Raw genomic sequence first — 115,343 nt, 5'->3', positions numbered from 1 at the left:
AGCTGTCGCCTGGCGCTATATGGGCAGCGACGCCACACCGGAACAGGCGGCATGGCGCGATAACGTTATTCTGCGCAGCCATTCCACCACGCTGGTGGAGCGTCGGATTCGTATGGCGCTGGCCGCCGGTGATCGTCAGGGACTGAGACAGTGGCTGGATCGTTTACCTTCGGATGCCCTGCAGGAAGATGAATGGCAGTACTGGCGTGCGTCAGTGATGATCGACAACGGTCAGCGCTCACAAGGTGAAGCGATGCTGCGCACATTGATGAAGGGGCGGGGATTCTATCCGATGGCCGCCGCGCAAAAGCTGAATGTTGCTTATCCGATGCAAATTTCTGTGGCTGCGAAGCCTGATGCCAGCATTGCGAAATTGCCGGAAGTCGCCCGCGTTCGTGAACTGATGTACTGGCAGATGGACAATCTTGCACGCACTGAATGGAGCTATCTGGTCAGCAGTCGTTCTGAATCTCAGCAGTCGGCACTGGCGCGTTACGCTTTCGAGCAGAAATGGCCCGATCTCAGCGTGCAGGCGACCATTACCGGCAAGCTTTGGGATTATCTTGAAGAACGTTTCCCGCTGGCGTGGCCGGATGAATTCCGCCGTGCGACCAATGACAAAGGCATCACGCAAAGCTACGCGATGGCGATTGCCCGTCAGGAAAGCGCATGGAACCCGAAAGCCCGTTCGCCGGTAGGAGCCTCTGGTCTGATGCAGGTGATGCCTGCGACAGCGCAACATACCGTGGATATGTTTGGTTTGCAGGGTTACAGCAATCCGGCTCAGCTACTGGATCCGCAAATGAACATCACCATCGGCACCAGCTATCTGGAATATGTCTATCAGATGTTTGGCCGCAACCGTATTTTATCCAGCGCTGCTTACAACGCCGGGCCTTCCCGTGTGAATACCTGGCTGGGCAACAGCGCGGGCAGGGTGGATTCGGTCGCGTTCATTGAGAGTATCCCTTTCTCCGAAACTCGCCGATATGTTAAAAATGTGTTGGCATATGATGCATTTTATCGCTATTTTTTACATCAACCGGCCAAGATTTTGACGGATGCCGAATGGCAGAGGCGTTACTGATCCCGTATCGTTTATGATAAGCTGCTGTACTAGTTTAATAGTATGGCAGCCCAATCATGAATCAACGACCCATCACTGACCCTGCTCTTTCCCAACAAGGCAATGAGGACTGGCAGTGCTTTCTGGCACTGCTACAGCAATCTTTTGCTGAAAATCTGCATCAGGATCTGCTGCAACTGCTTCTGACGCCCGACGAACGTGCGGCGCTGGGAACGCGGGTACGCATTATTCAGGAGCTGATGCGGGGAGAGATGAGTCAGCGCGAACTGAAAAGCCAGCTGGGTGCCGGTATCGCTACGATAACCCGGGGATCGAATGGCCTGAAAACGGCTCCGGCAGCGCTAAAGGATTGGTTGAGCGGGCAACTGCTGGCAGACAAAACGGGCGAATGAAGTGCCCGTTTCAGTCTGAAATTTTAATGGGTCTGGGCGCGGGTTTGATAAACCGGGTTATGAAAAGGCGCTAAAGCCAGCACCAGTGCCTGATGATAAACGCTGGTGCGGTTCAGTTTCCCGGCGGTAAAAATGCCGATGGCGCCGCCTTTACGCTTCACCTCTGCGATACCCGTCAGTTTTTCCATCTCATCCCCCAATTCACTGCCCTGGTTGATCCCCTGTAAAATGATTTCAGGTAACATTAAACTGGCTGAACGTGATTCGCCGCGCTGGTGCATATTCTCAATCACCATCCAGGCGAATGTCATATTGTCTTCGATACCCGCTTCCACGCCGACCCAGAAGTCTGCTTCGGGACGAACCTGACGCGCACCGATTACACGATGGCGTGCCCCGGTACGGGTTTCATTACTGCCAATAGGTTGATTTGGAACACCACTGTCGACATCAACGCCTTCAATGCGAAATGCCTCAGCGCCGAAAATGTCTTCAAAAGCCATGGCGATAGCTTTGATTTTTGCCGGGTTAGTGGTTGCAGCGACAACATGATACATAGAGTTTTAGCATCCTTTAGCAAATTTCACGCAGTATAACGGAAAACACTCATGTTACAGGTATATCTCGTCCGTCATGGCGAAACAGAATGGAACGCCGCCCGCCGTATTCAGGGGCAGTCAGACAGCCCGCTGACGGCTAAAGGTCTTTACCAGGCCCGTCAGGTTGCTGAGCGCGTGCGTAAAGAAGGGATCACTCACGTTATCACCAGTGATTTAGGACGTACCCGCCACACGGCGCAGATTATCGCTGATGCCTGCGGGTGTGAAGTGATCAATGAGCCACGTTTGCGCGAACTGCACATGGGCGTGCTGGAAGAACGTATTCTGGATGGTCTGACGGAGCAGGAAGAAATATGGCGTAAGCAGATGGTTGATGGTTCACCCAAAGGGCGCATCCCCGAAGGTGAAACGATGACTGAACTGGCCGTGCGTATGCGTGCCGCGCTCGACAGCTGTCTGGATTTACCGGCGGGAAGCAAGCCGCTGCTGGTCAGCCACGGTATTGCGCTGGGCTGTCTGATCAGTACGATCCTTGGCTTGCCTGCCTATGCGGAACGCCGTCTGCGTCTGCGTAACTGTTCGCTGTCGCGTGTTGATCACCAGCAAAGCGCCTGGCTGGCAAATGGATGGATTGTGGAAACGGCGGGCGATGTCTCACATCTTGATCTGCCCGCGTTAGACGAGTTGCAACGCTAACGCCAGAAGGCGTTAGCGGCGGATTGGGATCAGGTAATCACACTGTATTTCGGTTGGCGCAGTGCCGGGGGCATGGCCATTCGTGTAAAAGCGTTCGATATCCTGTCCCTTTCTGCGGGTCAGTTTCAATGTTGGCAGACAGGTGCTGTACAACGTCAGAATAAATTCCTGCAAACGTTCCGGCGTGCCATTGTAGTGGAACATGGCATATTCACCGTGCTGCAACACAATAGGCTGACCTTCAACGTTTTCCGGCAGGTGCTGAGCTTCCAGCGCTGTCGTGTACAATACTTCCTGCTCGTCATCTTTCTCCTGGCTTGGACGTGAATGGTGCAGGCCATAAAGAATGGGCGGCAGCGTTTTCGCTTCCCCAATATATTGACGCCAGAAGTGACGACGCATCTCGTTGCGGTACGTGGTGATTTGCTCCAGCGTACATGAATAGCTTTGCGTCATGCCGATCAGATGCTGTTCTGGTAATGAGACATACTCCGGTTGCGGCAGAATGAATGCACCCAGTCGGATAGGCGGGCAAATACCAAACGAATGCCAGTCTTCAGCACGACGATACAATGCCGGCGTTTGTGCGAATTGTTTTTTGAAAGCCCGGGTAAACGTTTGTTGGGAGTCAAAACGGTACTGAAGGGCGATATCTAATATCGGGCGACTGGTGAGACGCAAAGCGACAGCCGCTTTCGACAGGCGGCGGGCACGAATATAAGCACCAATGGCATTATTCGTGACGTCTTTAAACATGCGCTGCAGGTGCCACTTGGAATAGCCGGCCTTGGCTGCGACATTGTCGAGTGACAAGGGCTGGTCTAAATGGGTTTCTAACCAGCTAAGAAGGTCACGAATGATTCCTGCTTGATCCATAGATCGTCCTCGTTGAACTAAGATAAATGCACAGAATGATGGGCGGCATAATAGCAACTTTTTCCCGATAAGACTGCTTAAGATTTTTTTGGCTATCTGTGCTATTTACAGGTGTTACAGAGTATTTCATTCCGAAAGTGTGAATGCACGCTTTCTGATTGTGGTTTCTTTAGAAAACAACGTCATGCTGATGACGTGGAGTAACTTAATGAATAAATGTTGGATTTTTGTATTTGGGATGTTTATTTTTTGTTCTGGAGCAGCGCGTGCAGAGCAAGTGGGATCAGTGGATACCGTCTTCAAATTATTCGGTCCGGACCATAAAATTGTGGTCGAGGCCTTTGATGATCCTGATATTAAAAATGTAACTTGTTATATCAGTCGTGCAAAAACCGGCGGCATCAAGGGCGGATTAGGTCTGGCCGAAGATACATCGGATGCGGCGATTTCCTGTCAGCAGGTAGGACCTATCGAGCTCAGCGATAAGATTAAGCAGGGCAAAGACAAAGGCACTGTAGTTTTCCAGAAACGTACCTCTCTGGTGTTTAAAAAGCTGCAGGTGGTGCGTTTTTATGATGAAAAACGTAATGCGCTTATCTACCTGAGTTATTCCGATAAAGTCGTGGACGGTTCACCTAAAAATGCCCTCAGCGCGGTGCCGATCATTCCGTGGGGACATGCTGAGCCTTGAGTTTCACCAAGGGATCCAAATCAAAAGGCCAGCTTTCGCTGGCCTTTACGTTTTATCACATCGACTGCAGAGCGGTTGGCAACCTTCTGTATCAGTCTTCCAGATCACCGCAGAAACGGTAACCTTCACCATGGATAGTGGCGATGATTTCCGGCGTATCCGGAGTCGCTTCGAAATGCTTACGGATGCGACGGATAGTCACGTCAACAGTACGGTCATGAGGTTTCAGCTCACGGCCGGTCATTTTCTTCAGCAAATCGCCACGGGTTTGGATTTTGCCCGGGTTTTCACAAAAATGCAGCATGGCGCGGAATTCACTGCGCGGTAACTTATACTGTTCGCCCTGCGGGCTTATCAGCGAACGGCTGTTGATATCGAGTTCCCAGCCATTGAATTTGTAGCTTTCAACCAGACGACGTTCTTCACCGGTAGTACCCAGGTTCATCGTGCGGGACAGCAGATTGCGTGCGCGGATGGTCAGTTCGCGCGGGTTGAATGGCTTGGTGATATAGTCATCAGCGCCGATTTCCAGACCCAAAATTTTATCAACTTCGTTGTCGCGGCCGGTCAGGAACATCAAAGCAACGCTGGCTTGTTCACGCAGTTCGCGTGCCAGCAGCAGGCCATTTTTGCCTGGCAGGTTGATGTCCATGATAACCAGATTGATATCATTTTCGGACAGAATGTGGTGCATTTCAGCGCCATCATTGGCTTCATGCACCATGTAGCCTTCTGCTTCAAAAATGCTCTTTAACGTATTACGTGTCACTAACTCGTCTTCGACGATCAGAATGTGAGGGGTCTGCATGATTGCTACCTAAGATTGCCAACAAATAGAAAATAGGAGTACAGAAGTCCTTGATATCCCAATGAATTTTGATGCCTTATTGGCCATCTCACTCGTTACATGACTAAAGTACGTAAATGCGTTCTCGATGCAATTTCCATCAACGGCAACAACATCGCAAGCTCGGTCAGGGATTCCACTTTCTGCAGTTCCACGGGGTCCTAAAGCGGCGCATATCCTAACCCTATTAACAGCAATATAACAGCGAGTGTCGAAATTACCACCCAACAAAATTACGGTTTGTTGACATATATCAAGTTCAATTGTAGCACGGTAACAGAACAGTGAAAAACACTTACAAGAATGCACGTTTGAGTCACATTTCGGCCTTTATTGTACACGATTCAGCTAATCCTCAGGAAACCCAAGATAAATGCAAAATCTGTATGTATCATTATTATATATCCATATGAAAAATAATGACTAATTTTTTAAGGGAATGTGCTTAACCCTGCCAGCAGCTTTTTTACCTCCCGGTTAAGCTTTTCCGATAAAATAAAGGAATATATCAAGTCGACTGTTAAGTTCTTGTGAAGAATATAAACGATGAATAGGTCTGAAACAGGATAAAATTTCATCGCTGAAATACAGGCGGCAAATTCTTTTTCCTTCCTGCAAAGGCGTCATATGCAACTTCATATTATTTTAGTGTCACCGGCTCGCCCGGAAAATGTCGGTGCGGCAGCCCGCGCAATGAAAACCATGGGCTTTGCTTCCTTGCGTATTGTGGACAGCGAGGCACATCTCAAGCCGGAAGCCGGTTGGGTGGCACATGGTTCGCAGGACATCCTGCAAAATGCTCTGCATTTCAGCACACTGGCAGAAGCCCTGGCTGATATTGATTTTACTGTCGCGACGACGGCCCGCAGCCGGGCTAAATTTCACTATTACTGCACGCCTCAGGAATTGCAGGTGCAGCTTGAAGAGAAAAGCCAGTGGGTGAATCACGCTGCGCTGGTATTTGGCCGTGAGGATTCCGGGCTGACCAATGAAGAGCTGGAACTGGCTGATGTGCTGACCGGCGTTCCGATGGTGGCGGATTACCCGTCGCTGAATCTGGGGCAGGCCGTGATGGTATTCTGTTATCAGTTATCGTCTCTCAATCAGGTGACCTCAGTGAAACCTGAAAATGCCGAAGCGGGACAGTTGTCGGCATTGCGTGCACGGGTCGGGCGATTACTGGAAAATGTCGGGGCAGAAGATGACCAGAAATTGTCCGACTGGCTGCATCAGCGTCTCGGTCTTTTGCAGCAGCGCGATGCGGCAATGCTGCATACTTTGCTACATGACATCGAAAAAAAACTGACCCAATGATGTGAGGGGAATCCTTACCGCTACAGTTCGATATCCGGTGCGGTGATAGCAGAGTTATCGATCGTACTGGAAATGCTTTTAAAGGCAGATAATTATCCATTTCATTCTGTCCGTGATTAACCTGCCGAAAATAGAAAAAAATTGACTTATTGTGCCTTATGCTTTAGCTAATAGAGGCAGACAGAGTACAAACCTAAAGACAGACAGAAAATAAAAATGCGAATCATCAGCCTGAACACAACAATTATTACCACCACCGATACCACAGGTAACGGGGCGGGCTGACGCGTACAGGAAAAAGAAAAAAAGCCCGCACCTAACCAGTGCGGGCTTTTTTTTTACATTTAAACGAGAGCTTCAGGAGAGAACCAGAAATGCGAGTGTTGAAATTTGGCGGGACCTCGGTAGCAAACGCAGAACGCTTCTTGCGGGTTGCGGACATTATGGAAAGCAATGCACGTCAGGGACAGGTCGCGACGGTATTATCCGCGCCTGCCAAAATCACCAACTATCTGGTTGCTATGATTGAACGAACTGTCGCAGGGCAGGACATTCAGACCATCATGAGTGATGCGGAAAACATTTTTGGTCAGCTGATAACCGGCCTGGCGGCCGCGCAACCGGGTTTTGATTTGCCGAAAGTGAAAGCGTTTGTCGATCACGAATTCGCTCAGCTGAAACAGCTGATGCATGGCATCACCCTGCTGGGACAATGCCCGGACAGCGTAAATGCCTCCATCATCTGTCGTGGTGAAAAGCTCTCTATCGCTATTATGGAAGCGGTGTTCCTTGCCAAAGGTTTTGGCGTCACCGTCATTAACCCGGTCGAAAAACTGCTCGCGCAGGGGCATTACCTTGAATCGACTGTGGACATCAACGAATCCACCCGGCGTATCGCCGCCAGCGCTATTCCAGCCGATCACATTGTGCTGATGGCCGGTTTCACTGCCGGTAACGAACAGGGCGAACTGGTGGTGCTCGGACGTAATGGTTCCGATTATTCAGCCGCCGTGCTGGCTGCCTGTTTACGTGCCGACTGTTGTGAGATCTGGACTGACGTCGACGGTGTGTATACTTGCGATCCGCGCATCGTGCCGGACGCCCGCTTACTGAAATCCATGTCATATCAGGAAGCGATGGAGCTGTCGTACTTTGGTGCGAAAGTGCTTCATCCGCGTACCATCCTGCCGATTGCCCAGTTCCAGATCCCTTGCCTGATTAAAAACACCACCAACCCGCAGGCGCCAGGCACGCTGATAGGCAGCGAAAGCCTCGGCGATAATACGCCGGTGAAAGGCATCACTAATCTGAACAACATGGCGATGATCAACGTTTCCGGTCCGGGAATGAAAGGGATGATCGGCATGGCGGCGCGCGTGTTTGCGGTGATGTCCCGTTCAGGCATTTCGGTGGTGCTGATCACCCAGTCTTCTTCTGAATACAGCATCAGTTTCTGTGTGCCGCAAAGCGAACTGGAACGCGCCCGTAAAGCGCTGGAAGACGAGTTCTATCTGGAGCTGAAAGACGGTCTGCTTGAGCCGCTGGATGTGATGGAGAAGCTGGCGGTTATTTCTGTCGTCGGCGACGGCATGCGTACCCTGCGCGGTATCTCGGCGAAATTCTTCTCGGCACTGGCGCGCGCCAATATCAATATCGTGGCGATTGCGCAGGGGTCGTCTGAACGTTCTATCTCGGTGGTCGTCAATAACGACGATGCGACCACCGGTGTGCGCGTAAGCCACCAGATGCTGTTCAACACAGATCAGGTTATCGAAGTCTTCCTGATCGGCGTAGGCGGCGTGGGCGGGGCGTTGATTGAACAGATCCGCCGTCAACAAGCGTGGCTGAAAACCAAACATATTGATCTGCGCGTTTGCGGCATCGCCAACTCCCGCGCATTGCTGACTAACGTTCACGGCATTGCGCTGGAAACCTGGCGTGATGAACTGGGTGCCGCGAAAGAGCCGCTGAATCTGGGACGTCTGATCCGTCTGGTGAAAGAATACCACCTGCTGAATCCGGTGATTGTTGACTGTACTTCCAGTCAGGAAGTGGCTGATCAATACGCCGATTTCCTTGCCGACGGTTTCCACGTCGTAACGCCGAACAAAAAGGCCAATACTTCTTCCATGAATTACTACCATCAGTTGCGTAAAGCGGCGGATGGTTCACGCCGTAAATTCCTCTATGACACCAACGTCGGCGCGGGTTTACCGGTCATCGAAAACCTGCAAAACCTGCTGAATGCCGGTGATGAGCTGATGCGTTTCTCCGGCATCCTCTCCGGCTCGCTGTCCTTCATCTTCGGTAAGCTGGATGAAGGCATGTCGTTATCTGCTGCAACATTGCAGGCGAAAGAGATGGGCTATACCGAACCGGATCCGCGTGATGATCTGTCCGGTATGGACGTTGCCCGTAAATTGCTGATCCTGGCGCGTGAAGCCGGTTACAAACTGGAGCTGACGGATATTGACGTGGAATCCGTTCTGCCGCCGTCCTTCAATAGCGAAGGCACTGTGAATGAATTTGTGGCGCGTCTGCCGGAACTGGATGCCGAATTTGCCAGGCGTGTTGCGGATGCCACCGCCGCAGGTAAAGTATTGCGTTATGTTGGTGCTATCGAAGACGGACAATGCAAAGTAAAAATCGATGCCGTCGATGGTAATGACCCGCTTTATAAAGTAAAAAATGGGGAGAATGCGCTGGCGTTTTACAGCCGCTATTATCAGCCGTTGCCGTTGGTTCTGCGTGGCTACGGTGCCGGTAATGATGTGACGGCGGCAGGTGTGTTTGCCGATCTTTTGAGAACGCTGTCATGGAAGTTAGGAGTTTAATATGGTTAAGGTGTATGCCCCGGCTTCAATCGGGAACGTCAGCGTAGGCTTCGATGTTCTGGGCGCGGCCGTGTCTCCGGTGGATGGCACGCTGCTGGGCGACTGTGTTTCCGTTGAGGCGGCCACAGTGTTCAGTCTGAAAAACGAAGGCAAGTTTGTGTCTAAACTGCCGGATCGCATGGAAGACAACATCGTTTATCAGTGCTGGCAGCGTTTCTGTCAGGAAATCGGCAAAGAAGTGCCGGTGGCGATGACGCTGGAAAAAAACATGCCGATCGGCTCAGGTCTGGGCTCCAGCGCCTGTTCGGTGGTCGCCGGTCTGATGGCGATGAATGAGTTTTGCGGTAAGCCGCTGAATGAAAACCAGATGCTGTTGCTGATGGGCGAGCTGGAAGGGCGGATTTCCGGTAGCGTACATTTCGATAATGTGGCGCCATGCTATTTAGGCGGCATTCAACTGATGCTGGAAGAACTCGATATCATCAGCCAGGACGTGCCAGGCTTTGATGACTGGCTGTGGGTGATGGCGTATCCGGGGATTAAAGTCTCGACGGCCGAGGCGCGTGCCATTTTACCTGCGCAGTATCGCCGTCAGGATTGCATCAGCCACGGACGTTATCTGGCGGGCTTTATTCATGCCTGCCACACTCAGCAACCTGCGCTGGCCGCAAAACTGATGAAAGATGTGATTGCTGAACCTTACCGCACCCGTCTGCTGCCGGGCTTTGCCGAAGCCCGCAGCGCCGCAGAAGAAATTGGTGCGCTGGCTTGCGGGATTTCCGGTTCCGGCCCGACGTTGTTCGCGGTGTGCAACGACAGTGCGACAGCGAAACGTATGGCTGACTGGTTGCAGACGCATTATCTGCAAAATGACGAAGGCTTTGTTCATATTTGTCGTCTTGATACCGCGGGCGCGCGGGTATTGGGATAACTCGATAATTTATTGGGATAACTAATGAAACTGTACAACCTGAAGGATCACAACGAGCAGGTCAGCTTTGCTCAGGCCGTCAAACAAGGTCTTGGAAAACAGCAGGGATTATTCTTCCCGCTGGAATTGCCTGAGTTTGAACTGACCGAAATTGATCGCTTGCTGGAACTGGATTTCGTCACCCGCAGCAGCCGAATTCTTTCTGCTTTCATCGGCGATGAAATTCCGGAAGAAGAATTATATCAGCGTGTAAAAAATGCGTTTGCCTTCCCGGCACCCGTTGCCAAAGTGGAAGAAGACATTGCCTGTCTGGAACTGTTCCACGGCCCGACCCTGGCCTTTAAAGATTTCGGTGGCCGCTTCATGGCGCAGATCCTGACTCAGGTATCTGGCGATCAGCCGGTGACTATTCTGACCGCGACCTCCGGTGATACCGGTGCGGCAGTGGCACATGCGTTCCACGGTCTGAAAAATGTTCGTGTGGTGATTCTGTATCCGCGCGGCAAAATCAGCCCGTTGCAGGAAAAACTGTTCTGTACGCTTGGCGGAAATATTCATACCGTCGCTATCGACGGCGACTTTGATGCCTGTCAGGCGCTGGTGAAACAGGCGTTTGATGATGAAGAACTGAAACACGCGCTGAAACTGAACTCAGCTAACTCCATCAATATCAGCCGACTGCTGGCGCAGATTTGCTACTACTTTGAAGCGGTTGCCCAACTGCCTCAGGAAGCGCGCAATCAGCTGGTGGTTTCCGTACCAAGCGGTAACTTCGGTGATCTGACAGCCGGTCTGCTGGCGAAATCCCTCGGCCTGCCGGTGAAACGCTTTATTGCGGCGACCAACGCCAATGATACGGTGCCGCGTTTCCTGTCTAACGGCGAGTGGGAACCGAAGAAAACCGTTGCGACTCTGTCGAACGCTATGGATGTCAGCCAGCCAAACAACTGGCCGCGTGTGGAAGAGTTGTATCGTCGTAAAACCTGGCAGCTGAAAGATCTGGGCTTCGGTGCGGTCAGCGATGACACCACCGAAGACGCGATGCGCGAGCTGGCCAATATCGGTTATATCTCTGAACCTCACGCGGCAATTGCTTACCGTGTACTGCGTGACCAGCTGCAACCGGGCGAGTTCGGCCTGTTCATCGGGACGGCGCATCCGGCAAAATTCAAGGAAAGCGTGGAAGCGATTCTGGATCAGGACATCGGTTTACCGAAAGAACTGGCGGATCGCGCTGACCTGCCATTGTTGTCGCATAATCTTCCGGCTGATTTCAGCGAGATGCGTGCATTCCTGATGGCGCTGCCTGAATAAAGATTGTGTTTCAGACAGGCAAAAGCCCTCTTCGTGAGGGCTTTTTTGTATCCGCAGATCAGGTCAATCAGCGCTCAGGACGGGTAAACACCAGTTCATTGCCCTGCGAACGTGATTCATCAAATTCATAACCTTCCAGATTGAAATCCTGAAGCTGTTTCGGCTTATCCAGACGCTCTTTAATAATAAAGCGGCTCATCAGGCCGCGCGCTTTTTTGGCGTAGAAGCTGATGACTTTGTATTTGCCGTTCTTCTCGTCGAGGAATACCGGCTTGATGATTTCGCCATCCAGCAGTTTGGGTTTCACCGCTTTGAAGTATTCATCAGACGCCAGATTCACCAGCACTTTGCTTTTTTGTTCACTGAGCAGTTGGTTGAGTTTTTCGGTCAGCAAATCTCCCCAGAAGGCATACAGATTCGCGCCCTGGGGATTTTCCAGACGGATACCCATTTCCAGACGGTAAGGCATCATCAGATCCAGCGGACGCAGCAGGCCGTATAAACCTGACAACATCCGCAGATGTTTCTGTGCAAAATCAAAATCCTTCTCACTGAAATCTTCTGCCTGCAGACCGGTATACACATCGCCTTTAAAGGCCAGCAAGGCCTGACGGGCGTTATCCGGCGTGAAATCCGGCTGCCAGTCATTAAAACGTTCGGCGTTCAGATGGGCCAGTTTGTCGCTGATCCCCATCAGTGAAGAAATCTGCGCAGGAGACATTTTACGTGCCACGGTAATCAGCTGGCTGGATTTATCCAGCAGCTCCGGTTGGGTATAGCGCGTTGTCGCAAGCGGGCTTTCGTAATCGAGCGTTTTGGCAGGTGAAATAATGGTCAGCATAGTCTCGTCCGTTGGTCAGTGACGGTTCACATTCAGGATTTTTGTTGCCTTACTGTAGCAAAAAAGTCACTGCGATGGAGGCATGATATCGATAGGTAAAAGCGCAGGAAATCAGCGCGGAGGCATTTTTTTATCCCAGACGCCGGGCTGGAGCTGACCGCGTAATTCAGGGTAGTGATCAGGATTAAACACCGGCGTTTTCCCCATCCGTCGCTGGCGTTCATAATCTTTCACCACGCTGACCGCGATGCCCGAAAGCAGCAACAGTGCGGTGAGATTGAGTATTGCCATCAGCGCCATGACGATATCGGCCAGTTTCCACAGGACTTGTAATTCCATCAGGCATCCGCAGAACACCATGCTGATGACCATCAACCGGAAAATCAGTAATTTAACGGGCGAAGAACCGTGAAAGAAATTCAGATTGTTTTCGGCATAGGCATAGTTTCCGGCAATCGACGTGAACGCAAAAGAGAAGACCAGAATGGCCAGAACCACATGGCTCCAGCCTGCGGTTACCGGCATAATCGATTGCTGTATCAGCCGGATGCCAACCGGGGCGTCAGGTTGATCAAGGGCTCCTGACGTCAGGATGATCAGCGCGGTTGCGGTACAAATCACCATGGTATCGATGAAGACGGCAAACATCTGACTGAACCCCACCATGGCCGGGTGGCTTACGCCCGCCATCGCCGCTGCATTGGGTGAAGAGCCGACACCGGCTTCGCTGGCAAAGGCGCCGCGTTGCATGCCCTGCGTAATGGCCTGTGTCACGCCATACGCCAGTGCGCCGGAAGCGGCCTGCTGTAAGCCGAAGGCGCTTTTGAATACCAGCGCCAGCACCTGTGGCAACTTTTCAATGTGATGACCAATAACCCAGATGGCCAGCAACAAGTAGGCGAAGGCCATCAGCGGTACAAGCCATTTCGAAAGCCAGGTGATTGCGCGTATACCGCCAAAAATCAGTATCGCGACCAGCACGGATAAAATGCAGGCGGTGGACAGCGCCGGTACATGCAGAAGATGGAAAGAAGCCTGAGCAATGGAATTGGCCTGTAAGGCGCTGAAAATAAAGCCGCAGGAAATCACCATCAGCAAGGAAAACAAGATACCCATCCAGCGCATTCCAAGCCCTTTTTCCATGTAATCAGCCGGCCCGCCGCGAAATTTTTCATGGGCTACATTGCCTTTGTAAATCTGCGCCAGCGTGTTTTCTATCATTGCCGTCGCCATGTTGAAAACTGCAATAATCCACATCCAGAAAATAGCGCCAGGGCCGCCGAGCGTAATGGCGATGGCGACACCGGTGAGATTACCGGTACCAATACGCGATGCAAGGCTGAGACACAGCGTCCGCCACGGGGAAATACCTCGTGTGATGTGTTTTCGCTTATAAAGAGTGGGGGAGAAAAGGTGGCCAAAGTGACGAAACTGAATGAAACCAAGACGGAACGTAAGGTAAATGCCGGTGCCGCATAGCAGGTAAATCAGGATTGAACTCCAGAGAATAGTATCGAAAAAATCCAGCAGGTCGTTCATAAATTGTCCTTGGTTGATTTGCCCTTCATCATTTTTATTTGTTTGCTTGCGGGCAATGACCACTTTGGGTGGCTAACATACCTGTTTTATCGAACGGGTAACATGTGCATTTTGGCTAATTTTGTGTGTTTTGGAAGGTGAGAAATCCATAGATGTTCGTAGCCGAGCATGCCGTGATATGCGCCTTGCGCCTGGCTTTTTGCATGTTATCATCAGCCAAAGGCAAGGCATGAAAATGCCTATACGAAAACGTCCAAACGATGAGATATGCCAAAATGACCGATAAACTGACTTCCCTACGCCAAATGACTCAGGTTGTTGCTGACACCGGAGATATCGCGGCAATGAAGTTGTACCAGCCGCAGGATGCGACCACGAACCCGTCACTGATCCTCAGCGCTGCGCAAATTCCTGAATACCGTAAACTGATCGACGAAGCAATCGCCTGGGCACGTGACCAGAGCAGCGATCACGACCAGCAGATTACTGATGCCGCTGACAAACTGGCAGTAAACATCGGTCTGGAAATTCTGAAACTGGTTCCGGGCCGCATTTCAACAGAAGTTGATGCCCGTCTGTCTTACGACACTGACGCGAGCGTGGCCAAAGCCAAACGCCTGATCAAACTGTATAACGATGCGGGCATCACCAACGACCGTATCCTGATCAAACTGGCTTCTACCTGGCAGGGCATCCGCGCTGCAGAGAAACTGGAAAAAGAAGGCATCAACTGTAACCTGACCCTTCTGTTCTCCTTCGCTCAGGCGCGTGCTTGTGCTGAAGCGGGCGTGTTCCTGATTTCTCCGTTCGTTGGTCGTATCCTTGACTGGTACAAAGCCAATGGTGACAAAAAAGAGTTTGCACCGCATGAAGATCCGGGCGTTGTGTCCGTAACCGAAATCTACGAATACTACAAACAACACGGCTACGAAACTGTCGTGATGGGCGCAAGCTTCCGTAACATCGGTGAAATCATCGAACTGGCTGGCTGTGACCGTCTGACCATCGCCCCTGCACTGCTGAAAGAACTGGCAGAAAGCGAAGGCCCGCTGGAACGTAAACTGTCCTTCTCCGGCGAAACCAAGCCACGTCCTGCGCCACTGACTGAATCTCAGTTCTACTGGGAGCACAACCAGGATCCAATGGCGATCGATAAACTGGCTGACGGCATCCGTAAGTTTGCAATCGACCAGGGTAAACTGGAAAAAATGATTTCTGACCTGCTGTAATCAGCATTCAGTTCCAGCATAAAGCGGCTAATCAGCCGCTTTTTTTGTGCCTGCGATAAAACCACCGGCCGGTTACCGATATACTGAGTGCTGTGACTACGAAGAAAAATGCTGTGGAGAAATAGCATGGATACATTACGGATTGGTCTGGTATCAGTGTCGGACCGCGCCTCAAGCGGTGTTTATCAGGACAAAGGTATTCCGGCACTGGAAGAATGGCTGGAAAAAGCGCTTATTACGCCTTTTAAGCTGGAGAAAAAGCTGATCCCGGACGAGCAGCCTTTGATTGAACAGGCTATCAGTGAACTGGTTGATGAAAGCGGCTGCCATCTGGTGTTAACCACCGGGGGAACCGGGCCTGCGCGCCGGGATGTCACACCGGATGCCACGCTGGCTGTTGCCGATCGTGAAATGCCCGGTTTCGGCGAACAGATGCGTCAGATCAGCCTGCACTTTGTACCGACGGCAATTTTGTCACGTCAGGTTGGGGTGATCCGCAAACAGGCTTTAATCCTGAATTTACCTGGTCAGCCGAAATCTATTCAGGAAACGCTGGAAGGACTGAAAGATGCCGACGGTAAAGTGATTGTTTCCGGCATTTTTGCCAGTGTGCCCTATTGCATCCAGTTGCTCGACGGACCTTACGTTGAAACGCATGATGAGGTGGTAGCAGCTTTCCGTCCGAAAAGTGCCCGCCGCGAGATAAAAAACTGAATACAGTTCCTTTTTGAAATTTAGCGACGTTAAGCGTCAGACACCACTGGTGTGAAAAATATTTGCCGCTATAGTAAGGATTACTTTACATAAGGTGGCAAAACCTTTTTCCATTTTTTACTCTGGTGTCTGACGGTATCCTATGCAACACACACAATCGCGCCGGTTGAACCGGCAGGACTTCAAAACGCTTTCCCTGGCGGCACTGGGTGGCGCCCTCGAATTCTACGATTTCATCATTTTCGTCTTTTTCGCTGCGGTAATTGGCGATCTCTTCTTCCCGGCCAATATGCCCGACTGGCTGCGTCAGGTTCAGACTTTTGGTATTTTCGCTGCCGGTTATCTGGCGCGCCCGTTGGGCGGTATCATCATGGCGCACTTCGGTGATTTGGTTGGCCGTAAGCGCATGTTCAGCCTGAGTATTTTATTAATGGCTTTACCGACACTGGCAATGGGGCTGTTGCCAACCTACGCCTCGATTGGCATGGCAGCACCGCTGTTGCTGCTGCTGATGCGTCTGTTACAGGGCGCGGCGATCGGCGGCGAAGTGCCGGGCGCGTGGGTGTTTGTCGCTGAACATGTGCCACGTAACCGCATCGGTTTCGCCTGCGGCACCCTCACCGCCGGTTTAACCCTGGGGATTCTGCTGGGTTCTCTGGTGGCAACTTTACTGAACACCAGCTTGACGCCAGCGACCATCAGTCAGTACGGCTGGCGTATTCCGTTTTTCATCGGCGGCATTTTTGGTCTGATCGCGATGTATCTGCGCCGATGGTTACAGGAAACGCCTGTCTTTATGGAAATGAAAGCGCATAAGGCGCTGGCGGAAGAATTGCCGTTGAAATCTGTCGTGGCCAATCATAAAAAAGAAATCGTGGTATCGATGCTGATGACCTGGCTGTTATCCGCCGGTATCGTGGTGGTGATCCTGATGACGCCAACCTGGTTGCAGAAGCAATTCGGCATTCCGGCGGCAGCCGCATTACAGGCCAACTGTCTGGCTACAGTAGCGCTGATGTTTGGATGCATTATCTCGGGAAGCATTGTTGATCGCCTCGGTGCCAGCAAAACCTTTATTTTCGGCAGCCTCTTCCTCGGGATTTGCAGCTGGTCTTTCTATCATATGGTCGCGGCTGATGCCTCGGTGCTGATGGGCATGTATGCGCTGGCGGGGTTGAGCGTAGGTGTGGTCGGCGCAGTACCTTATGTGATGGTGCGGGCCTTCCCGGCGGAAGTGCGTTTTACCGGCATCTCTTTCTCATACAACATGGCCTACGCGATTTTCGGCGGCCTGACTCCGGTCTTCGTCACGCTGATTATGCGTCTGACGCCGATGGCTCCGGCTTATTATGTGCTGGCCTTGTCGGTGATTGGCTTGCTGACCGGTATTTACCTTAGCCGCGATTTGAACAGCGAAACGATCCGTACAGAGAAATTTGCCGAAGGCGCAACTTCCGGCCAGTGATTTCGTTTTATGCATAAAAAGGCCCTGCATCGCAGGGCTTTTTGCGTCTGGCTGAGGGGGCTTATGCCACAACCGCGTCAACCTGGGGAGCGTGGTTTTTCGGCTCACCGACCGGCAAAACGGTACGGCCATATTGCTCGTTCAGCACTTCGGCCATCGCCAGATAAATCGCGCTGGCGCCACAGAAGATCCCTTCGAAACCGGCAAAATGCAGTACCGCCGTGTTTCCGGTCATATTACCGAAGCACAACAGCGCGAACAGAATAACCAGACTGCCGAAAACGATCTGTAAACCGCGGTTTGCTTTCAGGGTGCCAAAGAACATGAATAAGGTGAACACGCCCCAGATGCCGAGGTAAGCGCCAAGGAAGCTTTCGCTGCTGGCTTCAGCCATGCCCATGCGCGGTAGCATCAGGATGCCGACCAGGCTTAACCAGAATGCGCCATAAGAAGTGAATGCGGTCGTGCCGAACGTATTCCCTTTTTTAAATTCCATCATCCCGGCAAGAATCTGAATCAAACCACCATAAAAAATCCCCATACTGACAATCACTGCTGTCAGGGGAAAAAAGCCTGCATTGTGTAAATTCAATAAGATAGTGGTCATACCAAATCCCATCAACCCGAGCGGGCCTGGATTTGCCAACGTTTTGCTGTGCATAGATCCTCTGTATCGGAATTATTATTAATTGATAATCGGGGGAAGAAACGCTTGGGAAATGAGTAAAAAACCCACATATCTTTAGAAGCGCGCGGCATCATAAGGAGGGTTGCGTCAGCAAACATTGATCTGGCGTAACAGCAATTGAAGATTTTTTTTCACTTTGCCCCTTGATGCTGAGCTGCATGGCCCCATCTTATTCCCAACCGCAGTTGTTACCGTCGGGAAATCCGTTAAATGGGGCTGTTGAAATCGAAAAGATCGGCCACATATACAGTAGCAACCTGAACGAATATGAATTTAAGTGGAGACGTTTTAGATGGGTAAAATTATTGGGATCGACCTGGGCACCACCAACTCTTGTGTAGCTATCATGGATGGCACGACTGCTCGTGTACTGGAGAATGCTGAAGGCGACCGCACCACTCCTTCCATCATCGCTTATGCGGCAGATGGCGAGACTCTGGTAGGTTCTCCGGCTAAACGTCAGGCTGTGACTAACCCGCAGAACACCCTGTTCGCGATCAAGCGCCTGATTGGCCGTCGCTTCCAGGATGAAGAAGTACAACGTGATAAAGGCATCATGCCTTACCAGATCGTAAGCGCTGACAATGGCGACGCCTGGATCGACGTTAAAGGTCAGAAAATCGCACCTCCGCAGATCTCTGCAGAAGTGTTGAAGAAAATGAAGAAAACCGCTGAAGATTATCTGGGTGAACCTGTAACTGAAGCTGTTATCACCGTACCTGCTTACTTCAACGATGCTCAGCGTCAGGCAACGAAAGACGCTGGCCGTATCGCAGGTCTGGAAGTCAAACGTATCATCAACGAACCGACTGCAGCGGCACTGGCTTATGGTCTGGATCGTGAAATCGGCAACCGTACTATCGCGGTATACGACCTCGGTGGTGGTACTTTCGATATCTCTATTATCGAAATTGATGAAGTTGACGGCGAAAAAACCTTTGAAGTACTGGCGACCAACGGTGACACTCACCTTGGTGGTGAAGACTTCGACAGCCGTATGATCAACTATCTGGTTGAAGAATTTAAGAAAGAGCAAGGCATGGATCTGCGTAACGATCCACTGGCGATGCAACGTCTGAAAGAAGCCGCTGAAAAAGCGAAGATCGAATTGTCTTCTGCTCAGCAAACTGACGTGAACCTGCCGTACATCACTGCTGATGCGTCAGGTCCAAAACACATGAACATCAAAGTGACCCGTGCAAAACTGGAATCTTTGGTTGAAGACCTGGTTAACCGTTCTATCGAACCACTGAAAGTGGCGCTGAAAGACGCAGGCCTGTCAGTTTCTGACATTCAGGACGTTATCCTGGTGGGTGGTCAGACCCGTATGCCAATGGTTCAGAAGAAAGTTGCTGATTTCTTCGGTAAAGAACCACGTAAAGACGTGAACCCGGATGAAGCTGTGGCAATCGGTGCAGCAGTTCAAGGTGGTGTCCTGGCAGGTGACGTGAAAGACGTTCTGCTGCTGGATGTGACTCCGTTGTCTCTGGGTATCGAAACCATGGGCAGCGTGATGACTCCGCTTATCACTAAAAACACCACCATCCCGACTAAACACAGTCAGGTGTTCTCTACTGCGGAAGACAACCAGTCTGCAGTCACCATCCATGTGTTGCAGGGTGAACGTAAGCGTTCAAGTGATAACAAATCTCTGGGTCAGTTCAACCTGGACGGTATTCAGGCAGCACCACGCGGTCAGGCTCAGATCGAAGTCACCTTCGACCTTGATGCCGATGGTATCCTGCACGTGTCTGCGAAAGACAAAAATACCGGCCGTGAGCAGAAGATCACCATCAAGGCATCTTCTGGTCTGAGCGAAGAAGAAATCCAGAAAATGGTTAACGATGCTGAAGCCAATGCTGAATCTGACCGTAAGTTTGAAGAACTGGTTCAGACCCGCAATCAGGCGGACCATCTGATCCACGGTACCCGTAAGCAACTGGAAGAAGCCGGCGACAAACTGCCAGCTGAAGACAAAACCGCAGTAGAAGAAGCCCTGAAAGCACTGGAAGTGTCTGCTAAAGGTGAAGATAAGACTGATATCGAAGCGAAAATCCAGGCGCTGGTACAGGTTTCCGGCAAACTGATGGAAATGGCTCAGCAACAAGGTCAGGCTGAAGGCGGCGATACCAGCGCGCAGAAAGATGACGACGTTGTTGACGCTGAATTCGAAGAAGTTAAAGACAAAAAATAATCGCCCTTAAGCGGGCACAGTAAGAAGCTTTACTGATAACCAGCACGGGCGTCGAGGAAACTCTACGCCCGTGCACGCATGTTGAGGGTAGGTTAAAGCATGGCGAAGCAAGATTATTATGAGATTTTAGGCGTATCCAAAACAGCGGATGAGCGTGAAATCAAAAAGGCTTATAAGCGTCTGGCGATGAAACATCACCCTGACCGAAATCAGGGCGATAAAGAATCTGAAAGCAAATTCAAAGAAATTAAAGAAGCTTATGAAATTCTGACCGATGCGCAAAAGCGTGCGGCCTACGACCAGTATGGTCATGCAGCCTTTGAACAAGGTGGCATGGGCGGCGGTGGTGGCTACGGCGGCGGCGGTGCAGATTTCAGCGACATCTTTGGTGACGTCTTTGGCGACATCTTTGGCGGCGGGCGCCGTCAGCGTGCCAGCCGGGGCTCAGACCTGCGTTACAACATGGATCTGACTCTGGAAGAGGCCGTTCGTGGTGTCACCAAAGAAATCCGCATCCCGACACTGGATGAATGTGACGTTTGCCACGGCAGCGGCGCGAAAGCGGGTAGCTCTCCGACCACCTGTCCGACCTGTCATGGTGCAGGTCAGGTTCAGATGCGTCAGGGCTTCTTCACAGTCCAGCAGGCGTGTCCGACCTGTCAGGGTCGCGGTAAAGTGATTAAAGATCCGTGCACCAAATGTCATGGTCATGGTCGCGTAGAACGTTCAAAAACGCTGTCAGTGAAGATTCCTGCGGGTGTGGATACCGGAGACCGTATTCGTCTGGAGGGTGAAGGCGAAGCCGGTGAGCATGGTGCTCCGTCAGGTGATCTGTACGTTCAGGTTCAGGTTAAAGCGCATAAAATCTTTGAGCGCGAAGGTAATAACCTGTACTGCGAAGTGCCAATCAATTTTGCCATGGCAGCACTGGGTGGCGAAATTGAAGTGCCAACGCTTGATGGCCGCGTGAGCCTGAAAATTCCTGCTGAAACGCAAACGGGCAAAATGTTCCGTATGCGCGGGCGCGGTGTGAAATCTGTCCGTGGTGGCGTTCAGGGCGACCTGATGTGCCGGGTGGTAGTGGAAACTCCGGTCAGCCTGAACGAGAAGCAGAAGCAGTTGCTGCGTGATCTGGAAGAAAGCTTTGGTGGCGTTTCGGGTGAGAAAAACAGCCCGCGCTCTAAAAGCTTCCTGGACGGCGTGAAAAAGTTCTTTGATGATCTGACCCGCTAAGCTTTCGCTAAATCGAGCGACGGAAAGCCAGATAACATCCCCGGCAGCGGTTGACGCGCCGGGGATTTTTTATGGATTTTTATTCAACAATGTGAAAACCAATGATTCGTAAAAAGCGAAGTATAATCCAGAAATAATCGACTTTTTACGAAGTGATAGTTTGCGTACAATTCAGACATACCCTTGTGGTGAGCTTTTTTTTTTGCCACGTTTTTTCTACAGGAGAGTCAGAATGTCAAATATCATTCGTCAGTTTTTACGGATGGAAGCCGCCGGTGGTGTGATATTAATCATCGCAGCCATTGTGGCATTAATCATGGCGAATAGTCCGTTGCAGGGGATTTATCAGGCATTTCTGGATATTCCCGTCACCCTGCGTTTTTCCGAGCTGTTGATCGACAAGCCACTTTTGCTGTGGATTAACGATGGCCTGATGGCAGTGTTTTTCCTGATGATTGGTCTGGAAGTCAAGCGTGAGATGTGCGAAGGCGCGCTGGCCAACCGCGAGCAGGCGATGTTTCCTGCTATTGCCGCGCTCGGGGGTATGGTTGTTCCGGCATTAATCTATTTACTGTTTAACGGCAGCGATGAAATAGCCCGTCAGGGTTGGGCTATTCCGGCGGCAACGGACATTGCGTTTGCGCTGGGGGTGATGGCACTGCTGGGGTCACGAGTGCCGACCGGGTTAAAAGTGTTCCTGCTGGCACTGGCCATTATTGATGACTTGGGTGCCATCGTGATCATCGCACTGTTTTATAGTCACGATGTGTCGATGATGGCACTGGGGTTATCGGCGGTGTGCATCGCTGTACTGGCTCTACTGAACTGGCGGGGGGTAACGAAGCTGACGCCGTACCTGCTGATTGGTGCTGTGTTCTGGGTGTGTGTGCTGAAATCAGGTATCCACGCGACGCTGGCGGGTGTCATTCTTGGCTTCTTAATTCCGCTGAGAACCAAAGAGAATAAAAGGTCACCTGCTCGCCGCCTGGAGCATGGGATCCACCCCTATGTTTCCTGGTTTATTTTGCCGCTGTTTGCGTTCGCCAATGCGGGTATCTCTTTGCAGGGCGTGACAGTTGCGGGTTCATTCTCGACATTACCCATGGGTATTGCTGCCGGGCTTCTTCTCGGTAAGCCGCTGGGTATCATTCTGTTCGGCGGGATCGCCTTGAAATCAGGGATTACACGGCTGTCATCCGGCATAACTTTTAGCCAAATTTCGGCAGTCTCCGTGCTGTGCGGTATCGGTTTTACGATGTCGATTTTCATTGGTTCTCTGGCCTTTGCGACGCTGGAGCCTGCGTTGCTGACGTACGCAAAAATGGGCATCCTGATGGGATCAGTCGCATCAGCGGTTCTGGGATACCTGCTCCTGAGCCGGGCCTTGCCTAAGAAACGTGCAAATTAATAATGATGCTGACTTCATACTTTCGGAAAGGGTGAAACCATGCCTCATATCAATTACAACCACTTGTATTATTTTTGGCACGTGTGTAAATCAGGTTCTGTTGTGGGAGCTGCGGAAGTGTTGCACCTTACTCCGCAAACGATCACCGGGCAGATTAAATCCCTGGAAGAAAGATTGGATGGGAAACTCTTCAAACGGCAGGGGCGTGGGCTGGTGCCTTCTGAGTTAGGGCAACTGGTTTACCGCTATGCGGATAAAATGTTCACCCTTAGTCAGGAAATGCTGGATATCGTGAATTACCGCAAAGAGGCGAGCCTGCTGTTTGATGTGGGTGTGGCGGATGCGTTATCCAAACGACTGGTCAGTCGCGTATTGGAAGCTGCCGTGCCGGACAACGCGCAAATTCACCTGCGCTGTTTTGAATCGACTCACGAAATGCTGCTCGAACAACTGAGCCAGCATAAACTGGACATGATTTTGTCTGATTGCCCGGTGGACTCCACGCAGCAGGCAGGGCTGTTCTCGGTCAAACTGGGTGAAAGTCCGATCAGCTTCTTTTGTTGTAATCCACCGGCAGGCATGAATTTCCCGGCTTGTCTGGAGCGTCGTTCATTACTCATCCCCGGCAGGCGTTCAATGCTGGGGCGCAAACTGCTGAACTGGTTTAATACGCAGGGGCTGAAGGTCAATATTCTCGGTGAGTTTGATGATGCCGCGCTGATGAAAGCGTTTGGAATGAACAACAACGCGATATTTGTCGCTCCGGCTATTTATTCATCAACTGAATTTCAGGATGAAAAAATAGAGGAAGTCGGACGGGTGGAAGGGATTATGGAAGAGTACTACGTGATATTTGCCGAAAGAATGATTCAGCATCCTTCGGTACAGCGGATTTGCCATACGGACTTTTCAGCGTTGTTTGAATAGCTTTTAGTGTTGAACTCAAATTTCAGATATAAAAAAACCGGCGTGAGCCGGTTTTTTTATCAAGCATTTCAGCGTAATGCGATTATTGCATTGCGTTGATTTGCGCAGTCAGGTTTGACTTATGACGCGCTGCTTTGTTTTTGTGGATCAGGCCTTTGCAAGACTGACGGTCCACGATTGGTTGCATTTCGTTAAATGCGTTTTGTGCAGCAGCTTTGTCGCCTGCTGCAATAGCCGCGTATACCTTCTTGATAAAGGTACGCATCATAGAACGACGGCTCGCGTTGTGCTTACGGCGTTTTTCTGACTGTACGGCGCGTTTCTTAGCTGATTTGATATTAGCCAAGGCCAACTCCCAAATATTTTTCTATTGATGAACAATTCAAAGGCCGAGGAATATGCCTTTTCGGTCTTCTTTTGTCAACGGATTTGTGCAAATAAGCGGCGTTTTAAAGAGTGAACTTTACTCGTCGCTTGTTACGTTGTGATGGCGCAGGATTTTAACAGCTTCCGGCATCGGAATACAGTCTTTCGCGAGAAAAATCGACAGGAGAGTGTACAAACTGCCCACTACGGCCATTAACGCTTTGTTTATGCGAAAAGTCACGCATTCCCTGTATGCAACGAAAGATTTTCATCGCCACGCCGCCATTTGAACCGCAATATCTGCCGTATGCAAGAGAGAATGGTGTGATCCTGCTAATCGCTGGTTAACCTTGGAGGCTGTACAAGGTATAATCCGCCGATTTCCATCGTTATGAGTCAGCATTGGATTTGAGCCAGCTATGGAGCTAATTCGCGGAATACACAATATTCGAGCACGTCATCATGGATGTGTGCTGACTATTGGCAATTTTGATGGTGTACACCGTGGTCATCAGGCCCTGATTGAACAGCTTAAGCTGGAAGGTCAACGTCTGGGGCTGCCGGTGATGGTAATGATTTTCGAGCCACAGCCTCTGGAATTGTTTGCCGGTGATAAAGCACCTGCACGCCTGACCAGTTTGCGTGACAAAGCCAAGTATCTGGCGGAGTGCGGGGTTGATTACCTTTTATGTGTGCGTTTCGAACCCCGGTTTGCAGCGCATATGGCGCAGGCCTTTATCTCACAACTGCTGGTAGAGAAGCTGGGTGTTAAATTCCTGACTGTCGGGGATGATTTCCGCTTTGGTGCCAGCCGTCTGGGGGATTTTGAGCTATTGCAGAAAGCCGGTGAAGAATACGGTTTTGAAGTGATCAGCACGCAAACGTTCCGTGAAGGCGAGAACCGCATCAGCAGCACGGCGATCCGTAATGCGTTGCGCGACGATGACTTGGCGCTGGCCGAGAATTTACTGGGCCATCCGTTCAGTATCTCGGGCCGGGTCGTACACGGCGATAAACTGGGACGCACCATTGGCTTCCCGACGGCAAACGTGCCGTTGAAGCGGGTCGTGTCTCCGGTGCGCGGCGTGTATGCGGTTGAAGTCTTAGGACTCGGGCCTGAACCTCTGCCGGGTGTGGCGAACATTGGAATACGTCCTACAGTCGGAGGCGTGCGCAAGCAGTTGGAAGTGCACCTTCTCGACACCACATTAGATTTATACGGGCGCCACATTGATGTGGTGCTCCGCGCGAAATTGCGCAACGAACAGCGTTTCTCCTCGCTTGATGCTTTAAAGCAACAAATTGCGAACGATGAAGTGACGGCCCGTGAATTCTTTGGGTTAAAGACACTGCGCTAAACATGTACTGACAGGCGTGTAACAAAGCCTGGAATCCAGCCGAAAACGGAACCGAGAATCTATGAGTGACTACAAGAACACCCTGAATTTGCCGGAAACAGGGTTCCCGATGCGTGGCGATCTGGCCAAGCGTGAACCTGACATGCTGAAAAATTGGTATGAACAGGATCTGTACGGGATTATTCGTGCTGCCAAGAAAGGCAAGAAAACCTTTATTTTGCATGACGGCCCTCCGTATGCGAACGGCAGCATTCATATTGGTCACTCAGTAAACAAAATTCTTAAAGACATGATCGTTAAGTCCAAAGGACTGGCGGGCTTTGATGCGCCGTATGTGCCGGGCTGGGACTGTCATGGTCTGCCAATCGAGCTTAAAGTCGAACAACTGATCGGCAAGCCCGGCGAGAAAGTCACGGCAGCAGAATTCCGTGAAGCTTGCCGTAAATACGCAGCAGAGCAGGTTGAAGGCCAGAAGAAAGACTTCATCCGTCTGGGCGTGTTGGGCGACTGGGATCATCCGTACCTGACCATGGACTTCAAAACTGAAGCCAACATCATTCGTGCGCTGGGTAAAATCATCGGTAACGGCCACCTGCACAAAGGGGCTAAGCCGGTTCACTGGTGTACAGATTGCGGTTCATCCCTGGCAGAAGCAGAAGTTGAGTATTACGACAAAGCGTCTCCTTCTATTGATGTGGCGTTCAACGCGACTGACGCTGCAGCAGTGGCTGCGAAGTTTGGCGTATCTTCCTTTAACGGCCCGATTTCTCTGGTGATCTGGACCACAACGCCGTGGACCATGCCAGCCAACCGCGCTATTTCACTGAACCCTGAGTTTTCTTATCAACTGATTCAGGCAGAAGGTCAGTGTCTGATCCTGGCAACCGATCTGGTTGAAAGCGTCATGAAACGCGCCGGTATCGCAGAATGGACTGTACTGGGCGAATGTAAAGGCGCGGACCTTGAACTGCTGCGCTTCAAACACCCATTCCTCGGTTTCGATGTTCCGGCGATCCTTGGCGATCACGTGACGCTCGATGCCGGTACCGGTGCCGTGCATACCGCACCGGGTCATGGCCCGGACGACTTTGTTATCGGCCAGAAATACGGTCTGGAAGTGGCGAACCCGGTAGGGCCGAACGGCTGCTATCTGCCAGGCACTTACCCGACGCTGGACGGTAAATTCGTCTTTAAAGCCAACGATCTGATCGTTGAGCTGCTGCGTGAGAAAGGCGCATTGCTGCACGTTGAGAAAATAACGCACAGCTATCCGTGCTGCTGGCGTCATAAAACGCCAATCATCTTCCGCGCGACGCCACAATGGTTCATCAGCATGGATCAGAAAGGCCTGCGTCAGCAATCTCTGGAAGAGATCAAAGGCGTGCAGTGGATCCCGGACTGGGGCCAGGCGCGCATCGAAAACATGGTCGCTAACCGGCCTGACTGGTGTATCTCCCGTCAGCGTACCTGGGGCGTACCGATGTCTCTGTTCGTTCACAAAGACACTGAGCAACTGCATCCGCGCAGCCTTGAGCTGATGGAAGAAGTGGCGAAACGTGTTGAAGTGGATGGCATTCAGGCGTGGTGGGATCTGAATCCGGAAGACATTCTGGGTGCGGACGCTGCTGAATACGTCAAAGTGCCGGATACGCTGGACGTGTGGTTTGACTCCGGTTCAACGCATTCTTCCGTGGTGGATGTGCGTCCTGAGTTTAACGGTCATTCTCCTGATTTGTATCTGGAAGGGTCTGACCAGCATCGCGGCTGGTTCATGTCTTCCCTGATGATTTCGACTGCTATGAAAGGCAAAGCGCCTTACAAGCAAGTGCTGACGCACGGTTTCACCGTGGATGGTCAGGGCCGCAAAATGTCTAAATCCATCGGCAACACCATCGCGCCGCAAGACGTGATGAACAAGCTGGGTGGCGACATCCTGCGTCTGTGGGTGGCATCAACGGATTACACCGGCGAAATCGCCGTGTCCGACGAAATCCTTAAACGTGCTGCGGATTCTTATCGCCGCATCCGTAACACCGCGCGCTTCCTGCTGGCGAACCTTAACGGTTTCGATCCGGCGCTGCACAGCGTGGCACCGGAAGACATGGTTGTTCTGGATCGCTGGGCTGTTGGCCGTGCGAAAGCCGCACAGGACGAAATCATTGCCGCGTACGAAGCCTATGATTTCCATGGCGTCGTTCAACGCCTGATGCAGTTCTGCTCGATCGAAATGGGATCCTTCTACCTGGATATTATCAAAGATCGCCAGTACACCGCGAAAAGCGACAGCGTTGCACGTCGCAGCTGTCAGACCGCGCTGTATCACATCAGCGAAGCACTGGTTCGCTGGATGGCACCGATCATGTCGTTCACTGCCGATGAAATTTGGGCAGAACTGCCGGGAAGTCGTGAGAAATTCGTCTTTACCGAAGAATGGTATGACGGTTTGTTCGGTCTGGCGGGCAACGAATCCATGAACGATGCGTTCTGGGATGAACTGCTGAAAGTCCGTGGCGAAGTGAACAAAGTGATCGAACAGGCGCGTGCTGATAAACGTCTGGGCGGTTCTCTGGAAGCGGCGGTCACGCTGTTTGCTGATGATGCGCTGGCAACGGACCTGCGTTCTCTGGGCAACGAACTGCGCTTTGTCCTGCTGACGTCAGGCGCGAAAGTCGCCGCTTTGTCTGAAGCTGACGATGCCGCTGTGCCGAGTGAATTGCTCAAAGGCCTGAAAATCGGTCTGGCGAAAGCGGAAGGTGACAAATGTCCGCGTTGCTGGCATTACACAACTGACGTTGGTCAGAACGCGGAACACAGCGACATCTGTGGCCGTTGTGTCACTAACATCGCCGGTGACGGCGAAGAGCGTAAGTTTGCATAATGAGTAAATCGATTTGTTCCACCGGACTCCGCTGGCTCTGGCTGGCGGTCGTGGTCATCATCGTGGATCTGGGCAGTAAGTTTCTCATTATGGGAAACTTCCAGCTCGGTGAATCCATGCCGTTGATCCCGTATTTAAATCTGTTCTACGCCCAAAATCATGGCGCTGCGTTCAGCTTCCTGGCTGATAAAGGCGGCTGGCAGCGCTGGTTCTTTGCGTTAATCGCGCTGGTGATTGTCGTGGCGCTGGTCGTGCTGATGTACCGCGGCACCGCGAAGCAAAAGCTGAACAATATCGCTTTTGCGATGATTATCGGCGGGGCGCTGGGCAACTTGTTTGATCGCCTGTATCACGGCTTTGTGGTCGATTTTATCGATTTTTACGTCGGTAACTGGCATTTTGCTACGTTCAATCTGGCTGACAGCTTTATCTGTGTCGGCGCAGCCATGGTGGTGCTGGAAGGTTTTCTGGCAAAGCCATCAGAAGCTACAAAGAGTAAAGGATAAGGTCTATGTCTCAACAGGTGAAACATGACAGCGCTGTACTGGTGCATTTTACGTTGAAGCTGGAAGATGGCTCTACGGCGGAATCAACCCGCGCCAATGGCAAACCTGCACTGTTTCGCCTTGGCGACAGCAGCTTGTCTGACGCGCTGGAAAATCAGCTGTTAGGGTTGAACGTAGGGGATAAACGGGCGTTCACGTTAGCCCCTGAATCGGCATTCGGTAGCAAAAGTCCGGATCTGGTTCAGTTCTTCTCCCGCCGTGACTTTCAGGAAACTGGGGTGCCGGATGTCGGCACCATCATGTTGTTCAGTGGTCGTGATGGCAGCGAAATGCCGGGCGTTGTCCGTGAAGTGACAGAAGATTCAATCACTGTAGATTTCAACCATCCGCTGGCAGGGCAACATATCGATTTCGATATTGAAGTGCTGGAAATTGACCCGGAGCTTGAGGGGAAACATGCAGATATTGCTGGCTAATCCGCGAGGATTTTGTGCGGGTGTTGACCGCGCAATCAGTATTGTAGAACGTGCGCTGGAAATTTACGGCGCACCTATCTATGTCCGCCATGAAGTGGTGCATAACCGCTACGTGGTCGACAGCCTGCGTCAGCGCGGTGCTGTTTTTATCGAGCAAATCAGCGAAGTACCTGATGGGTCTATTCTGATTTTCTCTGCCCACGGTGTTTCTCAGGCGGTACGTGCAGAAGCGAAAGCGCGTGATCTGACGATGCTGTTTGACGCGACTTGTCCGCTGGTGACCAAAGTTCATATGGAAGTTGCGCGCGCCAGCCGTAAAGGCACTGAAGCCATTTTGATTGGTCACGCCGGGCATCCGGAAGTGGAAGGCACCATGGGGCAGTACAGCAATCCGAACGGGGGAATGTATCTGGTCGAGGCGCCGGAAGATGTTTATAAATTGCAGGTGAAAGACGAAAACAACCTGTGCTTTATGACGCAAACCACGCTGTCGGTTGACGACACTTCTGCGGTGATTGATGCGCTTCGCGATCGCTTCCCGAAAATCATCGGGCCGCGTAAAGATGATATTTGCTATGCCACAACTAACCGTCAGGAAGCCGTGCGTACGCTGGCTGACGGAGCAGATGTTGTGCTGGTGGTGGGTTCAAAGAACTCGTCGAACTCCAACCGTCTGGCCGAACTGGCGCAACGTGTCGGTGTACCTTCTTATCTGATCGACTCTGCGGCAGATATTCAGGAAAACTGGCTGAAAGATGCGAAAAGCATTGGCGTTACGGCAGGCGCATCCGCACCGGATATTCTGGTGCAGGACGTGATCAGCAAGCTGAAAACCTTTGGCGGGCTTGATGTGATCAACATCGAAGGGCGCGAGGAAAATATCGTGTTCGAAGTGCCAAAAGAGCTGCGTGTTGATGTGCGTCAGATCGACTGATCTCAGACCCTAAATGAAAACCGGCTCAAAGTGGCCGGTTTTTTTATGTCTGCACTCCTGCGGCATCAATGAGGCGGGAGTTTAAACAAATTCTGCGGTGCACCCACGGTGGTGGTTTCAACGTGCAGCAACGCACCCTCCAGCGCATGTGGCGCATCGAGGTTTTTTCGCGCCGAGGTGATAAACAGCTCAGTCATATCCGGCCCGCCAAACGTGCAACAACTCGGTTGTGTGACCGGCACTGGCTGGGTATCCAGTGTCAGTAATTCGCCCTGATTGATCTGCTGGCGCAGCAGGCATTTTGAACCCCAGCAGGCAGTGATCAGCCAGCCATTCTGTGCCAGCGCAGAGCCATCGGGGATCTTATCGCCCGAAGAAAAACAGGATATTTTCAGTGGATTGATGCGGCGGGCGTTGGCGGAGAAAAAGCGTTTTTTCTTACTGTCTGCAAACCAGACTTTGCCTTCATACCAGACCAGTGTGTTGGTACAACCGACGCCATCGAGCATCATTTCCGGCTTTTCTGCGCCCGCTTCATAGCGGAACCATTCGCCGTTATCTTTTTCTTCCTTTATATCCAGCGTACCAAACCACAGAGAACCATCGGGCGCGATGGCTGCTTCATTCGGACGGGTGCCTTCCGCGCCGGGATAATCACAAAGCTTCTGGCGGGTTTTCTGTTCGTACTCGTAAAGATGGATCCCGTCGACGGAAACCAGCAAAAATTGATTTCTTTTTTCGGTCAGCAACACGGCGCTGGTCAGCGAGGGGAGTTCATGAATTTCAGTTTGCCCGTTGTCGGGCCAGTAGCGCAAAACACACTGAGCCAGAATATCGACCCAAAGCAAAGATTGTGTACGCTGGCACCAGACGGGAGTTTCACCCAATTCGGCTCGGTAGTCGCCAATGGCAGTCACGTCGGACCGGAAAAATGCTGACATCGCAAAGCTCTCCTGCAGGTTACATAGTGGATATAGCGACAGCTGTCTCTATGAGTTTAGTCTGGCTTTGCGTACGTGGGATAGATGAAATGGTGTAAAAAGAAAGGGCCAGCCCGTCAATAAGACGTAAAGCTGGCCCCAAAAGTTCAGTCGTTAAGATTTAGAAATCGTAACGCAGACGGATCAGATTCATATCACCGAGATTATCGGTAGAGGACGTGAACACGTGCTCGTAATCAACACGGAAGCCGTAATCGAGCTGGAAGGACACACCCAACCCGTTATCAATACGCTGGTAATTACGGCCGGTTACATAGGTCAGACGGTCACCCATGAAGTACGGCTGAATGGTTTTGACCGCCAGCTGATTGATTGGGAAAGCATACCCCAGGAAGTATTCCAGACCATAAGCATCGCCCGCGAAGAAGCGATCTTCAGTTTTCACACCAGTCGTCAGGAAGTCATGGTAGTAACCGCCACCGAAGGACGCTGTCCAGTTGCCGGGTTTCCAGCTCAGCGCAGTACCAACAATGCTCTGGTTGTAATCTTTAGAGGTGTTGTCGCCCGGGTTTCTCATTTCTGCGTCGGTGTAGTTGTACGCCGTACCCCAGGTCAGATCTTTGGTGATGTGGTAATCCACACCGACAGAACCGCCGCCGTTACGTTTGTAACGCAGCCCGTTTTTGCCGGTGAGCAACTCATTGTCTTCGAACAGGTAAGAGGCATACACATCTGCATCGCCGAAGGTGTTTTTGTATTTCAGCATCTTACGGGAACGGTAAGAACCATCGTAATCGCCGTTCACACCATTACCCGGTGCCTGGGCGAGCATGTCGTAATCCCAGATATCGGTTTTCGCACCGACCACATCGTAATAAACGCTGTTTTGCTGACCGAAGGTCAACTGGCCGTAAGTTTTGCTTTTCAGACCGGTGTAGAGCATGCGACGGCTGGTGTTATGCGCGCCATCTGCGTGGTGATTATCCCAGCCAGTCAGGGCAGGAATATTCACACCCAGCTCGTAGTAGTTAATCCAGCTGATGTCATCAAACAGATAATAATCAGCAGAAAAACGGAAACGTGTACCGCCATCAAAACCATTGGTCTTGTAGTTTTTCACCCCGTTCTGGAACTGGAACTGCGGACGAATACTGCCGCCAACCTGGAAGTTCAGGCGGCTCAGCGGATCGTTCGGCTGTGGGTCTTGTTTAATTAGAGTGATTTCTGCGTGTGCAGCAAAAGAAGCTAAACCAAATAAAAGACCTGCAGTCGCCACTTGTGTGACTTTGTTCAGTTTGAATTTCATGTTAAGTCCCTGTGCCAATATACTGATCTGAAAAATCAGCAACAAAATTGGCAGTGTGTATTTTTTATATTCCCCTTACTGATGACTGTCTGGTAAGGGTGAAGACGCGCCTTATGAAGCCAGGCTACTTATTTTGACTGTCGTTTAAATCAAATTTCGGCAGTTAAAATTAGGTTGCTATTTATTATCATAATCATTGATTTTATCAATATTATTTCGCCATATATAATAAAAATTTAATGTTTCAGATCTAAGAAATGTTTTGTTTGCTGCTTATCTGTCTCACGCAAGGATGTGAATACGCGTTTTCAGAAATCACCGTCATATTCTTCTTTCTCCTTTAATACATATTGTCAGACGGTGCCCTGGGGGAGAGTGATAAAATCAGTGTCGCGAAAGATGCAGGGAGAAGGGCGGACGAAAGCTGAAACTTATGCACTACATTGCATGGTTATGCGAGCCGCATTAAGGCGGGCTTTTTGGTGTTTTTTTGTCCGTTAGTTCCAGTTTTGCCAGTCGTTTAACACAAAATCACAGATTGCGTAACCTGAAACCAGATGGCTTTTACTGATATTAACGGGGCTGTATCATAATTTTCTAATTATGAGGCAATTTTGCTGGCTCCCAGATCGCGGGGTCGATAACCTGATTCTGTTTCACGGCAGAACCACAAAAAGAAGAGAGTAATTATGAGTAACGCTGATATTCGCATGGCTGTTGTTGGCGCGGGTGGCCGTATGGGCCGGCAGCTGATTCAGGCCATCTCTGACGCCGAAGGCGTGGTGTTGGGCGCAGCGCTTGAACGTACCGGTTCTTCCTTAGTGGGCACCGATGCGGGTGAACTGGCTGGCGTGGGTACTGCTGGCATTAAAGTGCATGACAATCTGGATGCCGTGAAGAATGACTTCGATATTTTGATCGACTTCACCCGTCCGGAAGGCACCCTGGCTCATCTGGAATTTTGCCAGAAACACCATAAAGGTATGATTATCGGCACTACGGGCTTTGACGATGCCGGTAAGGCTGCAATTAAGCAGGCTTCTGAGGTCATTCCGGTGGTTTTTGCGGCCAACTTCAGCGTGGGCGTGAATGTTGTCCTCAAGCTGCTGGAAAAAGCGGCCAAAGTCATGGGCGATTACACGGATATTGAAATCGTGGAAGCGCACCACCGTCATAAAGTTGATGCACCATCAGGCACAGCACTGGCAATGGGTGAAGCGATTGCTGATGCGTTAGGGCGTGATCTGAAAGATTGTGCGGTGTATGCCCGTGAAGGTCATACCGGTGAACGTGATCCAAAAAGTATTGGTTTTGCCACCATTCGTGCCGGCGATATCGTCGGTGAACATACCGCGATGTTTGCCGATATCGGGGAGCGTGTTGAGATTACCCATAAGGCTTCCAGCCGTATGACCTTCGCAAATGGCGCAGTTCGTGCAGGAAAGTGGCTTTTCTCGCATAAAAGTGGTCTTTATGACATGCGGGATGTCCTTGGTTTAGAAGATTTGTAGTCAACGTTTTAGATGTGATGTGGTTGTTTTGGTCATAATCTTTTGATAAAAGGGCAGTTCCTTGATTGCCCTTCTCTTTTTTATTTAAAATGGCTATTTGGGTTTGTTTTGATTTTGAATCCTGTATTTTACTAACTTTACCCCGATTTCTCTTGCTGTATTGTTTGTTTTTTGTACTCCCTTGTTTCCCTGAGCTGTAACAAAACTCCTTTCTTCGTCATTTTTCAGACATCCTCTTCCGCAAACGGTTACTATACTGACTTAGGCTGTGTTTTTATGGCAGTGAGAGTCCGTTTTCACTGAGTTGTGCGAAAAACAGAGAAATATTGGCGCTTTTGGTAGACAAACCGAACTGCCATCATTAGAATGCGCGCAATTTGCCAAAAATTGGCTTCGGGAGCGATTTTTGCATTGATTTAGATCGGGTTATCTGAATTAATATGCAGATATTGTGATTTATTATTCTTGGAGGATGCTTTGATAAAGTCAGCGCTATTGGTTCTGGAAGACGGAACCCAATTCCACGGTCGGGCCATCGGGGCAGAAGGGGCGGCAGTGGGGGAAGTGGTCTTCAATACGTCGATGACCGGTTATCAAGAAATCCTCACTGATCCTTCCTATTCCCGCCAGATTGTCACTCTCACTTATCCCCATATCGGTAATGTCGGCACCAATGCCGCTGATGAAGAATCCTCCGCAGTACATGCTCAAGGTCTGGTCATCCGCGATTTACCCCTGATAGCCAGCAACTACCGCAGTGAAGAAAATCTTTCTGATTACCTCAAGCGCAACAATATTGTTGCCATCGCCGATATTGATACCCGCAAACTGACCCGTCTGTTACGCGAAAAAGGCGCACAGAACGGCTGTATTATCGCGGGCGATTCACCGGATGCTGAACTGGCGCTGCAAAAAGCCAAAGCATTCCCGGGCCTGAAAGGCATGGATCTGGCGAAAGAAGTGACCACGACGGAATCTTACCGCTGGCAACAAGGTAGCTGGACTCTGGAAGGCGAACTGCCTGAAGCAAAAAAAGCCGAAGACTTGCCATTCCACGTGGTGGCTTATGACTACGGCGCGAAACGCAATATCCTGCGCATGCTGGTGGATCGCGGATGCCGCCTGACGGTCGTTCCTGCACAGACTCCGGCAGAAGACGTCCTGAAAATGAATCCGGACGGCATCTTCCTGTCCAACGGCCCGGGCGATCCGGAGCCTTGTGATTACGCCATCGCCGCCATCAAAACCTTCCTGGAAACCGACATACCGGTCTTCGGTATCTGCCTCGGCCATCAGTTACTGGCACTCGCCAGCGGCGCGAAGACCGTGAAAATGAAACTCGGCCACCACGGCGGTAACCATCCGGTAAAAGATCTCGATAAAAATATCGTGATGATCACCGCACAGAACCACGGCTTTGCGGTTGATGAATCCGGCCTGCCAGCCAATCTGCGCGTGACGCACAAATCATTGTTTGACCATACGGTGCAGGGTATCCACCGTACCGATAAAGCGGCGTTCAGCTTCCAGGGCCACCCTGAAGCGAGCCCAGGCCCGCACGATGCGGCACCGCTGTTTGACCACTTTATCGAACTGATTGAAGCTTTTCGCACAAACAACGCCAGATAACAGGAGCGAATAAAAAATGCCAAAACGTACAGACATAAAAAGCATCCTGATTCTGGGCGCCGGCCCGATTGTTATCGGCCAGGCTTGTGAATTTGACTACTCCGGCGCACAGGCGTGTAAAGCGCTGCGTGAAGAGGGTTACCGCGTCATTCTGGTGAACTCCAACCCGGCAACGATCATGACTGACCCTGAAATGGCGGATGCGACTTACATCGAGCCGATCCACTGGGAAGTTGTGCGCAAAATTATCGAAAAAGAACGTCCCGATGCCGTGCTGCCAACCATGGGCGGCCAGACCGCACTGAACTGTGCACTGGAACTGGAACGTCAGGGCGTGCTGGAAGAATTCGGTGTGACCATGATTGGCGCGACCGCAGACGCCATTGATAAAGCCGAAGATCGTCGCCGTTTCGACGTGGCGATGAAAAAAATCGGCCTCGACACCGCACGTTCCGGTATTGCACACACGATGGAAGAAGCGCTGGCGGTTGCCGCTGACGTTGGCTTTCCGTGCATCATCCGTCCGTCATTCACTATGGGCGGCACCGGTGGCGGTATTGCGTACAACCGTGAAGAGTTCGAAGAGATTTGCGAACGCGGGCTGGATCTTTCCCCGACCAAAGAGCTGCTGATTGATGAGTCGCTGATTGGCTGGAAAGAGTACGAGATGGAAGTGGTGCGTGATAAAAACGACAACTGCATCATCGTCTGCTCCATTGAAAACTTCGATGCGATGGGCATCCACACCGGTGACTCCATCACCGTGGCGCCAGCGCAGACCCTGACCGACAAAGAATACCAAATCATGCGTAACGCCTCGATGGCGGTGCTGCGTGAAATCGGCGTAGAAACCGGTGGCTCCAACGTTCAGTTCTCGGTGAACCCGAAAAATGGTCGTCTGATTGTTATCGAAATGAACCCGCGTGTCTCCCGTTCCTCAGCCCTGGCCTCCAAAGCGACCGGTTTCCCGATTGCTAAAGTGGCGGCGAAACTGGCGGTGGGTTACACCCTCGATGAGTTGATGAACGATATCACCGGCGGCAAAACGCCAGCGTCGTTTGAACCTTCTATCGACTACGTTGTGACTAAAATCCCTCGCTTCAACTTCGAGAAATTTGCCGGTGCCAACGACCGTCTGACCACGCAGATGAAATCTGTCGGCGAAGTGATGGCGATTGGTCGTACACAGCAGGAATCTCTGCAAAAAGCCTTGCGCGGCCTGGAAGTCGGCGCGAGCGGTTTCGACCCGAAAGTGAGTCTGGATGATCCGGAAGCGCTGACCAAAATTCGTCGTGAACTGAAAGAAGCCGGTGCCGAGCGTATCTGGTATATCGCTGATGCTTTCCGTGCCGGGATGTCTGTTGACGGCATCTTCAACCTGACCAACGTGGACCGCTGGTTCCTGGTGCAGATTGAAGAGCTGGTAAAACTGGAAAATGAAGTGGCCGAGGGCGGCTTCAACATTCTGACCCACGACTACCTGCGCATGCTCAAGCGTAAAGGCTTTGCGGATCTGCGTCTGGCTAAACTGGTCGGCGTGTCAGAAAGCGAAGTGCGCAAACTGCGTCACAAATACAACCTGCACCCGGTCTACAAACGTGTTGATACCTGTGCGGCGGAATTCTCTACCGATACCGCCTACATGTACTCCACGTATGAAGAAGAGTGTGAATCTAACCCGACTAATGATAAGCCAAAAATCATGGTGCTGGGCGGTGGTCCAAACCGTATCGGTCAGGGTATCGAGTTCGATTATTGCTGCGTACACGCCTCGCTGGCGCTGCGTGAGGACGGTTACGAAACCATCATGGTTAACTGTAACCCGGAAACTGTATCTACCGATTACGACACCTCTGACCGCCTGTACTTCGAATCCGTCACCCTGGAAGACGTGCTGGAAATCGTGCGTATCGAGCAGCCGAAAGGCGTGATTGTTCAGTACGGCGGCCAGACTCCGCTGAAACTGGCGCGTGAACTGGAAGCCGCTGGCGTGCCAATTATCGGCACCAGCCCGGATGCCATCGACCGCGCCGAAGACCGTGAACGTTTCCAGCAGGCGGTTAACCGTCTGGGCCTGAAACAACCGGCAAACGCCACAGTCGCGACTATCGAACAGGCTGTTGAGAAAGCTGCGGGTATCGGTTATCCGCTGGTGGTACGTCCGTCTTATGTTCTGGGTGGCCGCGCGATGGAAATCGTATACGACGAAATCGACCTGCGCCGTTACTTCCAGAACGCCGTCAGCGTGTCGAACGACGCACCGGTTCTGCTGGACCGTTTCCTTGACGACGCCGTAGAAGTTGACGTTGATGCTATCTGCGACGGTGAGCGCGTGCTGATTGGCGGTATCATGGAGCACATCGAACAGGCGGGCGTTCACTCCGGTGACTCTGCATGTTCGCTGCCGTGCTACACGCTGAGCAAAGAGATTCAGGATGTGATGCGTCAGCAGGTCGAGAAACTGGCCTTCGAGCTGAGCGTTCGCGGCCTGATGAACGTCCAGTTCGCCGTGAAGAACAACGAAGTCTACCTGATTGAAGTCAACCCGCGTGCTGCACGTACCGTTCCGTTCGTCTCTAAAGCGACCGGTGTACCACTGGCGAAAGTTGCGGCTCGCGTGATGGCAGGTCAGACTCTGGCAGAGCAGGGCATTACCGAAGAAGTCATCCCGCCTTACTACTCCGTGAAAGAAGTGGTGTTGCCGTTCAACAAATTCCCTGGCGTTGACCCGATTCTTGGGCCGGAAATGCGTTCTACCGGTGAAGTGATGGGCGTTGGCCGTACCTTCGCAGAAGCCTTTGCCAAAGCGCAACTGGGAAGCAACTCCGGCATGAAGAAAGCCGGACGCGCACTGTTGTCGGTTCGTGAAGGCGACAAAGGCCGTGTGGTGGATCTGGCCGCGAAACTGCTGAAACGCGGTTTCGAGCTGGATGCGACTCACGGTACTGCGGTAGTGCTGGGCGAAGCCGGGATTAACCCGCGTCTGGTCAACAAGGTGCATGAAGGCCGTCCGCATATTCAGGACCGTATCAAGAACGGCGAATATGTGTATATCGTGAACACCACGGCGGGTCGTCAGGCGATTGAAGACTCCAAGCTTATCCGTCGCAGTGCGCTGCAATACAAAGTGCATTACGACACTACGCTGAACGGTGGTTTCGCGACGGCAATGGCATTATCTTCTGACCCGACTGAACAGGTGATTTCGGTGCAGGAAATGCACGCCAAAATCAGCAAATAAGTATCTTCTGTTTCCATCCGGTCGTTAAGACGCCCGCTCCCGCAAGGGGCGGGCGTCTTTTTATATGTGTTTGGCTAAAATGTTAAATATAATCATTAAATATGTTTATCATTAAAATTATATTTTTTATGTATGAAAGTCTTCATATGAAAGTGAATTTATCATAAGTTATTATTTTAGATCGATATTTGTGTTAATGTGATGGGTGTCATGATGTTTTAATGTTTAATTRTTGTTATGTTTTTGTTCCTGATTTTATACTCGGAGCTTGGGTTAGTTCACATCGAGAATTAACCCTTCTTGCAGCGCTTTCAGTCAAAATGAGGAATTTCACATGTACAAAACACCTGTCACCCTTCTGGCTTTACTCATCGGCGCGGTTCTTGCGCCGGTCTCACAGGCGGCACTTCCCGGAAAGCCGACACTCGGTGCGGATGAAACCACCTTTGCCATCATTGATATCAATCAGTCCGCCTCGGCCTACAATCAACTGGTCACTGTAAAGAATGCGGCGGATGTCACCGTCACCTGGAATTTGTGGACCGGCGATGCGGGGCAGACGGCCAAAGTGTTACTGAACGGTGCGCAGGTCTGGAGCGGCCCTTCCGGCGCAACGGGCAGCGCCACGTTTGCTGTCAATAAAGGCGGGCGCTATCAGTTGCAGGTTGCGTTATGTAACAGCGAAGGCTGTACCACCAGTGACGCCAAACAAATTGTAGTGGCGGATACCGATGGCAGCCATTTGCTACCATTGACCAGCACGCTGAAGGAAAACAACCAGCCTTATAACAATAAATCCGGCAAGGTCGTAGGCGCTTATTTTGTCGAGTGGGGCGTGTACGGTCGCGGGTTCCCGGTGGATAAAATCCCTGCGCAGAACCTGACTCATATCCTGTACGGCTTTACGCCGATTTGCGGCGGGGATGGGATTAACGACAGCTTAAAAAGCATTGAGGGCAGTTTTCAGGCCTTGCAACGCGCCTGTGCAGGGCGTCAGGATTTTAAAGTCGCGATCCATGATCCCTGGGCTGCAGTGCAAATGCCTCAGCAAGGTGTCAGTGAATATTCTGCGCCTTACAAAGGCAATTTCGGCCAGCTGATGGCGCTGAAGAAAGCCTACCCGAATCTGAAAATTGTCCCTTCCATCGGTGGCTGGACGCTATCCGACCCGTTCTATTTCATGAAAGACAAAGCGAAGCGGGATGTTTTTGTGGCCTCGGTGAAGGAGTTTCTGCAAACCTGGAAATTCTTCGACGGTGTGGATATCGACTGGGAATTTCCGGGCGGTGGCGGTGAAAATCCTGCACTGGGCAGCACGGCGGATGGAGATACCTATGTGCAGCTGATGAAAGAGCTGCGGACTATGCTCAATGAATTATCCGCCCAAACCGGAAAAACCTATGAACTGAGTTCGGCGATCAGTGCAGGCCGGGACAAAATTGATAACGTGGATTACAGCGCCGCGCAGCAGTATATGGATCATATTTTCCTGATGAGCTATGACTTCTATGGTGCTTTCTCACTGACGACGCTGGGACACCAAACTGCGTTGTACGGCTCCGCCTCGAAACCCGATACCGATTACACCACCGATCATGGCGTGCAGGCGTTGCTTTCACAGGGTGTGACGCCAGGCAAAATTGTAGTGGGTGCGGCCATGTATGGGCGCGGCTGGACGGGGGTGAAGAATTTCCAGAATAACGATCCTTTCACCGGGACCGCGACCGGCCCGACCGCCGGTACCTGGGAAAATGGCATTCTTGATTACCGTCAGGTGGCGAAACTTAAAGCCAACAGTGACTGGCAGTACAAGTATGATGCCGCAGCTGAAGCACCGTATTTGTGGAAGCCTTCCACCGGCGATTTGATCACTTACGACGACAACCGTTCAGTGGTCGCGAAAGGTAAATATGTTTTGGCTAATCAGCTGGGTGGCCTGTTTGCATGGGAAATTGATGCGGATAATGGCGATATTTTAAATGCCATGCATGAAGGCTTAGGGAATGGCACCGGCGGCGGCACGACGAACCTTGCGCCGCTGGCCAGTGCCGGGACAAATCAGAACGTGACCGGTCCGTTGACCGTGACGCTCGATGGTTCTGCTTCCCGTGATCCGGAAAATGCAGCCCTGACGTATTTGTGGACTAAAGTCTCCGGGCCTGCGGTGACGCTGACCAATGCAGACAAAGCCAAAGCGCAGTTTAACGTCCTTACTACCGCGCAAGATCAGGTGTGGGTATTCCAGCTGAAAGTGACCGATCCGCAAGGGCTGAGCGCCACGGCGCAGGTTCAGGTGACAAACTCGGCGGTTCAGGCGAACCAGCCGCCGGTGGTGACGTTGCCAGCGACCATGGCTGTAACGGCAGGTAATACCTTCGCGCTGGTGGCACAGGCGACGGATGCCAATAACGATCCGCTCACGTATCAGTGGACGTTGCCCGCCGGTCTGAGCGCCAGCTCGCTGACCACCAGCTCCATCAACGTTACCGCTCCGGCGGTCACCAGCAGCACAGTGTATCCGGTCAGTGTGATGGTCAGCGATGGAAAATCATCCACGTCTGCCAGCTTACAACTGACGGTTAACCCGGCGAGCACGGGCGGGTGTGGTGTGACAACGGATCCTGCGGCGGCGCAAGTGCCTGCCTGGGACAGCAGCAAAATCTACAATACCGGCGATGCCGTCAGCTACAACCAGCTGATATGGAAGGCGAAATACTGGACACAAAACAACCCGCCATCGCGCAGCAGCGATCAGTGGCAACTCGTCAGCAATATCACATTGCCTTACGACAATGCGGCCACCTATGTTCAGGGGGAAATGGCCACTTACGGCGGCCATAACTGGAAAGCGAAGGTCTGGACTCGGGGTGTCACGCCGGTTGCAGGTGACAACTGGCTGGATCTCGGGGCAGTCAGTTGTCCGTGAATCCTTTCATGTAAATCGACAGGGCCTGAGGGCCCTGTTTTTCATCGTATTTACGGCAGTTAATAAATGTTAAAAATACTTTATGATGAATGCATATTTTGTCGATATGAGTTCACAGATGATTTTAATAATTTACGCCCATCCCTATCCGCGCCATTCAAGAGCCAATCAGGGGCTGCTGTCGGCAGTCAGTGATTTGCCCAACGTCGAAGTGCGTTCGCTCTACGACCTCTATCCCGATTTCAATATCGACATTGCCGCTGAACAGAAAGCCGTTGAACGTGCAGATCTGGTGGTCTTCCAGCATCCGCTCCAATGGTACAGCTTGCCGCCACTGATGAAACTGTGGATCGACAAAGTGCTCGAGCACGGCTGGGCGTACGGCCATGAAGGCAATGCCTTAAATGGCAAACATTGCTTGTGGGCGGTAACGACCGGCGGTAACGAGCACCATTTCGAGCTGGGTGATCACCCCGATTTTGACGTGCTGGCGCAGCCGTTACAGGCGACAGCCATTTATTGCGGCATGCACTGGCTGCCGTATTTCGCCGTGCACAACACCTTCATTTGCGATGAAGTGGCGCTGAAAGCGGCGGGAGAAGAATATCGTCGCCGTTTAACCGCCTGCCTGAGTCTGAAAGAAGGCTGCCCGCCGGAGGTGAGCCTTGGATAACCATAACCTGATGATTGAAGGCCTGATTTATCTCGGCTCGGCGGCGCTGTTTGTGCCGATTGCGGTACGTCTGGGTCTGGGTTCTGTGCTCGGTTACCTGATTGCGGGCTGCATTATCGGCCCGTGGGGGCTGAAACTGGTCTCTGATGCCGAATCAATTCTGACCTTTGCGGAGATCGGCGTGGTGCTGATGCTGTTTGTCATCGGACTTGAGCTGGATCCCAAACGGTTGTGGACGATGCGTGCCTCGGTTTTCGGCGGCGGCAGCATTCAGATGGTGGGCTGCGGCGCAGTGCTCAGCGCATTCTGTTATTTCCTCGGACTGGACTGGAAAATCGCCCTGTTGATCGGCCTGACGCTGGCGCTTTCTTCAACGGCCATTGCCATGCAGGCGATGAGTGAGCGCAGCCTGACGGCTTCACCCATTGGCCGCAGCGCTTTTGCGGTGTTGCTGTTCCAGGATATCGCCGCCATCCCGCTGGTGGCGATGATCCCCTTACTGGCGAGCACCGGCGAAGCCACAACGCTGATGAGTTTTGGTTTGTCAGCGGCAAAAGTGGTCGGTGCGTTGGTGCTGGTGGTGTTGCTCGGGCGCTATGTTACGCGGCCCTTGCTGCACTTCGTGGCACGCTCCGGCATGCGTGAAGTGTTCAGTGCCGTTGCGCTATTTCTGGTATTCGGCTTCGGTATTCTGCTGGAAATGGCCGGTATGTCGATGGCGATGGGCGCATTTCTGGCGGGTGTCTTGCTGGCAAGTTCTGAATACCGTCACGCGCTGGAAAGCGATATCCAGCCGTTCAAAGGTCTGCTGCTCGGCTTGTTCTTTATCGGCGTCGGCATGTCTATTGACTTCGGCACGCTGGTCCATCAGCCGCTGCTTATTGCCACATTGCTGGTCGGTTTTATGGCGCTGAAAGCCGCCTTGTTGTGGCTGGTTGCGCCGTGGCTGGGTGTGCCGAAAAAGCAGCGCGGCCTGTTTGCCATCTTAATCGGGCAGGGCAGTGAGTTCGCGTTTGTGATTTTCAGCACCGCTCAAATGGCAGGTGTGTTGCCGGTAGAATGGTCGAAAGCTCTGACGCTGGCCGTGGCGCTTTCCATGGCGGTGACGCCATTGCTGCTGGTACTGTCCGCGCGCCTTGAGCGCAATGCGCCGAAAGATGACCGTCCGCATGACACCATTGATGATGAGAACGCGCAGGTAATTATTGCCGGTTTCGGGCGCTTTGGTCAGATTGCCGGTCGTTTGCTGCTGGCAAATAACGTCCACACGGTGGTCCTGGATCACGATCCGGATCACATCGAAACGCTGCGTAAATTTGGCACCAAAGTGTTTTACGGCGACGCCACACGCGTTGATTTGCTGGAGTCCGCCGGTGCCGCGCAGGCGAAGGTTCTGATTAATGCCATCGACGATGTGGAAGCCAACCTTCAGCTGACGGCGCTGGCGAAAGAGCATTTCCCGAATCTGAAAGTAATTGCCCGCGCCCGTGATGTCGATCACTGGTATCAGTTGCGTCAGTTGGGTGTCGAAGCGCCGGAACGTGAACTGTTTGAAGGCTCCTTGCGCGTCGGCCGCGATGTGCTGGAGGCGCTGGGGCTGGATGCGTATGAAGCCCGCGAGAAGGCAGATCTGTTCCGCCGCTATAACCTGAAAATGCTGGAGGCTACTATCGAGAATTACGAAGATACTGAGTTCCGTATCGCCAGCATGCAGCGTGCGAAAGATATGCTGACAGCCGCTATCGAGCAGGATCAGGAGCGTCTGGCTTCTGGTCAGCAACAGGGCTGGCGTGGCAGTATTGACGGAAAAGCGCCTGAGAAAGAGGTGATTGAAGCGAAGGGCTAAGCCGCCGTTAAAACAGAAAACCGGTGCCTGATGCACCGGTTTTTTCTTTCTGAACTCAGCTCAGTGCGACTTTAATGCCCAAACCGATCAGTACACCGCCCAGCAGTTTATCGATAAGTTTCTGCGCTTTCGCCAGACCACGACGCACCGGCGGGCTCTGGATAAGTAACGCCAGCGAAGGCCACCAAATGGCCGACAAACCGACGATTATAGAGGCGTACCACAGCTTTTCACCGAAGGTGGAGTTAATCTGCAAGACCTGCGTAAACATCGCCAGGAAGAAAAGTGTCGCTTTTGGATTGAGCAGGTTACACAGATAACCCTGCACGAACGCGGTGCGTAGTTTTACCTGCTGTGGCTCCAGTCCGTCGAGGTTCATTTTGCTGTTGCTGCGCGAAAACAACGCCTGAATACCGACCCAGATCAGATAAGCCGCACCGACGTATTTCAGTAAATCAAATAACCACGGCGTGGTGGTGATCACCACTGCCAGACCGGCCACGCAGTAAGACATATGCGTAATCACACCACAAATAACACCCAGTGACGTCATGAGTGCCGCGATGCGCGGATAGCGGGCCGCATTTTTGATGACCAGAAAGAAATCGGGACCGGGAGAAAGCATGCCGAGGAAGGCGATACTGGCAACAAAAAGGGTGGTTTCAAGCATGAAAATAACCGTCGTCAATGTTCGGAACAAAAGAAGGCGGCATGATACGCCAATCCTCAGTAAGTTAAATCACTCTTATTGCTTTTTTGCGGGCGGTGAATGGTATGCAGGATCCGGTCATAGAATACCCGGTGCGTGAAAGCCCCGAGGCGCATCATCAACGTGAAATTACCCGTTTGTGCATCGAATGTGCCCTGATGCTGTTGCAGCATGGTGCCGAAAGTATGCTGGTCGAACAGCTGTCGGCGAGGCTTGGCGTCGCGCTGGGAATGGACCGGGTGGAAAGCTCGATCTCCGCCAATGCCATTGTGCTCAGCACCTTAAGCGGCGGTTATTGTCTGACCTCGACGCGTAAAAATGTTGACCGCGGGATCAACATGCAGGTTGTGACACAAGTCCAACATACGGTGATCCTGGCCGAGCATAAACTGCTCGACAGTCAGCTGGTGGCAAAACGCCTGCAAAAAATCAAACCGCTGCGGTATCCGCGCTGGCTGATGATCCTGATGGTGGCGCTCTCCTGCGGGTGTTTCAGCAAACTTAATGGTGGCGGCTGGGATGCATTCATTGTCACTTTTTTTGCCAGCGGCGTCGCCATGGCCGTACGCCAGAGCCTTACTGCACGGCATATGAATCCGCTCATCAACTTTTGCTGCACGGCATTCGTGGCGACTTCCATTTCAGGGTTGCTGTTGCGGCTGGGCATTTTTCAGCAGTCATCAAACGTCGCAATGGCTGCCAGCGTGTTATTGCTGGTGCCGGGGTTTCCGCTGATTAATGCCGTGGCGGATATGTTCAAAGGGCATGTGAATACCGGACTGGCGCGCTGGACTATGGCCAGCCTGCTGACACTGGCGACCTGCATTGGTGTGGTCATGGCAATGGCATTGTGGGGTTTACGGGGGTGGTCATGAGCCTTTTATGGGCACTGATTCAGGATATGCTTTTCGCTGCCGTGCCCGCACTGGGCTTTGCGATGGTGTTTAATGTGCCGCCGCGGGCATTACGTTATTGCGCACTGCTCGGCGCAGTTGGCCATGGCACGAGGATGTTGCTGATCCACGGCGGGATAAACATCGAATGGGCCTCCCTGCTGGCAGCTATACTGATTGGCATTATGGGCATTCGATGGTCACGCTGGTTACTGGCGCATCCTAAAGTTTTCACCGTTGCCGCTGTTATACCGATGTTCCCCGGCATTTCTGCCTACACGGCGATGATCTCAGTCGTGGAGATTTCGCATCTGGGCTACAGCGAAGCATTGCTATCGACGGCACTCACCAATTTTCTGAAAGCCAGTTTTATCGTCGGGGCATTATCTATCGGATTATCGTTACCGGGATTGTGGCTGTACCGTAAACGCCCCGGTGTGTAAGCGTTGTTGTACAACGTGGAGCTACCATGCAAAAAAACAGGTGAGCGCTTCAGCATTTTCGACTGGATTACGGCGGTACCTTCCTGCTTTTGAGCGTCCTTTACCGCCGGAACCGCTACTTTTGGCGGGGAATATCCCGGCAGGGTAAGAGCTCTCTTATATCTTTGTAAAGCGTGGGTCTCCCTATCGACGGCTGATGGGGCTTTCCGTATAGTGGCAGCTCTTTTTTGGGGTCACGCACAAATCCTTTTTCTACACAGGGCTTCACAATGATTATTAGCCTGATCGCCGCACTGGCGACCGATCGCGTTATTGGCATGGAAAACGCTATGCCTTGGCATTTACCTGGTGATCTGGCCTGGTTTAAGCGTAATACGCTCAACAAACCCGTCATCATGGGGCGAAAGACGTTTGAGTCAATCGGACGCCCGTTGCCTGGCCGGCTGAATATTGTCATCAGCTCTAAACCGGGCGAGCATGAAGGTGTGACCTGGGTAACGTCTGTTGACGCTGCGCTGGCGGCTGCCGGCGATGTGGAAGAAGTGATGGTGATGGGGGGCGGCCGCGTGTATGAGCAACTGCTGCCGAAGGCCAATCGTTTATATCTGACTCACATTGATGCCGAAGTCGAAGGGGATACACATTTCCCTGATTATGAGCCGGATGACTGGGAAAGCACATTCAGCGAATTCCACGATGCGGATGAGCAGAACTCTCATGGTTATTGCTTCGAAATCCTTGATCGCCGCGCCTGATCCTACGGCTGCGCGAGCCGTGTGACAATAAAAAGGCACCCTTTGCAGGTGCCTTTTTGCTGTCTGAATGTCCGCTGTTTGATCAAACGGCTTTCGGGATTTCAGAGTGCTGTTTTTCGCTCTGGCGGTTTGAAGGCTGGGCGAAGTAGGTTTTGTCTTCCCAGCGCAGCATGGTCAGGTCACCGCCCCAGCAGCAGCCGGTATCCAGCGCATAAATGCCTTCCGGCGTGCCTTTCCCTTCCAGTGATGCCCAGTGTCCGAACGCAATACTGTAGCCTGCTTCCTGTAAAGGCCCCGGAATATCAAACCAGGGTTTCAGCGGCTTCGGCGCGTTTTCCGGGATATCTTTGCAGATCATATCCAGTTGTCCGTTCGGGAAGCAATAACGCATGCGGGTGAACGCATTGGTGCTGAAACGCAAACGCGCCAGACCCGTCAGTTCAGGATGCCAGTTGTTCGGCATATCGCCATACATCGCATCCAGAAACAGCGGATAAGTATCGCTGCTCAGGACGGCTTCCACTTCACGGGCGCACATTTGAGCGGTGTCGAGATCCCATTGCGGCGTGATCCCTGCGTGGGCCATGACCAGCTTCAGATCTTCATCAACCTGCAGTACCGGCTGGCGGCGCAACCAGTTGATCAGTTCGTCAGCGTCTTCGGCTTCAAGCAAGGGCGTGATGCGGTCTTTCGGTTTGTTGAAACTGATCCCCGCGTAAACCGCCAGCAGATGCAGGTCGTGGTTACCGAGCACCATCCGGACACAATCCCCCAAACCGCTGACAAAACGCAGCACTTCGAGCGAGGACGGACCGCGGGCGACTAAATCACCCGTCAGCCACAGGACATCGTTTTGCGGATTAAAATCCACCTGCGCCAATAGCGCCTTGAGTTCATCGATGCAGCCGTGAACATCACCAATAAGATATGTCGACATGAGGATTAATTTATCAGCGTAGGGATGGCGAGGCGGAAGACCGGAACAGGCACACGGAAGGTTTCACCGTCTTGTGCGACCATTTCATAATGGCCTTCCATCGTGCCCAGTGGCGTTTCTAAAATGGCGCCGCTGGTATAGTAAAATTCATTGCCTGGCAGGATCAGCGGTTGTTCACCGATGACCCCTTCACCCTGGACTTCAGTCTGGCGACCGTTACTGTTGGTTATCAGCCAGTAACGGCGAAGCAGTTGCACATTAAAACGCCCCAGATTGCGGATGGTGATGGTGTAAGCGAAGACAAAACGTTCTTCTTCGGGTATCGACTGTGACTCAACGTAGATACTTTGCACCTGAACACAAACGCGGGGCGAATTAAGCATAACGCTACTCCTGAAGTTCCGGGGTTTTAGGTCGTGTGGACAACCAGTTAGCCAGTTTACAGAATTGCTCTACAGAAATATTTTCAGCACGCATGCTGAGATCTAAACCCAGTTCGGTCATTTGTTCAGGAGTGAACAGGTGGCCGAGGCTGTTACGCACTGTTTTACGACGCTGGTTGAAAGCATCCGTGGTCAGACGGCTCAGAATGCGAATATCAGGCACCGGATATGGGATCACTTCATGCGGCACTAAACGTACCACAGCGGATTCCACTTTAGGCGCCGGTGTGAAGGATTCTGGTGGAACTTCCAGAACCGGGATCACATTGCAGTAATATTGCGCCATCACCGTTAAACGACCATACGCTTTGCTGTTCGGGCCTGCAACCAGACGGTTTACCACTTCCTTCTGCAACATAAAATGCATGTCTTTGATGGCGTTGGTATAAGTGAACAAATGGAACATCAGCGGCGTAGAAATGTTGTACGGCAGGTTACCAAAGACACGCAGCGGCTGACCGAGCTCTTCAGACAGTTCGCCGAAATTGATTTTCATCGCATCAGACTGGATGACCCGCAGTTTGCCCTGAAACTTAGGGTTATTTTCCAGACGCGTTGCCAGATCGCGGTCGAGTTCGATGACCGTCATGCTGTCCAGGCGCGAAGCAACAGGCTCAGTTAACGCCGCCAGACCGGGACCGATTTCAACGACAGCCTCGCCCGGCATAGGGTGAATGGCCGACACGATGCTATCGATAACAAACTGATCGGTTAAGAAGTTTTGCCCAAAACGTTTACGGGCAAAGTGACCTTGGTGGACTCTACTATTCATTGTTGTTATTTATCGTTGCTGTTATTTGCCATGTGAATGGCGAGATTTATTGCTGTCTTGAAACTGCCCGCATCGGCGGTGCCGGTGGCGGCGAGTTCAAGGGCGGTACCGTGATCAACGGAAGTCCGGATAAAAGGCAGGCCGAGTGTGATATTCACTGCGCGACCAAATCCCTGATATTTTAGCACCGGAAGGCCCTGATCGTGATACATCGATAAAACAGCATCGGCATGTTGCAGATATTTAGGCTGGAATAACGTATCAGCGGGCAGCGGGCCGATGAGATTCATCCCTTGCTGGCGCAGTTCGTCCAGTGCAGGAATGATAATGTCGATCTCTTCGTGCCCCATGTGGCCACCTTCGCCGGCATGTGGATTCAGGCCACACACATAAATTTGCGGCTCGGTAATACCAAATTTGGTTTTCAGATCATGATGCAAAATGGTGATGACTTCATGCAGACACTGGCGGGTAATCGCGCCAGGCACTGCCAGCAAAGGCAAATGCGTGGTCGCCAGCGCAACGCGCAACTCTTCGGTTGCCAGCATCATCACAACACGGTCGCAATGGCTGCGGTCAGCAAAGAATTCGGTATGGCCGATGAAGGGAATTCCGGCATCGTTGATAATGCTTTTTTGAACCGGGCCGGTGATCAGTGCAGCGAATTCACCGCTGATAGCACCGTCGCAGGCACGTGCCAGCGTTTCCACCACGTAGGGCGCATTAGCCACATCAAGTTTACCTGCGGTCACCGGGACGGCGAGTTTAACAGGCAAAACGGTCAATGTGCCCGCAGCCTGAGGCTCTGGCGGACGCGCTCTCTGATAATCGCGTAAGCGGATATTCAGGCCGAGTTTCTCAGCACGTTCAAGCAGTAAGGCCGGATCGGCACAGACCACTAACTCAACAGGCCATGCCTGCTGAGCCAGCGCCAGTACCAGATCCGGCCCAACCCCGGCCGGTTCGCCGGGGGTAATGACCACAGATTTTGTCACGGAAGTATTATTTTCCATTCCCATCCATAATTTTCACATACGCTTCAGCACGTTGTTCCTGCATCCATGTCTGGGCTTCTTCCGCAAATTTGCGGTTGAACAGCATGCGGTAAGCACGTTCTTTCTGTGCCGCATCTGTTTTATCGACCTGACGGGTGTCGATAAGTTGGATCAAGTGCCAGCCAAACGAAGAGTGAACCGGTGCACTGATTTCGCCTTTTTTCAGGTTCATCAACGCATCACGGAATGCAGGATCGTACATATCTGGTGACGCCCAACCTAAATCGCCGCCCTGATTAGCAGAGCCAGGATCCTGAGAAAGCTGTTTGGCTTCATCAGCGAATGTGGCTTTACCGCTCTTAATATCAGCCGCAACCTGTTCCAGTTTCGCCCGCGCCTGCGCATCCGTCATTACGACAGAAGGTTTCAGCAGGATGTGACGGGCGTGAACCTCGGTGACAGAAACCGTTTTATTGTCGCCACGGATATCGTTCACTTTCAGAATGTGGAAACCAACACCAGAACGAATCGGGCCAATGACCTGGCCTTTCTGAGCGGTGCTTAACGCCTGAGCAAACAGGGAAGGCAGTTCCTGCAATTTGCCCCAGCCCATGTTGCCGCCTTTCAGTGCCTGGGAATCAGCCGAGTAGGTGATAGCCAGTTTGCCAAAGTCCGCACCATTGTTCAGATCAGCAACAATTTTCTTCGCCAGCTGTTCTGCAGAATCAACCTGATCCTGAGTTGGGTTTTCTGGCAGTGGCAACAGAATATGGCTGAGGTTGAATTCAGCACCGCTGCCGTTTTGCGCCGCAACCTGTTTGGCAAGCTGATCCACTTCCTGAGGCAGTATGGTGACACGGCGACGCACTTCACTGTTACGTACTTCGCTGATGATCATTTCCTTGCGAATCTGCGTACGGTAAGTGCTGTAGTTCATTCCGTCATAAGCCAGACGGCTGCGCAGTTGATCAACAGAAATGTTGTTTTGCTGTGCAATACCTGCAATGGCTTTATCCACGTCCTGATCGGTTGGCGTGATGCCCATTCGGGTCGCCATTTGTAACTGGATCTGATCCATGATCAAACGGTCGAGGATCTGGTGACGCAGAGTCGCATCATCCGGCAACTGCTGTTTAGCCTGCTGTGCCTGCTGTTTTACAGAATTAAACAAGCTATCAACGTCACTTTGCAATACCACGCCGTTGTTAACGACGGCGGCAACTTTATCAACTTCCTGAGGGGCAGCAAACGCAGTGCTGGCACAAAGCGTCACGCCGAGGAGAAGTGTTCTCCAGTTCTTCATACTTTTTCCATTTGTCTAATCCGCAAGCGCGGGTTTCAAGTTCACTGAATTCGTCGTGTCTTCACGAAATGAATCGTGTTTCGGGCTTAGAAAGCGCGTTGATAAGGCAGTATGCCGCTGGCCAACATTTCTTTCGTTCCGAGGGTTTGATTGTTACCCAGGCCTCTAAGTTCAATATTGAAACCAATCTTATTGTCATATTTACTTTCTGACTTAACCGTATCGTAGCTGGTGATCTTACGTTCATAACCAACATTGATAGCCCAGCAGCATGTGTTGTATTGCAAACCAATAAGCTGATCGGCTGGCTGCTGTGCTTTGGTGTCGTAATAGTACGCCCCCACAATCGCCCAACGGTCAGCAATCGGCCAACTGGCGATGCCGCCAACCTGCGAAATACCGTCCTGATAACCCGGGTTGGTAACGTTAGGTAACGTTGCCTGAATATATTCCGGGCTGGCGTAACGGTAACTCAGCTGAATCATTCTTTCTGAGTCTGCGCGGTACTCAAGCACGGCATCGCCTAAAGCCAGCGCATCCAGACGGGTGTCATACTGCACGCCGCCACGGATACCCCAGAAATTGTTGATTTTGTAGTAGCTGTCACCGGCCCACACCAGGCTGCCCGTATCATCATTTTTATCCAGGACGCTATCAACGTCACCGGTACGTGGCGGCTGGAAGTAATAAATCTGACCGGCAGAGGCATTAAAGCGCTCTTCCAGATTTTCGTCATAGATACGGGTCGTTAAACCGCTCGCCACCTGGTTTGCAGAGGCAATACGGTCCAGACCACTGTAGCTTTTATCGCGGAACAGGCCGGTGTAGTCGGACTGTAACAGCGTCGAGTCATAGGTATTGATCGAGCTCTGATTGCGGTAAGGGATATACAGGTACTGCACGCGCGGTTCGAGGGTCTGGGTGTAGTCACTGTTCCAGTCCATCGTGCGATCGAACACCATTTTGCCGTCGCTTTTAAACTCAGGCATCGTACGGTTCACGGATGAACGCAGTTTGGTGTTCGGATTGCTATCGTAATACGCGTCCGGAATATCCTGCTGATAGTGGGTTGTCATCAGCTTCACTTCGTTATCCAGACTTCCCCAGCCATTACTGAGTGGCAGGCTGATAGTCGGTTCGAAGTGTGTACGCACGGCTTCCGGGTTGTCAGGGTTCACGCTGGTGAATTTCACCGCCTGACCGTACAGATGCAGGTCAAACGGGCCCACATCATTTTTGTAATAGTTAATATCCAGCTGTGGCTGTGCACGGTAAGCGTTGGCGTTCCCGAAATCTGAGAACACCTGGAACTGCTTACTGGCCAGTGTGACATCCCAGTTTTGGTTCGCGTAACCTACGCTGAATTTCTGCGTGGAATAGCCGTCAGTACTGGAACCGTATTTCGAATCGAAATCGGTGAAGTAATAAGGGTCACTGACCTTGGTATAGTCGACGTTGAAGCGCCAAACCTGATCGTATACACCGGCATGACGCCAGTAATACATCCAGCGCTTGGTTTTATCGCTGGTACGGTTTTCATCTTCGACATACTGCTGATCGATTTTCTTATCGTTACCCAGATAATCGAATTCCATCAGACCCGCACCGGCAACGGTCAGGTAGCGGAATTCATTTTGCAGTTGCAGACCACGGTTGCTCATGTAATTGGGCGTAATCGTGGCATCGTAGTTTGGCGCAATGTTCCAGTAGTAAGGAACGGTGACACCAACGCCATTATTGCTGCTGTAGTTAGCATTAGGGATAAGGAAACCGGAACGACGCTTATTGCCAATCGGCAACTGCATGTACGGGCTGTAGAACACCGGCACCGGACCGATATGGAAGCGGGCATTCCAGATTTCAGCCACTTCTTCCTGACGATCCTGAATCACTTCGGAACCGACGACGCTCCAGCTGTTATCGCCAGGCAGACAGGTGGTAAATGTACCGTTATCCATGATGGTGTAACGGTTGTTGTCACGCTGCTTCATTTTGTCAGCCTGACCACGTCCCTGACGGCCGACCATCTGGTAGTCGCCATCCTGAACATCAGTATCTTTGGTGGTCAGGTTCGCAAAGCCTTTCGGGCCATTCAGCTTGATTTGGTTATCGTTATAACGCACGTTGCCGGTCGCAGTAGCGGTTCGGGTCGGGGTCGGCTGATTGGGATTGGCAATTTGATTAAGCTGAACCTGATCAGCATCCAGTGTGCTGTTGCCCTGAACAACGTTAACGTTGCCGCTAAACAGCGCACTGTCAGGATAATTGCCGGTCGCCTTATCGGCGTTGATGGTCACAGGCAGTGAATTAGGATCACCCTGCACCAAAGGTTTGTCATAGGTCGGAACGCCGAGCATACATTGTGCTGCGAGATCGGCCATTGCGCCGTGACTGTACAATACTGACCAGATTGTGGCGGCCAGCATTGTCGGTAAGCGTGTTTTCAGACGTCTGTTTTTCATACGTAAAATGGTGTTCCGTCATCAGAGGCATCATGCCGGCAAACGGTCAGAGACTATCTCACTCATCATGGTTGCGCTAGTGTTAAATCCCACCTGTTACGTTGCTGCCGTTAGGCACAACGATAAATGCCGGTTATGATAAAGCAATTTTTARGCGACGGCATGGCGAATTGAGGAGTATATGCAGTATTGGGGAAAACTGCTCGGACTTATCCTGGGCTTATGGTCCGGTTTAGGCTTCTGGGGAATTGTAGCAGGGCTGCTGATAGGGCATATGTTTGATACCGCGCGTTCAGCGAAACGCAGAGGGTATTTTGCCGATCAGCAGACACGTCAAACCATCTTTTTCCGCACCACGTTTGAGGTGATGGGAAATCTGACTAAATCAAAAGGCAGAGTTACCGAGGCGGATATTCAGATCGCCAGTCTTTACATGGAACGTATGCAGTTGCACGGCGAGCAGCGCGAAGCCGCACAACGTGCTTTTCGCGACGGGAAAGAAGCTGACTATCCCTTGCGTGAGAAAATGCGCGAACTGCGCACTGCGTGTTTTGGTCGTTTTGACCTGATACGGACTTTTCTGGAAATCCAGATCCAGGCCGCGTACGCCGACGGTTCATTGCATCCCAATGAACGCGAAGTGTTGTACGTGATTGCTGAAGAGCTTGGGATTTCACGGATGCAGTTCGATCAGTTCCTGCGCATGATGGAAGGCGGCCAGCAGTTTGGCGGTCACCAGCAGGGGGGGCGCTCGTATGGCGGCGGTTATCACCAGACGCAGCAAGGCCCGACGCTGGCAGATGCCTGCAAAGTGCTGGGCGTGAATGCCACCGACGACGCAACGACCATTAAACGTGCCTACCGCAAACTGATGGGCGAGCATCATCCTGACAAACTGGTGGCGAAAGGTTTACCGCCTGAAATGATGGAAATGGCGAAGGAAAAAGCACAGGCGATTCAGGCGGCGTATGACCTGATCAAACGTGAAAAAGGCTTTAAATAACGTCATCATTAAAAAGGCGCTCTTTCAGAGCGCCTTTTGCTTTGTGGGACACAGCCTTGTGTCAGGTGTCAGAACTTAAACGTCACCCCTGCCACAGCCTGCCAATAATCTACCCCTTCATCTTCCAGCCTGTGCTGATACTGTACACCGGTATTCAGTGACACATTCGGCATCGGATTGCTGATAATCCCCAGGTCTAGCATCCCGGAACTGCCTGCAGCACCGCTGTGGAAGCTGTTGCTGACGTCGCTGTAGGTGACTCCGATGTCCACTGACGCATCGTCTCTGAGATCTGTAATGAACAATGTATTCGCCGTAATCGCCCATTTACCAGCATTTGCGGTATCCCAGTCGTAGCGGTAACGCATCCCTAAGCGGGCAGTCTGACGGGTGATATCGTCATAATGAACCTTCGTATTATCAATATCCGTAAAATCATCGACTTGCAGGCGCTGAATACCAAATCCAACTAATGGTGTCAGCACATGATTGCCCGCCTGGATTTTATATCCCACATCCACAGAGCCACCGAAGGAGGTCGCACTGATATCCGCCACGTCACTGCCGCGCAGGTCAGTCGATACATTGCCGTCATAGATGGCGACGTCCGAAGCTACATCCACCGTTAAACCGCTGACATACTGATACGACAGCAGTGAAGAGAGTCCCCAGGTGGTGTATTGCGTTTTGCTGTTGCCGTCGGCGGCATCCGGCGTGACATCGAGATTAGCGCTGGAAAGGCCAAGGCTGAGTGCCAGCGAGTGGGTGTCGTTACCCAGTTGCATCACTTTGGCACCCAATAGCCAGCCTTCTTCTTTCTGCGTGTAGTCGTAGCCATAATCCATAAAGCCGAGTGCTGAATGATAGTTGTCTTCTCCGTTGAGATACTGGAAGAAGAGATTCTGTTTCTTATCATCCTGTGCCAGAACCTGATTGCGGAAGGTTTCACTCACGCGACTGTTGTAGCTCAGCAGGGCGGAAGGTAAAGACAGATAAGAAGGCACCTGCGGCGTAACGGCCGGACGCGTATTTTTTCCGCTATCATCGTCATCTGGCGTCGGTGCCGGCGGGACCGGCGTGTCATCACCTTCATCCGGCGTTGGTTCAGGAACCGGTGTATCGTCGTCCTCGCCATCGTCTTCATCATCCGGCGTCGGTACTGGCGGAACCGGCGTGTTATCGACCGGTACCGTATTGTCGCCTTCGGTCAGCATGTTGTTTTGCAGACGGTAATCCCAGAACTGATCGCCGCTGCCTGCCACTTCACGCTGTTCTTCAGAGCTGCGGCCCGGTGCGAAGGCATACAGGTTATAGGCGTAAGCGCCGCGCGCCACGTATTCCCCCGCCAGTCTGAAGCTGTCTTTGGTTGCCTTACCGGCCACCTGGATCAGCGACACGCCTTCCTGATTATCCGCCGCGCCATCATTATCCGTATCGGTGAAGAAACCCGCCCCTGACGGTGTGACCTGAACAGTCACCGGCCCGGAGGAAATCATGTCGCCGTTGATCAGCAGCTTGTCGGTTTGTGTGAAAGCCGGATCGAAATGCGTGCGCAGGCTGAGCAGATTATTGCTGCCCGCCGCCATTGTGCCGTTAACGGTTTGCGTGGCCGCGACAAATGTATCGCTCTCGCTTTCGTTTTCGGCTGGCCAGTGTGGCAGAAGCTGCACATCATCTTTCAGGATCAGATCGGCGACGGTGTTGTTACCGGCCAGCACCGTGTTTTTCTCCATCGTGACGGTGGACGCAAGGGAGCCGTTGAGGATCAGCGCGCCGCTGTAAATATTGGTGGCACCGGTGAACGTATTCTCGCTGTTGATGTACAGCGCGCCCGGCGCCATTTTCTTCAGGGTTCCGTTACCGGAAATAGTGGCGTCAATCACCACGTCATTATTGCCGTCGGTGCTGGTGGTTTTACTGTCTGTCTGATCAACAGAAATCATACTGCCGGAAGCCAGTTCCACCTTGCCGCTCAGATGCGATTTACTGTTCAGCATCATGTTTGCCAGCTCGTTGAGCTTCACGTTGGCATCCAGTGTGGCGTGCTCGTTAACGCGCAGGGTGGCACGGCTGGCCACATCCACATTGTTTATCGTATAGGTTTCATCAATCCAGTCGTCACTGAACACTACATTACCGGCGTGCGGAGTCGGGCGACCCGCCAGTCTCAGAATGCCATTTTGCACGGAGAGCTGATTCAGGTCAGCACCGCCCGCCAGTTCCCAGAAGCCTGCGGAGGAGTCCGCTGCATAATCGACGTTTAAATTCGACGCCGTTTCCTGACTGCCGAGATGGCCGACGAAGGTCTGGTTACTGCTGTTGTTCAGCGTCAGGGTGCTGAGCTGGTCTGCATTGCCGTTAATAATGGCCGCACCGGAATCACTGTGATTGATGCTGCTGAAAGCCATGTCATAGCCATTGAGATCAAGATTGCCGCCGCGATAACCAAAGTAAATGTCGCTGCCGGTAATCTGGTTTTCGCCGCCGATCTGCACGGTCGGTCGACCGCTGACAATGGTGACTTTGGAGAAGGCTTTTTGCTCCCCGGCTTCATTGGCCTGCTGGGCTAACACCACCAGCCCGTCGCCGACATTCAGCGCGCCGCCATTATTCCCCACGGCATTGACGTACAGCGTACCTTCGCCGATTTTATGTAAAGTATCTCCGGCTAAACCGTTCACTTCCCAGTCAACGGTTTTATCCGCATCGACTTCGATCCCGCCGCCCACCCAGGTGCTGTTCGCACCTTCAGCCGACACCACCCGGTAATCGTTCGAGAATTGCAGTTTTGCGGCACCATGATTGACGGCGCTATCAAGTACGATCAGGCCGCCATCACCGGCAAAGCGCAGATCTTTTGAGGCATCGAGTTCTTCATTGCTGGCCTGCGAAGGGAGTTGCTTATCAACACCGTGCCACTGCCAGCTGTTTTCGCCTTGCGTAATATTGGCCGCAGTCCAATGAATATCGCCATCTGCTGCCACGTCGGTCACATCAGGATCGGTATTAGCAGCAATCACTTTGTTCATAAAATTGAGCTGCATATCCAGCGTATAACTGGTGTATTCATATCCTGTTTTTCCTGTGCCTCCCCATGGGGAAACACCGAAGATTTTCCATTCTTTATCTACGTTATCATAAACATACAACGGACTTCCGCTGTCGCCTGCTTGTATCGCTGAACTGAATGGCTGAGCACGTGCATCAGGCGGCCCGTAGTTAACCCAGCGTAATCTTGACGGTTCAAAGATTGGGTTGACCACGGTGCCGCCGCTTTTCCATTCGTAAGCGCCGGTAATATAAACGGGTTTTTTAGTGACGGGGTCGACCTGATATTGTGTTCCGGCACCGGCTCGCGCGAAATAAACATAGCGTTCTCGGTTCTTACGCACATCCTGAGTATCCACGGTGGGTACCGGCGCGGCATCGGTCACGACTTTATTTAAACGTGGAACATGGAAATCTTTATTCCAGGTGAGATATTGAGGGTCAATATTTCGGTTAATTAATTTATAGGAAGTTTTATATTTTGCTTTATTACCGAAATCGACAGCGGTATAACCGCCATTGTGAGCAACGCTGACGACATAAGAGGGGGCGATGACTGTCGCAAAACCTAAGCTGTTAATTGCGCCGAAATCGGGCATAGGGAAATTCAGGATGCCTGCGGACGTACCATCCATCTTAAAGACTTCGATGTTTTCTTCACCGACGGTGTATTTGCCCAGATTCTCTGCGAAGTCGCGGTAGTCCTGAACCGCAACATCTTCACGCATGATACCGGCATCGGCATCAAAAAGCGCCAATGCAATCAGGCTGCTGAGCAGCTTTGGTTTCCATTTCATGTCGTCTTCCCTGAAGGGTGAATAATTAAATTTGAATAAATAGGGCGGGATGTTATCAGGCGTGCGGGGCGAATTAACAGGGAAGGGAATAGGTGAGGAAGCCGATATTATATTTTTTGGCAAGGTAAATTCTGATAAAACAACACGATGGTAATGTAATACATATTACTTAATAGTGATTGAAGAAAAATGTATTATTTGAATGGTTAAAAATCCGGCTCGCAGTTAAATACCAGCGGCGCATCGGTTATCGGATGATAAAACGATAATTCCTGTGCGTGCAGTTGCAAACGACCGGCCGCTGCCAGCGCCTGCGGATGGGCATAGAATTTATCGCCCAGAATCGGATGCCCGAGCGCCAGAAGGTGCACGCGCAACTGGTGCGAACGTCCGGTGATCGGCCGCAGTTTCACCCGCGTTGTGCCGTCATCATCCCATGACATCACTTCATACTGCGTCAGCGCTTTCTTGCCGGTCTCGTGACAGACCTTCTGTTTCGGCCGGTTAGGATAATCGCAAATCAGCGGCAAATCGATAATGCCGTAATCTTCTTCAACCCGTCCCCAGACCCGCGCGATATACACTTTCTTGGTTTCGCGTTCGCGGAACTGGCGTTTAAGTTCACGCTCAGCGTCTTTGGTCAGCGCCACCACGATCACGCCGCTGGTGGACATATCCAGACGATGGACGGACTCAGCCTCAGGAAATTCCTGCTGAATACGCGTCATCAGGCTGTCCTGATGCTCGGCCAGCTTGCCCGGCACGGAAAGCAGCCCGCTCGGCTTATTGACCACCATGATGTGTTCATCCTGAAAAATCACCTGTAACCAGGGATCGGTCGGCGGATTGTAATTCTCCAGCGGCCGGGTTTTCGACGGTTCAGGGATAGTCGGTTGATGTTCGCTCATAGCGGTTTCAGTCTGCATTCAGGTTGAAATAAATAAGGGATGCAGACCGGCTGCATCCCGTCGGGCTTACTGATGGCTGACCACCACCAGGCGGATCGCATCCAGACGCCAGCTGGCATCGTTCAGATTCGCCAGCACCTGCTTACGGTTAGAGTCTACCGATTCCAGTTCGTCATCGCGAATGTTCGGGTTCACTTCTTTCAGCGCTTTCAGACGATCCAGTTCTTTGGTCAGTTGCTCGTCAGCTTCCACTTTCGCTGCTTCAATCAGGGCGCGCGCCTGATCGGCAATTTCCGCTTCTGCCTGTTGCAGCATGGCGTGAACATCCTGCTGCACGGCATTCACCAGTTTACTGGAGTTGTGACGGTTGATGGCATTCAGCTGACGGTTAAAACTCTCAAATTCAACCTGAGCCGCCAGATTGGTGCCTTTACGATCCATCAGCATACGCACCGGTGTCGGTGGCAGGAAACGGGTCAGTTGCAGATGCTTCGGCGCCTGACATTCCACCACGTAAACCAGTTCCGCCAGCAAGGTACCGACCGGCAGCGCTTTGTTTTTCAGGATCGATACCGCACAACTGCCGGTATCACCGGAAAGGATCAGATCCAGACCGTTACGCACGATCGGATGTTCCCAGCTGATAAACTGTGCATCTTCACGCGAGAGCGCCTGTTCACGATCGAAGGTCACGGTGCAACCGTCTTCCGGCAGACCCGGGAAATCCGGCACCAGCATGTGATCAGACGGCGTCAGGACGATCAGGTTATCGCTGCGATCTTCCTGATTGATGCCGACGATATCGAACAGGTTCAGCGCAAAGTTGACCAGGTTAACGTCGTTATCCTGCTCGCCGATTTCCTTCGCCAGTTGTTGAGCACGTTCGCCACCGTTGGAATGCATCTCCAGCAGGCGGTCACGGCCATTTTCCAGCTTCTCTTTCAGCGCGTCATGTTCGGCGCGACATGTAAGAATGAACTCGTCCAGACCTTCCTGCGCGGCAGGTGCCGCCAGGAACGCAATCAGTTGCTCATAAGCGCTGTCGTAAATGGTGCGGCCAGTCGGACAGGTATGTTCGAATGCGTCCAGACCTTCATGGAACCAGCGAACCAGTACCGACTGCGCGGTCTGCTCGAGGTATGGCACCATGATGTCGATATTGTTTTGCTGGCCGATACGATCCAGACGCCCGATACGCTGTTCCAGCAGATCCGGGTTGAACGGCAGGTCGAACATCACCATCTTGCTGGCAAACTGGAAGTTACGGCCTTCGGAGCCGATTTCAGAACACAGCAGAACCTGCGCGCCTTCTTCCTGGGAAGCAAAGTAAGCGGCGGCGCGGTCACGTTCGATGATCGACAAACCTTCGTGGAACACAGCAGCACGGATCGCTTCACGCTCCCGCAGAACCTGTTCCAGTTGCAATGCAGTGGCGGCTTTAGCGCAGATCACCAGTACTTTTTCGTCGCGGTTGGCGGTCAGATAACCGAGCAGCCATTCGACGCGCGGATCAAAGTTCCACCAGGTGGCGTTCTCGCCTTCAAATTCCTGATAAATCTGTTCCGGATACAGCATGTCGTGCGCACGGGCTTCGGCGGTTTTCTTCGCGCCCATAATGCCCGAGACTTTTATCGCGGTCTGATACTGCGTCGGCAGCGGCAGTTTCACTGCATGCAGATGACGTTCAGGGAAACCTTTCACGCCATTACGGGTGTTACGGAAGAGTACGCGGCTGGTACCGTGACGGTCCATCAGCATGGAAACCAGCTGTTTCGCTGCGGCTTCGTCGCCTTTATTGGCGGCGGTCAGCAGGGCATCGGTATCGGCATTGCCGACACTTTCACCCAGCAACGCCAGCGCTTCCGGCGTCAGCGGTTCTTTGTTGAGTAACAGGGTCACGGCATCAGCCACCGGCTGGTATTGCTGCTGTTCTTCGATGAATTCTTCGTAATCGTGGAAACGGTCCGGATCCAGCAGGCGCAGGCGCGCAAAGTGGCTTTCCTGTCCCAGTTGCTCCGGCGTAGCGGTCAGCAGCAGAACACTCGGGATTTGCTGGGAAAGCTGTTCGATAACCTGATATTCGCGGCTCGGCGCGTCTTCGCTCCACACCAGATGGTGGGCCTCGTCGACCACCAGCATATCCCAGGCCGCATCGGATAACTGCTCGAGACGGGATTTATTGCGGCGCACGAAATCAAGGGAACAGATCACCAGTTGTTCAGTTTCAAACGGGTTCGTTGCTTCGTGGATGGATTCAGCGTAGCGATCGTCGTCAAACAAAGAGAAGCGCAGATTGAAGCGGCGCAGCATTTCTACCAGCCACTGGTGCTGCAGGGTTTCTGGCACCACGATCAGTATGCGTTCGGCACGGCCGGACAACAGTTGCTGATGAATAATCATGCCCGCTTCGATGGTTTTGCCCAGACCCACTTCATCGGCGAGTAAAACGCGCGGCGCATGGCGCTGACCGACTTCATAAGCGATGTGCAACTGATGTGGGATCAGGCTGGCACGCATACCGCGCAGACCGCCGAATTCCAGACGGAACTGTTCACGCTGATATTTACGGGCGCGGAAACGCAGGGCAAAACGGTCCATACGGTCAATCTGACCGGCGAACAGACGATCCTGCGGTTTGCTGAAGGTCAGTTTGCTGTCGAGCAGCACTTCGCGCATGGCAACGCCGGTTTCTTCTGTGTCCAGACGGGTGCCGATATAGGTCAACAGACCTTTGTCTTCAACAACTTCTTCGACCTGCAACTGCCAGCCTTCGTGACAGCTGATGGTATCACCGGGGTTGAACATCACGCGGGTGATCGGGGAATCATTTCGGGCATACAAACGGTTTTCACCGGTGGCGGGGAAAAGCAGGGTGACCATGCGCACATCCAGCGCGACTACGGTTCCTAATCCTAATTCGCTTTCCGTATCGCTTATCCAGCGTTGACCTAATGTAAACGGCATAATTTCTCTCTGTGTTGTGTGCTCTGTATACGGCGACTGCGCAATGCTTGTTCAGCCCGAGAGGTTTCACGGGCAATAGTTTTCTTTCCCCGCCTGGAGGCGCGGAGTAATTCACTGTGTGAGGATGATTCAGAAATGGGAAAGGGCGCTATGGTAATGGAAGGTAAGCGTTTCGTCACCTGTGAATCACAAGAGCTGCGCCTTCTTTTGTTTAAAATAAGCCCATCTGACCTGTAATCAGTGTAGCAAAGTCATCGTGAAGGAAAGGTAAAATGCCATCGGCGACCGGCTCGAGCTGACGCTCGATGTAGTGATCGTAATCGACAGGCGACTGACGGTTTTCCAGCGGCTCCGGGCCGGAAGTGGTCATCACGTAGCTTATCCAGCCACCATTCTGATACTGCTTTGCCCGGCCATGAAGCGCGTTATAGTCATCGGCCAGCCGCGCGGCGCGAACATGCGGCGGCACGTTTTTTTCATAATCACTCAGTTTGCGCCGCAGGCGTTTGCGGTACACCAGTTTGTCATCAAACTCGCCACTGAGCGTGCGTGCTACATATTCGCGCACGTAATCCTGATACGGCTGGCGGTGGAATATGCGTTGATACAGCTCCTGCTGAAATTCCTGCGCCAGCTTCGTCCAGTCGGTGCGTACAGTTTCCAGCCCTTTATAAACGATGTGCTCACCGTCGGCGTCATTCACCAGCCCGGCATAGCGCTTTTTGCTGCCGGTTTCCGAGCCACGAATGGTCGGCATCAGGAAACGCTGATAATGGGTTTCGAATTCCAGCTCGAGTGCGCTTTCCAGCCTGTATTCCTGTTGCAGATGGGCTTTCCACCAGGCATTAACCCGCTCCACAAGATGGCGGCCGATAACGTCGGCGTCTTCCTGTGAATGGGCTTTATTCAGCCAGACAAAGGTGGAATCAGTGTCACCGTAAATCACCTGATAACCTTCGGCTTCAATCAGTTCGCGGGTCTGACGCATAATGTCGTGCCCGCGCAGGGTAATAGAAGAAGCCAGACGCGGATCAAAGAAGCGGCAGCCGCTCGAACCGAGCACACCGTAAAACGCGTTCATGATGATTTTCAGTGCCTGCGAGAGCGGTTTGTTTTTCTGCTTCTTGGCTTCTTCGCGACCCATCCAGATCTGGCGGACAATTTCCGGCAGGCAATGTGTTTCCCGCGAGAAGCGGGCGTTGCGATAACCCGGCACCGAATGTTCATCGTCCGGTTGTTGCAGCCCGGCAACCAGTCCGACCGGGTCGATCAGGAAGGTGCGGATAATCGACGGGTACAGACTTTTATAATCGAGCACCAGCACCGAATCGTACAAACCGGGACGCGAATCCATCACAAAACCGCCGGGACTCATTTCGCCCTGCAATTCGCCCATATTGGGCGCGACGTAACCGGCGCGGTGCATGCGCGGTAAATAAAGATGGGTAAAGGCCGCCACTGAACCGCCGCTGCGATCCACGGCCAGACCGGTGACCGAGGCGCGTTCCAGCAAAAACGGCATCAGTTCAGTTTTGGCAAAAATACGCGTCACCAGTTCGCAGTCTTTCAGGTTATAGCGTGCCAGCGCCGGTTTATCTTCCCGAAAACGTTGTTCGATTTCGGCCAGCCGCTGATAAGGATTATCGCTGGCTTTGCCTTCGCCTAATAAACTTTGCGAGACGAATTCCAGGCTGAACGAGTTGAAGTTCCAGAACGCCGATTTCAGTGCTTCAATGCCGTCGATGATCAGACGACCCGCAGCGGCAGCAAAAAAGTGCCCCTGTTTGAAACCGTGTTCACGCCATTCCAGTTCACCGCCGCCGCGCCCGAATTTCAGCGGGATTTTGTAGCGGTCGGCGTGTTTTTGTAAAACCCGCAGGTCAAACTGCACTACGCTCCAGCCGATAATGGCGTCGGGATCATAGATTTCCAGCCACTCATTGAGTTTTTCCAGCAACTGCGGGCGGCTGTCGACGTAAACCATGTTGAAATCAAATTGAGCATTAGGATCGCCGTTCGGCGGGCCGAGCATATACACGTGGCGCTGCCCGCAGCCTTCCAGCCCGATGCAGTACAACTCGCCGTTGCCGCTGGTTTCGATATCCAGAGAACACAGTTTCAGCGGCGGGCGGTAGTCCTCCGCCGGTTTCATTTTGGTGTCCATCAGCAGCTTGTCCGGCCCCGGTTTACCGCTGAACCACACCGGTGCGGTGATATAGCGTTCCATCAGGAAGCGTTCCGGCGGGCGGATATCCGCTTCGAAAACACTGACGCCATTTTCTTTCAGCAATTTTTCAATCCGCATTAACTGCCGGTGTTGCGGGCAGTAAAGCCCAAGAACGGCGCGGGAATGGAAATCCTGCAACGGCAACGGACGCAGACTGATATTTTTTTCATCAATGAGAATGCGCTCCGCCGCCGCGCGTTGTTCGGCCGGAATAAACGCCACCGATTCCTGTAAAGGCAGGCGCACTTTCTGCGGACCTTCGTCGGTCGCCAGCCACAATTCCACCTCGGTACCGCGCGGCGCGTCGCGCCAGTGGCGGGTCAGCACAAATCCCTGACGCGGCGGGGTGTCAGTGGCAGCAGAAGCGGGACGGACAAAGGTGGAAGTGATAAGCGCCTCGGAACGGTAAAGATGAACAGATAAGGAATCAGAACAGAGTATGGTTATTTATACAGTCTTTGTCTATGGCTCAGGTTTCTGCCAAATACGCATACAATTACCCGGTTGACTGTGATAGTTCATGCGCTGACAATTCAGCCGATTGATGTATTTACTACAATGAGAATGCAGAAAACTCACACTTGTCTCATTTATCTGCGCAATTGGCGCAACTGAATTCTGGGAAGATATGGAAGCCTATCTACAACATCTGGTCGCTCAGTCGGTGGGCTTGGCATTAATTATCGTCGCGGTGGTGGCTTTCTTCGAGTCGCTGGCGCTGGTGGGCCTGATCCTGCCGGGTACCGTCATGATGGCGACGCTCGGGACGTTGATCGGCAGCGGTCAGGTGGGGTTGTACGAAGCCTGGCTGGCGGCGGGGCTGGGATGTTTCTTCGGCGACTGGGCCTCGTATTTCATTGGCCGCGGTTTCAAGGAGCCGCTGCATCGCTGGCGCTTCCTCAAACGTTACCAGTTATTACTGGATAAAACCGGTTATGCGCTGGATCGCCATAGTTTTGCGACGGTGATTATCGGGCGTTTCATCGGACCAACACGCCCGCTGGTGCCGATGGTTGCCGGTATGCTGAACCTTCCGCCTTACAAATTTGCACCGCCGAATATTATTGGCTGCATCACCTGGCCACCGGTGTATTTCCTGCCGGGCATTCTGGCGGGCGTGGCCATTGATATTCCGGCCAGTCACAACAGCTCGGTCTTTAAATGGATGCTGTTTGCCGCCGTGGTGCTGATCTGGCTGAGTGCCTGGTTGCTGTGGCGCTGGTTCCGTTCGGGCAAAGCTTCACCTGATGCGATGACAAAATGGTTGCCCTTAGCGCGTCTGCGCATCGTCTGTGTGCTAAGTCTGGTCGCAACCGCAGTGAGTCTGGTGATGTTAAGCGAACAGCCGATGATGCCGGTTTATGGTCATTTGCTGTGGCAAGTGATCACCCGCTGATCCCCGGCATTATCCCCAACACGCTGGCCTGCGGCGCACTGCCGTCGGTCAGTGCCTGCGTCGGCCCGTCGTAAAAAATCCGGCCATCGACGATCAGCAACGTGCGCGGCGCGATCCGTGCCGCATCATCCAGATTGTGCGACACCATCAGCAGCGTGAGATGGCGTTGCTCACATACCTTATCCAGCAACGTCAGCATCTCACTGCGCAGTGCCGGATCGAGTGCTGAAAAGGGCTCATCGAGCAATAAAACCGGCTGACTGCGCAGCAGGCAACGGGCGAGCGCGACACGCTGACGCTGGCCACCGGAAAGTTGCGATGGCAGCCGGTCCAGACATTCAGTCAGCCCGACCTGTCGGGCAATTTCTTCCAGTTCCTGCTTCTGCTGCGCGGTAAGTTTCAGCCCCGGATGCAATCCCAGCCCCATGTTCTGACGCACCGTCAGATGCGAGAACAGATTATTTTCCTGAAACAACATCGACACCGGACGTTTTGCCGGTGGCGTCACGCTGTGATCTGCGCCGTTGAGCAGGATCTGCCCGCTGACCGGTGCCAGAAAACCGGCGACCAGACTCAGCAGGGTACTTTTCCCGGCGCCGCTCGGGCCGAGGATTGCCACACGTTCACCGGCGTCGATCTGTAAATCGAAGCGCATCGGCAGATGTTCGTACAAATACGTCAGTTTATTCAGCGTCAGCATGGCGGCCCGGCAGTTTCTCAATCAGGGTGAATAACAGGAAGCATAGCAGCAGTAATAACAGCGCCGTCACCGCGCCGTCCTGGCTGCGGTAGGAACCAATCTGCTGATACAGATAAAACGGCAGGGTGCGGAAATTCTCGTTGCCGAACAAGGCAATCACACCGAAATCCCCCAGCGAAAGTACACAGGCGAAAGCCAGTGCCTGTGCAATCGGGCGTTTCAGTGCGCTGAGTTCAACCCGGCGCAGCCGCTGCCAGCCATGCATATCCAGCGAAAGACACAGCAGCGTGTAGCGTTCTGCCACGTCGCGCATCGGGTTATCCAGCACTTTTAATGCATAAGGTACGGCCATCAGCGCATTCGTGAGGATCACCAGCGGCCACGGCGATTGTGGTAAACCGGTGGTATCGCCGAGCAACAGGAAGAAACCGGTCGCCAGCACAATACCCGGCATCGCGAGGATCAGCATGCCGCTCAGATCCATCGCCTGCGCCCAGCTATTTCTCTTGCGTAACCGCAGTTCGCGGCTGCTCCACAGCAGCATCATGGTCAGCAGCACACACAATAATCCGCTGCCGAGCGCGATACGCACGGATGTCCATAATGCCTGCCAGAGCGCGGGTTGTTGCAAAACACCGACCGCTGCCCGGTTTATGCCATCGGTAATGACGGCGAGTAACGGCGGCAGGATCAGCAACAACGCCAGGCCAATCAGTACGGCATCGGCGATGCGCCGCAACCAGGAATCGTCAGGATTACGCCAGCGCTGAGAATGCGTTTGGCCCACCGGCAACGCCTGACTGAGTTTCTGACTGAGCAACACCAGCGCCAGGCAACAAAACAGCTGGATCAGGGCCAGCGTGGCGGCGCGGCTTAAATCGTAGTCGTAACTTAGCGCCTGATAAATGGCGAGTTCAATGGTCGTTGCCTGCGGACCGCCACCCAGTGAAAGCACCGTGGCGAAGCTGGCGAAACACAGCATAAAGATTAAGGCGGCGGCGGGGAATATCTGCCGGCGAATGGCAGGCCATTCCACAAAGCGGAATTGCTGCCAGATATTCATGCCGAGTTGTGCGGCGAGCTGGCGCTGCTCAACGGCGATATTTTCCAGTGCCTGCACTAAGAGCCGCGCTGCCAGCGGCAGATTGAAAAACACGTGCGCCAGCAAAATGCCCTGTAAACCGTAAGGCGAGAAACGGTAATCCATGCCCAGCCAGCCGCAAATTTGCGCCAGCCAGCCCTGTCTTCCGTAGACACTGAGAATGCCAAACACCGCCACCAAAACCGGCAAGACCAGCGTCATCGCACATAAACGTAATAACAGCTGACGGCCGGGGAAACGGCGGCGGAACAAGGTGCGTGCCAGCAAAATTGCGGGCAGCACCGAGCAAAGCGCTGAAAGCAGCGCCTGCCAGAAAGTAAAGCGGATCACATGCCAGAGATAAGGATCGTGCCAGAGCGATGCGCCGCTTATCTGTGGCGCATGACGCCACAGAGAGCCTAAGGCCAGTACTGCCACCAGCAACATAGCCAGTGACGCGATGACGCCCGGCAACAGCCAGCGAGGGATCAATGGCTGACGGCGTTCTGCCATGCCTGGATCCATTGTGAACGATGAGTAGCGACATCCTGTGCGCTGTATTGCAGAGATTTGGCCGGAATCGTCAGTTGTTTAAAAGCGTCAGGCAGCGGGGTATTCACCACCGGATACATCCAGTTGCCGGTCGGGATCACTTTCTGGAAATCTTCCGTGGTGACGAACTTCATGAACTGTTCAGCAAGTTTCGGTTGCTTGCTGTTTGCCAGCTGGCCCGCCACTTCGACCTGCATGTAATGCCCTTCGGTAAAATCGGCTGCGGCGTAGTTATCTTTCTTCTCTTCGACAATATGGTATGCCGGAGAGGTGGTGTAGCTCAGCACCAGGTCGCTTTCACCTTTGAGGAATAAACCGTAAGCCTCGCTCCAGCCTTTAGTGACGGTGACAGTTTTCTTCGCCAGTTTTTCCCACGCTTGCGGCGCTTTATCGCCGTAGACTTTTTGCATCCACAGCATCAGGCCCAGACCCGGTGTACTGGTGCGTGGATCCTCATAAATCACTTTCCATTTCTGGTCGCTGTTGATCAGCTCATCGAGGCTTTTTGGCGGATTCTTCAGTTTATTTTTGTCGTAGACGAAGGCGAAATAACCGTAATCGTAAGGCACGAAAGTGCTGTCATTCCAGCCGCCTGGCACCGTCAGTCTGGCGTTGATTTTCGGTGCTTTGGCGAATAAACCGGTTTGTTCAGCGGCCTGCAACAGGTTGTTATCCAGCCCCAGCACGATGTCGGCTTTGCTGTTTTTACCTTCCATCCGCAGACGGTTGAGCAAAGACACGCCATCTTCCAGCGCCACGTATTTCAGTTCGCAGCCGCATTGGGCTTCAAAGGCTTTTTTAATGGCGGGACCGGGGCCCCAGTCAGCAGAGAAAGAATCGTAGGTATAAACCGTCAAAACAGGTTTTGCCGCAAATGCAGGTGCAGAAAGTAACAGCAGGCAGGACAGTAATTTTTTCAACTTTGCGCTCCAAAAAAATGAAAGGGCAAAGGATTTTGAGTAAGCATCGCGCAGTCTCAAATCCCTCCGCCGGGATTAACCGGATCAGGTTCGACGGGTTTCAAATCTCAGCCAAACTTGCTCACGGCGTTTACATCGCAGATTTAACAAGTCGGGCACCCCGTTGAGAACGGATGTCATTCTAGTGATTAACGGCGCGATGCGATAGTCCGATTAACTGTCCGGTGGGGCAAACCAGGCGGATTTAAAGTCGAACCAGCCGAGGGTGTTCATACGCACACCGCGCATACTGCGTTGCCCCTGTAGCACCAGCCAGTGATGGAACAGGGGATGGATCTGATGGCTGACCGTCTGTTTCTGGCTCCATTTCGCCATCGATAAATTCCCGGCGTGCCACAGGGCGGCATCGTCGTTCATCTCTTCGCTAAAGCAATGCTTTGCCAGCGGCAATTCGTAGAAATGCGCGAACAGTGAAAACTCCAGCGGCAGGGTGAAGTTGGCACTGCCGAGCCACAGATCACTTTTGGCATCGCCGCGGTGCCAGACTGCGTAATCCACTATCTGAATAATCAGTTCGATACCTTCTTCCGCCAGCAACGGGCGCAGGGCGTTGCAGATCGCCTGATGTTCGGAATGCTCGCCGTAAAATGTCAGCGTTACCTGCGTCAGGTTTTGCGGTTTGGGCGGACGTGGCCGGGGCGCTTTGTGATGCCATCGCGGCAGCAGGCCATACGCCGGAGACCAGTAGCGCTGGTAAATCGGTTCGGCATTATTCAGTAAGGCGATGGGATTGAGTAAATCGCACAACCACTGGCGTGTTTCTTCAGATTGTCCGACCGGCGAACGCTGGTCAAATAACAGGAAATAGCAGCCTTCTTCAAGGCGACTTTCCAGCTCGCTTTTGCCTGATTCATCGGCCTGAAGCTGTACGCCGGAATGCACCAGCTCTTCACTCAGTTCCGGTAATACCCAGATATTCACCTCGTCGATCAGTGCCCGGAAGCCAAAATAATCGTCAAAGGCGCGGATGCGCAGCTGTGTTTTCAGATTACGCACCACGGCGTAAGGGCCGGTGCCGACCGGATGGCGGGCAAAATCAGGCAGTGACTGCCATTCCTGCGGCAGGATCATCGCGTGGATATTGCCAAACAACCACGGCAGCCAGCGGTCGGGTTCATTCAGGTGGATATCTATGACATTCGCCGTGGGCGTCGTGACTGATTTCAGGTTGCTGAACAGCGGATGCGTTTTCAGGCGAATAAACGTGGCGATAATATCTGCCATCTCGAGTTCGCGACCATGATGAAAATGAATGGCGGGGCGCAGATAAAACCGCCAGTGCAGCGGCGAAACTTCCTGCCAGTGATGGGCTAAATCGCCTTCCGCTTCCCCATTTTCCTCATTTATGCGTGTCAGGCCGCTAAAGATTTGTCTGGCAATGTGGGTTTCTGAACGGCGCAACATGGTGCCGGGCAGCAGATTCATCAGCGGGCGATAATACAGTACGCGCAGAATATGTTTGCCCTGACGGAAACTGCGACCGAGCTGGGACAGCAGCATCTGGCGCACCAGGGTTTTGTCGCCGACCAGTTGTACCAGCTGATCAATGCTGTCCTGTTCCAGCAGCTCTTCAGCGCGCTGTTGCTGGAGTGCCAGCCCGGTATAAAGAAATTTCAGCGTGGATCGTTTGCCGCGTCCGGCCTCTGCATCCCACGTCAGCCAGCCCTGTCCCTGCATGGTGCTGAGCAACGAGCGCATGTGTCTGCGTGAACAGTTCAGGACTTCTGACAGTGCCTGTAATGTCGTTTCAGTTTCTTCACCGTGACAGCTTTGCCATAAGCGGATGAACTGTTGTTGCAAACGGGATGAGGACATAAAAGAGGAACTCCGTGGCCGATCTTCATCAATTTATCTTTCCTCATATTACGCCGATACTGTTTCTCAACGAAAGCCTGTTGTGAACAACCGGAGATCATCATGAAACGCAGTCTGAACGCCCGTTTCTATCAGCGTTATTTTGAAGCCATCAAAAAAAACGCCTCTAAAAATCATGCAGACTGGCTGTCCTGGGTTCCGGTGCAGTACCGTCTGGATATTCTGTCCCGTCTCACGCAGTGGGATATGGAAACGATGGACGACGAGCAATACCGCCGGCGACTGTGACTTCAGGTCTGACTAAATTCGATTTTCTGAGTAATGGTGTATTGTCACCAGCCAGTGAGGAAACTCACTGGTTTTTTTATGCTCATTTTCCAGAACCGACTGAAACTTCGCTACACTGTCTGTCTTGCTTTATCTGCATTCATTTCTCAGGGACGACGTCATGTCAAAACCTCGTTTTAATCGTATTTATGTCACCTTTCTGGTGGTCTCCTTGCTGTGCGGCGTGGCGGGTGCATTACAGGCGCCGACGCTGAGTCTGTTTCTGACCAACGAAGTGAAGGTCCGTCCGCTGTGGGTCGGCTTCTTTTATACCGTTAACGCCATCGCGGGGATCGCGATCAGCTTTCTGCTGGCTAACCGTTCCGATAACAAAGGCGACCGGCGGAAATTGCTGATGTTCTGCTGCCTGATGGCGATCGGCAACAGTCTGGTCTTTGCCTTCAGCCGCGATTATCTGGTGCTGATCACTGTCGGTGTGTTGCTGGCAGCGATAGGTAACGCGTCGATGCCCCAGCTCTTTGCACTGGCGCGGGAACATGCGGATCGCTCCGCCAGTGAAGTGGTGATGTTCAGCTCGATGATGCGTGCGATGCTCTCGCTGGCCTGGGTGCTTGGCCCGCCGCTGTCGTTCATGGTGGCGTTGAACTACGGCTTTACGCCAATGTACCTGAGTGCGGCAGCGGTGTTTGTCGGCAGCATACTGATGATCCTGTTTTTCCTGCCCTCAGTACCACGCCTTGAACTGCCAGTGGACGAAAAAGTAGTGCATGCCAGCGCCTGGCGTAACAAAGATGTTCGTCTGCTGTTCTTTTCTTCTTTGCTGATGTGGACCTGCAATATCATGTATGTCATTGATATGCCGCTGTACATCACCAGCGATTTGGGCCTGCCGGAAGGGCTGGCAGGCTTGCTGATGGGGACGGCGGCCGGGCTGGAAATTCCTGCCATGTTGCTGGCCGGGTATCTGGTGAAACGTACCGGCAAACGCAAGCTGATGCTGTATGCCGTGGCGAGTGGTGTGATTTTCTATGCCGGACTGGTGGCGTTTCAGTTCAAGGCGGCGCTGATGATCCTGCAACTGTTCAATGCGATTTTCATCGGCATCGTGGCGGGGATCGGCATGCTGTATTTTCAGGATCTGATGCCGGGAAGGGCAGGTTCAGCGACTACGCTATTCACCAACAGCATTTCCACCGGTGTGATTTGCGCGGGGTTGCTGCAGGGCTTTATCGTGGAAAACTTCGGCCATTATCCGGTCTACTGGGCAGCAACTGTGCTGGCGGTGGTGGCGCTCGGGCTGATGTATAAAGTCAAAGATGTTTAAATGACGTAAGGTTAATGAGCGATTTATTCGCTCTTTAACCTATTCAACTGAATAATATATTCCGTTTTTTGCTTGTTCCGGCAACGTCTTAATAATTTTGAAATATCTGTTTTTATCCTGCAAAGATTAATGTTTTAAGTACTTCGCATCCTCTTTACCTGTATGGCTAATGAAAAGTATTTTCTATAATATCGTCTTTCTTAAAATTCTAATGCAGGGTGTTAAATATGATTCCAGTTGTACTTATCAGGAAAACATATAATTCATTTATTGATGAGAAAAAATCTGAGGGCTGCTGTATTGGGTTATGCCTGACGTGGCTGGGCGATATATTAAAAGAAAGGCCGGTACAACAAAGGGGGGGCTGGTTTTCCGGCTGGCTTTCCGGTTGGTTCTCCACGCCACTGACACCTGACAAGAAAGCCTTAATCCCCTCTGATACTGCGAAGCTGAGGCTATTGCTTGAACGTTCATACCGGCGGCACGAGAGCTATCTGAGGAGCTGCAAGGAGAGTCAGCAGGATCCGAAACGTCAGACAGGACGCCATCAGGTCTTTGTTAATTATAAAAATTTCCGTCAGGCAGAAAAGGAAAGAATAACTGGCGTTCCCGGTTTACAGTATCGTCTGATAACACGTAATGATTTCATGTTATTTAACGGGGTAAACAGTTTTGGTCAGGCTCACCCTCTCACCGGGGCGATCATTGCTTTCCGGTTTTCTGAGGTACCGGGTGAGGTTGGCTATCATGCCGTTGCGGCGTTTCGCTACAGTGCTTCGGAATGTTTTTTTCTCGATCCCAATTTAGGATTATTTAAAACATCCTCTTCTTATCCTATGTTAGATATTACTAAATATATTAAAAAAGTATATAGAGAGGCTGTTCCATTAATGGAGTTTATAGTTTCTAAGAAAAGCTAATTAAATGGTGGCCGATATTTGTGCATTCGCCGTTGTTGAGTAAAAATATTAGAAGTGTTTTGAATATGATTAATGTTATTTCCATCGAAAAAAATTATGGTTCAGTCGATTTTTTATCAGGCAAGTACCAGGATCCCATCGCTGTAAGTGAAATAATCGTGACAAAGAAACTGAAGACAGGATGACTATGCAGGGGTAACTTTGCAGAGGCTTTCGGGGATGCCTGAAGGCTGATGAAGAAAGCGGGGCTGGGCCCGCCTTCTTCATCGTTTACAGATAATGATCATTGCATAAACGCAGGCTGATTCTTCTCGTAGCCGGAGATATTTTCTTCGTGCTGCAAGGTCAGACCGATGCTGTCCAGACCGTTGATCATGCAGTGACGACGGAAGCTGTCGATGACAAACGGATAGCTTTTATCGCCCGCTTTAACAGTCTGCGCTTCCAGATCCACTTCGAACTGAATGCCTTCGTTAGCTTTCACCAGCTCAAACAGTTCATCCACTTCGGCGTCGCTCAGCGTGATTGGCAGCAACTGGTTGTTGAATGAGTTACCGTAAAAGATATCGGCAAAGCTTGGCGCGATCACAGCATGGAAACCGTAATCGGTCAGTGCCCATGGCGCATGTTCGCGGGAAGAACCGCAGCCAAAGTTTTCACGTGCCAGCAAAATGCTCGCGCCTTTGTAGCGCGGTTTGTTCAGCACGAAATCAGGATTTGGCACCTGACCGGCATCGTCCAGAAAACGCCAGTCATTAAACAGATGCTGGCCAAAACCGGTACGGGTGACTTTCTGTAAAAACTGTTTAGGAATGATGGCATCGGTATCGACGTTAGCTGCATCCAGCGGAACCACCAGACCGATGTGTTGGGTAAATTTAGCCATGGTGTTTTCCTCAGTTCAGTTCACGGATATCAGCGAAACGGCCGGTGACCGCCGCCGCTGCCGCCATTGCCGGGCTGACCAGATGCGTGCGACCGCCACGACCCTGACGGCCTTCGAAGTTACGGTTGCTGGTAGACGCGCAACGTTCGCCCGGTTCCAGACGGTCATTGTTCATCGCCAGACACATAGAACAGCCTGGCAGACGCCATTCAAAGCCCGCTTCGATGAAGATCTTATCCAGCCCTTCTTCTTCCGCCTGCGCTTTTACCGGGCCGGATCCCGGTACCACAATGGCCTGTACGCCGTTCGCCACTTTACGGCCTTTGGCCACCGCTGCCGCAGCGCGTAAATCTTCGATACGGGAATTGGTGCAGGAGCCGATGAACACTTTATCAATCGCCACGTCGGTCAGTTTAATGCCCGGCTGCAAATCCATATACGCCAGCGCTTTTTCCGCTGAGGCACGTTCTACCGGATCGGCAAAGGATGCCGGGTCAGGGATGGTCTGATTCACGGCCATCACCTGACCCGGGTTGGTACCCCAGGTGACCTGTGGTGCGATTTCAGACGCATCCAGCGTAACAACGCTGTCGAACTTCGCCCCATCTTCGGTTTTCAGGGTTTTCCAGTATTCGACCGCCGCGTCCCAGTTCTGATCTTTCGGCGCAAACTGACGGCCCTTCAGATAAGCAAACGTAGTTTCATCCGGTGCAACCAGACCGGCTTTCGCCCCCATTTCGATCGCCATGTTGCACAGGGTCATACGACCTTCCATGCTTAACGCTTCAATCGCTTTACCGCAGAATTCCACCACGTGACCGGTGCCGCCTGCGCTGCCGGTTTTCCCGATAATCGCCAGAACGATATCTTTCGCTGTGATACCGACAGGAGCTTCGCCGGTCACTTCAATTTTCATGGTTTTGGCGCGACCCTGTTTCAGGGTTTGTGTCGCCAGAACGTGTTCAACTTCCGAAGTCCCGATACCGAAAGCCAGTGAGCCAAATGCGCCGTGCGTGGCGGTATGGGAATCACCGCAGACAATCGTCATTCCCGGCAACGTCATGCCCTGTTCAGGGCCGATAACGTGAACGATGCCCTGATACGGGTGATTCAGGTCATACAACTGCACGCCGAATTCAGCACAGTTCTTGATTAATTCCTGCATCTGGATGCGCGCCATTTCGCCGCTCGCATTGATGTCTTTAGTTTGCGTGGACACGTTGTGATCCATGGTCGCAAAGGTTTTACCTGGCTGGCGAACCTGACGGCCCATCGCACGCAAGCCGTCAAACGCCTGCGGAGAGGTCACTTCGTGAACCAGATGGCGGTCAATGTATAACAATGGCGTTTCGTTTTGCGCTTCGTAAACCACATGCGCATCAAACAATTTCTGATACAGAGTTTTGGCCATGTTATGCCCCTTCTTTCACAAAGCGGGCAATGATATCGCCCATTTCATTGGTACCCAGCGCCTGCTGACCGTTAGCTAAATCGCCGGTGCGGTGGCCTGCTTCCAGTGCTTTATTAACCGCCTGCTCGATAGCATTGGCTGCATCATCAGCACCCAGACTGTAACGCAGTAACAGTGCGGCGGACAAAATTTGTGCAATCGGGTTGGCAATGTTTTTACCGGCGATATCCGGGGCTGACCCCCCCGCAGGCTCGAACAGACCAAACGCCTGCTCGTTCATGCTGGCAGAAGGCAACATCCCCATCGAACCGGTGATCATCGCGCATTCGTCCGACAGGATGTCGCCGAATAAGTTTGAACACAGCAACACGTCAAACTGCGACGGATCTTTAATCAGCTGCATGGTCGCGTTATCGATGTACATGTGGCTCAGGCTGACATCCGGGTAATCTTTAGCGATTTCGTTAACCACTTCACGCCACATAATGGAAGTCTGCAACACGTTCGCTTTATCGATGGAGGTCACTTTGCTGCGGCGTTTGCGCGCTGATTCAAAGGCGATGCGGGCGATGCGTTCAATCTCAAAACGGTAATACACTTCGGTATCAAATGCTTTCTCGTGCATGCCCTGACCTTCGCGACCTTTAGGCTGACCGAAGTAAATACCGCCCGTCAGTTCACGAACACACAGAATGTCGAAGCCTTTTGCGGCGATATCGGCACGCAACGGACAAAACTCTTCCAGCCCCTGATACAGGCGGGCAGGGCGCAGATTACTAAACAACTTGAAATGTTTGCGCAGTGGCAATAATGCGCCACGCTCAGGCTGATCGTTTGGGGGCAGATGTTCCCATTTCGGGCCACCCACGGAGCCGAAAAGAATCGCATCAGCTTGTTCACAACCGGCAACGGTCGCTGGCGGCAACGGGCTGCCATGTTTGTCGATGGCTGCGCCACCCACATCGTATTCGCTGGTGGTGATCTTCAGGCCAAAACGCTGACGTACTGCGTCCAGAACTTTATATGCCTGGGCCATGACTTCCGGGCCAATTCCGTCTCCGGGTAAGACGGCAATATGATGGGTCTTGCTCATGTTCACACCGTTTCCTGATTATTTTGAATGTTGTTGTGTTGCTGACTTGTCTGCTGCAAACGTTGTTTTTCGATCTCAACTTGTTTGCTGCGCCAGATGTTATTCAGTACGTGTACCATCGCTTTTGCGGAGGATTCGACAATGTCTGTCGCCAGCCCGACACCGTGGAAGCGGCGGCCATTGAAGGAGACGACCACGTCAACCTGACCCAGAGCATCGCGGCCCTGACCTTTGGCGCTCAGCTGGTATTTCACCAGTTCAATCTGATAACCGGTGATGCGGTTGATAGCCTGATACACGGCATCTACCGGACCGTTGCCGGTAGCGGCTTCGGTAATGATTTCTTCGCCACAGGCCAGATTGACTGACGCAGTGGCGGTAATTTTTGAGCCGGACTGCACGCTGAAGTTATCCAGACGATAGAATTCAGGTTCTTCCTGCTGCTTGTTAATGAAGACCAGTGCTTCTAAATCGTAGTCGAAAACCTGACCTTTTTTGTCGGCCAGCTTCAGGAACGCGGCATACAGATGATCCAGATTGTAATCAGCTTCTTTGTAGCCCATTTCTTCCATGCGATGCTTAACGGCAGCACGACCGGAACGGGAAGTCAGGTTCAACTGAACCTGATTCAGACCGATGGATTCCGGGGTCATGATTTCGTAGTTTTCACGGTTTTTCAGCACGCCGTCCTGATGGATCCCGGAGGAGTGTGCGAAGGCGTTAGAGCCGACAATGGCTTTGTTGCCCGGGATCGGCATGTTGGTTATCTGGCTGACAATCTGGCTGGTGCGGTAGATTTCTTTGTGATTAATGTTGGTGTGAACGTTCATGTAGTCGCTGCGGGTGCGGATCGCCATGATCACTTCTTCCAGCGCAGTGTTACCGGCGCGTTCACCGATACCGTTCAATGTGCCTTCAACCTGGCGCGCACCGGCCTGTATCGCGGCGATGGAGTTACCGACAGCCATGCCCAGATCATCGTGGCAGTGAACGGAAATAATCGCTTTATCAATGTTTGGAACACGCTCATACAAATTGGTGATGATTCCACCGAACTGAACCGGCGTCGTGTAACCCACGGTGTCAGGAATGTTGATGGTGGTCGCCCCGGCTTTGATTGCAGCTTCGACCACGCGGCACAGATTATCCAGCGGGGTACGGCCGGCATCTTCGCAGGAGAATTCGACGTCGTCAGTGTAATTACGGGCGCGTTTCACGGAATGCGTGGCCATTTCCAGCACCTGATCAAACGAGCGCTTCAGTTTGGATTCAATGTGCAGGGTAGAAGTGGCCAGGAAGACGTGGATTCGGAAAGCTTCTGCGACGCGTAATGCTTCGGCAGCGGCGTCGATGTCACCGTCCACACAGCGGGCCAGACCGCAAACACGGCTATTTTTAATCTGGCGTGCGATAGTTTGTACGGACTCGAAATCGCCGGGAGAGGAGACCGGGAAGCCGACTTCCATCACGTCAACGCCCATTCTTTCCAGCGCCATTGCAATTTGAATCTTCTCTTTAACACTCAGGCTGGCTTGTAACGCCTGTTCACCGTCACGCAGCGTGGTATCGAAAATAATGACTTGCTCGCTCATGGGTTATTCCTTGTCTGCTTTTACTTTCGCGCCCTGCGGGAGATAAAAAAAAACCCGCGCATCGGCGCGGGTTTATTGTCTGTGGAAGTTGAATCAGTTCTGATTTTCGCCCACTGGCTTACCGCGCAAATATTCTGCGTTGAGTAGTAGGCCTAGGAGACGGGTCATCATGAACATGTGTTTCAGCTTCTCATCATCGGGTGGTCAGAACGGATATCGTTCAAACAGTGACTAAAGTGATACGGGAATGTGTGCGGTATGTCAACCTTCACTGTGTGGAAATTCCAGAAAATCGCCAAAATGATATTGAATCTCATTTAGCATAAAACACTGGCGTCGCGGAGGTACTCGGGATGAAGGTTTTAAAGGGGGGCGGAAAAATAAGAACAAAAAAAATGCACCCGCCCGGGGGCACCTGGATAAATACTCTATTTAATACAGTGAATTAAAAATGATTTAGTATGGCTTAACTTATTATTCATTTTTAGAATGTTGTTTACGGAAATATTTTGCTGTTTGATATCATCAGTTTCTTTGTGGGAAATAAAATTTGTATTTCTGTTTCTGATTATTGGAAACAAAAATTCATATTTTTCTGAAAATAAATTGATGAGAATTTGCTGCGTTTTCTCTGCCAATATTTATGTTCCCCAATACCATCTCAATGCTGCGCTTTACGAAATAGATTATTGAAGATAATCATTTTATTTGGATTCGAATGTCTATTATGAGGGATATCATGTCTGACGCCGATACAGAAATACAACCTAAAACCGTTGAGGCAGAAACGCACCTTCGCAATGTTGATTTAAATTTATTAACGGTTTTTGATGCCGTCATGCAATTACAAAATATTACACGTGCAGCCAATATGTTGGGGATGTCCCAGCCAGCGGTCAGTAATGCCGTTGCCCGTTTGAAAGTGATGTTTAATGATGACTTGTTTGTGCGTTTCGGGCGCGGGATCCAACCGACGATGCGCGCACGTCAACTGTTTGGCCCGATCAGACAGGCTTTGCAACTGGTGATGAACGAACTGCCGGGGGCAGGTTTTGACCCTTATCTCAGCACACGCCAGTTTAATGTCGCTATTTGCAGCCCGCTCGATAAACGCTTCACCAGCCTGGTGCTGAAGGCCGCCGAAGAATTATCGCCGGGTGTCAGTGTTAAACTGCAAACGATTGTTAACGATGATATTGAACATCAGCTGCGTTACCAGAATATAGAATTTGTGATCAGTTATCGTAAATTTGAGCGTGCTGATTTTTGCAATCATGCCTTATTTAATGATGAGCTGGTTCTGGTCGCGGCGCAAAATCATCCCCGTATCAGTCCGCATATGTCTGATGAAAAGTATCTGAAAGAAAAACATGCTGTCATGATGATGGACCGCTTCTATTCTTTCAGTTCACCTTATTACGACGACTCTGAGTTAGTTTCGCTGATTTCCTATCAAGGAACCGATCTGTTCAGCGTTATGGAAATTGTCTCCAAATCCGAGATGGTTGCACTGGTGCCGCGCTGGCTGGCACAGGCAAATGCAGGAATACTTAATTTATCCGTCATTCCATTGCCGTGGATGAAAAATACGCTGACTTGTTATCTTTCCTGGCACGAATCATCCAGCAAAGACAAAGGTAATATGTGGATGAAAACATTATTGAGCCAGTGTGTTGTTTCTCTGTAATCAGTCAGTCATTACGACTTTTTTGGCAGAGGTGATCGCAGCGAAAGCGGCTGCCTGTTCTTTATCAGATAGTTTTTTATCCTGCAGGTTTTTTTCTCCTCGTTAGAGTCCTGCAGGTTTTTTTTGTCTTAGAAATTCCGCGTTATATTTCCAAAACCCTGCTGCAGCTCCTACAATTTCATTTCGCCTTGCAATCTTTGTCGGTAGACTGCGTTAAATCTTTGTAACAGAGCAATGCAGTCAGCTCCCTCCTTTTACTGACTACGCTGGACGCCGGTATAAACGCTCAATGAATCCAACCTTAAATAATTACCATCTGATTTCCCGTTTTCGTCAGCAAGTCGTTGCCCGCGCTGAACAGACTGCATTTCGCGAGTGGTCGCCAGCGGCAGAATCTGCCCTGACCTGGCGTGAGCTGGGCGAGAAAGTGGATGCCTTATCCGACGTGTTATTGCAGGAGCAAGTGGGCGTTCAGGAACGGATCGCCATTTGCGGGAATAATTCGATGGCCTGGGCGACAGCAGATCTTGCGATCCTGCAATTGCGTGCTGTCACCGTGCCGGTTTATGCCACCAATACACCCGCGCAGTCCGCATATGTACTCAATGATGCGGATGTCCGTATTTTGTTTGTCGTCGGTCAGAAACAATATGACGCGGCGGTGGCTGTGCGTGATCTCTGCCCGCAGCTGAAACACATACTGGTGCTGGACAATGATGTCGATTTACGTGGCGTACCCATTGCCCGGCATGTTTCAGGCGTTGTTCCCCGGGATGCTGCTCTAGCTGCTGAGCGTGAAGTGCGGGTGAATGCCCGTGACCTGAGTGATCTGTTCACGCTCATCTATACCTCGGGCACCACCGGAGAAGCAAAAGGCGTGATGCTGGATTACCGCAGCATGGCGACGCAACTGATGCAGCATGAAAGGCGTCTGAGCATTTCGGAGCATGATGTTTCCCTTTGTTTTCTGCCGCTGGCGCACGTTTTTGAACGCGCATGGAGTTTCTTCGTGATGCATTGCGGTGCGCAAAACGTCTTCCTGCGCGAAACTGATCTGGTGCGTGATGCTTTGCAGGCCATTAAACCGACAGTAATGTGTGCGGTACCGCGCTTCTATGAAAAAGTGTTCAGCGCGATCCACGACAAAGTCTCTCGCGCGGGAACCCTCAAAAAGCGGCTTTTCCACTGGGCCGTCGGGCAGGGCAAAGAGAAGTTTTTGATCGAGCGCCGTGGCGAACGTTATCCGTTCTGGCTGGCGCCTGCGCATTTTCTCGCCGATAAACTGGTGCTAAAAAAGCTGCGTGATTTGCTGGGTGGCAATCTGCGTTTTCTGCCTGCCGCCGGTGCAAGTCTGGACGACAATGTCATTCTGTTTTTCGAATCACTCTGTCTGAAAATCAAATACGGCTACGGCCTGACGGAAACGTGCGCGACGGTGACCTGCTGGGAAGAAAATGATTTCCGCTTTGGTTCTGTCGGAACGGCGTTACCAGAGATTGAAGTGCGGATCGGCGAGGAGAATGAGATTCAGGTTCGCGGCCCAACACTCCTGCGGGGTTACTTCAATAAACCGGAAGAGACGGCGGCCAGTTTCACTGCCGACGGCTGGTTTAAAACCGGTGATGCCGGGAAAATGGATGCACAAGGGAATGTGTTTATTACCGAACGACTCAAAGATCTGATGAAAACGTCGGGCGGAAAATACATTGCTCCGCAGCGTATCGAAGGCACGCTGGTGCAGGATCGTTATATCGAGCAGGCGGCAGTCATCGCCGATGAAAGGCACTTTGTTTCTGCGCTGATCGTGCCTGATTTTGATGTGCTGAACGTCTATGCCCAGGCGCACCGTATTGATTATTTCAATCGCGCCGGACTGGTGAAAAACGAGCAGATCCTCTCGCTGTTTGCCCACCAGCTACGCGAGATTCAGCATGATCTTGCTGGTTTTGAGCAGGTGAAAAAGTTTGTGTTGCTGACCAAACCTTTCACGATGGAAGCGGGTGAACTGACCCCGACCCTTAAACTGCGCCGCAAAAATATTTTCAGCCGTTATCAGAAGGAAATCGATCAGCTTTATCAGGAGTAATGCTTCATCTGCCCGTTTCATCACTTTCCTTTCTGAATCACCGGCGTATGTCACTTCGCCGGTTTTCTTCCCTCGTTTTAGTTTCAGGTCCGCTATGGACATAATTTAATACTGTAATTTTTCCAGCCTTCCTGATATTTCTGACTGGTTAGTGCTCACAGGCAGTGTTTTGTCCCGAGCGGGAGAATGAAGGCAGTGCGAGGCGATAAAATCATGTCTGTGCAGAATTTTTGGCGTTTGCCTGACTCCGGTTCTGACGCTAAGGTACTGAGTTAGATTCTTGAACGCCAATAAGAACAGCAGGGTTTTGTGAGCCCGATAGAAAGTCCTAAAATTCAGCAATTTATCTTTAAATTGCTGCTGATAGAACAGCTAGCTGAAACACAAGTCATCCTATAAAAGAAGCAAAAAGCCTGGAGGCAAAACCATGGAGATGTTGTCAGGAGCCGAGATGGTCGTCCGGTCGTTAATCGACCAGGGCGTTAAGCACGTATTCGGTTATCCCGGCGGTGCGGTGTTGGATATCTATGATGCCCTGCATACGGTCGGTGGGATAGATCATGTGCTGGTGAGACATGAACAGGGTGCTGTTCATATGGCTGACGGTTATGCGCGTGCCACGGGTGACGTGGGCGTCGTGCTGGTGACTTCCGGTCCCGGCGCAACCAATGCGATCACCGGCATTGCCACGGCTTATATGGATTCCATTCCGCTAGTGGTGCTATCCGGCCAGGTACACAGTTCACTCATCGGTTATGACGCATTCCAGGAATGCGACATGGTGGGGATTTCCCGCCCGGTGGTGAAACACAGTTTTCTGGTAAAACGTGCGGAAGATATTCCGACTGTGCTGAAAAAAGCGTTTTATCTTGCCTCTACCGGCCGTCCTGGCCCGGTGGTTGTCGACCTGCCAAAAGATGTGGTGAACCCGCAGATTAAACTGCCTTACGCCTATCCTGATCAGGTTGCGATGCGCTCCTATAACCCGACGGTGCAAGGCCATCGCGGGCAAATCAAGCGCGCAGTCCAGACTTTACTGGCGGCGAAGAAACCGGTGTTGTACGTCGGCGGCGGTGCGATTAATTCTGAGTGTGATGCTGAACTGCTGCAACTGGCGGAGAAACTGAATCTGCCCGTCACCAGTTCCCTGATGGGGTTGGGCGCATTTCCCGGTACCCATCGCCAGAGCCTTGGTATGCTCGGCATGCACGGTACTTACGAAGCCAATATGGCGATGCACAACGCGGATTTAATCTTCGGTGTAGGTGTGCGTTTCGACGACCGTACCACCAATAATCTGGCGAAGTACTGCCCGAATGCGACGGTTATGCACATTGATATCGACCCGACGTCCATTTCCAAAACCGTGAATGCGGATATTCCGATTGTGGGTGATGCGAAGCAGACGCTGATTCAGATGCTGGAATTGCTGGCACAAAGCGACGAAAAGCAGGAATTCGATGCGCTGCGCGACTGGTGGCAAAATATTGAGAACTGGCGCGGGCGTGAGTGCCTGAGCTACGACAAAAATACCGGTACCATCAAGCCACAGGCGGTTATCGAAACGCTGCACCGTCTGACCAAAGGCGATGCCTATGTCACGTCGGACGTCGGGCAGCATCAGATGTTTGCCGCATTGTATTATAAGTTCGATAAACCGCGTCGCTGGATCAACTCCGGTGGCCTCGGCACGATGGGCTTTGGCCTGCCTGCTGCGCTGGGTGTGAAACTCGGCCTGYCGGATGAGACGGTAATTTGTGTGACCGGTGACGGCAGTATCCAGATGAACATTCAGGAGCTGTCGACCGCGCTGCAATACGATTTGCCAGTGATCGTCGTGAACCTGAACAATGGCTATCTGGGCATGGTGAAGCAGTGGCAGGACATGATTTACTCCGGCCGTCATTCTCAGTCTTACATGCAATCGCTGCCTGATTTCGTGAAACTGGCGGAAGCTTACGGGCATGTGGGTATTGCTATCCGCACGCCGGATGAGCTGGAAAGCAAGCTGGCGCTGGCGCTGGAACAGAAAAATCGTCTGGTATTTGTTGATATCAGCGTGGATGAAACAGAACACGTTTACCCTATGCACATCCGTGGCGGTGCGATGGACGAAATGTGGTTAAGCAAAACGGAGAGGACCTGATCATGCGCCGGATTTTATCAGTATTACTGGAAAACGAATCGGGCGCGTTGTCCCGCGTGGTTGGCCTGTTCTCTCAGCGTGGCTATAACATTGAAAGCCTGACCGTTGCACCGACGGATGATCCTACCTTGTCGCGCATGACGATTCAGACCGTGGGTGATGCCAAGGTGCTCGAGCAAATCGAAAAACAGCTGCATAAGCTGGTAGACGTATTACGAGTCACTGAGCTGGTGCAGGGTGCTCACGTTGAGCGTGAAATCATGCTGGTGAAGGTGCAGGCTTCCGGTTATGGCCGGGAAGAAGTTAAACGCTCTACCGAGATTTTCCGCGGTCAGATTGTGGATGTCACAGCAACGCTTTACACCGTTCAGCTGGCGGGTACCAGTGACAAACTGGACGCGTTTTTAGCCAGTATCCGTGATGTGGCTGAAATCGTCGAAGTTGCGCGCTCCGGCGTAGTGGGTGTCTCCCGTGGCGACAAAATCATGCGCTAAAGCGTAAATAATCAGCAAGATGTGAAACTTATCTGATATTTAAAAGCCCGGCTCTTGAGTTGGGCTTTATTTTTTGCGAGACAGGTGAAGCGATTCGGTAAAACACCTTGCCCGCCGGAGGCTTCTGCGGTTAGATAAAGCATTATCTTTATTAAGGGGTTTCTCAGTGAAGCTGGATGAGATCGCGAGGTTAGCGGGCGTTTCGCGTACAACGGCCAGTTATGTGATTAATGGCAAAGCGAAACAGTATCGTGTCAGCGATAAGACAGTCGAAAAAGTTATGGCTGTCGTGAAGGAACATAACTATCACCCGAATGCGGTGGCAGCGGGTTTACGCGCCGGTCGCACCCGTTCTATTGGCCTGGTGATCCCCGATCTGGAAAATACCAGTTACACCAAAATCGCCAACTTCCTCGAGCGTCAGGCCCGTCAGCGGGGTTATCAACTGCTAATCGCCTGTTCAGAAGATCAGCCTGACAACGAAATGCGCTGCATCGAACATCTGCTGCAACGTCAGGTAGATGCGATCATTATCTCCACGTCATTGCCGCCGGAACATCCTTTCTATCAGCGCTGGGCCAACGATGATTTCCCGATCATTGCGCTTGATCGCGCTCTGGATCCCGAACACTTCATCAGTGTTGTGGGTGCCGATCAGGATGACGCACTGATGCTGGCGCAGGAGTTGCGCACCTTTCCTGCTGAATCGGTATTGTATCTCGGCGCGCTGCCTGAGCTTTCCGTGAGTTTTCTGCGCGAGCAGGGATTCCGCCAGGCATGGGCTGAAGATCCACGCCAGCCGGAATACCTTTATGCCAATGCTTATGATCGTGAATCAGCGGCCATAGTGTTTGCCGAATGGCTAAAAACGCACCCGATGCCGCAGGCGTTATTTACGACGTCATTCCAGCTGTTACAGGGTGTGATGGACGTTACGCTGAAAATGGAAGGGCGTTTACCGGCCAATCTCGCTATTGCCACATTCGGCGATAACGAGCTGCTCGATTTCCTCGAATGCCCGGTTCTGGCCGTGGCGCAGCGTCACCGCGATGTGGCTGAACGTGTACTGGAGCTGGTTCTGGCCTGCCTGGATGAGCCGAAGAAGCCGAAAGCAGGGCTGACCCGTATCCGCCGTAATTTGTTCCGCCGTGGTCGCCTGAGCCGCAAATAAACCCCGGACGGGTATTCACCTGACTGCCCGTCTTTTTCACCGTTGCTGAATCGCGTTAAAACATTCCGGTAATTTGCGTTGCCGTTTCTGATAATCAAAATACGAGAATTCCCATATGACTTTAATGGGCAATTTAGGAGCATTCCCAGACTGCTGAATTATTAACAAATGTTTTTGCTTTCCTTCCGCTGATATAAACCTTCCAATCAATTTCTAAAATACGTTAATGCTCGCCGCAAAAGTGCTGTAGAATTCCCCGCTTAAATTCCAGCGGTGTGAGTTTGCTGCGGTACTGATGGCTTTTAAATCTGCCCGAAGGCTTATGCCATGCGGGTTGGCATGTAAAATGATGTTGATTTAGACGTGACAGCCAGAAAAAAATTGAAAATGATTTTTGTTAAGGCAAAACGGTCAGGAAATGAGAGTTGGATAGCAGAAGAATATAAATAGTTAAATAATGTTCAGTTTGGCTTTTTTTTAAACGAAATTATTAACCCTCCGAAATTTCTTCAACTAATCATGACGTTATTTTCTATACCCCCTCTAAAAAACCTCATCACATTGCGCTAAGCATTTGTGTGGCTGCGTAAATATTGCCAAACCGTCTCCGCTCTGGCTTGACAAGGTTTTAAAACCATCCGTAAACTCTTTTCTGTGGGAATTTGTGGGGGAAAGTGGTGAAAAGGGTCACAGAGGGGTAGAGCGGTCATGTTTCGTGGCGCGACGATGGTTAACCTCGACAGTAAAGGGCGACTTGCCGTACCCACCCGTTATCGGGATTTACTGAGCGAAGAATCGCAAGGTCAAATGGTGTGCACCATAGACCTCCATCACCCATGTCTCCTCCTTTACCCCCTCCCTGAGTGGGAAGTTATCGAACAAAAATTGTCCCGTCTGTCGAGTATGAACCCCATTGAGCGCCGTATTCAGCGCCTTTTACTGGGGCATGCCAGTGAATGTCAGATGGATAACGCCGGGCGTCTGCTGATTGCAACAACATTGCGTCAGCATGCCGGGCTCGCAAAAGAAGTGATGCTGGTTGGGCAGTTCAATAAGTTTGAATTGTGGGATGAACAGACCTGGTATCAACAAGTTAAGGAAGACATCGACGCTGAACAATCGTCTCAGGAGCCACTTTCTGACCGATTACAGGACTTGTCATTATAAGCATGGTTGAAAACTACAAACACACTTCCGTTTTGCTGGATGAAGCCGTTAACGGCCTCAACATTCGACAGGACGGCATTTACATAGACGGAACTTTTGGCCGTGGTGGCCATTCACGTCTGATTCTGTCCCAGCTTGGGCCGGACGGACGCTTGCTGGCGATTGACCGTGATCCACAGGCGATCAAAGCCGCAGAATCTATTGATGATCCGCGTTTCTCTATCGTTCACGGACCTTTTTCTGATCTGGCCGACTATGTGCGGGATCGGGGTCTCGAAGGCAAGATCGACGGCGTACTGCTGGATTTAGGCGTTTCTTCTCCTCAGCTTGATGATCCTGAACGTGGATTCTCATTTATGCGTGACGGGCCTCTGGATATGCGTATGGATCCTACCCGTGGTTATTCAGCAGCTGAATGGCTGATGAAAGCCGAAGCCGAAGATATTGCCTGGGTGTTGAAAACTTTTGGTGAAGAGCGTTTTGCCAAACGCATTGCACGCGCGATCGTTGAGCGTAACCGCGAATTGCCGATGACCCGGACTAAAGAGCTGGCGGATCTGATCGCTAATGCCTCGCCAGTTCGTGAGAAGCACAAGCATCCGGCCACGCGCAGCTTCCAGGCGATCCGTATCTACATCAACAGTGAGCTGGAAGAGATTGAACGTGCGCTGGATGGCGCACTGGAAATTTTGGCACCTGAAGGACGTTTATCCGTGATCAGCTTCCACTCTCTGGAAGACCGGATTGTGAAACGCTTCATCCGTCAGCATAGCCGTGGCGCGCAGGTGCCAGCCGGTATCCCGATGACGGAAGCGCAAATCGCGGAACTTGGTGGACGTTCTCTGAAATCAGTCGGGAAAATGATGCCCTCTGAAGCCGAAGTGGCAGAAAACCCGCGGGCACGCAGTTCTGTTCTGCGTTTTGCTGAGAGAACAACCGCGTGATAGGCAACGAACGCCACGGATTAGTAGGAGTGATCGCCAGCGATATCCTTCGCAACGGCAAGATCCCGTTAATTCTGATGATCGCCGTTTTGGTCAGCGCAATTTTAGTGGTCACTACCGCTCACCGTACGCGTTTGCTGACGGCTCAGCGCGAACAATTAGTCCTGGAAAGGGATGCGCTGGACATTGAATGGCGCAACCTGATCCTTGAAGAGAACGCCCTCGGTGATCACAGCCGGGTAGAACGCATCGCAACGGAGAAATTGCAAATGCAACACGTTGATCCATCTCAAGAAATTATTGTGGTTCAGCCTTAAAATGCGCACGGAGAATACAGGCAGCGAATGAAAGCAACACGCACTGCGAAGTTAAAGCGTCCCGAAAATCAAGCCAGCTTTATCAGCTGGCGTTTTGCGTTGTTGTGCGCTTGTATCCTGCTGGCATTGGTTGGCCTGATGTTGCGTGTGGCGTATCTGCAGGTGATTAATCCGGATAAGCTGGTGAAGGAAGGTGACCTGCGTTCCCTTCGCGTACAAACCATTCCAACCTCCCGTGGCATGATTACCGATCGCTCTGGTCGCCCGCTGGCGGTCAGTGTACCGGTTAATGCCATCTGGGCTGACCCAAAAGAAATTAGCGATCGCGGCGGTATCACCTCCGATACCAAATGGAAAGCGCTGGCCGATGCACTGAATATGCCTCTTACCCAACTTTCTTCCCGCATTACTGCCAATCCAAATGGGCGCTTCGTGTATCTGGCGCGTCAGGTCAATCCTGCGGTCGGGGAATATATCCGTAAACTCAAACTGCCGGGGATTTCCCTGCGTCAGGAATCCCGCCGCTATTACCCGGCCGGGCAGGTGACGTCGCATGTTATTGGCGTCACCAATATCGACGGCGAAGGTATTGAAGGCGTCGAGAAGAGTTTTGACCGCTGGCTGACCGGTAAACCGGGTGAACGTACCATTCGTAAAGACCGCTTCGGGCGCGTCATCGAGGATATTTCTACTGTAGACAGCCAGGCAGCACACAATCTGGCGCTCAGCATCGATGAGCGTTTGCAGGCGCTGGTTTACCGCGAGCTTAACAACGCCGTGGCATTCAACAAAGCCGAGTCGGGCACTGCGGTGCTGGTTGACGTGCAAACCGGTGAAGTGCTGGCGATGGCTAACAGCCCGTCCTACAACCCGAATAACATGCCGGATACGCCAAAAGACGTGATGCGTAACCGTGCCATCACCGACATCTTCGAACCGGGTTCCACAGTGAAACCGATGGTGGTGATGACGGCATTGAAAAACGGTGTGGTGCGCGAGAACAGCGTACTGAATACTTTGCCGTACCGGATTAACGGTCATGAGATTAAAGATGTGGCCCGTTACGCGGAGCTTTCCGTTACGGGTATCTTGCAGAAGTCGAGTAACGTCGGTGTTTCACGACTGGCGTTATCGATGCCATCCGCTGAGCTGGTAGATACTTACTCGCGATTCGGATTGGGAAAACCGACCAATTTGGGGCTGGTCGGAGAAAGCAGTGGCTTATACCCTAAAAAACAACGGTGGTCTGACATAGAGAGGGCCACCTTCTCTTTCGGCTACGGGCTAATGGTGACACCTCTCCAGCTAGCGCGAGTCTACGCAACAATCGGCAGCATGGGCGTTTATCGCCCATTGTCGATCACACGAGTTGATCCGCCGGTGTCCGGCGAGCGCGTCTTCCCTGAACCGCTGGTACGTACCGTTGTGCATATGATGGAAAGCGTGGCACTGCCTGGCGGCGGTGGCGTGAAAGCGGCAATCAAGGGCTATCGCATTGCGATTAAAACCGGTACCGCAAAAAAAGTCGGCCCGGATGGGAAGTACGTTAACAAATACATTGCCTATACCGCCGGCGTTGCGCCAGCAAGCAATCCAAGATTTGCCCTTGTGGTGGTTATCAACGATCCACAGGCAGGGAAATATTACGGTGGGGCCGTTTCCGCACCGGTGTTTGGCGCCATCATGGGCGGCGTATTGCGCACCATGAACGTTGAACCGGATGCGCTGACTGCCGATGAAAACGCAGACATAGTGAATAATCAAAAAGAGGCTTCAGGTGGCAGATCGTAATTTGCGCGACATCTTAGCGCCCTGGGTGAGTGATGCCCCGGCGGTAGCGCTAAAAGACATGATTCTGGACAGCCGCGTTGCGGCTGCCGGCGATCTGTTTGTCGCGGTTTCAGGCCATACCAGTGACGGGCGTCGTTTTATTCCCCAGGCAATTGCCCAGGGCGTCGCCGCCGTTGTGGCCGAGGCAAAGGGTGAGCAACAGCACGGAACGGTCTGCCAGATGCATGGCGTACCGGTGGTTTATCTTGAGGATCTCAATATTCTGCTGTCAGAGCTGGCGGGACGTTTTTACCAGCAACCGGGCAAAGAATTACGTCTGGTTGGCGTAACTGGCACCAACGGCAAAACCACGACCACGCAACTGCTGGCGCAATGGAGCCAGTTGCTGGGCGAAACCAGTGCCGTGATGGGCACTGTGGGCAATGGCCTGCTGGATAACGTGATACCAGCGGAAAACACCACCGGTTCTGCCGTACAGGTTCAGCACATTCTGGCTGACCTGGTGAAACTGGGTGCAACCTTTGCCGCAATGGAAGTTTCTTCACACGGGCTGGTTCAGCACCGTGTTGCCGCACTGCCGTTTGCCGCTGCCGCATTTACCAACCTGAGCCGTGATCACCTTGATTACCACGGTGATATGCAAAGCTATGAAGATGCCAAATGGCAGCTTTTCGCCTCACATCAGGTCGGTCAAAAAATTATCAATGCTGACGATGAAGTCGGTGCACGCTGGCTGGCGAAAACGCCAAATGCGATTGCGGTCAGCATGGAAGACAAAATTCCGGCAGGCTGGAGTGGCCGCTGGCTGGTGGCACGTAGCGTGAATTATCACGATAACGGTGCCACCGTAAACATCGATTCAAGCTGGGGTGAAGGCAAGCTGGAGAGCCGCCTGATGGGGGCCTTCAACGTCAGCAATCTGCTGGTTGCGCTGGCCACGCTGCTTTCTCTGGATTATCCGCTGGCGCAATTACTGGTGACCGCCTCTCAGCTGCAACCGGTTTGTGGCCGTATGGAAGTTTTCAATGCGCCGGGTAAACCTACGGCGGTGGTTGATTATGCGCACACTCCTGACGCACTGGAAAAAGCGCTGGCGGCAGCGCGGCTACATTGTCGTGGCACGTTGTGGTGCGTTTTTGGTTGCGGTGGAGATCGCGATAAAGGCAAGCGTCCGCTGATGGGCGCTATTGCTGAGCAATACGCTGACCGCGTGATTGTTACCGATGATAATCCTCGCAGCGAAGAGCCTCGCGCTATCGTTGCAGATATCCTTGCCGGTCTGCTTGATGCAGGACGTGTGCAGGAAATCCATGGCCGCGCAGAAGCAGTCACCAGCGCGATCATGCAGGCGAAAGAAGACGACGTTGTGTTGATTGCCGGTAAAGGGCATGAGGATTACCAGCTCGTCGGAAACCAGCGTCTCGACTATTCCGACCGTGTGACGGTTGCACGTTTGCTGGGGGTGATCGCATGATCCGTGTTTCCCTGCAAACGCTGGCTGATGCGCTCAACGCTGAGCTCATCGGCACTGATACTCAAATTGACAGCGTGACGACGGACACCCGTCAGATCACTGAAGGCTGTTTGTTTGTCGCCCTGAAAGGCGAAAAATTCGATGCCCACGACTTTGCCGCTGATGCCGTAAAAGCCGGTTCAGGGGCTTTACTGGTAAGTAAGCGCTTACCGGTAGATGTTCCTCAGTTAGTGGTTGCTGACACCCGTATTGCGCTCGGGCAACTGGGCGGCTGGGTGCGTCAGCAGGTTCCGGCGCGTGTCGTCGGCCTGACCGGTTCTTCCGGCAAGACGTCTGTGAAAGAGATGACCGCGGCGATTTTGCGCGAGTGCGGCAATGTGCTCTATACCGCAGGCAACTTCAATAACGACATTGGCGTTCCTCTGACGTTGCTGCGCTTAACGGCAGAACATGATTTTGCTGTCATCGAAATGGGTGCGAATCATGCGGGTGAAATCGCCTACACCACTGCCCTGGCACGACCTGAAACGGCGCTGGTGAATAACTTGTCCGCCGCACATCTGGAGGGTTTCGGTTCCCTCGCAGGCGTGGCTCGTGCGAAAGGCGAGATTTTCGATGGGCTGCCGGAAAACGGCATTGCCGTGATCAATGCGGATAACAACGATTGGGCGAACTGGCAGCATAAGCTGAACGGTAAAACCGTCTGGCGTTTCTCTCCCACTTTCGGTGAAGGCATCGATTTCAGTGCCACTGATGTCAACATCAGCCCGCTGAATACCACGTTCACTCTGCATTCTCCTCAGGGCAGCATTGATGTCTCGCTGCCGGTTCCGGGTCGTCACAATATCGCTAACGCACTCGCTGCGGCTGCGCTGGCAATGTCTGTCGGTGCATCGCCGGAGAACGTGCGCGCCGGGCTGGCGACGCTGCAATCCGTGAAAGGGCGCTTATTCCCGATCGTTATCAGCGAGGGCAAAACCTTGCTTGATGACAGCTACAACGCGAATGTGGGTTCAATGACCGCTGCCGCACAGGTGCTGGCGGAAATGCCGGGCTACCGCGTGATGGCAGTGGGCGATATGGCTGAACTGGGCGCTGAAAGCGAACATTGCCATCGTCAGGTCGGTGAAGCTATCCGCGACGCCGGTATCGACAAAGTATTCAGCATTGGTCATGACAGCCGCATCATCAGTGATGTCAGCGGGTGTGGTGAACATCTGGAAGATAAGGCAGCCCTGACGGCCCGTTTAACGAGCTTACTGTCTGAACATGCGGTAATTACCGTTTTGATTAAAGGTTCACGTAGTGCCGCAATGGAGCAGGTAGTACGCGCGTTACAGGAGAATGCAACATGTTAGTTTGGCTGGCCGAACATTTGGTCAAATATTATTCCGGCTTCAACGTCTTTTCTTATCTGACGTTTCGCGCCATTGTCAGCCTGCTGACCGCTTTGTTCCTGTCGCTGTGGATTGGGCCTCGCATGATTGCCCGTCTGCAGAAAATGTCTTTCGGCCAGATTGTCCGTAACGACGGCCCGGAATCACATTTCAGTAAACGTGGTACACCAACGATGGGCGGCCTGATGATTCTGGCGTCTATCACGATTTCCGTATTGATGTGGGCCTATCCGTCCAATCCGTACGTGTGGTGTGTGCTGTTCGTATTGCTGGGTTACGGTGTGGTGGGCTTTATCGATGACTATCGCAAAGTCGTGCGTAAAGACACCAAGGGGCTGATCGCCCGCTGGAAATACTTCTGGCAGTCAGTCATTGCGCTGGCCGCCGCTTTCACGATGTATGCCATTGGTAAAGACACGCCAGCGACCGAGCTGGTGGTGCCGTTCTTTAAAGACATCATGCCGCAGCTGGGTTTGATGTACATCCTGCTGAGCTACTTTGTGATTGTCGGTACCAGTAACGCCGTCAATCTGACGGATGGTCTGGACGGGCTGGCGATTATGCCAACGGTTTTCGTCGCGGCGGGCTTTGCGCTGGTGGCATGGGCGACCGGTAACATGAATTTTGCCAGCTACCTGCACATCCCTTATCTGCGTCACGCGGGTGAACTGGTGATCGTGTGTACCGCAATTGTCGGTGCCGGGCTCGGGTTCCTGTGGTTCAACACCTATCCGGCACAAGTTTTCATGGGCGATGTCGGTTCTCTGGCGCTGGGTGGCGCGCTGGGCACTATCGCTGTGCTGCTGCGTCAGGAGTTTTTGCTGGTGATTATGGGCGGTGTGTTTGTTGTCGAAACCCTGTCGGTAATCTTACAAGTTGGGTCCTTTAAGTTACGTGGGCAGCGCATTTTCCGTATGGCGCCTATCCATCATCACTACGAACTTAAAGGCTGGCCGGAACCGCGCGTTATTGTGCGCTTCTGGATTATTTCGCTGATGCTGGTGCTGATTGGCCTGGCGACGCTGAAGGTACGGTAATTATGGCTGACTATCAGGGTAAAAAAGTGGTCATCATCGGGCTGGGTCTTACCGGCCTGTCTTGTGTTGATTTCTTTGTTGCACGTGGCGTCACGCCGCGTGTCATTGATACCCGCGTCAGCCCGCCAGGACTCGATAAACTGGCGGATAACATTGAGTGTCATCTCGGTTCACTCAATGAAGACTGGCTGCTGGACGCTGATTTGATCATTTCAAGTCCGGGTGTTGCGCTGGCAACGCCAGCACTGAGTGCAGCTGCAGAGGCTGGCGTGGAAATCATTGGCGATATCGAATTGTTCTGCCGCGAAACGCAAACCCCAATTGTGGCTATCACCGGTTCGAACGGTAAAAGCACCGTCACCACGCTGGTCGGCGAGATGGCGAAAGCGGCCGGATGGCGCGTGGGCGTGGGCGGCAATATCGGTTTGCCTGTGCTGACCATGCTGGATCACGAATACGATCTGTTTGTGCTTGAGCTTTCCAGCTTCCAGCTTGAAACCACACACAGTCTTCATGCGGCGGCGGCGACTATTCTCAACGTAACTGAAGACCACATGGACCGCTATCCGTTTGGTTTGCAGCAATACCGTGCAGCCAAACTGAAAGTTTATGAGAACGCAGCATTATGCGTCGTCAATGCCGACGATGCGCTGACCATGCCGGTACGTGGCGCGGATAAACGCTGCGTGAGTTTTGGTGTTGATGTGGGTGATTACCATCTGACCCGTCAGCAGGATGATATCTGGTTACGTGTGCGTGGCGAGAAAGTCCTGAATACCCGTGAGATGCCACTGACAGGACGCCATAACTACACCAATGCCCTGGCGGCGCTGGCGCTGGCGGATGCAGTCGGTATTCCTCATGCGTCCAGCCTGAAAGCCCTGACGACCTTTACCGGTCTGGCTCATCGTTTTCAGGTGGCATGGCAACATAACGGCGTTCGCTGGATTAACGACTCTAAAGCGACCAATGTCGGCAGTACCGAAGCCGCATTGAACGGTCTGCACGTCGAAGGCACGCTGCATCTGTTATTAGGCGGGGACGGTAAATCTGCTGATTTCTCGCCACTGACGCGTTATTTGCAGGGCGACAATCTGCGTATTTACTGCTTTGGCCGTGATGGCGCAGAGCTGGCGGATTTGCGCCCTGACGTTTCTTCCTTGTTTGAAACGATGGAACAGGCGATGCGTGATATCAGCACGCGTGTGGTTTCCGGCGATATGGTTTTACTGTCGCCAGCCTGCGCCAGCCTGGATCAGTTCCGCAGTTTTGAACAACGCGGCGATATCTTTACCGCGCTGGCGAAGGAGTTGGGTTGATGCGGATACCCGGGCTGAGCCTCGTCGGCAAATTTAATGATTGGGTGATGGGCGCCAAAGAAAGCGAGTCCGTCACACTGGTGTTGTATGACCGGACTTTGCTGTGGCTGACCTTCGGGCTGGCTATCGTCGGCTTCGTGATGGTGACATCAGCGTCGATGCCGATTGGTCAGCGTCTGGCAGACGATCCGTTTTTGTTTGCTAAACGTGATGCTATTTATCTCGGTCTGGCCTTTGGTTTATCACTGGTGACATTGCGTGTGCCGATGGCGGTCTGGCAGAAGTACAGCAATGTCCTGCTGCTGCTGTCGGTCATCATGTTGCTGGTGGTGCTGGTGGTGGGCAGCTCGGTTAACGGGGCATCTCGCTGGATTTCTCTCGGGCCGCTGCGTATTCAGCCGGCAGAGTTCTCCAAGTTGTCACTGTTCTGCTACCTCGCCAGCTATCTGGTGCGAAAAGTGGATGAAGTGCGCAGTAACTTTTGGGGCTTCTGCAAACCGATGGGTGTGATGGTCGTGCTGGCAGTATTGCTGTTGGCTCAGCCGGACCTTGGTACGGTGGTTGTACTGTTCATCACCACGCTGGCGATGTTATTCCTGGCAGGGGCAAAAATGTGGCAGTTCCTGGCCATTATCGGTTCGGGCGTATTCGCAGTGGTACTGCTGGTTCTTGCCGAGCCATACCGTATGCGCCGTGTGACATCGTTCTGGAATCCGTGGGCGGATCCGTTTGGTAGTGGCTACCAGTTAACTCAGTCACTGATGGCATTTGGTCGTGGCGAATTCTGGGGACAAGGTTTAGGTAATTCAGTCCAGAAACTGGAGTATTTACCTGAAGCACACACCGACTTTATCTTCTCCATTTTAGGCGAGGAATTGGGGTATTTCGGTGTGGTTCTCGCCCTGTTAATGGTATTCTTCGTCGCTTTTCGCGCCATGTCCATCGGGCGTCGCGCGTTAGAGACCGACCAGCGTTTTTCAGGGTTTTTAGCCTGTTCAATTGGCGTGTGGTTTAGCTTCCAGGCGTTGGTTAACGTCGGGGCTGCGGCGGGCATGTTGCCAACTAAAGGCCTGACATTGCCGCTCATCAGTTACGGTGGGTCGAGCCTGTTAATTATGTCGACGGCAATCGTGTTATTGCTGCGAGTGGATTTTGAAACGCGGCTGGCAAAAGCCCAGGCGTTTGTAAGGAGTGCCCGATGAGTGGCAATACCCGGCGTTTAATGGTGATGGCAGGTGGTACCGGGGGACATGTTTTCCCGGGACTGGCAGTAGCCCATCATCTTATCGCGCAAGGTTGGGAAGTTCGCTGGCTGGGTACAGCAGACCGAATGGAAGCGGATTTGGTTCCAAAACATGGTATCGAGATTGATTTCATTAAAATTGCCGGATTGCGTGGGAAAGGTCTTAAAGCGCAACTAACGGCACCGGTTCGCATATATCATGCGTGGCGTCAGGCGAAGGCCATCATGAAGCGCTTCCAGCCTGATGTGGTATTGGGCATGGGCGGATATGTGTCCGGTCCCGGAGGCCTGGCTGCCTGGTCACTGGGTATTCCGGTGGTGTTACACGAACAAAATGGCATTGCCGGCATGACCAATAAAGGGTTGTCGCACATTGCCAAAAAAGTATTGCAGGCGTTTCCGGGGGCATTTCCAAATGCTGACGTTGTTGGCAATCCGGTGCGTACTGACGTGCTGGCGCTGGAATTACCGGCAACCCGACTGGCCGGCCGCGAAGGTCCAATCCGCGTATTAGTGATTGGTGGCAGTCAGGGCGCGCGAGTCCTTAATCAGAGCATGCCGGAAGTGGCAGCGCTGATGGGCGATAAGATTACGTTGTGGCACCAGGTCGGTAAAGGTGCTCTGGCGTCAGTGAATCAGGCTTATGAAAAAGCCGGTCAGACGCAGCATAAAGTGACCGAATTCATTGATGACATGGCAGAGGCTTATGCCTGGGCCGATGTGGTGGTTTGCCGCTCCGGTGCGTTAACGGTCAGTGAAATTGCCGCCGCAGGTTTACCCGCGATTTTTGTGCCTTTCCAGCATAAAGACCGTCAACAGTACTGGAATGCGCTGCCGCTGGAAAAAGCCGGTGCCGCGAAGATTATCGAACAGAAAGATTTTAGTGCCGCCGCCGTCGCTGATCTGATGGCCGGATGGGACAGAACCCATCTGATGGAAATGGCGATGGCAGCACGTGCCGCCGCCATCCCCGATGCGACAGCGCGTGTAGCCGCTGAAGTGGTTGCCGCAAGCAAAAAATGAAAATGAACGGGCCACGCAGTGTGGGGTCCCAGCCGTAAGAAACGGATTAATCAGTAACCTGAAATAGTGAATAAAAACGTGAATACACAACAATTGGCGAAACTGCGTACCTTCGTGCCCGAGATGCATCGTGTCCGGCACATTCACTTTGTTGGCATCGGTGGTGCCGGCATGGGTGGTATCGCCGAAGTGTTGGCCAATGAAGGCTATCAGATCAGCGGTTCTGATTTAGCACCTAACGCGGTGACTCAGCAACTGACCGCGCTGGGCGCGACGATTTATTTCAATCACCGCCCGGAGAACGTGCTGGATGCCAGTGTGGTGGTAGTTTCCACCGCTATTTCATCCGATAACCCGGAAATTGTTGCGGCGCGTGAAGCCCGTATTCCGGTGATCCGCCGTGCAGAAATGCTCGCTGAACTGATGCGTTTTCGCCACGGTATTGCCGTGGCAGGTACGCACGGTAAAACAACGACCACGGCGATGGTGACCAGTATTTATGCCGAGGCCGGACTAGACCCGACCTTTGTAAACGGTGGACTGGTGAAAGCGGCAGGTACGCATGCGCGTCTGGGGTCAAGCCGCTTTCTGATCGCTGAAGCAGACGAAAGCGACGCGTCTTTCCTGCATCTGCAACCGATGGTGGCCATCGTGACCAACATTGAAGCGGATCACATGGACACGTATCAGGGTGACTTTGAAATCCTGAAGCAGACGTTCATCAATTTCCTGCACAACCTGCCGTTCTACGGGCGCGCAGTGATGTGTATTGATGATCCGGTTATCCGTGAGCTGATCCCACGCGTAGGACGTCATATGACGACGTACGGTTTCAGCGAAGACGCCGATGTGATTATCGAAAATTACCGTCAGGTGGGCGCGCAAGGTCACTTTACGCTGCGCCGTCAGGACTTGCCGCTGATAAGCGTTACGCTCAATGCGCCGGGTCGTCACAATGCGCTGAACGCCGCGGCCGCAGTTGCCGTCGCGACGGACGAAAATATCAGCGACGATGCTATTTTGCGCGCGCTGGCAGGTTTTCAGGGTACCGGCCGTCGTTTCGATTTTCTGGGCGAATACGCGCTGGAAAATGTGAACGGTAAAACAGGTAGCGCGATGCTGGTCGATGACTACGGCCACCATCCGACAGAAGTGGATGCGACGATCAAAGCCGCGCGTGCGGGCTGGGCAAACAAGCGCCTGGTGATGATCTTCCAGCCGCACCGTTATACCCGTACTCGCGATCTGTACGACGATTTCGCAAATGTGCTTTCGCAGGTTGATGTGCTGATCATGCTGGATGTGTATCCGGCCGGTGAAGCGCCGATCCCTGGCGCAGACAGCCGCTCGTTGTGCCGCACTATTCGCGCACGCGGCAAGCTTGATCCGATTTTGGTTTCTGATATTGAGGCGGTGCCGGAAAGTCTGGCGCAAATCCTCGAAGGCGACGATTTAGTTCTGGTTCAGGGCGCCGGTAATGTCGGCAGAGTGGCCCGTAAATTGGCAGATCAAAAGCTGCAACCAGTAAAGAAAGGTGAAGAACATCATGTCTGAGAAAGTAGCGGTATTGTTGGGTGGTACTTCCGCAGAACGCGATGTGTCATTACAGTCAGGTGCCGCAGTGCTGGCTGGTTTACGTGAATCCGGTGTTGATGCCCACGGCATTGATACCAAAACGTTTAATGTGGCGCTTCTCAAAGAAGAAGGGTACAGCAAAGTCTTTATCGCACTTCACGGTCGCGGTGGCGAAGACGGAACGTTGCAGGGTTTGCTGGAGCAAATCGGTTTGCCTTATACCGGCAGCGGCGTGATGGCGTCGGCGCTCACTATGGACAAGTTCCGCACCAAACTGGTGTGGCAGGCTTTAGGGTTACCGGTCACGCCGTTTGTCGCACTGCATCGTGCACAAATTGAGGAAGCAGGGCAGGGCGCTCTGGCGGCAAAAATCGCTGAATTAGGCCTGCCGGTGATCGTCAAACCAAGCCGTGAAGGTTCCAGCGTCGGGATGAGCAAAGTGACAACGGAAAAAGAGTTGTTACCCGCCCTGCAGGAAGGTTTCAGGCATGACGATAACGTACTGATCGAAAAATGGCTGAGTGGCCCGGAATATACCGTGGCTATCGTGGGCAACCAGGTGATGCCCTCGATTCGCATCCAGCCAGCCGGTACGTTTTATGACTATCAGGCAAAATATCTGTCTGATGAAACACAATATTTTTGCCCGAGCGGTTTAAGCGAAGCGCAGGAGCAGCAGTTGACTGCACTGGCCTTGCAGGCTTATCAGGCGCTCGATTGCAGTGGCTGGGGACGTGTCGACGTCATGCAGGGCGGTGACGGCAACTTCAACTTACTGGAAGTGAATACGTCGCCGGGAATGACCAGCCACAGTCTGGTGCCGATGGCGGCTAAACACGCCGGGTTGAGTTTCCCGCAACTCGTTTTCCGTATTCTGGAACTGGCAGACTGATATGTCTCAAGCCGCCCTGAATACCCGAGAGCGTGAGACGGCCGAGAGCAACGGCCGTCGCAGTAACGGTGGCCAGCTGGCAGGGATCGTGTTTCTGCTGTTGGTGGTAGGAACGATTTTATGGAGTGCGTGGGCCGTTGTCGGCTGGATGCAGGATGCAAACCGATTGCCGTTGTCCCAGTTAGTTGTCACCGGGGAGCGGCATTACACGACCAACGATGATATTCGTCAGGCGATTCTGTCCTTAGGGGCACCGGGAACGTTCATGACGCAGGATGTGAACGTCATTCAGCAGCAGATTGAGCGTTTACCCTGGATAAAACAGGTCAGCGTACGTAAGCAATGGCCGAATGAACTGAAGATACATCTCGTGGAGTATGTGCCGGTCGCACACTGGAATGATCTGCATATGGTTGATGCCGATGGCAAATCTTTCAGCATACCCGCCGAGCGTGTGGTCAAACAAAAAATGCCGTTGCTTTACGGTCCGGAAGGCAGCGAACAGGATGTTTTGCAGGGCTTTCAAACGATGAGTCAGGCGCTGGCCGCCGGCAAGTTCACGTTGAAAGCAGTGGCAATGAGTGCACGTCACTCGTGGCAGTTAACTCTGGATAATGACGTCCGGCTGGAATTGGGGAGAGATGACCGGATGGGGCGTTTACAACGTTTTATCGAGCTTTACCCGCGATTCCAGCAACAGGCTGAAGCCGATAAAAAACGCATCACTTATGTCGATTTACGTTATGACAGCGGTGCGTCAGTAGGTTGGGCACCAGAGTTTATTGACCAGCAAAACAGTAATCAGCAACAGAATCAGGCACAGGCTAAACAACAATGATCAAGTCGACGGACAGAAAACTGGTAGTTGGGCTGGAGATCGGTACGGCAAAGGTCGCCGCATTGGTGGGGGAAGTTCTGCCCGATGGCATGGTCAATATTATTGGCGTGGGCAGTTGCCCATCCCGTGGCATGGACAAGGGTGGCGTGAATGACCTGGAATCGGTGGTGAAATGCGTACAGCGCGCCATCGATCAGGCTGAATTGATGGCGGATTGCCAAATTTCCTCTGTTTACCTTGCTTTGTCTGGTAAACATATCAGTTGTCAGAATGAAATAGGGATGGTTCCTATTTCAGAAGAGGAAGTCACGCAGGAAGATGTAGAGAACGTGGTGCATACCGCTAAGTCGGTACGCGTACGTGATGAGCATCGGGTTCTGCATGTGATCCCTCAGGAATATGCCATTGATTATCAGGAAGGGATTAAAAACCCGGTCGGACTTTCCGGCGTGCGTATGCAGGCTAAAGTTCACCTGATTACCTGCCATAACGATATGGCGAAGAACATTGTGAAAGCGGTAGAACGCTGTGGCTTAAAAGTCGACCAGCTTATTTTTGCCGGTCTGGCAGCCAGTTATGCCGTTCTGACGGAAGATGAACGTGAATTAGGTGTTTGTGTCGTTGATATTGGTGGTGGAACCATGGATATCGCGGTTTATACCGGCGGCGCACTACGTCATACTAAGGTAATCCCTTATGCAGGGAATGTGGTCACCAGCGACATCGCTTATGCGTTTGGAACGCCACCGACCGATGCCGAAGCGATCAAGGTTCGCCACGGTTGTGCATTAGGTTCAATTGTCGGCAAAGACGAAAACGTCGAAGTGCCGAGCGTCGGTGGGCGTCCACCACGCAGTCTGCAGCGTCAGACACTGGCTGAAGTTATCGAGCCTCGTTACACAGAATTGCTGAATTTAGTGAACGATGAAATTTTGCAATTGCAGGAGCAGTTACGTCAGCAAGGCGTAAAACATCATCTGGCCGCCGGCATTGTTCTGACAGGCGGTGCAGCACAAATTGATGGTCTGGCAGCTTGTGCGCAGCGGGTATTCCATACCCAGGTGCGTATCGGGCAACCCCTGAACATCACCGGGCTGACGGATTATGCGCAGGAACCTTACTACTCAACGGCTGTAGGGCTGCTGCACTACGGGAAGGAGTCTCACCTGAGCGGTGAGGCCGAAGTAGAAAAACGTGCCTCAGTGGGCAACTGGTTCAAACGAATCAACAGCTGGCTGAGAAAAGAGTTCTAATGTTTTAACAACGGGATCATGCTGTTAAGGTTTTTGATCCCGACGCGACAGGCACAAAACGGAGAGAAACTATGTTTGAACCTATGGAACTGACCAATGACGCGGTGATTAAAGTCATCGGCGTCGGTGGTGGCGGCGGTAATGCTGTCGAACACATGGTGCGTGAGCGCATCGAAGGTGTTGAATTCTTTGCCGTTAACACAGACGCTCAGGCGTTACGTAAAACGGCAGTAGGCCAGACGATTCAGATCGGTAGCGGTATTACCAAAGGTCTGGGAGCTGGTGCGAACCCGGAAGTGGGTCGCAATTCTGCAGAAGAAGATCGTGAAGCCCTGCGCGCTGCGCTTGAAGGTGCTGACATGGTCTTTATCGCAGCGGGCATGGGTGGCGGTACCGGGACCGGTGCAGCGCCAGTGGTTGCTGAAGTAGCAAAAGATTTAGGTATTCTGACCGTTGCTGTTGTGACTAAGCCTTTCAACTTCGAAGGCAAAAAGCGCATGGCATTCGCGGAGCAGGGTATTGCTGAATTGTCCAAACATGTGGACTCCCTGATCACTATCCCGAACGACAAGCTTTTAAAAGTTCTGGGCCGTGGTATCTCTCTGCTGGACGCCTTCGGTGCGGCCAACGACGTGCTGAAAGGTGCGGTGCAGGGTATCGCTGAACTGATCACCCGTCCAGGTCTGATGAACGTCGACTTCGCTGACGTGCGCACAGTTATGTCCGAAATGGGTTATGCCATGATGGGCTCCGGTGTGGCATGTGGCGAAGACCGTGCTGAAGAAGCCGCTGAAATGGCGATTTCCAGCCCGCTGCTGGAAGACATCGATTTGTCCGGCGCGCGCGGCGTTCTGGTCAACATTACTGCGGGCTTCGACCTGCGTCTGGATGAGTTCGAAACCGTGGGTAACACCATTCGTGCTTTCGCATCAGACAACGCAACCGTCGTTATCGGTACGTCTCTTGATCCGGAAATGAACGACGAATTGCGTGTGACCGTTGTTGCAACCGGTATCGGCATGGACAAACGTCCTGAGATCACTCTGGTGACCAACAAACCGGCCAGCCAGCCAGTCATGGATCATCGTTACCAGCAGCACGGGATGTCTCCGTTGCCGCAGGAAACGAAACCCGCGGCGAAAGTGGTCAATGATCAAAGCGCGCAATCTAATAAAGAGCCCGACTATCTGGACATCCCGGCCTTCCTGCGTAAGCAGGCAGACTAGTCCGAATTGTAGGATCTCCGCTCTTTGTGCTAAACTGTCCCGCCGACCTTAAGGTATGCTTAGGTCGGTTGGATGGATAAACATTGCGAGATAAAAACGATGATCAAACAACGTACATTAAAACGTATCGTTCAGGCGACGGGCGTCGGTTTGCATACCGGCAAGAAAGTCACCCTGACTCTGCGTCCTGCACCGGCAAATACCGGGGTCATCTATCGTCGCACTGACTTGAATCCACCGGTTGATTTCCCGGCAGATGCAAAATCCGTGCGTGATACCATGCTCTGTACTTGCCTGGTTAATGAGCATGACGTACGTATTTCTACGGTAGAGCACCTTAATGCGGCATTAGCTGGCCTGGGCATCGATAATATCGTTATCGAAGTCGATGCGCCTGAAGTGCCGATTATGGACGGCAGTGCTGCACCTTTCGTCTATCTGTTGATGGATGCAGGGATTGAAGAGCTGAACAGCGCGAAGAAATTCTTGCGCATCAAAGATACCGTGCGTGTTGAAGACGGTGATAAGTGGGCTGAGTTCAAACCATTTAATGGTTTCTCTCTGGACTTCACTATCGACTTCAATCACCCGGCGATTGATTCCAGCTCACAGCGCTACAAAATGAACTTCTCCGCAGAAGCATTTGTTCGCCAAATCAGCCGCGCACGTACTTTTGGTTTTATGCGTGATATCGAGTACCTGCAGTCACGCGGTTTGTGCCTGGGTGGCAGCTTTGATTGCGCAATTGTTGTGGATGATTATCGCGTGCTTAACGAAGATGGCTTGCGTTTTGAAGATGAATTCGTTCGTCACAAAATGCTGGATGCTATCGGTGACTTGTTCATGTGTGGCCATAACATCATTGGTGCGTTTACCGCATACAAATCGGGTCACGCGTTGAACAACAAGTTATTGCAAGCGGTACTGGCTAAGCAGGAAGCCTGGGAATTAGTCACATTCCAGGATGAAGCTGAAATGCCACTGGCTTTTAAAGCACCGTCTACAGTATTGGCGTAATCGGTACTTTTGGTATTACTTATTACGACTGGTTGATTTGGCACTCTCTCCGGCCAGGCCAGCCAGTCGTTCTAAAGCCTTTCTGAGTTTCTCCGGGCTACGGCTCGCAAGTCCCCTTAATTCTTCTGCACTCTGCGCGCTTAAATGCCTGACGGGCATAGATTCTGCAGCGATCGCTTTATTTTTAATCGCGATCTGCGAAGCATTTTCCATTTTCGCCATGAGCGAAGGATTAATCCTGATGTCGATTGATGACAATGATGGTAGAATTTGCGCTCGAAGTGCAGAGAGTAATGCGGGTTGTTCATAGCGTAATCGCATCATCCAGCTGGCATTAGCTATTTCAAGTACTAAAACTCCCTGTCGATAATTACCGACACGACACCATGGTTGCATGGGCGTCGGTAACAGACCTTTCACTGCGCGGTTGAGTTTCAATAACGCCGCAGCACGCTGTTGAACAATACGCAGCGGGCTTTGTTCAGTCGAAGAGGCATCATCGAACAGGATATCTAATAATTGTGGGCGACTATCGCGCATGATGGGCTCCGGCGGATTGTAAACTTGTGATTGGCATTCTAAATCGTTGGCGACAATTTGGCAGAAGGTATTTTTGGCCGCATCTCCTGTTGGGGATGGTCGCGGCAAGCCTTGGCGTGTCCACGAGCCTGTCGCAAACGGAACTGCCAGCGGTTCCTAATACGTCCTCAAGTCTAAATCGTCTTAACATCGCCAGTACAGGGCTGAGTAATCTTGCGTTACTCCAGGCGAATCGCCGCCCGGCTTTTGGTGTTGATTACTGGCAACAGCATGCATTACGCACGGTCATCCGTCATCTTTCTTTTGCTTTGGCCCCGCAGGTGGTTTACACCGTAGCGCAGCCGGAAGCAGAAATGCAGGCCGCTGAGCCGTTGCATGTTCAGCAACTCGCGTTGCTGGTTACCCTTAATGCTTTACTGACCCATGAGCCAAAACCTCCGGTTATCATCCGTCAGACGCAACAGCCATTCCTTCCTCTTGCTTCATCGCATCAAACCGGCCTGTGGTTAGCACAGGTGCAAGGCATTCGTGCCGGCCCGTTCTCTCTGATTTAACAGACTGTAATTCTAAACTCTATTTATAAATCAACAAATTATTGGCTGCATTTGGTGGCCTCCAAGAGATATTAAGCACTATGTTAATCAAATTATTGACCAAAGTTTTTGGTAGCCGTAACGACCGCACATTGCGCCGCATGCGTAAAGTGGTTGACCTGATCAACCGCATGGAACCTGAAATCCAAAAGCTGACTGATGAGCAACTGCAGGCGAAAACCAGCGAGTTCCGTGAGCGTCTGGCGAAAGGTGAAGTGCTGGAAAACCTGATCCCGGAAGCTTTTGCTGTGGTGCGTGAATCCAGTAAACGTGTCTTCGGGATGCGTCACTTTGACGTGCAGTTACTCGGCGGTATGGTACTGAACGAGCGTTGCATCGCAGAAATGCGTACCGGTGAAGGTAAAACGTTAACTGCAACCCTGCCCGCTTACCTGAACGCATTGAGCGGAAAGGGCGTTCACGTCGTCACTGTCAACGATTACCTGGCACAGCGTGACGCCGAAAATAACCGTCCGCTGTTTGAATTCCTTGGCTTGAGCATCGGAATTAACTTGCCAGGCATGCCTTCTCCGGCTAAACGTGCTGCTTACGCTGCTGATATCACTTACGGCACAAACAACGAATACGGTTTTGAYTATCTGCGTGACAACATGGCATTCAGCCCTGAAGAACGCGTGCAACGTAAACTTCACTACGCGCTGGTGGATGAGGTTGACTCCATCCTGATCGATGAAGCACGTACACCGCTGATTATCTCCGGTCCGGCCGAAGACAGCTCAGAAATGTATACCCGTGTGGATAAACTGATCCCTAAACTGATCCGCCAGGAAAAAGAAGATTCCGATTCCTTCCAGGGGGAAGGCCACTTCTCTGTTGATGAGAAATCACGTCAGGTTCACCTGACTGAACGTGGTCTGGTCCTGATCGAGGAATTGTTGGTTGAAGCCGGTATTATGGAAGAAGGTGAATCTCTGTATTCCCCGACTAACATCATGCTGATGCATCACGTGACCGCAGCACTGCGCGCGCACGTCCTGTTCACCCGCGATGTCGATTACATCGTCAAAGACGGCGAAGTTATCATCGTTGACGAACACACCGGTCGTACCATGCAAGGTCGTCGCTGGTCAGACGGTCTGCATCAGGCGGTTGAAGCCAAAGAAGGCGTGGACATTCAGAACGAAAACCAGACACTGGCTTCCATTACTTTCCAGAACTACTTCCGTTTGTACGAAAAACTGGCCGGCATGACCGGTACTGCGGACACCGAAGCGTTCGAATTCAGCTCTATCTACAAGCTGGATACCATTGTTGTGCCAACTAACCGCCCTATGGTGCGTAAAGATATGGCCGACCTGGTGTACATGACTGAAATGGAAAAGATTGGCGCGATTATCGAAGATATCCGTCAGTGTACTGCCAAAGGCCAGCCGGTTCTGGTCGGTACTATTTCCATCGAAAAATCAGAAGTTGTTTCTAACGAACTGACCAAAGCAGGCATTGCGCACAGCGTTCTGAACGCCAAATTCCACGCTAAAGAAGCGGATATCGTCGCGCAGGCAGGCCAGCCAAGCGCAGTGACCATCGCTACTAACATGGCGGGTCGTGGTACCGATATCGTGCTGGGCGGCAGCTGGCAGGTTGAAGTTGAAAACCTGGGTGAAGAAGCCACCGATGAGAAAATTGCAGAAATCAAAGCTGCCTGGCAGATTCGCCACGACGCGGTTCTGGCTTCCGGCGGTTTGCATATTATTGGTACCGAACGTCATGAATCCCGTCGTATTGATAACCAGCTGCGCGGCCGTGCGGGTCGTCAGGGTGATGCCGGTTCATCCCGCTTCTACCTGTCTATGGAAGATGCACTGATGCGTATTTTCGCCTCTGACCGTGTATCAAGCATGATGCGTAAACTGGGTATGAAACCGGGCGAAGCGATTGAGCATCCATGGGTGACCAAAGCGATTGCCAATGCGCAGCGTAAAGTCGAAAGCCGTAACTTCGATATCCGTAAGCAACTGCTGGAATACGATGATGTGGCAAGCGATCAGCGTCGTGCGATCTACAGCCAGCGTAACGAATTGCTGGACGTGTCTGATGTTAGCGAAACCATCGCCAGCATCCGTGAAGACGTGTTCAAGGCGACCATCGACAGCTACATTCCGCCACAGTCTCTGGAAGAAATGTGGGATGTACAGGGTTTGGAAGAACGTCTGAAAAAAGACTTCGAGCTGGAAATGCCGATTGCAGAATGGCTGGACAAAGAGCCGGAATTGCATGAAGAAACCCTGCGCGAACGTATCATGGAAATCGCGAAAGAATCTTATGCCCGTAAAGAAGAAGTGGTTGGCGCTGAAATGATGCGCAATTTTGAGAAAGGCGTGATGTTGCAAACGCTGGATTCTCTGTGGAAAGAACATCTGGCGGCAATGGATTACCTGCGTCAGGGCATCCATTTACGTGGTTACGCTCAAAAGGATCCTAAGCAGGAATACAAACGCGAATCCTTCGCGATGTTTGCTGCCATGCTGGAATCTCTGAAATATGAAGTGGTCAGCGTACTAAGCAAAGTTCAGGTTCGTATGCCTGAAGAAGTTGAAGCGATGGAAATTCAGCGTCGTGAAGAAGCTGAACGTCTGGCTCGTCAGCAGCAGCTTAGCCATCAGGATCAGCAAGAAATCGAAGTAGCCGAAGCTGCACGTCTTGCTTCTTCTGGTGATCGCAAAGTGGGTCGTAATGATCTCTGCCCGTGCGGTTCTGGTAAAAAATACAAACAATGCCATGGCCGCCTGCAAAAGTAAGATCTCCGGCTAAGTCATCGTGTTAATCTTGAAGGCGGCGTAATTGCCGCCTTTATTTTTGTCTAAAAAGTCCCCATAAAGACAGTCATTGCAGTCAGCGGATAGGTGGAAACTGTGGCGCTTAAACAACTTAATATCGCAGCGGGCATTATCCGGAATGCCAGCAAAGAAATCTTTATCACTCAACGCGATGCATCGTCACATATGGCGGGGTTCTGGGAGTTTCCGGGCGGTAAGATTGAAGCGGGTGAAACACCTGAACAGGCTGTTATTCGCGAATTACAGGAAGAGGTCGGCATTGATGCTAAATCTCCTGTGCTGCTGAAAACATTGGAGCACCGATTCCCGGATCGCATCATTACACTCTATTTTTTCCTGGTGGAAGACTGGCAGGGCGAGCCGTATGGCAAAGAAGGGCAGCCGAAGCGCTGGGTTGCGCAGGCCGATTTGAAAGAGGAGGAATTCCCTCCCGCCAACGAAGTGGTTGTTACAGCCCTCAAAAACAATCAGTACTGATTACGTGTAGAATTTGATGGCATATAGAAAAAGGGACCGAAGCCCCTTTTTCTATACCCGTTGTCTGGATTAAATCTCTTCTTCACTCCAGTCGTCCAGATCATTCACGTCACCCTTACTTGGGATGCGTTTCTCTTCATCGGCCCATTCGCCGAGATCAATAAGCTGGCAACGCTTGGAACAAAAAGGGCGGTAAGGGCTTTGTTCACCCCAAACCACTATTTTCTGACAGGTCGGGCAATTTACTTCAATGATTTCAGGGTCCATTTGCAACTCCTAGCAGCAGGCAAGTTCAAAATTCAGTCGCGCGGGAACCACGCCATGTTCGCTGTCGAGGGGTAAAAAGCGAATGGCATAACGGGTTTTATGCMCGGATACTTGCGGGTAAAGCTGATTTTCCATCGAGAGTCGCAATCGTAACAGATCTGCGCCTTCAGCGTTGTCCTGGAAAAAACCATTCAGACTGATTTGATTGCGAAACGCGCCTGACTGGCGGATCAGATCCAGTACCATCATGAGCGAATTATTCAGCGGAGCCAGTGTTTCGAGCCAGTTTTGCACTTCACGATCACGTTGTGATTGTGCCAGATGCAGCCAGATATGCAGTGTCGGCAAATCAAAGCTGCAACACCCGCCGGGGATACTCAGACGCTGGCGAACCAGGGCCATCAGGCGATCTTCCTTCAGCGCTTGCCCTATGCGTGGTGCTTTCATTAACACAGATGCACATTGCTTAAGCTCAGCGCGCAGCCCCTCGATCCTTGCTAAATCAACGCCCGGGACATCTTTCCATTGAGACAATTTTTGCTGCTGGCGCTCAAGCTCTTTCAGTAAATCGGTACGGACTTCACCACGTTCCAGTACATCCAGTAAATCTGAAGTGGTGCGAAAAAATAGCAGAGCAGAAGCAATATCAGTGAGTTGTGCGTTGGAATGCATCTGTTGCAACAAAAATTCGATGCGAAGCCAGGTGCGCATTTTCTCATTCAGTGGATGTTCAAAGAGAACGGTTGCAGCTACATCAGTCATGCTTGGCAATATCCTGTCTGTTTACTCACACCGCAAGTTGCAAATAGCGGTGATGTAGTTGGGCAACACGCGGTTCAATTAATTTCGGATCACCGCTGTTATCAATAATGTCATCCGCACAGGCCCGACGTTTTTCACGACTGACCTGTGCAGCAATAATACTTTCAGCCTGCTGGCGGCTGATGCCATCGCGCGACATCGTCCGGGAAAGTTGAATATGTGGCTCAACATCCACCACCAGAACGCGATTTGCTTGCGTCTGTAATCCATTTTCAATCAGCAGCGGTACGACCCAGAGCACGTACGGCGTCTGCGCCTCAGCAATCAAACGTTGTGTTCTGGCATGAATAATGGGGTGTAATAATTTATTAACCCATTCTTTTTCATCAGGATTGCTAAAAATCCGCGCCCGAAGGGCCGGGCGGTTCAGTGAGCCATCAGCGGAAATAATGCTTTCACCAAATCGCTGTCTTAATTCTTCCAGCGCTGGCTTACCTGGAGCAACGACCTGGCGGGCAATCACATCTGCATCGACAATGCTTACGCCATGACGGGCGAAGCTTTCGGAAACGGTACTTTTGCCACTACCGATACCCCCGGTCAATGCAACGATATAGCTCATGCTGGTGCTCTGATAAAATTAGTTAGGTAAATGATAAAGAGATTATGAGTAAGTGCAAGCCGTGGTGTTCTCGGTTTTGATGCGAAAAATTATTAATCTGCACAATCAAAAGTCTGTGATGAAGGTTGTAAAAGCCATCTTGCCGTTGTCATTTTCCTGTGTATGATAAAACCACTGGAAAGGGTGTGTAAAAATTTTTCGTGCACCCTAGCGACCCGTCGCCAAACCAGGACTAACCCGCCATGCGCATTGAAGAAGATTTAAAGTTAGGTTTTAAAGACGTACTCATCCGCCCTAAGCGTTCCACTCTCAAAAGTCGTTCCGAAGTTGAACTGGAGCGCACATTCACATTCAAACACTCAGGTTTTAAGTGGTCCGGCACCCCGATTATTGCTGCGAACATGGATACCGTCGGCACATTCCGTATGGCGACCGTACTGGCGTCTTTTGGTTTGCTTACGGCCGTGCACAAACATTACACCGTAGAACAGTGGCAGGCATTCGTGACTTCCTCCGATGAATCCGTGCTGCGTAATATCATGGTATCGACCGGGACGTCAGAAGCTGATTTCGTTAAAACCCTGCAAATTCTTGCTTTGTCGCCTCTGCTGAAGTTTGTTTGCCTGGATGTCGCTAATGGTTATTCCGAGCACTTTGTGGGTTTCCTGCAACGTGTACGCGAAGCTTGCCCCGATAAAGTCATTTGTGCAGGCAACGTGGTGACCGGTGAAATGGTGGAAGAACTTATTCTTTCTGGCGCGGATATTGTAAAAGTCGGCATCGGCCCGGGATCGGTATGTACGACTCGCGTAAAAACCGGCGTGGGATATCCGCAGCTTTCTGCTGTTATCGAATGTGCTGATGCTGCTCACGGTCTGGGCGGACAGATTGTCAGCGATGGCGGCTGTGCTGTTCCGGGCGACGTGGCAAAAGCGTTCGGCGGCGGTGCTGATTTCGTTATGCTTGGCGGGATGCTGGCTGCGCATGACGAGTGTGAAGGCACGGTCGTTGAAGAGAATGGCGAAAAATTCATGCTTTTCTACGGTATGAGTTCAGAATCTGCGATGAAACGCCACGTCGGCGGTGTTGCTGAATACCGCGCAGCGGAAGGTAAAACAGTCAAATTGCCTCTGCGTGGCCCGGTTGAAAACACCGTGCGTGACATTCTCGGTGGGCTGCGTTCTGCCTGTACTTACGTCGGTGCAGAGCGCCTGAAAGAACTGACCAAACGTACAACCTTCATCCGCGTTGCGGAACAGGAAAACCGTCTGTTCGGCAGTAAGTAAGGATATGACCACAATGGCGGCGAAACATTTTTCGCCGCTTTTTCCTCTTTGATTTATCCCATAACCGAACCTAGCTGGAAAATTGGCAGATACATCGCAATCACCAGCCCACCGACAATCACCCCCATTACGGCCATGAGTACCGGCTCAATCGTTTGTGACAACGTTTCTGCCAGCGAGTTAGCTTTGTCATGATGCAGATATGCGAGTTTCAGCAGTAACTCGTCCAGAGACCCTGATTCTTCACCGATTTTTATCAGCTGATGACATAAGGTCGGGAACAGTGGCGACTGGACAAAAGCTTTGTGTAACGGTGTTCCTTGCATGATTTGCTCACGTATCTGGTTCAGTGCGGCCTGAAAATGCAGATTGGACATTGATGCAGACGCTGCTGCCAGCCCGGCAATTAACGTCATGCCCGCCTGTTGGGTCATTGCCAGCGTTTGAAATATCTGGCTGAGGCAACTGTCTGTCACCAGTCGTGACGTCAGAGGTAACCTGAGCAGTAACATCTGCTCACGCAGTTGCCAGTGCTTAAGCGGGTGCAACTTCTGCAGATAGCCGAAACAACAAAGCGAAAAAATACCCACCAGCCAGGGGCCGATGCTGACTAGGACATCAGAAGCAATGACCAGCATGCGTGTAAACCAGGGGAGTTCGGCATCAAAGGAAGCATAGATTTTGGCAAACTCAGGCAATACTAAAGTCAGCATTAGCAGAGTGACCACGATAGCGATAACGCTGACAATCAGCGGATACCGCAACGCCTTTTTTACTTTGCTTCTTAATTCAGCCTGTTGTTCCTGCTGAGTCGCCAGTTGCAGGCAGCATTTGTCCAGTTGTCCCGTTAGCTCACCAATAGAAATTATCTGTCTGTAAATATCAGGGAATACATCGGGATAATGATTCAGTGTTACCGACAGCGGTTTTCCTTCGCGAACGCCTTTCGCAACATTTGACAGTACACAATGCCACGCGGGTTTCGGGTGCTCGTTGGCCAGCAACGTCAGGCTATTGACCAGCGGTAGCCCGGCTTGTAGCAGCGTTGCAAGTTGCCTGACGAATGCAACACGTTCCTGATTTTTCCAGAAACGTCGTCCCAATCGCTGCTTCATTCTGATTTTCAGCGGTTGCAATCCAGCAGCAAAAAGCTGCTGGTAAATGCCGTCCTTACCCACCTCAATGCAGTGATCTTGCTGAAGGCTTCCCAGAGTGTCGATAGCCTGCCAGTGATATAACCGCCAGGACTGAGGCGCGCCGCCGTCAGTTTTCATGTATCCGCGCCTTCACCGGTAACACGATAAAGTTCTTCAAGTGAGGTGATCCCTTGTTCGACCAGCGCCATACCGGCTTCCTGCAACGTTTTTTGCCCTTGTTCGCGAGCAATCTTACTCAACTCATTGACACTTGCCTCTGCCACCAGCGCCTGTTGTAAACCGGGTGTTATGTTCAGCGTTTCATAAATACCGGTGCGTCCGTAATAGCCCGAAAAGCATTGATGGCATCCTGCAGGTAGCCACAACTGCATGTGCCCGCTGCTGCCATCAGCGCCTTTTTCGACCAGTGATACATGCGGTTTACGGCAATGCGGGCAGAGTTTTCGTACCAGCCGCTGGGCAATAACCAAATGTAAGCTGGCAGCAATATGAAAACCTTCAATCCCCATCTGTCGCAGGCGGGTCAGTGTTTCGCAAGTGGAATTGGTATGCAGTGTTGAGAGCACCAGATGTCCGGTCTGAGCGGCTTTTACCGCGATTTCGGCCGTTTCTTTATCGCGGATCTCTCCGACCATAATCACATCAGGATCCTGACGTAATAACGCACGCAGGACACTGGCAAAACTGAGGTCTGTTTTGCTGTTAATCTGGGTCTGATTGATGCCACTGACCGGGATCTCAATCGGGTCTTCCACGCTGCAAATATTGCGGGAGATGGCATTAAGATGACGAAGACCACTGTAAAGTGTGACCGTTTTTCCGCTGCCTGTCGGGCCGGTGACCAGAATTAGCCCTTGTGGATGTTTAAGCGCAGCTTTGAAATAGTCCAGATCCCGTGGTGTGAAGCCCAGTTGAGGCATAGAGAGATCTTGCTGAGTCATATGCAGAATGCGCAGCACGATCTTTTCGCCGTGTAAGGTCGGCAGAGAAGATACTCTCATGGAATATCTCTGATTTTGCAGCATGACTGAGAGCTGGCCATCTTGGGGTAACCGTCGCTCAGCGACATTCAACTGCCCCATAATCTTTAGTCGTGCGCACACGCCCGCTGCCATCGAAAATTCAGGTCCGGGGACTTCCTGCAATACTCCGTCAATTCGCATACGAACCCGGAAACTGTGCTCGTACGGCTCAAAGTGTATATCTGAAGCCCTGCGGGTGATGGCCTGCCTGAGTATCTGATTGAGAGAATTAATGACCGGCGCATCACTCTGATTATTCAGTTCATTGTTTTCATCGCTTTGCGCGGATGACCACGATTCGTCTGCGGCCGTTTTTTTCTTTATTTCTGAATTTCCTTGCTCCATGACTTGTTCAAGCCGCGTTTGTGGCCAGCGTTCAAGCTGCACTTTTAAGCCGGTGGTAAAGCGCAATACATTACTTAAGGCATCCGTGTCTGCTTCTGTTTCATGGCATGCAACATGAAGAGTCTGGTTGTCGCGATGCAATACAACGGCTTTATAGCGCTGACACAGTGCTTCAAGTGACGCTTCGCTTTGCAGGCGATCATTATCGGGTAGAGACTCGGGGCGCCGTGGCATATCACTCATTATGGCGCTCCTGTGGTGTCAAACCGAAAAACGCTTTCGCAAGCTTCAACCATCGAAGTATTACTG

General features: G+C 52.1%; 94 protein-coding genes, 1 riboswitch and 1 other annotated feature (1 of these 96 running past the window's edge). Of the genes, 60 read left to right on the top strand and 34 right to left on the bottom strand.

Annotated features, from left to right (window positions below; translation table 11 throughout):
* A protein-coding gene (gene sltY / locus AC1DUO_RS09390) for a murein transglycosylase (protein ID WP_173362118.1) crosses the window boundary here: on the top strand, positions 1–1,087 show its 3' portion. 833 nt of this gene lie to the left of the window's left edge; only the last 1,087 of its 1,920 coding nucleotides appear in the window; the start codon falls outside the window, past its left edge; it ends in the stop codon at positions 1,085–1,087.
* A gap of 56 nt (positions 1,088–1,143) precedes the next feature.
* The gene (gene trpR, locus AC1DUO_RS09385) at positions 1,144–1,479 is read left to right on the top strand and encodes a trp operon repressor (protein ID WP_013577084.1); all 336 of its coding nucleotides are present in this window, start codon (positions 1,144–1,146) and stop codon (positions 1,477–1,479) included.
* Between the two features lie 23 nt (positions 1,480–1,502).
* On the opposite strand, the gene yjjX is transcribed toward trpR, so the two are convergent.
* Entirely contained in the window at positions 1,503–2,036 is a 534-nt protein-coding gene (gene yjjX, locus AC1DUO_RS09380; RefSeq protein WP_013577083.1) for an inosine/xanthosine triphosphatase, read from the bottom strand.
* A gap of 51 nt (positions 2,037–2,087) precedes the next feature.
* Between yjjX and gpmB the strand changes: the two genes are divergently transcribed.
* Positions 2,088–2,735 carry a 2,3-diphosphoglycerate-dependent phosphoglycerate mutase GpmB gene (gene gpmB, locus AC1DUO_RS09375; protein ID WP_013577082.1) on the top strand — a complete coding sequence of 216 codons (648 nt, stop codon included), beginning with the start codon at positions 2,088–2,090 and terminating at the stop codon, positions 2,733–2,735.
* A gap of 12 nt (positions 2,736–2,747) precedes the next feature.
* On the opposite strand, the gene robA is transcribed toward gpmB, so the two are convergent.
* Entirely contained in the window at positions 2,748–3,611 is an 864-nt protein-coding gene (gene robA / locus AC1DUO_RS09370) for an MDR efflux pump AcrAB transcriptional activator RobA (RefSeq protein WP_013577081.1), read from the bottom strand.
* Between the two features lie 208 nt (positions 3,612–3,819).
* On the opposite strand from robA, the gene creA reads away from it, so the two are divergent.
* On the top strand, positions 3,820–4,302 hold the full coding sequence (gene creA / locus AC1DUO_RS09365) for a protein CreA (protein WP_013577080.1): 483 nt from the start codon (positions 3,820–3,822) through the stop codon (positions 4,300–4,302).
* A gap of 91 nt (positions 4,303–4,393) precedes the next feature.
* On the opposite strand, the gene arcA is transcribed toward creA, so the two are convergent.
* Entirely contained in the window at positions 4,394–5,110 is a 717-nt protein-coding gene (gene arcA, locus AC1DUO_RS09360) for a two-component system response regulator ArcA (RefSeq protein ID WP_013577079.1), read from the bottom strand.
* 666 nt (positions 5,111–5,776) lie between these two features.
* Between arcA and AC1DUO_RS09355 the strand changes: the two genes are divergently transcribed.
* The 5 genes from AC1DUO_RS09355 (at position 5,777) to thrC (ending at position 11,542) form a co-directional block, all read left to right on the top strand.
* Positions 5,777–6,463 carry a tRNA/rRNA methyltransferase gene (locus tag AC1DUO_RS09355; RefSeq protein WP_013577078.1) on the top strand — a complete coding sequence of 229 codons (687 nt, stop codon included), beginning with the start codon at positions 5,777–5,779 and terminating at the stop codon, positions 6,461–6,463.
* A 216-nt stretch (positions 6,464–6,679) separates the two neighbouring features.
* Complete coding sequence (gene thrL / locus AC1DUO_RS09350) at positions 6,680–6,748, top strand: thr operon leader peptide (RefSeq protein WP_071823645.1); 69 nt, start codon at positions 6,680–6,682, stop codon at positions 6,746–6,748.
* Positions 6,687–6,803, top strand: a sequence feature (Thr leader region). It overlaps the preceding gene by 62 nt.
* A gap of 34 nt (positions 6,804–6,837) precedes the next feature.
* On the top strand, positions 6,838–9,297 hold the full coding sequence (gene thrA / locus AC1DUO_RS09345; RefSeq protein ID WP_119262120.1) for a bifunctional aspartate kinase/homoserine dehydrogenase I: 2,460 nt from the start codon (positions 6,838–6,840) through the stop codon (positions 9,295–9,297).
* A 1-nt stretch (position 9,298) separates the two neighbouring features.
* Positions 9,299–10,228, top strand: a complete 930-nt coding sequence (gene thrB, locus AC1DUO_RS09340; RefSeq protein WP_037033471.1) for a homoserine kinase — start codon at positions 9,299–9,301, stop codon at positions 10,226–10,228.
* 24 nt (positions 10,229–10,252) lie between these two features.
* Entirely contained in the window at positions 10,253–11,542 is a 1,290-nt protein-coding gene (gene thrC, locus AC1DUO_RS09335) for a threonine synthase (protein ID WP_119262119.1), read from the top strand.
* A gap of 67 nt (positions 11,543–11,609) precedes the next feature.
* On the opposite strand, the gene yaaA is transcribed toward thrC, so the two are convergent.
* Together yaaA and AC1DUO_RS09325 are read right to left on the bottom strand one after the other, a co-directional pair.
* Entirely contained in the window at positions 11,610–12,383 is a 774-nt protein-coding gene (gene yaaA, locus AC1DUO_RS09330) for a peroxide stress protein YaaA (protein ID WP_112197254.1), read from the bottom strand.
* A 111-nt stretch (positions 12,384–12,494) separates the two neighbouring features.
* Positions 12,495–13,922: an alanine/glycine:cation symporter family protein gene (locus AC1DUO_RS09325; protein ID WP_013577073.1), complete on the bottom strand. Its 1,428-nt coding sequence runs from the start codon at positions 13,920–13,922 to the stop codon at positions 12,495–12,497.
* 275 nt (positions 13,923–14,197) lie between these two features.
* Here AC1DUO_RS09325 and tal point away from each other — a divergent pair, with 275 nt between their 5' ends.
* The 3 genes from tal (at position 14,198) to AC1DUO_RS09310 (ending at position 17,330) form a co-directional block, all read left to right on the top strand.
* Positions 14,198–15,151, top strand: coding sequence for a transaldolase (gene tal, locus AC1DUO_RS09320; protein ID WP_013577072.1), 954 nt, complete (start codon positions 14,198–14,200; stop codon positions 15,149–15,151).
* A 126-nt stretch (positions 15,152–15,277) separates the two neighbouring features.
* Positions 15,278–15,865, top strand: coding sequence for a molybdopterin adenylyltransferase (mog, locus tag AC1DUO_RS09315; protein ID WP_013577071.1), 588 nt, complete (start codon positions 15,278–15,280; stop codon positions 15,863–15,865).
* Positions 15,866–16,007: 142 nt separating this feature from the next.
* Entirely contained in the window at positions 16,008–17,330 is a 1,323-nt protein-coding gene (locus tag AC1DUO_RS09310; RefSeq protein ID WP_037033465.1) for an MFS transporter, read from the top strand.
* Positions 17,331–17,391: 61 nt separating this feature from the next.
* Here AC1DUO_RS09310 and satP read toward each other — a convergent pair whose 3' ends face one another.
* Positions 17,392–17,991, bottom strand: coding sequence for an acetate uptake transporter (satP, locus tag AC1DUO_RS09305; protein WP_013577069.1), 600 nt, complete (start codon positions 17,989–17,991; stop codon positions 17,392–17,394).
* A 319-nt stretch (positions 17,992–18,310) separates the two neighbouring features.
* Here satP and dnaK point away from each other — a divergent pair, with 319 nt between their 5' ends.
* The 4 genes from dnaK to nhaR all read left to right on the top strand — a co-directional run bounded on the left by dnaK (position 18,311) and on the right by nhaR (position 23,780).
* Positions 18,311–20,212, top strand: a complete 1,902-nt coding sequence (gene dnaK / locus AC1DUO_RS09300; protein WP_119262118.1) for a molecular chaperone DnaK — start codon at positions 18,311–18,313, stop codon at positions 20,210–20,212.
* A 99-nt stretch (positions 20,213–20,311) separates the two neighbouring features.
* The gene (gene dnaJ, locus AC1DUO_RS09295) at positions 20,312–21,445 is read left to right on the top strand and encodes a molecular chaperone DnaJ (RefSeq protein ID WP_013577067.1); all 1,134 of its coding nucleotides are present in this window, start codon (positions 20,312–20,314) and stop codon (positions 21,443–21,445) included.
* A gap of 232 nt (positions 21,446–21,677) precedes the next feature.
* Positions 21,678–22,853, top strand: a complete 1,176-nt coding sequence (nhaA, locus tag AC1DUO_RS09290; RefSeq protein WP_013577066.1) for a Na+/H+ antiporter NhaA — start codon at positions 21,678–21,680, stop codon at positions 22,851–22,853.
* A gap of 39 nt (positions 22,854–22,892) precedes the next feature.
* Entirely contained in the window at positions 22,893–23,780 is an 888-nt protein-coding gene (gene nhaR, locus AC1DUO_RS09285) for a transcriptional activator NhaR (protein WP_037033463.1), read from the top strand.
* A gap of 82 nt (positions 23,781–23,862) precedes the next feature.
* On the opposite strand, the gene rpsT is transcribed toward nhaR, so the two are convergent.
* On the bottom strand, positions 23,863–24,126 hold the full coding sequence (gene rpsT / locus AC1DUO_RS09280; protein ID WP_013577064.1) for a 30S ribosomal protein S20: 264 nt from the start codon (positions 24,124–24,126) through the stop codon (positions 23,863–23,865).
* 439 nt (positions 24,127–24,565) lie between these two features.
* Here rpsT and ribF point away from each other — a divergent pair, with 439 nt between their 5' ends.
* The 5 genes from ribF to ispH all read left to right on the top strand — a co-directional run bounded on the left by ribF (position 24,566) and on the right by ispH (position 30,298).
* Positions 24,566–25,504, top strand: a complete 939-nt coding sequence (gene ribF, locus AC1DUO_RS09275; RefSeq protein ID WP_013577063.1) for a bifunctional riboflavin kinase/FAD synthetase — start codon at positions 24,566–24,568, stop codon at positions 25,502–25,504.
* A 61-nt stretch (positions 25,505–25,565) separates the two neighbouring features.
* Positions 25,566–28,382 (top strand): isoleucine--tRNA ligase, encoded by a 2,817-nt coding sequence (gene ileS, locus AC1DUO_RS09270; protein WP_119262117.1) that lies wholly within the window; start codon positions 25,566–25,568, stop codon positions 28,380–28,382.
* A complete protein-coding gene (gene lspA, locus AC1DUO_RS09265; RefSeq protein ID WP_013577061.1) occupies positions 28,382–28,888 on the top strand; it encodes a signal peptidase II in 507 nt (168 codons plus the stop codon). The genes ileS and lspA overlap by 1 nt, the downstream gene beginning before the upstream one ends.
* 5 nt (positions 28,889–28,893) lie before the next feature.
* The gene (gene fkpB / locus AC1DUO_RS09260) at positions 28,894–29,364 is read left to right on the top strand and encodes an FKBP-type peptidyl-prolyl cis-trans isomerase (RefSeq protein ID WP_013577060.1); all 471 of its coding nucleotides are present in this window, start codon (positions 28,894–28,896) and stop codon (positions 29,362–29,364) included.
* Positions 29,345–30,298: a 4-hydroxy-3-methylbut-2-enyl diphosphate reductase gene (gene ispH / locus AC1DUO_RS09255; RefSeq protein WP_013577059.1), complete on the top strand. Its 954-nt coding sequence runs from the start codon at positions 29,345–29,347 to the stop codon at positions 30,296–30,298. The genes fkpB and ispH overlap by 20 nt, the downstream gene beginning before the upstream one ends.
* 65 nt (positions 30,299–30,363) lie before the next feature.
* Here ispH and AC1DUO_RS09250 read toward each other — a convergent pair whose 3' ends face one another.
* A complete protein-coding gene (locus AC1DUO_RS09250; protein WP_013577058.1) occupies positions 30,364–31,239 on the bottom strand; it encodes an SMP-30/gluconolactonase/LRE family protein in 876 nt (291 codons plus the stop codon).
* A 160-nt stretch (positions 31,240–31,399) separates the two neighbouring features.
* Positions 31,400–32,545 (bottom strand): porin, encoded by a 1,146-nt coding sequence (locus AC1DUO_RS09245; RefSeq protein WP_112151004.1) that lies wholly within the window; start codon positions 32,543–32,545, stop codon positions 31,400–31,402.
* Positions 32,546–33,234: 689 nt separating this feature from the next.
* Between AC1DUO_RS09245 and dapB the strand changes: the two genes are divergently transcribed.
* The 6 genes from dapB (at position 33,235) to kefC (ending at position 44,371) form a co-directional block, all read left to right on the top strand.
* A complete protein-coding gene (dapB, locus tag AC1DUO_RS09240) occupies positions 33,235–34,056 on the top strand; it encodes a 4-hydroxy-tetrahydrodipicolinate reductase (protein ID WP_013577056.1) in 822 nt (273 codons plus the stop codon).
* A gap of 477 nt (positions 34,057–34,533) precedes the next feature.
* Positions 34,534–35,685 carry a glutamine-hydrolyzing carbamoyl-phosphate synthase small subunit gene (gene carA, locus AC1DUO_RS09235; protein WP_119262116.1) on the top strand — a complete coding sequence of 384 codons (1,152 nt, stop codon included), beginning with the start codon at positions 34,534–34,536 and terminating at the stop codon, positions 35,683–35,685.
* 16 nt (positions 35,686–35,701) lie between these two features.
* The gene (gene carB, locus AC1DUO_RS09230) at positions 35,702–38,926 is read left to right on the top strand and encodes a carbamoyl-phosphate synthase large subunit (protein WP_037033457.1); all 3,225 of its coding nucleotides are present in this window, start codon (positions 35,702–35,704) and stop codon (positions 38,924–38,926) included.
* A 334-nt stretch (positions 38,927–39,260) separates the two neighbouring features.
* The gene (locus AC1DUO_RS09225; protein WP_013577053.1) at positions 39,261–41,852 is read left to right on the top strand and encodes a glycosyl hydrolase family 18 protein; all 2,592 of its coding nucleotides are present in this window, start codon (positions 39,261–39,263) and stop codon (positions 41,850–41,852) included.
* A gap of 118 nt (positions 41,853–41,970) precedes the next feature.
* Entirely contained in the window at positions 41,971–42,525 is a 555-nt protein-coding gene (gene kefF / locus AC1DUO_RS09220; RefSeq protein WP_013577052.1) for a glutathione-regulated potassium-efflux system oxidoreductase KefF, read from the top strand.
* Positions 42,518–44,371 (top strand): glutathione-regulated potassium-efflux system protein KefC, encoded by a 1,854-nt coding sequence (kefC, locus tag AC1DUO_RS09215; RefSeq protein WP_112151002.1) that lies wholly within the window; start codon positions 42,518–42,520, stop codon positions 44,369–44,371. Before kefF ends, kefC begins: the two co-directional genes overlap by 8 nt.
* Before the next feature lie 55 nt (positions 44,372–44,426).
* On the opposite strand, the gene AC1DUO_RS09210 is transcribed toward kefC, so the two are convergent.
* Positions 44,427–45,041: a LysE family translocator gene (locus AC1DUO_RS09210; protein ID WP_013577050.1), complete on the bottom strand. Its 615-nt coding sequence runs from the start codon at positions 45,039–45,041 to the stop codon at positions 44,427–44,429.
* A 104-nt stretch (positions 45,042–45,145) separates the two neighbouring features.
* Here AC1DUO_RS09210 and AC1DUO_RS09205 point away from each other — a divergent pair, with 104 nt between their 5' ends.
* From AC1DUO_RS09205 to folA, 3 genes are all read left to right on the top strand, one after another.
* Entirely contained in the window at positions 45,146–45,955 is an 810-nt protein-coding gene (locus AC1DUO_RS09205; protein ID WP_037033454.1) for a threonine/serine exporter family protein, read from the top strand.
* On the top strand, positions 45,952–46,416 hold the full coding sequence (locus AC1DUO_RS09200; protein WP_037033453.1) for a threonine/serine exporter: 465 nt from the start codon (positions 45,952–45,954) through the stop codon (positions 46,414–46,416). The genes AC1DUO_RS09205 and AC1DUO_RS09200 overlap by 4 nt, the downstream gene beginning before the upstream one ends.
* Before the next feature lie 269 nt (positions 46,417–46,685).
* Positions 46,686–47,171 (top strand): type 3 dihydrofolate reductase, encoded by a 486-nt coding sequence (gene folA, locus AC1DUO_RS09195; protein ID WP_013577047.1) that lies wholly within the window; start codon positions 46,686–46,688, stop codon positions 47,169–47,171.
* An 82-nt stretch (positions 47,172–47,253) separates the two neighbouring features.
* Here the strand turns inward: folA and apaH are convergent, their stop codons facing one another.
* The 6 genes from apaH to lptD all read right to left on the bottom strand — a co-directional run bounded on the left by apaH (position 47,254) and on the right by lptD (position 54,083).
* Entirely contained in the window at positions 47,254–48,108 is an 855-nt protein-coding gene (apaH, locus tag AC1DUO_RS09190; RefSeq protein ID WP_013577046.1) for a bis(5'-nucleosyl)-tetraphosphatase (symmetrical) ApaH, read from the bottom strand.
* A gap of 5 nt (positions 48,109–48,113) precedes the next feature.
* Positions 48,114–48,491: a Co2+/Mg2+ efflux protein ApaG gene (gene apaG, locus AC1DUO_RS09185; RefSeq protein ID WP_013577045.1), complete on the bottom strand. Its 378-nt coding sequence runs from the start codon at positions 48,489–48,491 to the stop codon at positions 48,114–48,116.
* Between the two features lie 4 nt (positions 48,492–48,495).
* Positions 48,496–49,323, bottom strand: a complete 828-nt coding sequence (gene rsmA, locus AC1DUO_RS09180; protein ID WP_013577044.1) for a 16S rRNA (adenine(1518)-N(6)/adenine(1519)-N(6))-dimethyltransferase RsmA — start codon at positions 49,321–49,323, stop codon at positions 48,496–48,498.
* Between the two features lie 5 nt (positions 49,324–49,328).
* Positions 49,329–50,336, bottom strand: coding sequence for a 4-hydroxythreonine-4-phosphate dehydrogenase PdxA (gene pdxA / locus AC1DUO_RS09175; protein ID WP_119262258.1), 1,008 nt, complete (start codon positions 50,334–50,336; stop codon positions 49,329–49,331).
* Positions 50,326–51,621, bottom strand: coding sequence for a peptidylprolyl isomerase SurA (gene surA, locus AC1DUO_RS09170; RefSeq protein ID WP_013577042.1), 1,296 nt, complete (start codon positions 51,619–51,621; stop codon positions 50,326–50,328). The genes pdxA and surA overlap by 11 nt, the downstream gene beginning before the upstream one ends.
* Positions 51,622–51,707: 86 nt before the next feature.
* Positions 51,708–54,083, bottom strand: coding sequence for an LPS assembly protein LptD (lptD, locus tag AC1DUO_RS09165; protein ID WP_013577041.1), 2,376 nt, complete (start codon positions 54,081–54,083; stop codon positions 51,708–51,710).
* Positions 54,084–54,264: 181 nt separating this feature from the next.
* Between lptD and djlA the strand changes: the two genes are divergently transcribed.
* The gene (djlA, locus tag AC1DUO_RS09160) at positions 54,265–55,086 is read left to right on the top strand and encodes a co-chaperone DjlA (protein ID WP_013577040.1); all 822 of its coding nucleotides are present in this window, start codon (positions 54,265–54,267) and stop codon (positions 55,084–55,086) included.
* Positions 55,087–55,154: 68 nt separating this feature from the next.
* Here the strand turns inward: djlA and AC1DUO_RS09155 are convergent, their stop codons facing one another.
* The 4 genes from AC1DUO_RS09155 to AC1DUO_RS09140 all read right to left on the bottom strand — a co-directional run bounded on the left by AC1DUO_RS09155 (position 55,155) and on the right by AC1DUO_RS09140 (position 65,420).
* Positions 55,155–58,931 carry a S6 family peptidase gene (locus AC1DUO_RS09155; protein WP_119262115.1) on the bottom strand — a complete coding sequence of 1,259 codons (3,777 nt, stop codon included), beginning with the start codon at positions 58,929–58,931 and terminating at the stop codon, positions 55,155–55,157.
* A 206-nt stretch (positions 58,932–59,137) separates the two neighbouring features.
* Complete coding sequence (gene rluA, locus AC1DUO_RS09150) at positions 59,138–59,839, bottom strand: bifunctional tRNA pseudouridine(32) synthase/23S rRNA pseudouridine(746) synthase RluA (protein WP_015690474.1); 702 nt, start codon at positions 59,837–59,839, stop codon at positions 59,138–59,140.
* Positions 59,840–59,905: 66 nt separating this feature from the next.
* Positions 59,906–62,803 carry an RNA polymerase-associated protein RapA gene (rapA, locus tag AC1DUO_RS09145; RefSeq protein ID WP_013577037.1) on the bottom strand — a complete coding sequence of 966 codons (2,898 nt, stop codon included), beginning with the start codon at positions 62,801–62,803 and terminating at the stop codon, positions 59,906–59,908.
* A 211-nt stretch (positions 62,804–63,014) separates the two neighbouring features.
* Complete coding sequence (locus AC1DUO_RS09140) at positions 63,015–65,420, bottom strand: DNA polymerase II (RefSeq protein ID WP_255563052.1); 2,406 nt, start codon at positions 65,418–65,420, stop codon at positions 63,015–63,017.
* A gap of 238 nt (positions 65,421–65,658) precedes the next feature.
* Here AC1DUO_RS09140 and AC1DUO_RS09135 point away from each other — a divergent pair, with 238 nt between their 5' ends.
* Positions 65,659–66,426, top strand: a complete 768-nt coding sequence (locus AC1DUO_RS09135) for a DedA family protein (RefSeq protein ID WP_112150996.1) — start codon at positions 65,659–65,661, stop codon at positions 66,424–66,426.
* Here the strand turns inward: AC1DUO_RS09135 and thiQ are convergent.
* The 4 genes from thiQ to sgrR all read right to left on the bottom strand — a co-directional run bounded on the left by thiQ (position 66,416) and on the right by sgrR (position 71,554).
* Complete coding sequence (gene thiQ, locus AC1DUO_RS09130; protein WP_013577034.1) at positions 66,416–67,126, bottom strand: thiamine ABC transporter ATP-binding protein ThiQ; 711 nt, start codon at positions 67,124–67,126, stop codon at positions 66,416–66,418. The genes AC1DUO_RS09135 and thiQ overlap by 11 nt on opposite strands.
* Entirely contained in the window at positions 67,110–68,720 is a 1,611-nt protein-coding gene (gene thiP / locus AC1DUO_RS09125; RefSeq protein ID WP_013577033.1) for a thiamine/thiamine pyrophosphate ABC transporter permease ThiP, read from the bottom strand. The genes thiQ and thiP overlap by 17 nt, the downstream gene beginning before the upstream one ends.
* Positions 68,696–69,679 carry a thiamine ABC transporter substrate binding subunit gene (gene thiB, locus AC1DUO_RS09120; protein ID WP_477987104.1) on the bottom strand — a complete coding sequence of 328 codons (984 nt, stop codon included), beginning with the start codon at positions 69,677–69,679 and terminating at the stop codon, positions 68,696–68,698. Before thiB ends, thiP begins: the two co-directional genes overlap by 25 nt.
* 43 nt (positions 69,680–69,722) lie before the next feature.
* Positions 69,723–69,852, bottom strand: a riboswitch (TPP riboswitch).
* 40 nt (positions 69,853–69,892) lie between these two features.
* Positions 69,893–71,554 (bottom strand): HTH-type transcriptional regulator SgrR, encoded by a 1,662-nt coding sequence (gene sgrR / locus AC1DUO_RS09115; protein ID WP_112197245.1) that lies wholly within the window; start codon positions 71,552–71,554, stop codon positions 69,893–69,895.
* Positions 71,555–71,656: 102 nt separating this feature from the next.
* Here sgrR and sgrT point away from each other — a divergent pair, with 102 nt between their 5' ends.
* From sgrT to AC1DUO_RS09100, 3 genes are all read left to right on the top strand, one after another.
* Complete coding sequence (gene sgrT, locus AC1DUO_RS09110; RefSeq protein WP_037033442.1) at positions 71,657–71,842, top strand: glucose uptake inhibitor SgrT; 186 nt, start codon at positions 71,657–71,659, stop codon at positions 71,840–71,842.
* 160 nt (positions 71,843–72,002) lie between these two features.
* On the top strand, positions 72,003–73,166 hold the full coding sequence (locus AC1DUO_RS09105) for an MFS transporter (RefSeq protein ID WP_037033441.1): 1,164 nt from the start codon (positions 72,003–72,005) through the stop codon (positions 73,164–73,166).
* Between the two features lie 227 nt (positions 73,167–73,393).
* Positions 73,394–74,086: a hypothetical protein gene (locus AC1DUO_RS09100; RefSeq protein ID WP_013577028.1), complete on the top strand. Its 693-nt coding sequence runs from the start codon at positions 73,394–73,396 to the stop codon at positions 74,084–74,086.
* A gap of 283 nt (positions 74,087–74,369) precedes the next feature.
* On the opposite strand, the gene leuD is transcribed toward AC1DUO_RS09100, so the two are convergent.
* From leuD to leuA, 4 genes are read right to left on the bottom strand one after another with little or no spacing between them, the layout of a single operon-like run.
* Positions 74,370–74,972 (bottom strand): 3-isopropylmalate dehydratase small subunit, encoded by a 603-nt coding sequence (gene leuD, locus AC1DUO_RS09095; RefSeq protein ID WP_013577027.1) that lies wholly within the window; start codon positions 74,970–74,972, stop codon positions 74,370–74,372.
* A gap of 10 nt (positions 74,973–74,982) precedes the next feature.
* Positions 74,983–76,383, bottom strand: a complete 1,401-nt coding sequence (gene leuC / locus AC1DUO_RS09090) for a 3-isopropylmalate dehydratase large subunit (protein WP_013577026.1) — start codon at positions 76,381–76,383, stop codon at positions 74,983–74,985.
* A 1-nt stretch (position 76,384) separates the two neighbouring features.
* Entirely contained in the window at positions 76,385–77,476 is a 1,092-nt protein-coding gene (gene leuB, locus AC1DUO_RS09085; RefSeq protein WP_013577025.1) for a 3-isopropylmalate dehydrogenase, read from the bottom strand.
* 2 nt (positions 77,477–77,478) lie between these two features.
* The gene (gene leuA, locus AC1DUO_RS09080; RefSeq protein WP_119262111.1) at positions 77,479–79,068 is read right to left on the bottom strand and encodes a 2-isopropylmalate synthase; all 1,590 of its coding nucleotides are present in this window, start codon (positions 79,066–79,068) and stop codon (positions 77,479–77,481) included.
* 739 nt (positions 79,069–79,807) lie between these two features.
* On the opposite strand from leuA, the gene leuO reads away from it, so the two are divergent.
* The 21 genes from leuO (at position 79,808) to lpxC (ending at position 105,165) form a co-directional block, all read left to right on the top strand.
* Positions 79,808–80,755 carry a transcriptional regulator LeuO gene (gene leuO / locus AC1DUO_RS09075; protein WP_477987099.1) on the top strand — a complete coding sequence of 316 codons (948 nt, stop codon included), beginning with the start codon at positions 79,808–79,810 and terminating at the stop codon, positions 80,753–80,755.
* Positions 80,756–81,044: 289 nt separating this feature from the next.
* Positions 81,045–82,841, top strand: a complete 1,797-nt coding sequence (locus AC1DUO_RS09070) for an AMP-dependent synthetase/ligase (RefSeq protein WP_477987097.1) — start codon at positions 81,045–81,047, stop codon at positions 82,839–82,841.
* 427 nt (positions 82,842–83,268) lie between these two features.
* Positions 83,269–84,987 (top strand): acetolactate synthase 3 large subunit, encoded by a 1,719-nt coding sequence (gene ilvI / locus AC1DUO_RS09065; RefSeq protein ID WP_477987095.1) that lies wholly within the window; start codon positions 83,269–83,271, stop codon positions 84,985–84,987.
* Between the two features lie 2 nt (positions 84,988–84,989).
* Positions 84,990–85,481, top strand: a complete 492-nt coding sequence (ilvN, locus tag AC1DUO_RS09060) for an acetolactate synthase small subunit (protein ID WP_013577020.1) — start codon at positions 84,990–84,992, stop codon at positions 85,479–85,481.
* Between the two features lie 166 nt (positions 85,482–85,647).
* The gene (cra, locus tag AC1DUO_RS09055; protein WP_119262109.1) at positions 85,648–86,652 is read left to right on the top strand and encodes a catabolite repressor/activator; all 1,005 of its coding nucleotides are present in this window, start codon (positions 85,648–85,650) and stop codon (positions 86,650–86,652) included.
* Positions 86,653–87,360: 708 nt separating this feature from the next.
* On the top strand, positions 87,361–87,819 hold the full coding sequence (gene mraZ / locus AC1DUO_RS09050) for a division/cell wall cluster transcriptional repressor MraZ (protein WP_013577018.1): 459 nt from the start codon (positions 87,361–87,363) through the stop codon (positions 87,817–87,819).
* A 2-nt stretch (positions 87,820–87,821) separates the two neighbouring features.
* Positions 87,822–88,763: a 16S rRNA (cytosine(1402)-N(4))-methyltransferase RsmH gene (gene rsmH, locus AC1DUO_RS09045; RefSeq protein WP_037033435.1), complete on the top strand. Its 942-nt coding sequence runs from the start codon at positions 87,822–87,824 to the stop codon at positions 88,761–88,763.
* Positions 88,760–89,080: a cell division protein FtsL gene (gene ftsL / locus AC1DUO_RS09040; protein ID WP_013577016.1), complete on the top strand. Its 321-nt coding sequence runs from the start codon at positions 88,760–88,762 to the stop codon at positions 89,078–89,080. The genes rsmH and ftsL overlap by 4 nt, the downstream gene beginning before the upstream one ends.
* A gap of 27 nt (positions 89,081–89,107) precedes the next feature.
* Complete coding sequence (locus AC1DUO_RS09035) at positions 89,108–90,871, top strand: peptidoglycan glycosyltransferase FtsI (RefSeq protein ID WP_119262108.1); 1,764 nt, start codon at positions 89,108–89,110, stop codon at positions 90,869–90,871.
* A complete protein-coding gene (gene murE, locus AC1DUO_RS09030; RefSeq protein ID WP_119262107.1) occupies positions 90,858–92,345 on the top strand; it encodes a UDP-N-acetylmuramoyl-L-alanyl-D-glutamate--2,6-diaminopimelate ligase in 1,488 nt (495 codons plus the stop codon). The genes AC1DUO_RS09035 and murE overlap by 14 nt, the downstream gene beginning before the upstream one ends.
* The gene (murF, locus tag AC1DUO_RS09025; protein WP_119262106.1) at positions 92,342–93,703 is read left to right on the top strand and encodes a UDP-N-acetylmuramoyl-tripeptide--D-alanyl-D-alanine ligase; all 1,362 of its coding nucleotides are present in this window, start codon (positions 92,342–92,344) and stop codon (positions 93,701–93,703) included. Before murE ends, murF begins: the two co-directional genes overlap by 4 nt.
* The gene (gene mraY, locus AC1DUO_RS09020; protein ID WP_013577012.1) at positions 93,697–94,779 is read left to right on the top strand and encodes a phospho-N-acetylmuramoyl-pentapeptide-transferase; all 1,083 of its coding nucleotides are present in this window, start codon (positions 93,697–93,699) and stop codon (positions 94,777–94,779) included. The genes murF and mraY overlap by 7 nt, the downstream gene beginning before the upstream one ends.
* A 2-nt stretch (positions 94,780–94,781) precedes the next feature.
* Positions 94,782–96,098 (top strand): UDP-N-acetylmuramoyl-L-alanine--D-glutamate ligase, encoded by a 1,317-nt coding sequence (gene murD / locus AC1DUO_RS09015; protein ID WP_037033430.1) that lies wholly within the window; start codon positions 94,782–94,784, stop codon positions 96,096–96,098.
* Positions 96,098–97,300: a cell division protein FtsW gene (gene ftsW / locus AC1DUO_RS09010; RefSeq protein ID WP_013577010.1), complete on the top strand. Its 1,203-nt coding sequence runs from the start codon at positions 96,098–96,100 to the stop codon at positions 97,298–97,300. The genes murD and ftsW overlap by 1 nt, the downstream gene beginning before the upstream one ends.
* Positions 97,297–98,364, top strand: a complete 1,068-nt coding sequence (gene murG, locus AC1DUO_RS09005; protein WP_112150991.1) for an undecaprenyldiphospho-muramoylpentapeptide beta-N-acetylglucosaminyltransferase — start codon at positions 97,297–97,299, stop codon at positions 98,362–98,364. The genes ftsW and murG overlap by 4 nt, the downstream gene beginning before the upstream one ends.
* A 78-nt stretch (positions 98,365–98,442) precedes the next feature.
* A complete protein-coding gene (gene murC, locus AC1DUO_RS09000; protein ID WP_015690468.1) occupies positions 98,443–99,918 on the top strand; it encodes a UDP-N-acetylmuramate--L-alanine ligase in 1,476 nt (491 codons plus the stop codon).
* On the top strand, positions 99,911–100,831 hold the full coding sequence (locus AC1DUO_RS08995) for a D-alanine--D-alanine ligase (RefSeq protein WP_119262104.1): 921 nt from the start codon (positions 99,911–99,913) through the stop codon (positions 100,829–100,831). The genes murC and AC1DUO_RS08995 overlap by 8 nt, the downstream gene beginning before the upstream one ends.
* Position 100,832: 1 nt before the next feature.
* A complete protein-coding gene (ftsQ, locus tag AC1DUO_RS08990) occupies positions 100,833–101,669 on the top strand; it encodes a cell division protein FtsQ (RefSeq protein ID WP_013577006.1) in 837 nt (278 codons plus the stop codon).
* Positions 101,666–102,922, top strand: coding sequence for a cell division protein FtsA (gene ftsA / locus AC1DUO_RS08985; protein ID WP_009634688.1), 1,257 nt, complete (start codon positions 101,666–101,668; stop codon positions 102,920–102,922). The genes ftsQ and ftsA overlap by 4 nt, the downstream gene beginning before the upstream one ends.
* A gap of 71 nt (positions 102,923–102,993) precedes the next feature.
* Positions 102,994–104,148, top strand: a complete 1,155-nt coding sequence (ftsZ, locus tag AC1DUO_RS08980) for a cell division protein FtsZ (protein ID WP_013577005.1) — start codon at positions 102,994–102,996, stop codon at positions 104,146–104,148.
* A gap of 99 nt (positions 104,149–104,247) precedes the next feature.
* Complete coding sequence (gene lpxC, locus AC1DUO_RS08975; protein WP_015690467.1) at positions 104,248–105,165, top strand: UDP-3-O-acyl-N-acetylglucosamine deacetylase; 918 nt, start codon at positions 104,248–104,250, stop codon at positions 105,163–105,165.
* A gap of 15 nt (positions 105,166–105,180) precedes the next feature.
* Here lpxC and AC1DUO_RS08970 read toward each other — a convergent pair whose 3' ends face one another.
* Entirely contained in the window at positions 105,181–105,705 is a 525-nt protein-coding gene (locus AC1DUO_RS08970) for a DUF721 domain-containing protein (RefSeq protein WP_119262103.1), read from the bottom strand.
* Between the two features lie 26 nt (positions 105,706–105,731).
* Here AC1DUO_RS08970 and secM point away from each other — a divergent pair, with 26 nt between their 5' ends.
* The 3 genes from secM (at position 105,732) to mutT (ending at position 109,573) form a co-directional block, all read left to right on the top strand.
* Complete coding sequence (gene secM, locus AC1DUO_RS08965; RefSeq protein ID WP_037033422.1) at positions 105,732–106,259, top strand: secA translation cis-regulator SecM; 528 nt, start codon at positions 105,732–105,734, stop codon at positions 106,257–106,259.
* A gap of 80 nt (positions 106,260–106,339) precedes the next feature.
* Positions 106,340–109,057 carry a preprotein translocase subunit SecA gene (secA, locus tag AC1DUO_RS08960; RefSeq protein ID WP_119262102.1) on the top strand — a complete coding sequence of 906 codons (2,718 nt, stop codon included), beginning with the start codon at positions 106,340–106,342 and terminating at the stop codon, positions 109,055–109,057.
* A 114-nt stretch (positions 109,058–109,171) separates the two neighbouring features.
* The gene (gene mutT, locus AC1DUO_RS08955) at positions 109,172–109,573 is read left to right on the top strand and encodes an 8-oxo-dGTP diphosphatase MutT (RefSeq protein WP_037033571.1); all 402 of its coding nucleotides are present in this window, start codon (positions 109,172–109,174) and stop codon (positions 109,571–109,573) included.
* Between the two features lie 69 nt (positions 109,574–109,642).
* On the opposite strand, the gene yacG is transcribed toward mutT, so the two are convergent.
* Genes yacG through coaE form a run of 3 tightly spaced genes read right to left on the bottom strand, consistent with a single transcriptional unit; the run spans position 109,643 to position 111,224 of the window.
* Positions 109,643–109,840 (bottom strand): DNA gyrase inhibitor YacG, encoded by a 198-nt coding sequence (gene yacG / locus AC1DUO_RS08950; RefSeq protein ID WP_013576999.1) that lies wholly within the window; start codon positions 109,838–109,840, stop codon positions 109,643–109,645.
* A 9-nt stretch (positions 109,841–109,849) separates the two neighbouring features.
* Positions 109,850–110,602 carry a cell division protein ZapD gene (gene zapD / locus AC1DUO_RS08945; RefSeq protein WP_477987083.1) on the bottom strand — a complete coding sequence of 251 codons (753 nt, stop codon included), beginning with the start codon at positions 110,600–110,602 and terminating at the stop codon, positions 109,850–109,852.
* A gap of 25 nt (positions 110,603–110,627) precedes the next feature.
* Positions 110,628–111,224 carry a dephospho-CoA kinase gene (gene coaE, locus AC1DUO_RS08940; protein WP_119262101.1) on the bottom strand — a complete coding sequence of 199 codons (597 nt, stop codon included), beginning with the start codon at positions 111,222–111,224 and terminating at the stop codon, positions 110,628–110,630.
* Positions 111,225–111,466: 242 nt separating this feature from the next.
* Here coaE and AC1DUO_RS08935 point away from each other — a divergent pair, with 242 nt between their 5' ends.
* On the top strand, positions 111,467–112,510 hold the full coding sequence (locus AC1DUO_RS08935; RefSeq protein ID WP_119262100.1) for a GMP reductase: 1,044 nt from the start codon (positions 111,467–111,469) through the stop codon (positions 112,508–112,510).
* A 53-nt stretch (positions 112,511–112,563) separates the two neighbouring features.
* On the opposite strand, the gene hofC is transcribed toward AC1DUO_RS08935, so the two are convergent.
* Positions 112,564–113,784 carry a protein transport protein HofC gene (hofC, locus tag AC1DUO_RS08930; protein WP_119262099.1) on the bottom strand — a complete coding sequence of 407 codons (1,221 nt, stop codon included), beginning with the start codon at positions 113,782–113,784 and terminating at the stop codon, positions 112,564–112,566.
* Positions 113,781–115,277, bottom strand: coding sequence for a type II secretion system protein GspE (gene gspE, locus AC1DUO_RS08925; RefSeq protein ID WP_119262098.1), 1,497 nt, complete (start codon positions 115,275–115,277; stop codon positions 113,781–113,783). The genes hofC and gspE overlap by 4 nt, the downstream gene beginning before the upstream one ends.
* Between the last annotated feature and the right edge of the window lie 66 nt (positions 115,278–115,343).

This window comes from Rahnella sp. P4_A8 (genome assembly GCF_056402435.1).
Note: the sequence above shows the minus strand (reverse complement) of the source record. Positions and strands in the feature narration are given on the sequence as shown.

Excerpts from the sequence above, each read along its gene's own strand:
- lpxC (WP_015690467.1), top strand. The coding sequence starts at position 104,248 with ATGATCAAACAACGTACATTAAAACGTATCGTTCAGGCGACGGGCGTC.
- AC1DUO_RS09245 (WP_112151004.1), bottom strand. The coding sequence starts at position 32,545 with ATGAAATTCAAACTGAACAAAGTCACACAAGTGGCGACTGCAGGTCTT.
- AC1DUO_RS09225 (WP_013577053.1), top strand. The coding sequence starts at position 39,261 with ATGTACAAAACACCTGTCACCCTTCTGGCTTTACTCATCGGCGCGGTT.
- AC1DUO_RS09155 (WP_119262115.1), bottom strand. The coding sequence starts at position 58,931 with ATGAAATGGAAACCAAAGCTGCTCAGCAGCCTGATTGCATTGGCGCTT.
- rsmA (WP_013577044.1), bottom strand. The coding sequence starts at position 49,323 with ATGAATAGTAGAGTCCACCAAGGTCACTTTGCCCGTAAACGTTTTGGG.
- AC1DUO_RS09355 (WP_013577078.1), top strand. The coding sequence starts at position 5,777 with ATGCAACTTCATATTATTTTAGTGTCACCGGCTCGCCCGGAAAATGTC.
- AC1DUO_RS08995 (WP_119262104.1), top strand. The coding sequence starts at position 99,911 with ATGTCTGAGAAAGTAGCGGTATTGTTGGGTGGTACTTCCGCAGAACGC.
- nhaA (WP_013577066.1), top strand. The coding sequence starts at position 21,678 with ATGTCAAATATCATTCGTCAGTTTTTACGGATGGAAGCCGCCGGTGGT.
- ilvN (WP_013577020.1), top strand. The coding sequence starts at position 84,990 with ATGCGCCGGATTTTATCAGTATTACTGGAAAACGAATCGGGCGCGTTG.
- leuO (WP_477987099.1), top strand. The coding sequence starts at position 79,808 with ATGTCTGACGCCGATACAGAAATACAACCTAAAACCGTTGAGGCAGAA.
- gpmB (WP_013577082.1), top strand. The coding sequence starts at position 2,088 with ATGTTACAGGTATATCTCGTCCGTCATGGCGAAACAGAATGGAACGCC.
- AC1DUO_RS09035 (WP_119262108.1), top strand. The coding sequence starts at position 89,108 with ATGAAAGCAACACGCACTGCGAAGTTAAAGCGTCCCGAAAATCAAGCC.
- mraY (WP_013577012.1), top strand. The coding sequence starts at position 93,697 with ATGTTAGTTTGGCTGGCCGAACATTTGGTCAAATATTATTCCGGCTTC.
- AC1DUO_RS09070 (WP_477987097.1), top strand. The coding sequence starts at position 81,045 with ATGAATCCAACCTTAAATAATTACCATCTGATTTCCCGTTTTCGTCAG.
- rsmH (WP_037033435.1), top strand. The coding sequence starts at position 87,822 with ATGGTTGAAAACTACAAACACACTTCCGTTTTGCTGGATGAAGCCGTT.
- AC1DUO_RS09100 (WP_013577028.1), top strand. The coding sequence starts at position 73,394 with ATGATTCCAGTTGTACTTATCAGGAAAACATATAATTCATTTATTGAT.
- AC1DUO_RS09135 (WP_112150996.1), top strand. The coding sequence starts at position 65,659 with ATGGAAGCCTATCTACAACATCTGGTCGCTCAGTCGGTGGGCTTGGCA.
- murG (WP_112150991.1), top strand. The coding sequence starts at position 97,297 with ATGAGTGGCAATACCCGGCGTTTAATGGTGATGGCAGGTGGTACCGGG.
- AC1DUO_RS09325 (WP_013577073.1), bottom strand. The coding sequence starts at position 13,922 with ATGAACGACCTGCTGGATTTTTTCGATACTATTCTCTGGAGTTCAATC.
- dapB (WP_013577056.1), top strand. The coding sequence starts at position 33,235 with ATGAGTAACGCTGATATTCGCATGGCTGTTGTTGGCGCGGGTGGCCGT.
- surA (WP_013577042.1), bottom strand. The coding sequence starts at position 51,621 with ATGAAGAACTGGAGAACACTTCTCCTCGGCGTGACGCTTTGTGCCAGC.
- sgrT (WP_037033442.1), top strand. The coding sequence starts at position 71,657 with ATGAAACGCAGTCTGAACGCCCGTTTCTATCAGCGTTATTTTGAAGCC.
- AC1DUO_RS09210 (WP_013577050.1), bottom strand. The coding sequence starts at position 45,041 with ATGCTTGAAACCACCCTTTTTGTTGCCAGTATCGCCTTCCTCGGCATG.
- creA (WP_013577080.1), top strand. The coding sequence starts at position 3,820 with ATGAATAAATGTTGGATTTTTGTATTTGGGATGTTTATTTTTTGTTCT.
- sgrR (WP_112197245.1), bottom strand. The coding sequence starts at position 71,554 with ATGTCCTCATCCCGTTTGCAACAACAGTTCATCCGCTTATGGCAAAGC.
- apaG (WP_013577045.1), bottom strand. The coding sequence starts at position 48,491 with ATGCTTAATTCGCCCCGCGTTTGTGTTCAGGTGCAAAGTATCTACGTT.
- hofC (WP_119262099.1), bottom strand. The coding sequence starts at position 113,784 with ATGAAAACTGACGGCGGCGCGCCTCAGTCCTGGCGGTTATATCACTGG.
- murF (WP_119262106.1), top strand. The coding sequence starts at position 92,342 with ATGATCCGTGTTTCCCTGCAAACGCTGGCTGATGCGCTCAACGCTGAG.
- AC1DUO_RS08935 (WP_119262100.1), top strand. The coding sequence starts at position 111,467 with ATGCGCATTGAAGAAGATTTAAAGTTAGGTTTTAAAGACGTACTCATC.
- leuB (WP_013577025.1), bottom strand. The coding sequence starts at position 77,476 with ATGAGCAAGACCCATCATATTGCCGTCTTACCCGGAGACGGAATTGGC.
- leuA (WP_119262111.1), bottom strand. The coding sequence starts at position 79,068 with ATGAGCGAGCAAGTCATTATTTTCGATACCACGCTGCGTGACGGTGAA.
- AC1DUO_RS09205 (WP_037033454.1), top strand. The coding sequence starts at position 45,146 with ATGCAGGATCCGGTCATAGAATACCCGGTGCGTGAAAGCCCCGAGGCG.
- rluA (WP_015690474.1), bottom strand. The coding sequence starts at position 59,839 with ATGAGCGAACATCAACCGACTATCCCTGAACCGTCGAAAACCCGGCCG.
- trpR (WP_013577084.1), top strand. The coding sequence starts at position 1,144 with ATGAATCAACGACCCATCACTGACCCTGCTCTTTCCCAACAAGGCAAT.
- kefF (WP_013577052.1), top strand. The coding sequence starts at position 41,971 with ATGATTTTAATAATTTACGCCCATCCCTATCCGCGCCATTCAAGAGCC.
- satP (WP_013577069.1), bottom strand. The coding sequence starts at position 17,991 with ATGCACAGCAAAACGTTGGCAAATCCAGGCCCGCTCGGGTTGATGGGA.
- thrC (WP_119262119.1), top strand. The coding sequence starts at position 10,253 with ATGAAACTGTACAACCTGAAGGATCACAACGAGCAGGTCAGCTTTGCT.
- lptD (WP_013577041.1), bottom strand. The coding sequence starts at position 54,083 with ATGAAAAACAGACGTCTGAAAACACGCTTACCGACAATGCTGGCCGCC.
- ftsW (WP_013577010.1), top strand. The coding sequence starts at position 96,098 with ATGCGGATACCCGGGCTGAGCCTCGTCGGCAAATTTAATGATTGGGTG.
- mraZ (WP_013577018.1), top strand. The coding sequence starts at position 87,361 with ATGTTTCGTGGCGCGACGATGGTTAACCTCGACAGTAAAGGGCGACTT.
- rapA (WP_013577037.1), bottom strand. The coding sequence starts at position 62,803 with ATGCCGTTTACATTAGGTCAACGCTGGATAAGCGATACGGAAAGCGAA.
- leuD (WP_013577027.1), bottom strand. The coding sequence starts at position 74,972 with ATGGCTAAATTTACCCAACACATCGGTCTGGTGGTTCCGCTGGATGCA.
- thrA (WP_119262120.1), top strand. The coding sequence starts at position 6,838 with ATGCGAGTGTTGAAATTTGGCGGGACCTCGGTAGCAAACGCAGAACGC.
- fkpB (WP_013577060.1), top strand. The coding sequence starts at position 28,894 with ATGTCTCAACAGGTGAAACATGACAGCGCTGTACTGGTGCATTTTACG.
- dnaJ (WP_013577067.1), top strand. The coding sequence starts at position 20,312 with ATGGCGAAGCAAGATTATTATGAGATTTTAGGCGTATCCAAAACAGCG.
- AC1DUO_RS09105 (WP_037033441.1), top strand. The coding sequence starts at position 72,003 with ATGTCAAAACCTCGTTTTAATCGTATTTATGTCACCTTTCTGGTGGTC.
- AC1DUO_RS09250 (WP_013577058.1), bottom strand. The coding sequence starts at position 31,239 with ATGTCAGCATTTTTCCGGTCCGACGTGACTGCCATTGGCGACTACCGA.
- yacG (WP_013576999.1), bottom strand. The coding sequence starts at position 109,840 with ATGGACCCTGAAATCATTGAAGTAAATTGCCCGACCTGTCAGAAAATA.
- yjjX (WP_013577083.1), bottom strand. The coding sequence starts at position 2,036 with ATGTATCATGTTGTCGCTGCAACCACTAACCCGGCAAAAATCAAAGCT.
- leuC (WP_013577026.1), bottom strand. The coding sequence starts at position 76,383 with ATGGCCAAAACTCTGTATCAGAAATTGTTTGATGCGCATGTGGTTTAC.
- pdxA (WP_119262258.1), bottom strand. The coding sequence starts at position 50,336 with ATGGAAAATAATACTTCCGTGACAAAATCTGTGGTCATTACCCCCGGC.
- ftsQ (WP_013577006.1), top strand. The coding sequence starts at position 100,833 with ATGTCTCAAGCCGCCCTGAATACCCGAGAGCGTGAGACGGCCGAGAGC.
- robA (WP_013577081.1), bottom strand. The coding sequence starts at position 3,611 with ATGGATCAAGCAGGAATCATTCGTGACCTTCTTAGCTGGTTAGAAACC.
- gspE (WP_119262098.1), bottom strand. The coding sequence starts at position 115,277 with ATGAGTGATATGCCACGGCGCCCCGAGTCTCTACCCGATAATGATCGC.
- lspA (WP_013577061.1), top strand. The coding sequence starts at position 28,382 with ATGAGTAAATCGATTTGTTCCACCGGACTCCGCTGGCTCTGGCTGGCG.
- coaE (WP_119262101.1), bottom strand. The coding sequence starts at position 111,224 with ATGAGCTATATCGTTGCATTGACCGGGGGTATCGGTAGTGGCAAAAGT.
- djlA (WP_013577040.1), top strand. The coding sequence starts at position 54,265 with ATGCAGTATTGGGGAAAACTGCTCGGACTTATCCTGGGCTTATGGTCC.
- folA (WP_013577047.1), top strand. The coding sequence starts at position 46,686 with ATGATTATTAGCCTGATCGCCGCACTGGCGACCGATCGCGTTATTGGC.
- murD (WP_037033430.1), top strand. The coding sequence starts at position 94,782 with ATGGCTGACTATCAGGGTAAAAAAGTGGTCATCATCGGGCTGGGTCTT.
- AC1DUO_RS08970 (WP_119262103.1), bottom strand. The coding sequence starts at position 105,705 with ATGCGCGATAGTCGCCCACAATTATTAGATATCCTGTTCGATGATGCC.
- ribF (WP_013577063.1), top strand. The coding sequence starts at position 24,566 with ATGGAGCTAATTCGCGGAATACACAATATTCGAGCACGTCATCATGGA.
- thrB (WP_037033471.1), top strand. The coding sequence starts at position 9,299 with ATGGTTAAGGTGTATGCCCCGGCTTCAATCGGGAACGTCAGCGTAGGC.
- carB (WP_037033457.1), top strand. The coding sequence starts at position 35,702 with ATGCCAAAACGTACAGACATAAAAAGCATCCTGATTCTGGGCGCCGGC.
- dnaK (WP_119262118.1), top strand. The coding sequence starts at position 18,311 with ATGGGTAAAATTATTGGGATCGACCTGGGCACCACCAACTCTTGTGTA.
- AC1DUO_RS09200 (WP_037033453.1), top strand. The coding sequence starts at position 45,952 with ATGAGCCTTTTATGGGCACTGATTCAGGATATGCTTTTCGCTGCCGTG.
- mog (WP_013577071.1), top strand. The coding sequence starts at position 15,278 with ATGGATACATTACGGATTGGTCTGGTATCAGTGTCGGACCGCGCCTCA.
- AC1DUO_RS09310 (WP_037033465.1), top strand. The coding sequence starts at position 16,008 with ATGCAACACACACAATCGCGCCGGTTGAACCGGCAGGACTTCAAAACG.
- nhaR (WP_037033463.1), top strand. The coding sequence starts at position 22,893 with ATGCCTCATATCAATTACAACCACTTGTATTATTTTTGGCACGTGTGT.
- apaH (WP_013577046.1), bottom strand. The coding sequence starts at position 48,108 with ATGTCGACATATCTTATTGGTGATGTTCACGGCTGCATCGATGAACTC.
- thiP (WP_013577033.1), bottom strand. The coding sequence starts at position 68,720 with ATGGCAGAACGCCGTCAGCCATTGATCCCTCGCTGGCTGTTGCCGGGC.
- thiQ (WP_013577034.1), bottom strand. The coding sequence starts at position 67,126 with ATGCTGACGCTGAATAAACTGACGTATTTGTACGAACATCTGCCGATG.
- arcA (WP_013577079.1), bottom strand. The coding sequence starts at position 5,110 with ATGCAGACCCCTCACATTCTGATCGTCGAAGACGAGTTAGTGACACGT.
- ispH (WP_013577059.1), top strand. The coding sequence starts at position 29,345 with ATGCAGATATTGCTGGCTAATCCGCGAGGATTTTGTGCGGGTGTTGAC.
- yaaA (WP_112197254.1), bottom strand. The coding sequence starts at position 12,383 with ATGCTGACCATTATTTCACCTGCCAAAACGCTCGATTACGAAAGCCCG.
- tal (WP_013577072.1), top strand. The coding sequence starts at position 14,198 with ATGACCGATAAACTGACTTCCCTACGCCAAATGACTCAGGTTGTTGCT.
- ftsZ (WP_013577005.1), top strand. The coding sequence starts at position 102,994 with ATGTTTGAACCTATGGAACTGACCAATGACGCGGTGATTAAAGTCATC.
- ileS (WP_119262117.1), top strand. The coding sequence starts at position 25,566 with ATGAGTGACTACAAGAACACCCTGAATTTGCCGGAAACAGGGTTCCCG.
- ftsA (WP_009634688.1), top strand. The coding sequence starts at position 101,666 with ATGATCAAGTCGACGGACAGAAAACTGGTAGTTGGGCTGGAGATCGGT.